Source organism: Pseudomonas sp. PL-6 (assembly GCF_054110165.1).
Map to the genome: position 1 here is coordinate 2,643,958 of NZ_CM134189.1, position 99,568 is coordinate 2,743,525.

The following is a 99,568-nucleotide window of genomic DNA, read 5'->3' on the forward strand; positions in this document are numbered from 1 at the left end:
GACTTCTTCGCCGAGCTGGAACGGGCGATTCGCGAATCCATCCCCAAGCCGAAGATGATGATCTTGGGGTTTCCCTCCAACCCCACCGCGCAGTGCGTGGAGCTGGACTTCTTCGAGCGCGTGGTGGCCCTGGCCAAGCAGTACGACGTGCTGGTGGTGCACGACCTGGCCTACGCCGACATCGTCTACGACGGCTGGCAGGCCCCCTCGATCATGCAGGTGCCGGGGGCCAAGGACATCGCGGTGGAGTTCTTCACCCTGTCCAAGAGCTACAACATGGCCGGCTGGCGCATCGGCTTTATGGTCGGCAATAAAGAACTCGTGTCCGCCCTGGCGCGGATCAAGAGCTACCACGACTATGGCACCTTCACTCCGCTGCAGGTGGCCGCTATCGCCGCCCTGGAAGGCGACCAGCAGTGCGTGCGCGACATCGCCGAGCAGTACCGCCAGCGTCGCAACCTGCTGGTCAAGGGCCTGCACGAGATCGGCTGGATGGTGGAAAAACCCAAGGCCTCGATGTACGTCTGGGCCAAGATTCCCGAGGCCTATGCCCCGCTCGGCTCGCTGGAATTCGCCAAGAAGCTGCTGGCCGAAGCCAAGGTCTGCGTCTCGCCGGGCCTGGGCTTCGGCGACTACGGCGACGACCACGTGCGCTTCGCCCTGATCGAGAACCAGGATCGCACCCGCCAGGCGCTGCGCGGGATCAAGGCGATGTTCCGCGCCGACGGCCTGCTGCCGGCGAAGAAGGCCAAGGCCGCTGACGAGTAAAGCCACCAGGGCGCCGCGAGGCGCCCTGGTCATATCAGCCGGAATAATCCAGCGCCGTCCAGGCGCGACTCAGGCCCTGGGCCAGCACGCAGCCCGGGCTGGCCAACTCCTCGTTGAACACCGCCGGCAGCAGGGTGGTTTCCCCCTCCGCCGCGCCATGGCGCTCGGTCAGCCACTGCAGCTTGCCGCAGTTGGGCGTGTCGATCACGTAGCTGGCGGCAATGCTCGAGTGATGTCCGGGCAGGCGGATCACGTCCAGCACCCTGCCCGCCTCCTCCACGCGCCGGCCGTCGGACACCAGCACGGCCCAGGCCTGCTCGCCCTCGATCACCAGGTAGGCGCCATTGGCCTGCGGCCGTTCGATCTGCGGCTGGGCGCAGCCGCTCAGCACAGCCAATAGCACAATCGTCATCAGCATCTGTTGCATTGCCAATTCTCCTCTCGCAAGGCGTCCACCGTGCGGGGCGGACGGGTCGATGTCGCTGCAGTGGCCTCACTATTCACCAAAACTGTTTATTTGTACAGTATTTTTCGTTTACCCTTGGTCTCTCGAACCAATGCACAGGAGCCGCACCATGCTGGACGTACTGCAGCTGAAACACCGGGTGAACCGCATGCCGCTGGAGCGGGTGCGCGAAATGGTCGAGGAACTGCAGCTCGAGGGCATCGTCACCGAGAACCGCACGCCCTTTAACCGCCAGCACTTCAACACCTGCTTCGCCGAGATCGAGGCGCTGCTGCAGCGCGCCGGCTACCACCGCCAGCTGGATGTGGTCGGCTATCAGGGCCTGGCCTACGCCCTGTTCGACCCGGCGCGCTGGGAGGCGGTGGAAGTGCTGCGCTGGCTGCGCGATTTCGTCGAGGAAGCGCGCGTCCAGCCAGCCTCCTGAGCTCGGCACCTCGAACCAAAACGGCTCAGCGGCGCCCGGCCATGCACGCCATTGGCCCACGAGCGCGCCGGCGCCGGCGGCTGCTGGGCCGCCCGGCAGGCCCCTGCCAATGGCTCCAGCCCATATCCAAGTCATTGATTTCTATCGGCTAGCCATTCGCCAGCTGAGGCCCCTGCGGCACTCGCCGTGCGCTGCCGAGAACGTCAGGGTCTTTGCCTGGAAAAACTGGCAAGCCCCTTGCTACGTCCCTGTCAACCATCCTGCGTAGCACGCCAACGGCGGCGGGCCGAGGATCACGGACAACGGCGTCCGTCAGGCCACCTCCTCTTACCGAGGCGGCCTGGCGTACGCCGTTTTTTGTTTATGTGCCTGACAAGGATTAGCCCCATGACCGAGCGTGATTCGAACAAGCCCCTGGATACCAGCCGCCGCAACTTCCTCAAGCAATCCATTGCCCTCGCCGGTGCCGTTGGCGGCATCGCCGCGCTCGGCCTGTCGGCGCCGGCCTCACTGCGCAGTGCGGCCTGGGCCGCCGGCTCCGACGCACCGGAAAAGGCCGCGCTGAAAGTCGGCTTCATCCCCCTGACCGACTGCGCCTCGGTGGTGGTGGCCGCCACCCAGGGCTTCGGCGAGAAGTACGGCCTGAGCATCACCCCGAGCAAGGAAGCCTCCTGGGCCGGCGTGCGCGACAAGCTCAACACCGGCGAGCTGGATGCCGCCCACGTGCTCTACGGCATGATGTACGGCGCCCAGCTCGGCCTGGCCGGGCCACAGAAGGACATGGCGGTGCTGATGGGCCTGAACCAGAACGGCCAGGCCATCACCCTGTCCAAACAGTTGCGCGACGCCGGTGTGACCAACGGCGCGCAACTGGCCGCGCACGTGAAGAAAGGCGGCAACCCGCTGACCTTCGCCCAGACCTTCCCCACCGGCACCCACGCCATGTGGCTGTACTACTGGCTCGGCAGCCTGGGCATCAACCCCTTGAGCGACGTGAAGACCATCGTCGTGCCGCCGCCACAGATGGTCGCCAACATGCGCGTCGGCAACATGGACGGCTTCTGCGTCGGCGAGCCCTGGGGCGCGCGGGCGATCTTCGACAAGATCGGCTTCACCGCCACCACCACCCAGCAGATCTGGCCGGACCACCCGGAGAAGGTGCTTGGCACCACCCGCGCCTTTATCGAGCAGTATCCCAATGCCGCCCGCGCACTGATCATGGCGGTGCTCGACGCCAGCCGCTTCATCGAGGCCAGCGAGGAGAACCGCAAGAGCACCGCCAAGCTGATTTCCGGCAAGGCCTACGTCAACGCGCCGGTGCAGGTGATCGAACCGCGCTTTCTCGCCCAGTACGAGGACGGCCTCGGCAACAGCTGGCAGGACGAGCACGCCATGGCCTTCTGCAAGGACGGCAGCGTCAACTTCCCCTACCACTCCGACGGCATATGGTTCCTCACCCAGTTCAAGCGCTGGGGCCTGCTCAAGGACGCGCCGGATTACGCCGCCGTGGCGGCGCAGATCAACCAGACCGCGCTCTACGCCGAGGCGGCCGGCGCCCTCAAGCTGGCCGTGCCGAGCAGCCCGCTGCGCAGCAGCACGCTGATCGACGGTGTGGTCTGGGACGGCAGCAACCCGGCCGCCTACGCCGACTCCTTCGCCATCAAAGCCTGATCGGAGGTGACCATGAATGCGCCCCTGAAAACTCCGCTGCCGCAGCTGGCCAAGCCGCGCTTCTCGCCCATGGCCCTGCTGCCCAGCGTGCAAAGCCTCGGCAACGGGCTCAAGGCGGCCATCGCGCCGCTGCTGGGCATCCTCGCCTTCATCGGCCTGTGGGCCCTGCTCGCCCAGCACAGCGAGGGCCTGCCCGGCCCGCTGAGCACCTGGCAGGCCGCCCTGGTGCTGTTCGCCGATCCCTTCTACGACAACGGCCCCAACGACATGGGCATCGGCTGGAACATCCTCAACTCGCTCGGCCGGGTCGGCGTCGGCTTCGGCCTGGCGGCGCTGGTGGGCATTCCGCTGGGCTTCGCCATCGGCCGCTTCGCCTTCCTCGCCGGCATGCTGGCGCCGATCATCAGCCTGCTGCGTCCGGTGTCGCCGCTGGCCTGGCTGCCAATCGGCCTGCTGGTGTTCGAGGCGGCAGGCCCGGCATCGATCTGGGTGATCTTCATCAGCTCGATCTGGCCGATCATCCTCAACACCGCCGCCGGCGTCGCCAGCGTGCCGCAGGACTACCTGAACGTGGCCCGCGTGCTCAAGCTGTCGGAGTTCAAGGTGCTGACGCGCATCCTGTTTCCCGCCGTGCTGCCGCACCTGATGACCGGCATCCGCCTGGCCATCGGCGTGGCCTGGCTGGTGATAGTCGCCGCGGAGATGCTCACCGGCGGCATCGGCCTGGGCTTCTGGGTGTGGGACGAGTGGAACAACCTCAACGTCGAACACATCCTCATCGCCATCATCATCGTCGGCCTGGTCGGCCTGGCCCTGGAGCAGGCGCTCCTGCTGCTGGCCAAGCGCTTCGACTACGCGAATTAAGGAGCCACCCATGGACAAGTTCGTCGAGCTGACCGCCGTCAGCAAACACTTCGACACCAAGAAAGGCCGCTTCCAGGCCCTGGAAGGCGTCAACCTGAGCATCGCCCGCGGCGAGTTCGTCTCGCTGATCGGCCACTCCGGCTGCGGCAAATCCACCGTGCTCAACCTGATCGCCGGCCTGCTCGAAGCCAGCGCGGGCGGGCTGATCTGCAACGGCCGCGAGATCGACGGCCCCGGCCCCGAACGCGCCGTGGTGTTCCAGAACCACAGCCTGCTGCCCTGGATGACCTGCTACGGCAACGTCCACCTGGCCGTGGAGAAGGTCTTCGGCGCACGCGAGAGCAAGGCCCAGCTCAAGGCGCGCACCGAGCAGGCGCTGCAGATGGTCGGCCTCGCCCATGCCATGTACAAGCACCCCAGCGAAATCTCCGGCGGCATGAAGCAGCGCGTCGGCATCGCCCGTGCCCTGGCCATGGAGCCCAAGGTGCTGCTGATGGACGAGCCGTTCGGCGCCCTCGATGCGCTGACCCGCGCCCACCTGCAGGACGAGCTGCTGCGCATCGTCGGCGCGACCCACAGCACCGTGGTGATGGTCACCCACGACGTCGACGAAGCGGTGCTGCTGTCGGACCGCATCGTGATGATGACCAACGGCCCGGCCGCCACCGTCGGCGAGATCCTCAAGGTGGAGCTGGCGCGCCCGCGCGACCGCCTGGCGCTGGCCAATGACGCGCAGTACCACGGCTATCGCGGTGCGGTACTGGAGTTCCTCTACCAGCGCCAGCAGCGCCCGGCCGCCTGACAGACGCGGCAACCGCTCTGGCACGCTGGTCGGAGCGGTTGAACCAATGGCCGAACGGGCACACGAAGAGAGGTTCCCCCAGCCCTCGACCAAGGAAAGCCCGTGCTCGACCTCACCACCTGGAACCTCTCGATCCCCACCGATCCCAGCCCCACCACCGTCAGCACCGCGCGGCTGAACAACGGCTACCAGAGCCAGTACCTGCGCCGCAACGCCGACGGCAGCCTGACCTTCTGGGTGCCGGTCGGCGGCTCCACCACCGCCGACGCCAGCTACCCACGCAGCGAACTGCGCGAGACGCAGAGCGACGGCAGCCTGAGCAACTGGCTGCACGCCAGCGCCGACAGCTACCTCAGCGCGGTGCTGCAGGTCGACCAGGTACCGAGCAAGAACAAGGTGGTGATCGGCCAGATCCACAGCAAGGACGAGCCCGGCAGCCACAACGATCCGCTGCTCAAGCTGCAATACCACTATCGCCGAGGCGTCGGTCGCCTCGAACTGCTGCTGCGCGAAAAACCCGGTGACAGCCAGGTGCAGAACATCCTGCTGGCGGACAACGTGCAGCTGGGCGAGCGCTTCGGCTACGACCTGCGCGTCACCCCCAGCGGCAGGCTCGGCGTCAGCGTGGTCAGCAAGGACGGCGACCAGGGCTCGCTGTACCGCCAGCTCGACCCCGCCTGGAGCACACAGCAGCTGTATTTCAAGGCCGGCGCCTATATCCAGGACAACGAAGGACCGAGCGACGAGGGCGGCCGGGTGACCTTCTTTCATCTGAACAGCCTGCATCGCTGAGGCGTCGCGCCGTCATTGCCGCGGCGAATGACGGCGCCAGCCCCTGTCGCTCGCGTACAATCGCCGCCCCACCTGCGACGAGACGCGCCATGGCCCGCCTGACCCTCGAGTTTCCCGAAGACCAGTACTGCTACAGCACCCACCTCACCGTGCGAGTCACCGATATCAACGGTGCCAACCACCTGGGCAACGACTCGATGATCTCGATGATTTCCGAGGCGCGGGCGCGTTTTCTCTACGAGTTCGGCATCCGCGAGACCGACGGCAACGGCACCGGCATCATCGTCACCGACCTGGCCACCACCTACCGCGCCGAAGCCCATGCCCGCGACCAGTTGCTGTTCGAGGTGGGCGTGATGGACTTCAACAGGTACGGCGGCGACATCACCTTCCGCATCAGCCGTCCGGCCGACGGCACGCTGGTGGCCATGGCCAAGTCCGGCTTCGTGTTCTTCGACTACCGCCAGTCCAGGGTGGTGCCGATGCCGGCGGAGTTCGCCGCCAAGTTCCCGCGGGTCAATCGCCTCGACTGAGTCACCGCGCGCTGCCAGCCCGCGCGGCAGCCCGCGAGGCAGCGCCTATACTGGCCAGTGACGGCTCCCGCGCCGGGGCCGCCGAGCCCTGACGCCGCGATTTGCAACGCCGTTCGCCACCGGCAGGGGCTTTGTGTAGCCAGGCGCGCCCGGAACAGGATGCGGCCCCATGGCGTTTGCAATCGTCTTGATACTGCTGGTGATCGGCTCGCTGCTGTTTCACCTGCTCAGCCCCTGGCAGGCCACCGAGGCGGCGTCCAACTGGGTGTCCATCGACACCGCCCTGCTGATCACCCTGCTCATCACCGGGCTGTTCTTCGTCGCGGTGTGCCTGTTCATGGTCATCGCCATCATCCGCTTCCGCCACAAGGCGGGGCGGCGGGCGGCCTACCAGCCGGAAAGCAAGAAACTCGAGTGGTGGTTGTTCGCCGTTACCAGCCTGGGCATCGTCGCCCTGCTGGCCCCCGGCCTGGTGGTCTACGACGATTTCGTGCGGGTGCCGCAGGAAGCCCGCGAGGTCGAGGTGGTGGCCCAGCAGTGGCAGTGGGCCTACCGTTTCCCCGGCGCGGACGGCCGCCTGGGTCGCTCCGCCATCAAATGGGTCGAGCCGCGCAACCCCTTCGGCCTCGACCCCGGCGACCCGGCCGCGGCGGACGACGTGCTGGTGCAGGGCGGCGAGCTGCGCCTGCCGCTGGATCAGCCGGTCAAGGTGCTGCTGCGCTCCAAGGACGTGCTGCACAACTTCTACGTACCGCAGATCCGCGCCAAGATGGACATGGTGCCGGGCATGGTTTCCTACTTCTGGTTCACCCCGACCCGCCTGGGCAGCTACGAGGTGCTCTGCGCCGAGTATTGCGGCGTGGCCCACTTCAATATGCGCGGACGCCTGATCGTCGAGGAGGCCGAGGCCTTCGAGCAGTGGCTGGCCGGCCAGCCGACCTTCGCCCAGAGCCTGCGCGCCGCGCCGCCGAGCGCCGCCAGCCTGCTGGACAAGGGCCGCCAGCTGGCGCAGAACCTCGGCTGCCTGGCCTGCCACAGCCTCGATGGCAGCGCCAACCTGGCCCCGACCTGGCAGGGCCTGTACGGCAGCACCCGGCAACTGGCCGACGGTAGCAGCCTGCAGGCCGACGAGGCCTACCTGCGCGAATCCATCCTCGCCCCGCAGGCCAAGCTGGTGCAGGGTTTTCCGCCGGTGATGGTGGCCTACCGCTTGAGCGAGGAGGAACTGGCCGCCCTGCTCGCCCTGATCCAGTCGCTAAGCGACAAGGCACCGGCCACCGAGCACGACGCTGCCAGCCCGGCCGAACAAGGCCGCGCGCTGGCCGCCAGCCTCGGTTGCCTAGCCTGCCACAGCCTCGACGGCAGCGCCGGCATCGGCCCGACCTGGCGCGGGCTGTACGGCAGCACCCGGGATTTCGTCGACGGCAGCACGGCCCGGGCCGATGCGGCCTATATTGAAGAGGCGATACGCCAGCCCAACGCCCAGGTGGTGCAGGGCTATGCCGCGATCATGCCGGTCCTGGCCGTCGACGCGGCGCAGCTCGAGGCGCTGACCGCCTTTATCGCCTCCCTCGCCGACGGCTCCGACGAGGCCGCGGATCCCTCGCCCTGACTGCCTGACCAGGAGGATGACGCGATGGCCTATGCGCACCAAGCCGAAAGCACGGCCCTGCATGAGCCGCGCAGCTTCCTGACGCGCTATATCTGGAGCCAGGACCACAAGGTCATCGCCATCCAGTACGCGCTGACGGCGATCTTCGTCGGCCTGATCGCCCTGGTGCTCTCGGGCCTGATGCGCCTGCAGATCGGCTTTCCCGGCAGCCTGGAGTTCATGGACGCCAGCACCTATTACCAGGCCATGACCCTGCACGGCATGATCATGGTCATCTACCTGCTCACCGCGCTGTTTCTCGGCGGCTTCGGCAACTACCTGATCCCGTTGATGGTCGGCGCGCGGGACATGGTGTTCCCCTACGTCAACATGCTCAGTTACTGGTTCTACCTGCTCTCGGTGCTGGTGCTGCTGGCCAGTTTCTTTGTTCCCGGCGGCCCCACCGGCGCCGGCTGGACCCTCTATCCGCCGCAGGCGATCACCGCCGGCACCCCGGGCACCGACTGGGGCATAGTGCTGATGCTGGTGTCGCTGGCGATCTTCATCGTCGCCGCCACCATGGGTGGCCTCAACTACGTGACCACAGTGCTGCAGGCGCGCACCCACGGCATGACCCTGATGCGCATGCCGCTGTCGGTATGGGGCATCTTCATGGCCTCGATCCTTGCCCTGCTGGCCTTCCCGGCGCTGCTGGTCAGCGCGGTGATGATGCTGTTCGACAGCCTGCTCGGCACCAGCTTCTTCATGCCGGCGATCATCTCCCTTGGCCAGCCGCTGGAGCACGAGGGCGGCAGCCCGATCCTGTTTCAGCACCTGTTCTGGTTCTTCGGCCACCCGGAGGTGTACATCGTCGCCCTGCCCGCCTTCGGCCTGGTCTCCGACCTGATCAGCACCCACGCGCGCAAGAACATCTTCGGCTACCGCATGATGGTCTGGGCCATAGTCGCCATCGGCGTGCTGAGCTTCGTGGTGTGGGCGCACCACATGTACGTCAGCGGCATGAACCCCTACTTCGGCTTCTTCTTCGCCATCACCACGCTGATCATCGCCGTGCCCACCGCGCTGAAGGTGTACAACTGGGTGCTGACCCTGTGGCAGGGCGACATCCACCTGACCGTGCCCATGCTGTTCGCCCTGGCCTTCATCCTCACCTTCCTGGTCGGCGGCCTGACCGGGCTGTTCCTCGGCAACGTGATAGTCGACATCCCGCTGTCGGACACCTATTTCGTGGTCGCCCACTTCCACATGGTCATGGGCGTGGCGCCGATCCTGGTGGTGTTCGGCGCCATCTACCACTGGTACCCGAAGATCACCGGGCGGCTGCTCGACGACCGCCTCGGCCAGCTGCATTTCTGGATCACCTTCCTCGGCACCTACGCCATCTACTTCCCCATGCACTACCTGGGTTTTCTCGGCATGCCGCGGCGCTACTACGCCTTCGACGGCTACGAATTCATTCCGCAGTCGGCGCAGGACCTCAACGCCTTCATCACCGTCGCCGCCCTGGTGGTCGGCGTCGCCCAGCTGCTGTTCCTGTTCAACCTGTTCTGGAGCCTGGCCAAGGGCAAGCCCGCCGGCGCCAACCCCTGGCGCGCCGCCAGCCTGGAATGGCAGACCCCGCAGACTCCGCCGGTGCACGGCAACTGGGGCGCCCGCCTGCCGGTGGTGCACCGCTGGGCCTACGACTACAGCGTGCCAGGCGTGGAGCAGGACTTCGTGCCGCAGACGGTGTCGGACGAGGAGCTGCAACGGATGAAGAACGCGGCGACGGAGCGCAGGCCATGAACCGGCTCTTGCTGCGCGACGGCGAGGAACTCGGCCCCGGCGGCTGGCCGCAGACCCCTGAGACGACGCCCGCCGCGCGCCTGCACACCGCCCGGGTCGGCCTGCGCCTGCTGCTGGCGGCGATCAGCTCGCTGTTTCTGCTGTTCCTGCTGGCGTTGCTGATGCGCTCGCAGGTCGGGGACTGGCAGCCCTTGACCGACCCACTGGCGCCGCTGGCGCAGCCCTGGCCGCTGTGGCTGAACAGCGCCGTGCTGCTCGCCGCCAGCCTGTGCCTGCAGGGCGCCCGGCTGGCCGCGCGGCGCTCGCGAATGGCGACGAGCCAGCTGGCCTTCGCCGCCGGCGGGCTGCTGGCGGTGGTGTTTCTCCTCGGCCAGCTGTGGTTCTGGCAACGCGTCGCCGCCTGGGGCTATCCGCTCGCCGGCAACCCGGCCAACAGCTTCTTCTACCTGCTCACCGGCCTGCACGGCCTGCATCTGCTCGGCGGCCTTGCGGTCTGGGCCTGGGCCCTGCTGGCCACGCGGCTGCGCCGGCCGCACGCCTTCGCCGTCGCCGTGGAGCTCTGCGCCAGCTACTGGCACTACCTGCTGGGGCTGTGGCTGCTGCTGTTCGCCGTACTCACCAGCAGCCCGCAGACCTACCAGGCCATCGCCGCCTTCTGCGGCCTGAGGTGATCCGCCATGGCCAGTCGCCGCGAACAACACCCCACTCCGGACACCGCCACGCCGCCCTGGCAGGCAGTCGCCGCCGACTGGGCCGCGGACAAGGAGGCCTTCCACCAGGTGCCCTGGGGCAAGGCGATGATGTGGATCTTCCTGCTCAGCGACACCTTCGTCTTCACCTGCTTCCTCACCGGCTACATGGCGGTGCGCATGACCACCACCGAGCCCTGGCCGAACACCAGCGAGGTGTTCGCCCTGACCATCGCCGGGCAGAGCATCCCGCTGATCCTGATCGCCATCATGACCTTCGTGCTGATCAGCAGCAGCGGCACCATGGCCATGGCGGTCAACTACGCCTATCGCCGCGAACGCGGGCGCACCGCCGCGCTGATCCTGGCCACCGCCCTCGGTGGCGCCGCCTTCGTCGGCATGCAGGCGTTCGAATGGAGCAAGCTGATCGAGGAAGGCGTCAGGCCCTGGGGCAACACCATGGGCGCAGCGCAGTTCGGCGCCAGCTTCTTCATGATCACCGGCTTCCACGGCCTGCACGTGTCGATCGGCGTGCTCTACCTGTGCATCGTCGCCTGGAAGGTCTGGCGCGGGGCCTACGAGCGCACAGGCAACTACCAGAACGTCGAGATCGCCGGGCTGTACTGGCACTTCGTCGACCTGGTGTGGGTATTCATCTTCGCCTTCTTCTACCTCTGGTGAGGGACTCGCCATGGCTCAGACCCAGCAGCATCCGATCGGCCTGTACCTGAAGATCTGGGGCTTGCTGTTCGTCCTCAGCACCCTCTCCTACCTGGTCGACTACTTCCATCTCGCCGGCTACCTGCGCTGGTCGCTGATCCTGCTGTTCATGCTGCTCAAGGCCGGGCTGATCGTCGCCATCTTCATGCACATGGCCTGGGAGCGCCTGGCCATGGTCTACGCCATCCTGCTGCCGCCGTTGTGCCTGCTGGTACTGGTGGGACTGATGGCGAGCGAGGCGAACTACGTGTTTCTCAGCCGCGTGCTGTTCTTCGGCCAGGGGCCGGCGCCCGGCGCGCCGTGAGCGGCCGGGCGGACAGCGACTGGCTCGCTCAGATGGTGCGCTTGAACTGGTGCCAGCGCTGCAACCAGGCGACTATCCAGTGCGGCGCCGCCTCGCCGGTGCCGGCATCGCTCAAGCGCGGATGATGGCCGACCACCTGGGCCAGCAGGGGCTCCTGCTCCGGCTCGACATCGACGAAGAACACGTGCTTGCCGTCTTTCAGGTACTGACGGAAGCGACGGAAATGCGCATTGGGCACCTGAATGCCAAAGAAGCCGCCTTCCCAGGTGCAGAAGCCGAACAGCACGATGGCCAGGAAGATGAACGGCATCCAACCCGCCGCGCTGGCCGTCCAACCCAGCCAATAGGCGGCGAGCAGCACCGCGGCGGCCAGCACCAGCCCAACCAGCGCACCGATCTCGCCGGAGTGCACCACGTCCTGCTTCATGAACGAGGGCACGTCATGCAGGTGATGGTGCTCCACCTCGGCGTCCTGCTCGCTGAGCACGTGAATCTGCTCGGTGCTGATCCCTTGGGCTTCCAGTTCCTGCTCGACACGCTCGAGCTCGTCCAGGTTGTCGCTGATGTAGTAGTGCCGATTCATGACCCACCTCCCATCTCGCTTTGCCATGCTGCCGAGCGTCCCGCAGGCGCCGCCGGGTAGGCGGCTCGCCAGGCGGCGATTTGTCTATTTTTTGACCAGGATTGCAGTATAGCACCGCCGTTTTTTCGCCCCGAGACGCCGGACGACGGGCGATTGCGCGATTCTTGCAGCCGTCGCCGTGACAGCAGGCCATTCGTCTGCTACGCCTAGGGCAGAACAGCAAGAAAGGGGGGATTCGCCATGTCTACTCGCTATCGCCGCGCGCGCCAGGCAGGCCTGCTGAGCAACCTGCTGGCCCTGGCCCTGCTGACCCTGCCGCTGCCGACGCACGCCGCCAGCGGCGCCGTGCTCGCCGCAGACCAACCGCGCAGCCTGGTCGCCGCCGCCCGCCACTGAGCCGCTCGGCAACCAGCGACGCCCCGTCCAGGTGCATGTCGCCGCACCTGCGCCTCCTTTTGCGGCAGCCAGCCGCCAGCGCAACGCCCGAGAACCCGCACCGCCAGGCCCATAGACGATTGGCGCGGCTCTTGCTTGGACCCTGCACAAGGTAGCCAACGGCGGCCACCTCCTTCACGACAAAGACGTCGCCTCACCTCGCCTCAACGGCCAGCGGTGAAGCGGCGTTTTTTTTCGTGTTCGCCCCAGTGTCCGGGGCCGGCGCAGGCTTCGCGATCCGAACCTGCACTGCAATCGTTCAACCCTGCTGTGGCCTCGGCCGCAGGGCCGCGCGCCACAAGTGCGCGGCCTCCCCGGCAGGCGCGGCCGCCGTGTCCACGACCACGGTCGGCCGTGGTCGTGGACACGGCGGCCGCGCCGTGCCGGGCCCCTTCTCGCTGATGAGGTGATCGATGAATACAAGTTTCTGGAAAGCCGGCCACGCCCCCACCCTGTTCGCCGCCTTCCTCTATTTCGACCTGAGCTTCATGGTCTGGTACCTGCTCGGCCCGCTGGCGGTGCAGATCGCCACCGACCTCGATCTCAACGCCCAGCAGCGCGGCCTGATGGTGGCCACGCCGATTCTCGCCGGCGCCGTGCTGCGCCTGCTGATGGGCTTTCTCGCCGACCGCCTGTCGCCGAAGACCGCCGGCCTGCTCGGCCAGGTGGTGGTCATCGTCGCGCTGTTCTGCGCCTGGCAGATCGGCATCGGCAGCTACGAGCAGGCGCTGCTGCTCGGCCTGTTCCTCGGTTTCGCCGGCGCCGCCTTCGCCGTGGCCCTGCCGCTGGCCTCGCAGTGGTACCCGCCGCAGCACCAGGGCAAGGCCATGGGCATCGCCGGCGCCGGCAACTCCGGCACCGTGCTGGCGGCGCTGTTCGCACCCGGCCTGGCGGCGCTGTCCGGCTGGCAGAACGTGTTCGGCTGGGCGCTGATCCCGCTGCTGGCGACCCTGGTGATCTTCGCCCTGGTGGCCAGGAACGCGCCGGAGCGGCCCAAGGCCAAGGCCTTCGGCGACTACCTCAAGGCCCTCGGCGACCGCGACAGCTGGTGGTTCATGTTCTTCTACAGCGTCACCTTCGGCGGCTTCATCGGCCTGGCCAGCGCCCTGCCCGGCTACTTCAGCGACCAGTACGGGCTGAACCCGGTGACCGCCGGCTACTACACCGCCGCCTGCGTCTGCGCCGGCAGCCTGCTGCGCCCACTCGGCGGCGCCCTGGCCGACCGCATCGGCGGCATCCGCTCGCTGCTGATGATGTACACCATCGCCTCGCTGTGCATCGCCGCGGTGGGCTTCAACCTGCCCAGCGCGACCGCCGCCCTGGCCCTGTTCGTCGCCGCCATGCTCGGCCTTGGTGCTGGCAATGGCGCGGTATTTCAGCTGGTACCGCAGCGCTTTCGCAAGGAGATCGGCGTGATGACCGGGCTGATCGGCATGGCCGGCGGCATCGGTGGCTTCTTCCTCGCCGCCGGCCTCGGCACCATCAAGCAGCACACCGGCGACTACCAGCTGGGCCTGTGGCTGTTCGCCAGCCTCGGCGTGCTGGCCTGGATCGGTCTGCACGGAGTCAAGCAGCGCTGGCGCACCACCTGGGGCAGCGCCGCGGTGACCGCCGCGCGGGTGTAAGCGAACCTTCGGCGATCCGCCGCCTTCGTAGGGTGCGCCATGCGCACCAGCGCTCTATCGTCGAGCCTGGTGCACGCGGCGCACCCTACGTTCCGAAGCGCCGAGGCAAATAAACGATCTGTGGAAACAGCCATGGCCCTGCAACTGAGCATCGGCGAAACCAGCGCCACCGGCCCGCGCAGCGAGAACCAGGACGCCCTGCGCGTGGTCACCCCGGCGCCGGCCCTGGCCGCCAGCAAGGGCTATCTGCTGGGCCTGGCCGATGGCGTCAGTCAGTGCGCCGACGGCGGCTTGGCGGCGCGCGCCACCCTGCAGGCGCTGGCCCTGGACTACTACTCCACCCCGGAAACCTGGCCGGTGCAGCACAGCCTGGACCGCCTGCTCAGCGCACATAACCGCTGGCTGCAGGCCAACGGCGGCGGCCAGCCGCTGCTGACCACCCTCACCGCCCTGGTGCTGCGCGGCCGCCGCTACACCCTGGCGCATATCGGCGACAGTCGCGCCTACCTGTGGCGTGACGGCCAGCTGCTGCGCCTGACCGAGGACCATGTCTGGGAACAGCCGGGCATGCAGCACGTGCTCAAGCGCGCCATGGGCCTGGATCAGCACCTGGTGGTGGACTACCGCGACGGCGAGCTGCAGGCCGGCGACCGCTTCCTGCTGGTCAGCGACGGCGTCTGGGCCTGCCTCAGCGACAGGCGCATCGGCGAACTGCTGCGACAGGGCGATGACGCCGGGGCGATCTGCCAGGCGCTGGTCGACGAGGCCCACCGCGCCGGCAGCCAGGACAACGCCAGCGCCCTGCTGGTGTACATAGACCAATTGCCCGAGGCGGCGCTGGCCGACACCCTGGCCCAGCTCGAGCACTGGCCGCTGCCGCCGCGCCTGCGCGACGGCCAGGAGTTCGAGGGCTGGCAGGTCGAAGGCCTGCTCGGTGAATCGCGCCAGTCGCTGATCTACCGGGTGCGCGACGCGCACAATCAGCCCTGGTTGCTCAAGACCCTGCCGGCCAGCCGCGCCGGCGAGGAGCAGGCCGGCCCGGCGCTGCTGCAGGAGGAATGGTTCCTGCGCCGCGTCGCCGGCCGCCACTTCCCCGAACTGCACGCGCTGCCGCAGCGCCAGCACCTGTATTACGTGCAGCGCGAGTACGCCGGCCAGACCCTGGCCGCGCACCTGCAGCAGGCCGGCCCGCTGAGCCTGGCCGACTGGCAGGACCTGGCGCCGCGGCTGATCAAGGCCCTCGGCCTGCTGCACCGGCGCAATGTCATCCACCGCGACATCAAGCCGGAGAACCTCTTGCTCGGCGACGACGGCGAGCTGCGCGTGCTCGACTTCGGCCTGGCCTACTGCCCGGGCCTGACCCGCGACGAGGCCCATGCCCTGCCCGGCACCCCCAGCTATATCGCCCCGGAAGCCTTCGCCGGCAGCCCACCCAGCGCCCAGCAGGACCTCTACGCCGCGGGCGTGACGCTCTATCACCTGCTCACCGGCCACTATCCCCACGGCGAGGTCGAGGCCTTCCAGCACCCGCGCTTCGGCCAACCTGTGCCAGCCAGCCGCTACCGCCCGGACTTGCCTGCCTGGCTCGATGAGATCTTGAACCGCGCGGTAGCCGCCGCCCCGGCGCAGCGCTTCGAAACTGCCGAGGAATGGCTGCTGGCCCTGGAAAGCGGCGAGCGCCAGTCCATCGGCAGCCGCCCACGGCCGCTGCTGGAGCGCGAGCCGCTGCTGGTCTGGCGCACGGTTGCCTTGGTGTCGCTGCTGCTCAACCTGCTGCTGGCGCTGTTGCTGCTCAAATAGCGCCACTCGCACCAAAGCGGCGCAAAACGCCTCGCAAAGGTGCACAAGCAGGCTCGGCAGAAGCCGGCAAGTGCCTGAAAAGCCTGAAAAACCGTGATGTTGGAAAGTTGGCACAGGCGCTGCATTAGTCTTGGCACAAGTTGAATAAAGCGCGACCTTCAACGAAGAAGGCTGCACTTCCCGATCGAACGGGACCTGGACAAAGGCGTCCTCGCTAGGTGACTAGCGGGACGCCTTTTTTGTTTTTTTATGGCCTGCCATCCCTGGCGGCCACTCTTCGAGCCGTCGCGGAGCGACGTCAAGAATTGCTCCCGACAATTTTTTCGACCGTGATTTTTCTTCAGGAGATGGCCGGCATGCAAAAACTCAAGCTGGTGATGATCGGCAACGGCATGGCGGGTGTACGCACCCTCGAAGAGCTGCTCAAGCTCGCCCCCGATCTCTACGACATCACCGTGTTCGGCGCCGAGCCGCACCCCAACTACAACCGCATCCTGCTCTCGCCGGTGCTGGCCGGCGAGCAGACCTTCGAGGAGATCGTGCTCAACGATCTGGGCTGGTACGCGGAAAACGACATCAAGCTGCTGCTGGGGCGCAAGGTGGTCAAGATCGACCGCAAGAAGCGCCTGGTGATCGCCGACGACGGCAGCGAAGCCGAGTACGACCGCCTGCTCATCGCCACCGGTTCCAACCCCTTCATCCTGCCGATCCCGGGCAAGGACCTGCAGGGCGTGATCGGCTATCGCGATATCGCCGACACCCAGATGATGATGGACACCGCCAAGACCCATAAGCACGCCGTAGTCATCGGCGGCGGCCTGCTCGGCCTGGAGGCGGCCAACGGCCTCAAGCTGCGCGGCATGGACGTCACCGTGGTGCATCTGGGCGACTGGCTGCTGGAGCGCCAGCTCGATCGCACCGCCGGCGAGCTGCTGCAGAAATCCCTGGAAGACCGCGGCCTGAAGTTCCTCCTGCCCAAGCACACCGCCGAGCTGCTGGACAACGGCGAAGGCCGCGTCTGCGCGGTGAAATTCAAGGACGGCGAGGTGATCCCTGCGGACCTGGTGGTGATGGCCGCCGGCATCCGCCCCAACAGCGAACTGGCCGAGAGCGCCGGTATCGCCTGCAACCGCGGCATCCTGGTCAACGACACCATGCAGACCTATGACCCGCGCATCTACGCCATCGGCGAATGCGCCAGCCACCGCGGCATCGCCTACGGCCTGGTGGCGCCGCTGTTCGAGCAGGCCAAGGTCTGCGCCAATCACCTGGCCCAGCTCGGCTTCGCCCGCTATCAGGGTTCGGTGACCTCGACCAAGCTGAAAGTGACTGGCATCGACCTGTTCTCCGCCGGCGAATTTATGGGCGGCGAGGGAACGGAAACGATAACGCTGTCCGACCCCATCGGCGGCGTGTACAAGAAGCTGGTGATCAAGGACGACGTGCTGGTCGGCGCCTGCCTGTACGGCGACACCGCCGACGGCGGCTGGTACTTCCGCCAGATCCGCGAGAACCACAACGTCAGCGAGATCCGCGACCACCTGATGTTCGGCGAAGGCGCCATCGGCGACGTCGGTCACCAGGGCGCCGACAAGACCGCCAACATGCCCGACAGCATGGAGATCTGCGGCTGCAACGGCGTGTGTAAGGGCACCATAGTCCGGGCCATCCAGGAGAACGGGTTGTTCTCGGTCGACGAGGTCAAGAAGCACACCAAGGCCGCCAGCTCCTGCGGCTCCTGCGCCGGCCTGGTCGAGCAGATTCTGATCAGCACCGTCGGCGGCGCCGCCGACGTCAAGCCCAAGAGCGAGAAGGCCATCTGCGGCTGCTCCGACCTCAACCACGGGCAGATCCGCAAGGCGATCCGCGAGCAGCACCTGACGTCCATGGCGCAAACCATGGAGTTTCTCAACTGGAGCACGCCCAACGGCTGCGCCACCTGCCGCCCGGCGCTGAACTACTACCTGATCTCCACCTGGCCGGGCGAGGCCAAGGACGACCCGCAGTCGCGCCTGATCAACGAACGCGCCCATGCCAATATCCAGAAGGACGGCACCTACTCGGTGGTGCCGCGCATGTGGGGCGGCGTGACCAACCCCTCCGAGCTGCGCCGCATCGCCGACGTCGCCGACAAATACAACGTACCCATGGTCAAGGTCACCGGCGGTCAGCGCATCGATCTGCTGGGCATCAAGAAGGACGACCTGCCGGCCGTGTGGAAGGACCTGGACATGCCCTCCGGCCACGCCTACGGCAAGTCCATCCGCACGGTGAAGACCTGCGTCGGCAGCGAGTTCTGCCGCTTCGGCACGCAGAACTCCACCCAGCTGGGCATCGACCTGGAGCACGACCTGTTCAACATGTGGTCGCCGCACAAGGTCAAACTGGCGGTCTCCGGCTGCCCGCGCAACTGCGCCGAGGCCGGCATCAAGGACGTCGGCATCATCGGCGTGGATTCCGGCTTCGAGATGTACATCGGCGGCAACGGCGGGATCAAGACCGAGGTGGCCGAGTTCTTCGTTAAGGTCAAGACCGCCGAGGAAGTGCGCGAATACAACGCCGCCTTCCTCCAGCTGTACCGCGAGGAGGCCTTCTACCTCGAGCGCACCGTGCACTACATGCAGCGCGTCGGCATGGAGCACATCAAGAAGGCGGTGCTGGAGGACGAAGCCAACCGCAAGGCCCTGGCCGCGCGCCTGCACTACGCCCTGTCGTTCGAGCAGGACCCCTGGAAGGAGCGCATCGAGACGCCGCAACTGAAGAAAGAGTTCGACACCATCAAGGTCGTGCAACTTGAGGAGGCCACCGTATGAACTGGCTGGATATCTGCGCCCTGGACGAGATCAACGTGCTCGGCTCGCGCATCGTCAGCGGCCCCAAGGGCGACATCGCCATCTTCCGTACCGCGGCCGACGAGGTCTTCGCCCTCGACGACCGCTGCCCGCACAAGGGCGGCCCGCTGTCCCAGGGGCTGATCTACGGCAAGCGCGTGGCCTGCCCGCTGCACAACTGGCAGATCGAGCTGGAAAGCGGCGAGGCCGTGGCGCCGGATGTGGGCTGCGCGCACCGGCACCATGCCAAGGTGGAAAGCGGCCGCGTGCTGCTGGCCCTGAACACCGCCGCGAAGTGCGCCTAAGCCGTCCGGCGGCAGGCACGCGGTCTGCCGCCTGACGTATTGCCCCCTAGGAGCTCCGAACATGGCCAGCCCCACTCAAGTCACCGCCTCCACCTGCTGCTACTGCGGCGTGGGCTGCGGCGTGCTGATCGAGCACGACGGCGAGCAGATCCTCGGCGTCGCCGGCGACCCCAGCCACCCGGCCAACTTCGGCAAGCTGTGCAGCAAGGGTTCGACCCTGCACCTGACCGGCGACCTCGACGCCCGCGCCCTCTATCCCGAGCTGCGCCTGGGCAAGGGCCTGGCCCGCACCCGCACGGACTGGGACAGCGCCCTAGACCACGCCGCAGCGGTGTTCGCCGAGACCATCCGCGAGCACGGCCCGGACAGCGTCGCCTTCTATATCTCCGGCCAGCTGCTGACCGAGGACTACTACGCCTTTAACAAGCTGGCGAGAGCACTGGTGGGAACCAACAATATCGACAGCAACTCGCGGCTGTGCATGTCCAGCGCCGTGGTCGGCTACAAGCGCAGCCTCGGCGCCGACGCCCCGCCCTGCAGTTACGAGGATATCGAGCAGAGCGACTGCCTGCTGATCGCCGGCTCCAACATGGCCTACGCCCACCCGGTACTGTTCCGCCGCCTGGAAGAAGCCAAGGCCAGGCGCCCCGAGATGCAGATCATCGTCGTCGACCCGCGGCGCACCGACACCTGCGAGCTGGCCGACCTGCACCTGGCGATCCTGCCCGGCACCGACGTCGCGCTGTTTCACGGCATCCTGCATCTCCTGCTGTGGGAGGGCTGGATCGACCGCGCCTATATCGACGCCCACACCGAAGGCTTCGAGGCGCTGAAAAACCTGGTGCGCGACTACAGCCCGGCGGCCACCGCCGATATCTGCGGCATCAGCCTGGATGCCCTGCAGCGCTGCGCCGAACTGATCGGCCGCGCGCCCTCCTTCCTCTCGCTGTGGTGCATGGGGCTCAATCAGTCCTCGTCCGGCAGCGCCAAGAACAGCGCGCTGATCAACCTGCACCTGGCCACCGGGCAAATCGGCAAGCCCGGCGCCGGCCCCTTCTCGCTGACCGGCCAGCCCAACGCCATGGGCGGCCGCGAGACCGGCAGCCTGAGTAACCTGCTGCCGGGCCATCGCGAGGCCGGCAATGCCGAGCACCGCGCCGAAGTCGCCGCCTACTGGGGCGTCGATGCGCTGCCGGAAAACCCCGGCCTGTCCGCCATCGAACTGTTCGATGCGGTGCACGAGGGCCGCATCAAGGCGCTGTGGATCGCCTGCACCAACCCGGCGCAGTCGCTGCCGAACCAGAACAAGGTGCACGAGGCCCTGGCCGCCTGCCCCTTCGTCGTGGTGCAGGAAGCCTTCTTCACCACCGAGACCTGCCGCTACGCCGACCTGCTGCTGCCCGCCGCCAGCTGGGGCGAGAAGGAAGGCACGGTGACCAACTCCGAGCGCCGTGTCAGCCATGTACGCCGCGCCGTGCCAGCGCCCGCAGAGGCGCAGCCCGACTGGTCAATCACCTGCGACTTCGCCCGTCGCCTGGAAACTCTGCTCCGCCCCGGCCTGCCCAGCCTGTTCGATTTCGCCGACAGCGAAGCGCTGTTCGAGGAATACAAGCACCTGACCGCCCAGCGCGACCTCGACCTCTCGGGGCTCAACTATGCGCTGCTCGACGACCAAGGTCCCCAGCAATGGCCGTTTGCGCCCGGCGCACGCCAGGGCACCGCGCGACTCTATGCCGACGGCCGCTTCCCCACCGCCAGCGGGCGCGCGCAGTTCCATGCCGACCCGTACCGCGCGCCAAAGGAAAAGCGCGAGGCGCGTTTCTCCCTGACTCTCAACACCGGCCGCCTGCGCGACCAGTGGCACGGCATGAGCCGCACCGGCACCGCCGCGCGCCTGTTCGGCCATGTCGAGGCCGCCGTGCTCGGCCTGCACCCGGACGAACTGCGCCGCCGCCGTCTGCAGGACGGCGACCTGGTCAAGCTGCGCAGCCGCCGCGGCAGCCTGATCCTGCCGGTGCAGGCCGATGAATCGGTGCGCCCAGGCCAGGCCTGGCTGCCGATGCACTGGGGCGACCGCTTCCTCAAGGGCCTGGGCACCAACGTGCTGACCCAGCCGGCCTTCGATCCGCTGTCCAAGCAGCCGGAGCTCAAGCACGCCGGGGTCGAGGTGGACAGGGTCGAGCTACCCTGGCAGCTGTTCGCCCTGGTCGAGGGCGAGGTGCAGAGCCGCTTCGAGGCCCTGCGCCCGCTGTTCGAGGACTTCGCCTACGCCAGCCTCACCCCCACAGGCCGCGAGCGCCCCGCCCTGCTGATCCGCGCCGCCTGCGCCGTGGCGCCGCAGCCCGAGCTGCTGGCACAGATCGACCGCCTGCTGCGCCTGCACCAGGGCCCGGTGCTGGCCTACGACGACCCGCGCCGCGCGGTGGGCAAGCGCGTGCGCATCGAGGACGGCCGTATCGTCAGCATCCGCCTGGCCGGCGAAACCGCCGCCAGCGAATGGCTCAGAAGCCTGTGGCTGGACGGCCAGGCTGACGCCGACCTGCGCCGCTGGCTGCTCGCCCCGGTCTCCGCGCCGCCGGGCAACGCCGTTGCCACCACGCGCGGCAAGACCCTGTGCAACTGCCTGAACGTCAGCGAAAGCGCGGTGTGCGCCGGCATCAAGCGCGGCCTGGACCTGGACGGCCTCAAGCAGGAGCTCAAGTGCGGCACCAGCTGCGGCTCCTGCGTCCCCGAAATCAAACGCCTGCTGGCTAACCAGCCGCTTGCCGTCAACGCCTAGAGGAACCCGATATGAGCGCAAAAGTTTGGCTGGTGGGCGCTGGCCCTGGTGATCCCGAGCTGCTGACGCTGAAGGCGGTCAAGGCCCTGAATCAGGCCGAGATCGTGATGATCGACGATCTGGTCAACCCGGCCGTGCTGGAACACTGCCCAGGCGCGCGCATCGTCTCGGTGGGCAAGCGCGGCGGCTGCCGCTCCACCCCGCAGGCCTTTATCCATCGCCTGATGCTGCGCTACGCGCGCCAGGGCAAGTGCGTGGTGCGCCTGAAAGGCGGCGATCCGTGCATCTTCGGCCGCGGCAGCGAGGAAGCCGACTGGCTCGGCGCGCACGGTATCGAGGTGGAGCTGGTCAACGGCATCACCGCCGGGTTGGCCGGCGCCACCAACTGCGGCATTCCCCTGACCCTGCGCGGCGTGGCGCGCGGCGTGACCCTGGTCACCGCCCATACCCAGGACGACAGCAGCCTGAACTGGGCGGCCCTGGCCCAGGGCGGCACCACCCTGGTGGTCTATATGGGCGTGGCCAAGCTGGTCGACATCCAGGCCGGCCTGCTCGCCGGCGGCATGAGCGGCGAAATGCCGGTGGCGATGATCGAGAACGCCTCACTTCCCGAGCAGCGCGAATGCCGCAGCCAACTGGCCGATATGGTCGCAGATGCCCGCGCCTTTGCCCTGCAGAGTCCGGCCATCCTGGTGATCGGCGAAGTCGCCCGCGCCAGCAGCCATATCAGCATGCCTCAGCTCCTGCATGCCTGACCGCTTCGCGCTCCTGCGAAGTCGTTGTTTGCCCGTCGCCCCCTTGGCGGGCTTTTTTATTCCAGAAAAGAAAAAACCCGGCCAAGGCCGGGTTTTTCTTAGCGCACCAGAAGCATTACTGCTGGATCTGGGCTTCCACTTCGGCTTCAACGCGACGGTTGACGGCGCGACCAGCTTCAGTGGCGTTGTCGGCTACCGGGCGCGACTCGCCGTAACCGGCGGTGTTCACACGGCTGCCATCGACACCGTACTGGTTGACCAGCACATCGCGAACGGCGTTGGCACGGCGCTCGGACAGACCCTGGTTGTAGGTGTCGCTGCCGACGGAGTCGGTGTGACCTTCAACGGTGGTGGTGGTCTGCGGGTACTGGTTCATGAAGTCGGCCAGGTTCTTGATGTCACCGTAGCTTTCTTCTTTCACGCGGTCCTTGTCGAAGTCGAACTTGACGTCCAGCTCGACGCGCACGGCTTCCATTACCGGCTCCGGAGCGGGCTCGGGCATCGGCTCGACAGCGGCTACGGGGGCCGGAGCCGGGGCAGGCTTGCTGCCGCCGCCGAAGTTCAGACCAACGCCGACGCCGGCTTGCCACTCGGTGTCGCCCTGGTCGATGTTGTACAGAGCGTCGACGCCGGCACGGGCGTAGAACATCTCGGTGAAGTAGTACTTGGCACCGGCACCGGCGATGGCCAGGGTGGAGTGATCACGGCCGCCGCTGTTGGCGTCGCCGATGCTCTGATGGCCGAAGCCGGCAGACACGTAGGGACGCAGGCCTGCACCCGGCTGACCGAAGTGGTAGAGGGCCTTCAGGTCGGTCAGGTTGCCTTTGATGTTCTTGCTGCCGGCAGCGCCTTCGCCACGCAGGTCGTGGTACTCGCCGTAGGACAGGGCCAGCTCGACATCGTCGGTCAGGTAGTAGCCAATGCTGGCGCCGAACAGGTTGCCTTCATCGTGAGCGAAGTCACGCTGGGTGTCGGCGAAGTAGCGATTGACGAAGCCCTCCACCTCGACAGCGCCTTGCCCTTGCGCCAGCGCGCCGAAGGAAGTTGCGGCAACGAGAGAGCCAATGACTACGCCCAAGGTGTTTTTCAGTTTCATCCGTTAAATCCCCATCTTGGTGGTTAATAAGTCGCCTGCAGTTTCAGTCGGCAACTTGGCGGCGATTTTAGCAGGGTTCGCCACTCCCTTAGTGGTCGATTAGCTGAACTAAGTTTCGGAAGTGTCCGAAAATTTGTCGCGCAATCGATCCAAAGCTCGCTTGTAGCGCATTTTCGTGGCGCTCAAGCCCATATGCATGATGTCGGCGATCTCCTGGAACTCTAGCTCTGCGACAAAACGTAGCACCAGAATTTCCCGATCGATCGGGTTGACGTGCACCAACCAGCGATCCAGACCACCGCGTTCCTCGACTTTCGGCGTCTTTTCCTCGGACGCCTCTTCCAGCGGATCGAGACTCAGGGCGTCGATCAAACGCCGCTTTCTGCGCTCTTTGCGGTACTGGGTAATGCACTCGTTATAGGTGATGCTGTAGAGCCAGGTCTTGAACTTGGACTTGCCCTCGAAGTTCTTCAAACCGTAAAGAACTTTCAGCATGACCTCTTGACAGACATCGTCGGCGTCCCTTTCGTTCCCCAGATAACGCGCGCAGACATTGAACAGGGTGCGCTGGTAACGGCGCATGAGTTCTTCATAAGCACGGGTGATGTGGAACAACTCGTCGTGAGCGCGCGCCACCAGCTCCTCATCGGTGAGCTCGCGGGGGTCGTAACGTGTGGGCAAGGTTTGGGCTTTGTTCAAAACAAGTTGGGCCGAAAGTCGGGACGAAAACCGCCCCACAGGCTATACCTGTCGGGCGGCGGCATAAAGTAGCAGGATTGGCGCGTTAGCGACTGTTTACCCGTTGCTCGAGCATCACGCGGTTGGCCACCGAGACCAACTCACCCGCATCGGTTAACAGGATAGTCTTGACCGTGCCGATTTCCTCGATCTGGCCTTCGACCTCACCAACCTGCACTTGTTGCCCGACCTGGTACAACTCGCGCACATAAATGCCGGCCAGGATCTGGCTGGCGATTTCCCGACTGCCCAGACCCAGGGCCAGCGCCACTGCCAGGCCGACCGAGATCAGCACGATGGCGATGACGTTGTTGAGCAGATCGGTCTTGACCTCCAGCTGACCGATCGCCACCGAGATGCTGATGATGATCACCAGGCCCTGGGCCACACGGCCCAGGCCGTGGGCATAATCCAGGCCGACGCCCTCTGCCGCGCCACGCACCAGGCTGCTGACCAGCTGCGCCAGTAGCACGCCGGCGAGCAGCACCAGGGCCGCGCCGAATACCTTGGGCAAATACAGCGCCAGCACGTCGAGGGTGGCGGAAACCCGCTGCAGGCCGAGCGACTCGGCCGCCGAGACGAGGAAAATCAGCAGCACGAACCAGTAGACGATCTTGCCGATCAGGGTCGACACCGAAGCCTGGATGCCGACGCGCGCCAGCAGTTTGGTCAGCCCGGTGCCCATCATCAGGCGATCCAGCCCGACCTTGCCGAGCAGTTTGGACAGCAGGGTGTCGAGCAGCTTGGCCACGACGAAGCCGAGCAGCACCAGCACCAGGGCGACGAACAGGTTAGGAATGAAGCCGGCGACCTTGGTCCAGAGTGCGGTCATGGCGGCGATCAGGCTTTGGGTCCAGGGGTCGAGTTCCATTTCAATCGGCCTTATCAGCGGAAGCAGGGGAATGGGTACGGCGCGAAACCGGCGCGACATGCGCCGAGCCGTTGTTCAGGGCAATCATCAGGGCTTCGAGCCAGTGGCCCATCAGGCTGAACAGGTCGCCGGCGCCGACCTGACGGTTGGCGGTCTTGAGAACCCGGTGCAGGCAGGCATCGTCGTCATGATTGGACGGCGATGACTTGAGCAAATCGCGTAGGGATTCTTCGAATGGATCGTGCATGCGCACCTCACGGGATGTCACGGCTAGACGCGGCGGCGAGCGGCCAAGTCACACATCACAGCCAGCGCCAGCGGCGAAACAGCCACAGCTGGCCGAGTGCCAGGCTGGCCATCAGGCCGCAGGCGACGAAGAAACCGAGCGGACTCTCGGCGCCGGGTATGCCGCCGACGTTGATGCCCAGCAGGCCGGTGAGGAAGGTCAGCGGCAGGAACAGCCCGGTGATGATGCTGAAGCGGTACATGATGCGGTTCATCCGTTCGCTCAGGCGCCGACTCTCCGCCTCCAGCACCAGGCTGACGCGCTCGCGGACCAGCTCCAGCTCTTCCAGGTAACGGGTCAGGCGGTTGTTCAGTTCGTTCCAGTAATCGTCGTCGTCCTCGACGAACCAGGGCTGGCGGTTGCGCGCCAGCTGGGCGTAGAGATCGCGCTGCGGCGCCAGGAAGCGGCGCAGGCTGGCCGCGCGCCGGCGCACCTGGAGCATCAGGCCGTGTTCGGGACGGTAGCGCTCGTCGGCATCCAGGCGATCTTCCTCGCCGTCGAGCAGCTCGCCCAATTCGGCGATCAGGTCGTCGACGCGGTCGGTCAGGTAGCGCGCCAGCTCCAGCAGCAGCTCGGACGGGGTTTTCGGCCCCCTGCCCGCCTGCAGGTCCTCGATCAGCGCCTCGGTGGCCCGCAGCGGGCGCAGGCGCAGCGAGATGACCCGCCGCGCATCGGCGAAGATGCGCACCGAGACCATGTCCTCCGGCTCGGCGCCGGGGTTGCGGTTGACCCCGCGCAGGAACAGCAGCAGCTCGTCGTCCGGCAACGGCAGCAGGCGCGGCCGGGTGTTTTCCTCGAGCAACAGGTCGCAGCTGAACTCGTCCAGCCCGCTGTGCTCGCGCAGCCAATGCTGCGCCTGAGGTTGGCTGCGATCCCAGTGCAGCCACAGGCTTTCCTGCTCGGCCAACTGCAGACCGTCCAGCTCTTCGCCCGTGATGCTGCGTGCGCCGCCGCGTCCGTCGAGGACGAAGGCATGCAGCAGGGCCGATTGCTGATCCTGCATGGGCTTATTCCGGCATGCTCAGGGCTTGCGGGGCGACGATGATGCCGTTGTTGTCGGCATACAGGTACTCGCCCGGGCGGAAGGTCACGCCGCCGAAGGTCACCGCCACGTTGAGATCGCCGATGCCGCGCTTGTCTGTCTTCATCGGATGGCTGGCCAGGGCCTGCACGCCCAGTTCGGTCTGGGCGATCACGTCGACGTCGCGGATGCAGCCGTACACCACTATGCCTTCCCAGCCGTTCTTGGCCGCCTTCTCGGCGAGCATGTCGCCGAGCAGGGCGCGGCGCAGCGAACCGCCGCCGTCCACCACCAGCACCTTGCCCTGGCCGGGCAGGTCGACCTGCTCCTTGACCAGCGAGTTGTCCTCATGGCACTTGATGGTGACGATCTGGCCGCCGAAGGAGTCGCGACCGCCGTAGTTGGCGAACATCGGCTCGACCACCTGCACCAGCTCCGGGTAGGCGTCACACAGGTCGGGGGTGATGTAGTGCATGGCAAAACTCCTTTCAGCAATGAATGGGTGAGACGGCTAGAGGTCGACACCGATGCGGTCGCCGTCGTAGGCCGCGTGCAACAGGAACAACCCGGCGCACTGGGCGTTCAGCGCCTGCCCGCTGCGCAGGTCGAACTCGACGCCATGGCGTGCGCAGCGCAGCACCCGGCCCTGCAGGCTGGCGTCGTGCAGCGGCGCGCCCTGGTGCGGGCAGCGGTTTTCCAGCAGCACCGGCTGCCCCTCGACCACCAGCAGCAACAGGCTGCGCCCGGCAACCTGGAAGCTGCGCTGGTAGCCCTCGTCGAGGTTGATCAGGCGCTCCAGCGCGATGAACATGCCCCCCTCCGGCGGCTCCTGAAATGACCGCAAGCCTTTATCGCGTCACATCTTAACGGCATGCGCGCGGCGAAGGAACGCCCGCGCCGCCTCAAGCCCCCGTAGCAGTGGGCTGCTCGGCGAAACCGGCTGGCAGCTGCAGGTGGTTCAGCCAGTACTCGGCCAGCGGCCAGACCTCGCGCTGCGCCTCCTTGCTGACCAGCATCTCGACATGCCCGTAGTCGCTGGAGAACCCGCCCTGCTTGCTCAGCAGCAGAAACTGCTGCGGCGCCGCCGCGCATTGTTGCAGCAGCTTGCGGCAGGCCCAGGGCGGATCCTGGCGGTCGCCGGCGGCGGCCACCGCCAGCAGCGGCACCTCGACGCCGGCCAGGCCGGCCCACCAATCCTGCTCGCGGTCGCCGAAACGGCCGAACAGGCCGTGCCAGCGCAGGCTCTCCAGGGCGATGCCGATGGGTTCGTCCTCCGGCCCCTGCTTCATCCGCCGCCCGGAAATATAGGGCAGGCCCTTGAGCAGCAGACGCCCGCTCCACTCCACCGGCGGCAGCTTGAGCGGCCAGTGGACGCGGCTGATCTGGCTGCCGAACAGCGCCGCCGAGCGCACCTGCCGGGCGTCCAGGTAGCCGCCGCCGAGCGCCGCGGCCAGGGTGATGCCCCCCAGGGAATGACCTATCCAGTGGGCGACCTGCCCGTTCTGCTCGGCGATGAAGGCGGCGATGGCCGGCAGGTCGTGGCGCACGTACTGCGCCACGCTGTTGTGGCGGTAGCCCTCGTTACGTGGCGACAGGCCGTGGCCGCGCATCTCGGCGATCCACACATCGAAGCCGGCACGCGCCAGGTACGCGCCCAGGCCGACGCCCCTGGGCGAGTACCAGAAACGCCGGTTGGAAAAGCTGCCGTGCAGCAGCACCACCGGCACCCCGCGCGCATCTTCGGCACCGGCCAGGCCGAGACGGGTCAGGGCCAGCTCGACGCTGGAGTCCGGGCTGTTGTTGGGTTTGACAAGGTAGACGTCCTCGCTGAGATCGCCGCGCAATTCGGCGCTGATCAGGGCGACGGGGAAAAGCTCACTGCTGCTTTGCATGGATCGGACGACCGGAAGCGCTTACACGAAATATTGCCGGGAGAGATCGTTTCACAGCGGCTTGCGAGACGGCGGTGCACAAAAAAGGGCGGGATCGACCCGCCCTTTGTCGCCGTCAGGCACGGCCTCAGGCGGGTTGAGTCTCGGCGAGGAAGAACCAGGTGTCGAGCACCGAGTCCGGGTTCAGCGAGACGCTCTCGATGCCCTGCTCCATCAGCCACTTGGCCAGGTCCGGGTGGTCCGAGGGACCCTGGCCGCAGATGCCGATGTACTTGCCGGCCTTGTTGCAGGCGGCGATGGCGTTGGCCAGCAGCTTCTTCACCGCCGGGTTACGCTCGTCGAACAGGTGGGCGACGATGCCAGAGTCGCGGTCCAGGCCCAGGGTCAGCTGGGTCAGGTCGTTGGAACCGATGGAGAAGCCGTCGAAGAACTCGAGGAACTCCTCGGCCAGGATGGCGTTGGACGGCAGCTCGCACATCATGATCACCTTCAGGCCGTCCTGACCGCGGGCCAGGCCGTTGCTGGCCAGCAGCTCGACCACTTGCGAGGCCTCGCCCAGGGTGCGCACGAAGGGCACCATGATCTCGACGTTGGTCAGACCCATCTCGCCGCGCACCTTCTTCAGCGCGCGGCATTCCAGCTCGAAGCAGTCGCGGAAGGACTCGCTGATGTAGCGCGAGGCGCCGCGGAAGCCGAGCATCGGGTTTTCTTCTTCCGGCTCGTAGAGCTTGCCGCCGATCAGGTTGGCGTATTCGTTGGACTTGAAGTCCGACAGCCGCACGATGACCTTCTTCGGCCAGAACGCGGCGGCCAGGGTGCTGATGCCCTCGACCAGCTTCTCGACGTAGAAGTCCACCGGATCGCCGTAACCGGCGATGCGCTTCTCGACGCTGTCCTTGATCTCGGCCGGCAGACCGGCGAAGTTCAGCAGCGCCTTGGGGTGCACGCCGATCATGCGGTTGATGATGAATTCCAGACGGGCCAGGCCCACGCCTTCGTTGGGCAGCTGGGCGAAGTCGAAGGCGCGGTCCGGGTTGCCGACGTTCATCATGATCTTGAACGGCAGCTCGGGCATGGCGTCGACCGAGTTCTTGCGAATGTCGAAGCCCAGCTCACCTTCGAAGATGAAGCCGGTGTCGCCCTCGGCGCAGGAGACGGTGACGCCCTGGCCGTCTTTCAGCACCTGAGTGGCGTTGCCGCAACCGACCACAGCCGGAATACCCAGCTCGCGGGCGATGATCGCCGCGTGGCAGGTACGCCCGCCGCGGTTGGTGACGATGGCGCTGGCGCGCTTCATCACTGGTTCCCAATCCGGGTCGGTCATGTCGGAGACCAGCACGTCGCCCGGCTGCACCTTGTCCATCTCGGAGACGTCGTGGATCACCCGCACCTTGCCGGCGCCGATGCGTTGGCCGATGGCGCGGCCTTCCACCAGTACGGTGCCCTTCTCTTTCAGCAGGTAGCGCTCCATCACGGTGGCGCTGGCGCGGCTCTTCACGGTCTCAGGGCGGGCCTGGACGATGTATAGTTTGCCGTCGTCGCCGTCCTTGGCCCACTCGATGTCCATCGGCCGGCCGTAGTGCTTCTCGATGATCAGTGCCTGCTTGGCCAGCTCGCTGACCTCGGCGTCGCTGATGCAGAAGCGCGCGCGCTCGGCGCGGTCGACTTCCACGGTCTTGACCGAGCGACCGGCCTTGGCTTCGTCGCCGTAGACCATCTTGATCGCCTTGCTGCCCAGGTTGCGACGCAGGATCGCCGGGCGGCCGGCTTCCAGGGTCGGCTTGTGCACGTAGAACTCGTCGGGGTTGACCGCGCCCTGCACCACGGTCTCGCCGAGGCCGTAGGCGCCGGTGATAAAGACCACGTCACGGAAGCCGGATTCGGTGTCGAGGGTGAACATCACGCCGGCAGTGCCGGTTTCCGAGCGCACCATGCGCTGCACCCCGGCGGACAGGGCGACCAGCTTGTGGTCGAAGCCCTGGTGCACGCGGTAGGCGATGGCGCGGTCGTTGAACAGGGAGGCGAAGACTTCCTTGGCCGCGCGGATCACGTTGTCCACGCCGCGGATGTTGAGGAAGGTCTCCTGCTGGCCGGCGAAGGAGGCGTCCGGCAGGTCTTCGGCGGTGGCGGAGGAACGCACGGCCACGGCCATGTTGTCGTTGCCGGCGCTCATGGTGGCGAAGGCATCACGGATCTGCTTGTCCAGTTCGGCCGGGAACTCGGCGTCCATCACCCACTGGCGAATCTGCGCACCGGTCTTGGCCAGGGCGTTGACGTCGTCGACGTCGAGGGCATCGAGGGCCGCGTGGATCTGCGCGTTCAGGCCGCTCTGCTCGAGAAAGTCGCGGTAGGCCTGAGCCGTAGTGGCGAAACCGCCGGGAACCGAGACACCGGCACCAGCCAGGTTGCTGATCATCTCGCCGAGGGATGCGTTCTTGCCCCCCACATGCTCAACATCGTGATTGCCGAGCTTATCGAGGGAAACTACGTACTCTACCAAGGTGATCTCTCCACTAACGGTGTTGGAAAAGCTCAGGGGGCTCTGGAAGGTCCGGCGAACTCAAGATCGCGAGATTGTGGCCTGGCCCTTGTATAAGTAACAATGCCGAACCCGGTGGGGCCGGCGAAAAACGCGGCCTATGATAGCCAAGAATCGAACTCAGCTTAAGGCCTTTGGCGCAAATGAAACGAACCGCTTTCTTCATCTCCGACGGCACCGGCATCACCGCCGAAACCCTGGGCCAGAGCCTGCTCGCGCAGTTCGAGAATATTCAATTCACCAAACTGACGCGTCCCTATATCGACAGCGTCGATAAAGCGCGCGCCATGGTACAACAAATCGATCTGGCTGCCGAAAGGGACGGCGCACGCCCGATCATCTTCGACACCATCGTCAACCAGGACATCCGCGACGTACTGGCCACCGCCAACGGCTTCATGATCGACAGCTTCTCCACCTTCCTCGCGCCGCTGGAGCAGGAGCTCACCTCGCACTCCTCCTACTCGGTGGGCAAGTCCCACTCCATCGGGCAGAACTCCAACTACATGGAGCGCATCGAGGCGGTGAACTTCGCCCTGGACAATGACGACGGCGCACGCACCCACTACTACGACAAGGCCGACCTGATCCTGGTCGGCGTGTCGCGCTGCGGCAAGACCCCCACCTGCCTTTACATGGCCATGCAGTACGGCATTCGCGCCGCCAACTACCCGCTGACCGAGGACGACATGGAGCGCCTGCAACTGCCGGCCGCGCTCAAGCCGTACAAGAACAAGCTGTTCGGCCTGACCATCGACCCCGACCGGCTCACCGCCATCCGCCACGAGCGCAAGCCCAACAGCCGCTACGCCAGCTTCGCCCAGTGCGAGTTCGAGGTGCGCGAGGTGGAGAACCTGTTCCGCCGCGAGAACATCGCCTATATCAACTCCACGCATTTCTCGGTGGAGGAAATCTCGGCCAAGATCCTGGTGGAGAAAGGCGTGGAACGCCGGCTCAAGTAATCGCCATAACCAGCTGTTTCAAAAAGAAAAAGGCTCGCAATTTCGAGCCTTTTCCAGTTTTCGCCATCAGAAACTGTCGCCCGGCACCCGTACCCAGCCTTCCATGAGGATGCGCGCACTGCGACTCATGATGGCCTTGGTCACCGTCCATTGGCCGTCGACCCGTTTCGCCTGGGCGCCGACGCGCAGGGTGCCGGAGGGATGGCCGAAACGCACCGCCTCGCGCTCGCCGCCGCCGGCCGCCAGGTTGACCAGGGTGCCGGGAATCGCCGCGGCCGTGCCGATGGCCACCGCGCAGGTGCCCATCATGGCGTGGTGCAGCTTGCCCATGGACAGCGCGCGCACCAGCAGATCGACCTCGCCAGCCTCTATCTGCTTGCCACTGGAGGCCTTGTAACTCTTCGGCGGGGAAACGAAGGCGATCTTCGGCGTGTGCTGGCGGGTAGCCGCTTCTTCCGCCGTCTTGATCAGGCCCATGCGCAGCGCGCCGGCCACGCGGATCTGCTCGAAACGCGCCAGTTGCGCCGGATCGCCGTTGATGGCCTCGCGCAGCTCGGTGCCCTGGTAGCCGATGTCCTCGGCATTGACGAACACCGTGGGAATGCCGGCGGTGATCATGGTCGCCTTGAAGGTGCCGACGCCGGGCACCTCCAGCTGATCCACCAGATTGCCGGTGGGAAACATCGAGCCGCCCTCCTCGCCATCGTCGGACGGGTCAAGAAATTCCAGCACGATCTCCGCCGCCGGAAAGGTCACCCCGTCCAGCTCGAAGTCGCCGGTTTCCTGCACCTGGCCGTTGGTGATCGGCACGTGGGCGATGATGGTCTTGTGGATATTGGCCTGCCAGATGCGCACCACGCAGGTGCCGTTGTCGGGAATCCGCGCCGGATCGACCAGGCCGGCATGGATGGCAAAGGCACCGGCCGCGGTGGACAGGTTGCCGCAGTTGCCGCTCCAGTCGACGAAGGCCTTGTCGATGGAAACCTGGCCGTAGAGGTAGTCGACGTCGTGTTCGGGCTGGCTGCTTTTCGACAGGATCACGCACTTGGAGGTGCTCGAGGTCGCGCCGCCCATGCCGTCGATATGCGCGCTGTACGGGTCGGGGCTGCCGATCACGCGCATAAACAGCTTGTCGCGCGCCGCGCCCGGCACCTGGCAGCGCTCGGGTAAATCCTGCAGGCGGAAGAACACGCCCTTGCTGGTACCGCCACGGATATAGGTGGCAGGAATCTTGATCTGGGGTTGATGAGCCATAGGTGAGTCCTGGCTGGAAGATAAATGAATCCTAGGGTGGATCACGCCTCACCGATCCACCGTGGAACCAGCCACGGTGGATGGAAAAAGCGCCATCCACTCTACGAAATCAGGCGACCGCGCCTTCGAGGAAGTCCTTGGCGAAGCGCTGCAGCACGCCACCGGCCTTGTACACACTGACGTCGGCAGCGGTGTCCAGGCGGCAGGTCACCGGCACCTTGACCACCTCGCCGTTGCGGCGATTGACCACCAGGGTCAGGTCGCAGCGCGGCGAAATCTCGCCCTCGACATCAAAGGTCTCGGTGCCATCCAGACCCAGGGTCAGGCGGGTGGTGCCCGGCTTGAACTCCACCGGCAGCACGCCCATGCCCACCAGGTTGGTGCGGTGGATGCGCTCGAAACCTTCGGCGACTATCACCTCCACACCCGCCAGGCGCACGCCCTTGGCCGCCCAGTCGCGGGACGAACCCTGGCCGTAGTCGGCGCCGGCGACGATGATCAGGTTCTGCTTGCGGTTCATGTAGGTTTCGATGGCCTCCCACATGCGCATCACCTTGCCTTCCGGCTCGACGCGGGCCAGCGAGCCCCTCTTCACCTGCCCATCGACCACGGCCATTTCGTTGACCAGCTGCGGGTTGGCGAAGGTGGCGCGCTGCGCGGTCAGGTGGTCGCCCCGGTGGGTGGCGTAGGAGTTGAAGTCCTCCTCCGGCAGGCCCATCTTCGCCAGGTACTCGCCGGCCGCCGAGTCCGCCAGGATGGCGTTGGACGGCGACAGGTGGTCGGTGGTGATGTTATCCGGCAGGATCGCCAGCGGACGCATGCCCTTGAGCGTGCGCTCTCCGGCCAGCGCGCCTTCCCAGTACGGCGGGCGGCGGATATAGGTGGACATCGGCCGCCAGTCGTACAGCGGGCTGTCGGCTTCCTTCACCGTCCCGAGGTCGAACATCGGGATATAGATCTGCTTGAACTGCTCGGGCTTCACGCTCGCCGCGACTATGGCGTCGATCTCCTCGTCGCTCGGCCACAGGTCCTTGAGGGTGATGGGATTCCCCTGGGCATCGGTGCCCAGCGCATCCTGCTCGATATCGAAGCGCACGGTACCGGCGATCGCATAGGCCACCACCAGCGGCGGCGAGGCGAGGAAGGCCTGCTTGGCATAGGGGTGGATACGGCCGTCGAAGTTGCGGTTACCCGAGAGCACGGCGGTGGCGTACAGGTCGCGATCGATGATTTCCTTCTGGATCTTTGGCTCCAGCGCGCCGGACATACCGTTGCAGGTGGTGCAGGCGTAGGCGACGATGCCGAAACCGAGTTTCTCCAGTTCCGGCAGCAGGCCGGCCTCCTCCAGGTACAGCTTGGCGACTTTCGAACCCGGTGCGAATGAAGTCTTGACCCAGGGCTTGCGCACCAGGCCCAGGGCGTTGGCCTTCTTCGCCACCAGACCGGCGGCGATGACGTTGCGCGGGTTGGAGGTGTTGGTGCAGCTGGTGATGGCGGCGATGATCACCGCGCCGTCAGGCATCAGGCCCTGGGCCTCTTCGCCCTTGCCGGCTTGCAGCTTGGTCTCGTCGGCAATGCCGCGCTCGGCCAGCGCCGAAGTGGGCAGGCGGCGATGCGGGTTGCTCGGGCCAGCCATGTTGCGCACCACGCTGCCCAGGTCAAAGCGCAGCACACGCTCGTACTCGGCGGTCTTCAGCGCATCGCTCCACAGGCCGAGGGTCTTGGCGTAGTTCTCCACCAGTGCCACCTGCTCCGGCTCGCGGCCGGTGAGCTTGAGGTAGTCGATGGTCTGGCCGTCGATATAGAACATCGAGGCGGTGGCGCCGTATTCCGGGCACATGTTGGAGATGGTGGCGCGGTCGCCGATGGTCAGGCTGTCGGCGCCCTCGCCGAAGAACTCGACCCAGGCACCGACCACGCGCTCCTTGCGCAGGAACTCGGTGATGGCCAGGACGATGTCGGTGGCGGTGATGCCGGGCTGGCGCTTGCCGGTCAGCTCGACGCCGACGATGTCGGGCAGACGCATCATCGACGGATGGCCGAGCATCACCGTCTCGGCCTCCAGGCCGCCGACGCCGATGGCGATCACGCCCAGGGCGTCGACGTGCGGGGTGTGCGAGTCGGTGCCGACGCAGGTGTCGGGGAAGGCCACGCCGCCGCGCGCCTGGATCACCGGGCTCATCTTCTCCAGGTTGATCTGGTGCATGATGCCGTTGCCGGCCGGGATCACGTCGACGTTCTTGAACGCGGTCTTGGTCCAGTCGATAAAGTGGAAGCGGTCCTCGTTGCGCCGGTCCTCGATGGCGCGATTCTTCTCGAAGGCATCCGGGTCGAAGCCCGGCGCCTCGACGGCCAGCGAATGGTCGACGATCAACTGGGTCGGCACCACCGGATTGACCTTGGACGGATCGCCGCCCTGCTCGGCGATGGCGTCGCGCAGGCCGGCCAGGTCGACCAGTGCGGTCTGGCCGAGGATGTCGTGGCAGACCACCCGCGCCGGGTACCAGGGAAAATCCAGGTCGCGCTTGCGATGGACCAGCTGCTCCAGCGCGGCGGTCAGTTCCTGCGGATCGCAGCGGCGCACCAGCTGCTCGGCGAGCACGCGCGAGGTGTAGGGGAGCTTGTCCCAGGCACCGACCTGGATCGCCTCGACCGCCTCGCGGGCGTCGAAGTAATCCAGCGCGGTGCCGGGCAGGCTTTTACGGTATTGAGTGTTCATCACTTGCGCTCCTTGAGCGGCACGAACTTCAGGTCTTCGGGGCCCGTGTAGTTGGCGCTCGGGCGGATGATCTTGCCGTCGATGCGCTGCTCGATGACGTGCGCGGACCAGCCGGCGGTGCGGGCGATGACGAACAGCGGGGTGAACATGGCGGTGGGCACGCCCATCATGTGGTAGCTCACGGCGCTGAACCAGTCGAGGTTGGGGAACATCTTCTTGATTTCCCACATCACGCTTTCCAGGCGCTCGGCGATGTCGAACATCTTGGTGTTGCCCTGCTCCACCGACAGCTCGCGGGCCACTTCCTTGATCACCTTGTTGCGCGGGTCGCTGACGGTGTAGACCGGGTGACCGAAGCCGATCACCACTTCCTTGCGCTCGACGCGGGCGCGGATATCGGCCTCGGCATCAGTCGGGTTGTCGTAGCGCTTCTGGATCTCGAAGGCCACCTCGTTGGCGCCGCCGTGCTTGGGCCCGCGCAGCGCGCCGATGGCGCCGGCGATGCAGCTGAACATGTCGGAGCCGGTGCCGGCGATCACCCGCGAGGTGAAGGTCGAGGCGTTGAATTCGTGCTCGGCGTACAGGTTGAGCGAGGTGTGCATGGCGCGCACCCAGGAATCACGAGGCTTTTCGCCGTGCAGCAGGTGGAGGAAGTGGCCGCCGATGGAGTCGTCGTCGGTTTCCACCTCGATGCGCTTGCCGTTGTGGCTGTAGTGGTACCAGTACAGCAATGCGGACCCGAGGGACGCCATCAGCTTGTCGGCGATATCGCGCGCGCCCGGGTGGTTGTGGTCGTCCTTCTCCGGCTGCAGGCAGCCGAGCACGGACACCGCGGTGCGCATCACGTCCATCGGGTGGGCGGACGGCGGCAGGGTCTCCAGGGCGGCCTTGACGCCGGCCGGCAGGCCGCGCAGGGCCTTGAGCTTGGCCTTGTAGCCGGCCAGTTCGGCGACATTGGGCAGCTTGCCATGCACCAGCAGGTGAGCGATTTCCTCGAACTCGCAGCGGTTGGCGAAGTCGAGCACGTCATAGCCGCGGTAGTGCAGGTCGTTGCCGGTGCGGCCGACGGTGCACAGGGCGGTGTTGCCGGCGGCGGTGCCGCTCAGGGCGACCGATTTCTTCGGTTTGAAGCCGGCAGTGGTTTCGGCGCTCATCTCTTATCTCCTCGAATCCGGTTGATGCATTGTTATTTTTTCGCGGCGAACAGCGCGTCGAGCTTCTGCTCGAAGGCGTGGTAGCCGATGCGGTCATAGAGTTCGGCGCGGGTCTGCATCAGCTCGATCACGTCCTTCTGGTGGCCGTTCTGGCGGATCGAGGTGTAGACCGCTTCTGCCGCCTTGTTGGCGGCACGGAAGGCCGACAGCGGGTAGAGCTGGATGGCCACGCCGACCGAAGCCAGCTCGTCGCGGGAAAACAGCGGGGTGGCGCCGAATTCGGTGATGTTGGCCAGCACCGGGACGTTCAGTGCCTCGACGAAGCGCTTGTAGGTCGGCAGGTCATAGGCGGCCTCGGCGAAAATGCCGTCGGCGCCGGCCTCGACGTAGGCCTGGCAGCGCTCGATGGCGGCATCGACGCCCTCGGCCTGGATCGCGTCGGTACGGGCGATCAGGAAGAAATCCGGGTCGGTCTTGGCGTCGGCGGCGGCGCGCACGCGGTCGACCATTTCCTCGCAGGAGACGATTTCCTTGCCCGGACGGTGGCCGCAGCGCTTGGCGCCGACCTGGTCCTCGATATGCGCGGCGGCGGCGCCGGCCTTGATCAGGCTCTTGATGGTGCGCTCGATATTGAAGGCCGAAGGGCCGAAGCCGGTGTCGATATCCACCAGCAGCGGCAGGTCGCACACGTCGGTGATGCGGCGCACGTCGGTGAGCACGTCATCGAGGGTGTTGATGCCCAGATCCGGCAGGCCCAGGGAGCCGGCTGCGACGCCGCCACCGGACAGGTAAAGGGCGCGAAAACCGGCGCGCTTGGCCAGCAGCGCATGGTTGGCGTTGATTGCGCCGATCACCTGCAACGGCGTCTCGATGGCGAGGGCCTGGCGAAAACGCTGGCCGGGGGAAGGCTGACTCATGACTCACCTCGTTTCTTGGCTGTCTTGGACTGAGCATCCAGATAATGGCGCTCGATATTGCGTTTGGAGGCGCCGATATGGCGGCGCATCAGGAGTTCGGCCAGCTCGCCGTCACGCTCGGCGATGGCATCGAGAATGCGGTGGTGTTCGGCGAACGCCTGGCGCGGCCGGTTCGGCACCGAGGAGAACTGCAGGCGATACATGCGCACCAGCTGATACAGCTCGCCGCAGAGCATCTTGGCCAGGGTCTCGTTGCCGCTGCCCTGGATGATCCGGTAGTGGAAATCGAAATCGCCTTCCTGCTGGTAGTAACCCCGGCCGGCCTGAAAGGCCTCGTCGCGTTCGTGGGTGTCCAGCACCCGGCGCAGCTCGTCGATCTCGCCCTGGCTCATGCGCTCGGCGGCCAGGCGACAGGCCATGCCTTCCAGGGATTCGCGGATCTCGTACAGTTCGATCAGCTCGGCGTGCGACAGCGACACCACTCGCGCGCCGACATGGGGCACGCGCACCAGCAGCTTCTGCCCTTCCAGACGGTGGATCGCTTCGCGCAGCGGCCCGCGACTGATGCCGTAGGTGCGCGCCAGCTCGGGCTCGGAGATCTTGCTGCCGGGGGCGATCTCGCCTTTGACGATGGCGGCCTGGATCAGGCGAAAGACGTGTTCGGAGAGCGTCTCCGAATCGGCCTGGGGCGCAGCGGCGAGCGTTGAATCGATCAACATGATTGTCGACACCATGACTAAGCAATGGCGAAAAAAATAAGCTTATGACTGGTTCCTGTCAAAGAAAAATTAGTCATTGTCGACAATCTGCAGCAGGCCACTCCGCCAGCCAACCGCCGACCTTACTTGCAGAAAGCTACATAAGCGTCTGTCAGCACGGAAAAACCCCATGCTAGAATGGCGCCCGCTCAGACCGGGCCTTGCGCCCGGCCATGCCTGCTAGACTCCTGGCAAGCAAACGCGCCGGTTATCCGCCGCCAGTCGCCCACACGCCCCTGGCAACATTCCCTTCAAGGACTTATGACACTCAAGCCCTTCGCCTTGTTGCTTTGCCTGCTGGCCCTGTCCTGCCCGAGTCTCGCGGTGGGCAAAACCGTCTATGGCCTCAACGAATACACCCGCGTGCTCGACTTCGATCTGGAAGTCGCCGCCAAACTCGATACCGGCGCCAAGACCGCCTCGCTCAGCGCCCGCGACATCAAACGCTTCAAGCGCGACGGCGAGACCTGGGTGCGTTTCGTCCTGGCCATCGACGGCGGCCAGGAACAGACCATCGAACGCCCGCTGGCGCGGATCAGCAAGATCAAGCGCCGCGCCGGCGACTACGACCCGGAAGAAGGCAAGACCTACACGGCGCGCCCGGTGATCGAGCTGCAGCTGTGCATGGGTCAGGCCCTGCGCACCATCGAAGTGAACTTGACCGACCGTAGTGCATTCCAATACCCGCTGCTGATCGGCTCCGAAGCGCTCAAGCACTTCGAAGCCCTGGTCGATCCAAGCCTTAAATACGCCGCCGGCAAACCCGGCTGCGACTCTGACGCAACCCCTGGCGAGTAACTCCCCATGCGCTCTCTGAACCTGCATCTGAAAGTCCTGATCACCTTGTTGGTGGCCCTGGGCGTTCTGATTACGGCATACCAAATTTTCATCCTCGGCATTCCGGTGACCGAAGACGAGACCGACGACCTGTGGAACATCGACGCCAAGGTCGAGTTCCAGGCCAGCCCGCGCGAGCCGGTCAAGCTGCAGATGTACGTGCCGCCGCTGAACCAGGACTACGTCAGCCTCAACGAGAGCTTCATCTCCAACAACTATGGCGTCAGCGTCAACCGTGCCGACGGCAACCGCCGCGTCACCTGGTCGGCCCGTCGCGCCAGCGGCAAGCAGACCCTCTACTACCGCCTGGTGCTGACCAAGCGCTACAGCGGCGAACAGACGCCGGCCAAGGGGCCGATATTCCGCGACAGCATCGCGGTCGAAGGCCCGGAAAAGATCGCCGCCGACGCCCTGCTCGCGCCCATCCGCCAGCACTCGGCCGACGTCGAAACCTTCATCAGCGAGACCATCAAGCGGGTCAACAACGCCAATGACGACAACGTCAAGCTGCTGCTCGGCGGCGACGCCTCCACGGCCAACAAGGCCAAGGTGATCGACCTGCTGCTGTCCATCGCCCACGTGCCGATGGAGCGCGTGCACACCATTCGCCTGCAGGCCGAGACCAGCCAGTCGCCGGAACTCTGGCTGCGCAGCTTCAACGGCGAGAAGTGGCTGTACTTCAACCCGGAAAGCGGCGAACAGGGTCTGCCGGCCGACCGCCTGGTGTGGTGGATCGGCGATGGCGACCTGGTCAGCCTGGAGGGCGGCAAGCAGGCGCAAGTCAGCTTCAGCCTGAACAACAGCGAGATGAACGCCATTCGCCTGGCCAAGCTGACCGACGAAACCACCGACGCCGACTTCCTCGAGTACTCGCTGTACGGCCTGCCGCTGTCGACCCAGCAGACCTTCCAGATCATGATCGTCATCCCCATCGGCGTGCTGGTGATCCTGATCCTGCGCAACCTCGGCGGCCTGCAGACCCTCGGCACCTTCACCCCGGTGCTGATCGCCCTGGCCTTCCGCGAGACCCAGCTGGGCTTCGGCATCTTCCTGTTCACCGTGATCACCGCGCTCGGCCTGTCGCTGCGTTCCTACCTGGAACACCTCAAGCTGCAGATGCTGCCGCGCCTGTCGGTGGTGCTGACCTTCGTCGTGGTGCTGATCGCCGCCATCAGCCTGTTCAGCCACAAGCTGGGCCTGGAGCGCGGTCTGTCGGTGGCGCTGTTCCCCATGGTGATTCTGACTATGACCATCGAGCGTCTGTCGATCACCTGGGAAGAGCGCGGCGGCAGCCATGCCTTCAAGGTCGCCATCGGCACCCTGGTCGCCGCCACCCTGGCGCACCTGCTGATGAGCGTGCCGGAGCTGGTGTACTTCGTGTTCACCTTCCCGGCGGTGCTGATGATCCTGGTGGGCTTCATGCTGGCGATGGGTCGTTACCGCGGCTACCGCCTGACCGAACTGTTCCGCTTCAAAGCCTTCCTCAAGGACTAACGCCATGTTCGGCCTGATCAAGACGTGGAAGGCCCTTGAAGCCAAGGGCATCATGGGCATCAACCGACGCAATGCGGACTACGTGCTGAAGTACAACAAACGGCACCTCTACCCCATAGTCGACGACAAGATCATCACCAAGGAGCGGGCCATCGAGGCCGGCATCGACGTGCCCGAGCTGTACGGCATCATCGACACCGAGAAAGGCATCGACAAGCTCGACGAGATCATCGCCGGGCGCACCGACTTCGTCATCAAGCCGGCGCAAGGCGCCGGCGGCGACGGCATCCTGGTGATCGCCGACCGCTTCGAGGAGCGCTTCAAGACGGTGTCCGGCAAGATCGTCAGCCACGAGGAGCTGGAGCAGCAGATCTCCAACATCCTTTCCGGCCTGTACTCGCTGGGCGGCCACCGCGACCGCGCGCTGATCGAGTACCGGGTGACCCCGGACACCATCTTCAAGAGCATCAGCTACGAAGGCGTGCCGGACATCCGCATCATCGTGCTCATGGGTTATCCGGTGATGGCCATGCTGCGCCTGCCGACCCGTCAGTCCAACGGCAAGGCCAACCTGCACCAGGGCGCCATCGGCGTCGGCGTCGACCTGGCCACCGGCGTGACCCTGCGCGGCACCTGGCTGAACAACAAGATCAGCAAGCACCCGGACACCACCAACGCGGTGGACGGCGTGCAACTGCCGAACTGGGACGGCTTCATGAAGCTGGCCGCCGGCTGCTACGAGCTGTGCGGCCTGGGCTACATCGGCGTGGACATGGTGCTGGACCAGGACAAGGGCCCGCTGATCCTCGAGCTCAACGCCCGCCCCGGCCTGAACATCCAGATCGCCAACGACTGCGGCCTGACCCACCGCGCCCACGCCGTCGAGGCACGCCTGGAAGAGCTGAAGAAGAAAGGCATCCAGGAAAGCCCGGAGGAACGCATGCGCTTCTCCCAGCAGCTGTTCGGCCACGTCCAGCAGAACGCCTGACGGCGCCGAGACGATGAAAGGGCCCGGTCAAATGACCGGGCCCTTTCATTTGTAGGTCGGCGCTACTCGCCTCAACCCAACCTACCGCACGATCGCCAGTTCGAAGGCCCCCTCGTCGGCATGGGCATGACGCTGCATGCCCGCCGCATCGGTCGCCAGCTCCTGCAGCGGACGCTTGAACGGCTTGTTGTCGAGGGTCTGCAGGCTGCGATCCTCGTCGGTGGTAAGCAGCAGCACGTAGCGCTCGCCGCGCTCGGCGCGCACCTGCACCGTGCCTTCGATAAAGGCGTAGCGATACCAGGTTTCCGGGTGCAGCTGGTACACCGCGTCGCTGACCAGGCGCGTCGGCCGCTTGGCCTCGTCGAGAAACAGCAACGAGGGGTAGACCACCTGGCGATTGGCGAAACTGCGCACGCGCAGGCCGTAGGTCTGGCGCGATGCCGGCAGCTTCAGCGCCGCGTAGTAGCTGCGGCCCATGGGGAACTCGAAGCTGGGCGAGAAGCGGTCGAGCTCCTCGTAGCGCGGCTCGTCGGCGGACAGCGCGGTGAAATCGCTGTCGCGCAGCTGGCCGCAGCAGCGTGTCAGCAATTCGCCGTAGAGGCCGTCGCCTCGGCTCTGGCTGCCGGCCAGCAGCGCCTGCATGGCCGCGGTCGGCTGGCCGTCGAGCAGCGGCAGGGCCGGCTGGCCGCGCTCGAACTCGATCTGCCGGCCCTCGCTGTAGCGCACCGACGCGCTTTGTCCGCTGCCACGGGCACCTCGCTGGCCGGCGGCGACCGGCGAGTTGTGCATCCGCCCCTGCTCGTCGACCCAAGTGTAATAGGGGCTGTCGTCGCCGTCGCGAACGAAGCCGCGCCCCTCCAGGACCGCCGAATCGATGTAGTCCCCTGCCCGCTCGCCGCTGGCCAGCAGGCGGTCGCGGCGGGCCAAGCCGGCGACCTGCTCGCCGGCATAGAAACTGTTCTGCAGCTGGCCGCTACCGTCGACCCAGGTGAAATAGCGGCGCTTGCTCTCGCCGGTGCTCGGCGCACTGCCCGGCCAGGCGCCGCCGTCGCCGAGGCGGGCCTGATCGCTCTGCTGCGCGCGGCGCTGGGCCAGGCGCTGCTGCTCGGCAAAGCGGGTATCGACGAAGGTGTTGTGCACCCGGCCGAGGTCGTCGACCCAAGTCAGGTAGCGGCTGCTGGCAGCGGCATGCATCAGCGGCAGCAGCATCAGGACGAACAGCAGACTGCGCATCGCCTCAGAACCTCGAGGTGTAGGTCATGGAGAAGATATAGGCCTTGACCGTGGTTTCGACATTGAGCCCGGCATAGGGGTTGTAGACCAGGTTGTCCAGGCCCTCGCAGCTGAGGTTACAGCTGCTGCCGGCGGGAATGTTCTGCTTGGAGACGAAGTAGTTGAAACCGATGTCGATGCTGCTGTCCTTGTCCCAGCGGTAGCCCAGGCCCAGGCCGTAGAGATCGCCGTCGCCCACCGGCGCCAGCACGTCGGCCTTGTCCTTGGGGATGGCCGAGGGGCGGTATTCGTAACCGGCGCGCAAGGCCAGGCGGTCGTTGACCTCGTACTGCACGCCCACGCCCCAGCTCCAGGTGTCGCGGTAGCCGCGGTCGAGGATGATGCTGCGATCGGTGGCGTTGCCGCCGCCGAAGGTCTTGGCGATGCGCAGCAGGTCCAGTTCGCGGTCGAACTCGATCTCGAAGTTGTTCCAGTCGCTGTAACCGACCCAGCGCAGGTCGAGGTTGAACTGCCACTTGTCCAGCGGGCGCAGCTTGATGCCGGTGCTGAAGGCATCCGGGTAGGTCAGCTTGAGCGAGGCATTGCCGCTCTCCTCGTCGGCGCCGTAGGGAAACAGCGGGCTGAGCACCTGGCCGAACAGCGAGCCCTGCAGCCCCGACCAGAACCCGGCCCAGTCGTCCGTGTAGTCGATGCGGTACTTGCCCTGCAGGTTCATCCGCGCCTCGCTCTGGTAGGTGGCGCCCCAGGCGAACCAGTCGGTGGGCTCCCAGAGGATGCCCAGGTTGTAGGTCGGCGACAGGCTCTGCTGCAGGTCCAGATCGAGGTTGGCCAGCGAGTCGAAGGGGCCGATCTTGCCGCTACAGACGTTGATGAAGGGCCCGAGGATCTCCTCCAGACCGGGCAGGCACAGCGCCTCGTTGAGGATGCGGGTCAGGCCGGTGAGCATGCCGGGGTTGCGAAAATCCTGGTTGAGCGCCACGGCCTGGTGCGAGAAGCCCACGGACAGCCCCACGGAGAGTCCATCGTTGACCTGATAGGCCAGCGAGGGGGAGAAGTAGGTGATGCGCTGCAGCGATACCTGGCGCCCCTGGAAGCGCCCCGGGTCGCTGTCCGAATCGCGCGAGTAGCCCAGCGCCATCGGCGCGTAGACGTTGGTGGCGAAGGTGAACTTCGAGCCCGGCGGGTTGATCGACAGCCCCGCCAGCGGAGCCACCAGCACCGGCAGCTCGGTCATGCCGCCGACGCCGGGCAGGTACATGGTCGGCGTCAGGGTGCGGCTGCTGGAGTTCTTGAACGGGTCGTCGTCGAAGCCCATGAAGCCGTAGTCTTCCTTGGCCTCGAATTCGGCGCGGATGTCCATCACCCCGCTGAGCAGCTTGACCGTGGTCTGCCGGCCCTTGAGCTTGCTCAGCGCGGCCGGGTTGTAGTGCACGGCGTCGATGCCGGTGGAATCGGCGGTCACCGCGTTGCCCATGGCCATGGCCTTGGGATTGCCGATGGTCAGGTTATTGGCCAGCTGGGCCTGGGCCTGCAGGGCGCAGCCCGCGCTCAGGCCGACCAGCAGCACGGCCTGCAGCGTCGCAAGATGGGTCATATCGGCTTCGCTCGCTGCTTATTCGGCCTTGAGGCCCTTGATGTCCAGGGGCATGGAGACGCCGAGCAGGACATCGGGCGAATCTTCGGTCATGCCGAAGCCGGCGTTGACGTTGACGATATGGTTCGGCGAGGTGCGCAGGCCGAGGGAGAAGTTCATCACCGCGCTGGTCTGCTCGCTGCCTTCGAAGCTGGCGTCGCTGAACTTGAACTTCGGCGCCAGGTTGTGCGCCATCTGGAACGAGGTGGCCAGCGACACGTCGTAGGACAGCGCGTAGGCGAAGCCCATGCTCAGCGACAGGCTCGAGCCCGGGTCGACCTCTTCCAGCAGGCGGCCGGCGCGCACCTGGTCGGCGTCGCGGATCGGCAGGTTGTAGGTGTAACCCAGCGAGCCGAACAGCACGACCGGGTCGATCACGTAGGACAGGTTGGCGCCGACGCCCAGGCTGTAATAGCCGTTGCCGCTGGACAGGCCGTTGTCCAGGCTGACGTCGTAAGGGCTGTCGCCGGTGGGCAGGCCGAGGGTGGCGAACAGCGTGGTGACCGGCCGCCCGCGCGCCGACGACCAGGGCTGCCAGCGCAGGCTGGCGGAGACGTCGCCGAGGCTGTAGGTGCTGAGGTCGCGCTCGGTGTCGTACTTGGCCAGGAACGGCACGCGCATGCTGAAGGTCAGGTTGTCCCACACCCCGTAGTCGAAGGTGAAGGAGTTGGTGAAGGTGTGCTGCGCCTCGCTCTGGCCGATCACGCTGAACACGTTGCTGCCGGTGCGCACGGTCTGGATCTGGGTATCGCGCAGCAGCGAGTAGTCGAAGCCGTAGGTCAGGGTGCGTTCGCCCTTCTTGAGCAGGGTGTAGCTCTTCTCGGCGGCCTGGAACACCTCTTCCAGCGCCTTGGCGCTGTCGGCGTCGTCTTCCTTCTTGGTCAGCGCCTCACGCGCCTCCTCGACCGTCGCCTCTTCGGCGCAGGCCGGCTGCGCCATGGCCAGCGCCAGCGCGGCCAGCCCTGCGTACCCCCAAACTCCCATGACGCTATCCCCAGGTCGTTATTGTTATGCCGGGTGAATCACTTGCGGCGAATGTATTGAATGTCGCCCCCCGATCCCAGCTGATCGGCCTGATTGGCGGTGAACTTGGCCATCTGCGGAAACTCGCGGAAGGCCAGCAGACTGATGGTGCGGTCGTCGATGATGCGCAGATCGCGGTCGGTCAGGGCCATGGCATTGGCCGGCTCGTTGCCGCTGGGAAAGATCACGAACAGTACGTTCTGGTCCCAGATCTGCTCGAAGCGCACGCGGGTGAAGCTGATATTGCCCAGCGCCGGATCGGCGACGAAGACGTGCTCGTTGTAGACGTCGCGCACCACCACGAAATGCTTGAAGCCGGCATACTCGATCGGCACGATGGCCGGGTGCTCGAGCTGCTCGAGGTCGGCGAAGTCGGCGCGAAAGCCGCCGCTCTTGTAGCCCAGCGCGGTGACGAAGCGCTTCATGTCGAGCAGCGAAAAGCCGCGACGCTCGACGATCTTCTCCGCCTCGCCGAAATGCAGCAGCCCTTCCATCACCTGACGCTCTTCCAGATTGCGCCCCAGGTAGTAGTCGAGCAGGGTGGTCAGCGCCGCGGAACCGCAGCTGTAGTCGTAGGCCTGGCGGATCACGTTGCGAAACTGCAGCTGGCTCATCGGCTCCAGCACCACCGACTCGCGCAACGGGCCATTGGGCACCAGCGGCTGGCTGATATTCACGACTCCGGCAGGTTGCGGCTTGGTGTCGACCGCCTCGGTAAAACCGTACAAACCGATCAGGCTGCCCACGAGAATCTCGATCATTGGTCAATCCGCGACTGCGTACAACGAAGCAGGAAGCCCCGCCGCGCCTGGCGACAGGGCTCCTGTGGATCGGGTCAAACGAGGATCAATGACCCCAGACCTTGACGGTGGAGCCGGCCATGTCCAGGCCGTTGATGGCCAGACCGCCGATGCTGTTGGCTCCGATCTTCACCGCGGCCACCGACACACCGCCGTTGATGCCCGGCAGGCCGATTTCCAGCTTGCTGTCGACCACGTCGATGGTCAGCGGGTTGCTTTCGTCGATGTTGAAGCCGGACAGGGTGACGGTTTCCAGGGTCAGGCTGTTGCTGCCGTCGGTGACGCCGGCTTCGGTGTCGGTGTAGACGATGGAGCCGATGGTGGCGTCGAAGTTACCGGCGATGCTGATCCCGGCCTGACCGGTCACACCGGCCAGATCGGCGTCGTCCAGCGCCTTCAGGTCGGCCTGAGCCATGAACGGAACGGCCATGATGGCGGCGGCAAGAGCGAGTTTTTTCAGGGTCATCATTGTTGTTATCTCCACAGTTCTAATGGGGGTTCCCCGGGGCTCTGCCGGCGACTCCCTGTCGCAAGCAGCTGGATCGGCTCATACCGATCACCAGGCCTGCCGCTGCTTCCCTAAGCGCGCCAGGCTTGGATTCGCGAAGCACCGTGCTTCTCGACCTGGCTACAAGCTACTAACCCCCTCCCCGACTGCCAGCCCATCCAAGGGATGGAGCACGGCCGCTCACTTTCCTCACCGGACAGCTCAGGCCTCGCTGAGCAGGCCCAGGCTCTTGCCCTTGAGTACCGCCTGGGTGCGGCTGCGCACCCCCAGCTTGGAAAACAGGTTGTGCAGGTGCCACTTGATGGTGGCCTCCGACAGGTGCACCGCCTGGGCGATATCGCGGTTCGACAGGCCCGCCGCCACCAGCCGCAGGATCTCCCGCTCGCGATGACTAACATCCTGATTTTCCTCGAAACTTTCCGGATCTATGGCCATTCGTCGACATTGCTCGCGGAGCAGTTCGGCGACCCCCTGCCAGGCCGCGGCGCGCTTGGGTTCGGCGCTGCTCCAGGCGTCCCAGAGCGGCAGCAGCCACAGCGCATCGTCCTGGAACAGGCGGCGGTAGCCGCACTGCCAGGCCTCCTCCAGCGTCGCGCGGAGCAAGGCGAAGGCTTTTTCGCTGTTACCTTTGCGCCAGTACGCCACAGAAAGTAACAGGGCCAGACGCAGCCGGCGGTCGCGCTGGTGCTCGGCGCCCTGCTTGGCCAGGCAGGCTTCCAGACTGGCCTGGGCTTTTTCCACCCGGCGCTCGGCCAGGGCCAGACGCGCCTGGCTCAGGGCCAGGGCGGTATGGGCATCGCCATAGCGTTCGATGGGCAGCGCCGCCAGGTGCCGCTCCAGCTGCAGGTAGATGCGCTGCGCCTCGTTGGGCCGGCGCAGCCACAGCAGGAACTGCACCTTGCAGCCCATCCCCAAGGCGAATACCCGTTCGTAGCCCGGCCCCTGCAGGCCGGCCAGCCACTCGTCGAGCTCGGCCAGCCCCTGCTCGGCTTCGCCGGCGAAGAACCGCGCACGCGCCATCACCAGCTTGCCGCGGCTGATCAGCTCCACCGGCGTGGCCACGTCGCGCCAGGTGGTGGCCAGCGGCAGCTCGGCGAGAATGGCGCCATGCCGATCCTGTTCGTAGAGCAGGTCGGCGTAGGCCAGGCCCAGCGGCCCGCCGACCCGACTGCGCCGGCCGAACACCTGCTCGACCCGCGCCCGTGCGGTTTCCGCCAGGGCGCGACCACGCTCCAGCTCGCCGTATTCCTTGCAGATCAGCGCCTCGATCAGGCTGGCCATCACGTGCAGGTATTCGCTCTCGCACTGGCGCAGGTTCTCCCGCGCCACGGCGATGGCCTTGGCCGCCTCGCCGAATTCGCCGAGCAGGGCGAACGCCGCGGCCTGCACGCAGGCCAGGCTGGCGCGGAACACCGGCTGGTTCTGCGGCACCAGCGCCAGCCAGTGCCCGGCCACCTTGAGGCAGGCCTCCAACTTGTCCTGGTACAGCAGCACCAGTGCCTTGAGCACCTGCGCCGCCGCCAGCAGCTCGATCAGGCCGAAGTGCATGCCCTTGCCGCGCCCCTGGGTCAGGCGCGTGCTGACCTCCTCGATCAGCGCCTCGGATTCGGCGAACTTCTGCTCGAAGGCCAGCTGCCAGGCATAGAAGATCTGGAACACCGGCTGCTCGCCAATCACCACCGGCGGCACGTCCTTGAGGATGGCGAGGATGCCGTACACCCGGTTGCCGGCGATCAGCCGCGCGCCCTGGCGCTCCAGCAGTTCGGCGGCGAAAGCGTAGTCGCGGGCGCGCAGGGCGTACTTGATCGACTTGTCGGCCAGGTCGCGGCCCTCGCACCAGCGTGCCGCGGCGTGCAGCAGGTGGGCCGGATCGCCGCGCTTGGCCAGGCGGCCCTGGAGGAATTCGGCGAACAGGTGGTGATAGCGGAACCACTCGCCCTGCTCGTCCAGCGGGATCACGAACAGCTGCTCGCCCTGCAGCCGACGCAACATGTCGCGGCCGTCGCGGCGGCCGGTCAGGGCGTTGCACAGCTCGGCGTTGAATTCGTCGAGCACCGAGGTCTGGTCGAGAAACAGCTGCAGCGCCTCGGGCAGGCTGGCCACCACGTCCTCGGCCAGGTAGTCGGCGATATCGCGTTCGGCGCCGGACAGCCCGGCGAGAAAGGCGGCGCGATCCTGCTGGCGCGGCAAGGCCAGCGCGGCCAGGTGCAGCGCGGTGATCCAGCCCTCGGTACGCGCATAGAGCTGGTTGAGCTCGCCCTCCTCCAGCGCCAGCTGCTTGATTTCGCGGAAGTAGGCGGCGGTCTCGGCGCGGCTCAGGCGCAGGTCCTCGGCCTTGAGCCAGAAGGCCCAGGCGCCGAGCGACGGCGGCTCGTCGAGAAAACGCGGCTGGTAGCGCGTGCTGACCACCAGGTGTACGTGCCTGGGCAGGCGCTCGACCAGGTAGCGCGCCCCCTGGCCGAGGGACGGATGGCGGATGCGGTGGAAGTCGTCGAGCATCAGGTAGAGCGCGTGCGGCAGGCCCTTGAGGTCGTCGATGAAGGCGTCGATCACCGCCTCCAGCGGCCAGCTGATGTCACCCTGCAGCAGCGCCGAGGCGCTGCTGCCGAACCCCGGGCAGGCCAGTTCGATGGAGGCGATCAGGTACTGCAGAAAACGCGGCGGCTCGCTGTCGGCCTCGTCGCACGACAGCCAGGCGACGCGCGCGCCCTGCGCCTGCAAACGCCGTCGCAACTGGCTGAGCACCGTGCTCTTGCCGAAGCCGGCCGGCGCGCTGAGGAGCAACAGGCGTTGTTCGCGCGCCGCCAGCAGACGCTCGAGCAGCGCCGAGCGCTCCAGCAACGGTGCGCCTTCGCCGTGGGCGGGATAGAGCTTGGTGCGCAGCAGGGGAAACGCCTGCAGGCGGGGCTGGTTTTGACTGGTCATGATTCGAGTAGGCTCAGCTCACGGGCGCGACGGATGGCTTGGGTGCGATTACGCACCTTGAGCTTTTCGTAGATGTTGTGCAGGTGCCATTTGACGGTACCCAGGGCCAGCGACAGCTGCTGGCCGATCTCGTCGTTGGACAGGCCCTTGGCGGCCAGGCAGACCACTTCGCGCTCGCGCTCGGTCAGCCCCTCCTCCAGCACGTCCAGGGCCTGGCGCGACTCCTGCCCCGGCCAGATCGCCAGCAGGCTGCGGATGAAACCCTGCAGCGCCGGCTGGCGCTCGGCAGCTTCCAGCTGCTGCAACAGCAGGCGAATGGCCTCGCCTTCCTCGACGAACAGGCTGCGCGCCTCTTCCCGCTCGGCACCGATCAGGCATTGCACCAGCAGGCTCTGTGCCCGTTCCTGATAGCCCAGGCGTTGGTAGCTGAGCGCCGCCAGCAGGTCCAGGCGCAGGCGCTGCAGGCCGTGCCAGCCGCTCTGCAGCTGGCTGCGCAGCTGGGTGATCTCGTGCAGCGCCTCGCTGTAATGGCCGCGCGCCTGTTGCAGGCGAATGCGGGTCAGGCCCAGCACCCAGAGCACCGGGTTGAAGCTGCGCTGCTTGTAGTGCGCCGCCAGCTTGTGCCAGTCCACCGCCTTCAGGCGCTGCTCGGCGCGCTTGCTGCGGTCGGCCGCAGGCTCCTGCAGGATCAGGGCGATCTCCTCGCCCACCGCCTGCACGTAGAAGCGCCAGGAATGGTTGCGCGCCGCCAGGTTCTGCATCAGCACCAGGGTCGCGGCCGCCTCCTTGGGTGCGTCCTGCATGCGCTGCGCCCGCGCCAGGCAGAGCATGGCCTGGGCGTAGAGATCGATGGGGTTGATCACGTCGACCGTGGCCAGGGCCCAGCGCAGACGCTCCTGCAGCCCGGCAAGCCGCCCCTGGCGGTAGGCGATCAGCGCCTCGGTGATGGTCGGCAGGGCCAGGGCGCGGGACTTCTCGCCGAACCAGGGCATCACCCGCGCACGCAGCTGCTCGAACAGCAGCTGCGCCTGCTTGATCCGTCCCTGCTCCAGGCAAAGCAGGATTTCCACGTTGGCCAGCTGCATGTCCAGGTAGCGGCCTTCGAGAAAATGGTTGCGCTGCTGCGCCAGGGCCAGCAGGCGGCGCGCCGGCTCGGCCTGACCGAGCATGACCTGGGCCAGGGCGCCGACCGTGAGGATCGCCACCTCGAGAAAGGCGGTGTGCTGGCCGAGCTGCGCCTCGATGCGCCGCGCCAGGCTCACGCAGGTGTCCAGGTCGTCCTTCTGCAGGGCGATCACCGCCTTGATCGCCAGGGTGGCCAGCAGCTTGTCGCTGAGCGGCCCGCTGCTGCGCGACTCGCCCCAGCGCTCGAGCAGCTCGTCGAGCATGCGGTTGGCTTCGCTCAGGCCGAGTTCGGCGGCGCGGGTCCAGACGTCGGCGAGCACCAGCACGGGAAAACGCCCGGCGATCTCGTCCGGCACATGCTGGCGCCACTTGTAGATCAGGTTGAGCTGGCCGCGATTGATCAGCTCCAGGCCGCAGCCGTCAAGCAGCGCGGCGAGCATCTCGGCGTCCTCGGCCAGGCAGGCGTGCTCGATGGCCAGGTTCTGCATGTGGTGATTGGTGAACCACAGGCTGGCATTGAAATGCAGCTGCTTGAGGCGTTCGGGGTCGCGCTCCTTGAGGCGGTTGCGCAGGAATTCGGCGAACAGGTTGTGGAAGCGGTACCACTGTCGCTCGCGATCCAGCGGCAGGAGGAACAGCTGCATGGCTTCCAGCTCCTCCAGCAGGCGCTGGCCGTCCTGTCGGCCGGTCAGCGCGTTGGCCAGATCGCCGCTGAGCTGCTGCGCCACGCCGAGGGCCAGTAGCTGCTCCTGGCGCACGAGCGGCAGTTGCTCGAACACCGAGCGCAGCAGGTAGTCGCCCACCGCGTGCTGCTCCGCGCCCAGCTCGGCCATGCGCGCGCCGGGCTGGGGCTGATTACGCAGCCACAGGCTGGCCAGGTGCACGCCGACCATCCAGCCCTCGGTGTGGCTGTACAGCGCGCGGAACGCCTCGGCATCGAGCTGCAGGCCGCTGCGTTCGAGGTAGCTGCGCGCCTCCTGCGGGTTGAGGCGCAGCTCCTCGCTGCCGATTTCCAGCAGCAGCCCCTTGGCGCGCAGCGTGGCCAGGTTCAGCGGCGGTTGCGAGCGGCTGCCGATGGCCAGGGTGAAGTTCGGCGGCGCCAGCTTGACCAGGCGATTGAGCGAGCCGAGCAGCTCGCCGTCCTGGATCAGGTGCAGATCGTCGAGCACCAGCAGCAGCGGCTCCTGGCGCTGCGCCAGATCGACCAGCAGGCTTTCCATGACGGCCTCGACCGGCACGCGCATGGTGTTGCGCAGGTAGCCCAGGGCGTCGTCGCCCAACCCGGGCAGCGCGCGGCCGAGGGCCTCGAGCAGTTGCTGGAAGAAGCGCACCGGCTCGTCGTCGCCGGGGCCGAGCGACAACCAGGCGATGCCGGCACCGGCGCTGCGGCGCTCGGCGGCGAACATCGCCAGGGCGGTGGTCTTGCCGAAGCCGGCGGGAGCGGAAAAGAGCACGAGGCGGGCATGCGGATGGGCTGAAAGCGCGGCTTCAACCTGGGGCCTTGCCAGATGGTCGGTGGAGGCCTGGGGCGGCGAGAGTTTCGAGCGCAGCAGGCTTCCAGCGGCTGGATCTATAACTTCATCCATGGCCTGGATCCCTTCGTTAATTATTGTTCTGGTACGGCGGTTCAACGTTCCGGCACGGCCTCATACTAATCAGCCGGCGGCTCCCGAGTAAACCCGGGCGCAAGCTCTAGGATGAATGTTAGCGGCAGACTACAATCGCCCCTTCAGCCCTCTCGACTGCCACGCATGCCTAGCTGCTCCCTGCACTCTCTGCCCTACCGGGCCGATCCCGCCGAGTATTTCCAGCGTATCCGTCAGGCTCCCGGCGCCGTGTTGCTGGATGCCGGCCGGCCGGGTGCCGAGCGTGGACGCTATGACCTTATGAGCGCCTGGCCATTGGCAGAGCTGGCGCCGGCTGCCGACGAATCGGCCAACGACTTCCTCGCTCGCCTGCGTGCCGCGTTGCAGAGCCTCGGCCCGGCCGAGGTGCCGGCCGGCAGCGCGCTGCCGTTCGTCGGCGGACTGATCGGCTACCTCGCCTACGACTTCGGCCGGCGCCTGGAACGCCTGCCCGCGCACAGCCGCGACGACCTGGCCTTGGGCGATGCCTGCTTCGGCCTGTACGGCTGGGCGCTGATCAGCGACCACCTGCTCGGCACCAGCCAACTGCTGTTCCACCCGGCCCTGGCGCCGGCCGAACGCAAGCGCCTGTGCCAGCTGTTCACCACGCCGGCAGCCGACGCAGATGCGCACTTCCGCCTGCTGCAGCCGTTTCGCGCCGATCTCGACCAGGCCGCCTACCGCCGCGCCATCGAGCGCATCCAGGGCTATATCCTGGCCGGCGACTGCTACCAGGTGAACTTCGCCCAGCGCTTCCAGGCACCATGCGAAGGCGATCCCTGGGCCGCCTACCAGGCCCTGCGCCGGGCCTGCCCGACGCCCTTCGCCGGCTTCCAGCGCCTGGCCGACGGCAGCGCCATCCTCAGCCTGTCGCCGGAGCGCTTTCTCAAGGTCAGCGCCGGCCAGGTGGAAACGCGACCGATCAAGGGCACCCGCCCGCGCGGCGCGGATGCAGCGGACGACCAGGCGCAGGCGCAGGCGCTGCTGGCCAGCGGCAAGGACCGCGCAGAAAACCTGATGATCGTCGACCTGCTGCGCAACGACCTCGGGCGCAGCTGCCGCATCGGCTCGGTGCGGGTGCCGGAGCTGTTCGCCCTGGAGAGCTACCCCAACGTGCACCACCTGGTCAGCGCGGTGACCGGCGAACTGGCGCCGGGCAAGGACGCCCTGGACCTGCTCGCCGGCAGCTTTCCCGGCGGCTCCATCACCGGCGCGCCGAAGATCCGCGCCATGCAGATCATCGACGAGCTGGAGCCGACCCGCCGCGGCCTGTACTGCGGCTCGCTGCTCTACCTGGACGTGCGCGGCGAACTGGACAGCTCCATCGCCATCCGCAGCCTGCTGGTCAAGGACGGCCAGGTCAGTTGCTGGGGCGGCGGCGGCATAGTCGCCGACTCCGACTGGCAGGCCGAGTACCAGGAATCCATCACCAAGGTGAAGGTGCTGCTGCAGACCCTGGAAAGCCTATGAGGCAGAAAGCACAAGGCCCGCAACTGCGGGCCTTGTAGCATTGCGGCGAACCTTACAGGCTCAGTTGGCGATTGGACGCCTTGAGGAACTCGCGCTTGAGGTCTGCATAGCTGTGCACGGCCGGAAACTGCGGGAACTCGCGGATCACGTTGTCCGGGGCATGGAACAGGATGCCGGCGTGGGCCTCGCTGAGCATGGTGGTGTCATTATACGAATCGCCGGCGGCGATCACCCGGTAGTACAGGCTCTTCAGCGCGATCACCGACTGGCGCTTGGGGTCTTTCTGACGCAGCTGGTAACTCACCACCCGATCGGTCTCGTCGGTGATCAGCTTGTGGCACAGCAGCGTGGGGAAGCCCAGCTGACGCATCAGCGGCTGGGAGAATTCGTAGAAGGTGTCGGAGAGGATCACCACCTGGAAGCGCTCGCGCAGCCAGTCGACGAACTCCACCGCGCCGTCCAGCGGCTTGAGGGTGGCAATCACTTCCTGGATGTCGCGCAGCTTCAGGCCGTGCTCGTCGAGGATGCGCAGGCGCTGCTGCATCAGCACGTCGTAGTCGGGAATGTCCCGGGTGGTCGCCTTGAGCGACTCGATGCCGGTTTTTTCCGCGAAGGCGATCCAGATCTCCGGGACCAGCACGCCTTCCAGGTCGAGACACGCGATTTCCACAGGCCACTCCTCGATTGAGCTTGAAAGAAGGCGGCACTCTAACGGCTCGCCAGAAGCCGCGCAACGCAGCCCTTATAGCCAACTAATGCAGTAACAAGGGGTATTGGTTATTTAGACGCATAACCGGCTTTTGCTACCATCGCCGCCAGAGCGCCCAGCGCCACCCCGATCAATAAGGAAGCCCGCCTGATGAGCCACCCCTTCGACGTCGCCGAACTGGCCGCGACCTACGCCAGCAAATCCCCCCAGGACATCCTCAAGCTCGCCTTCGAGCACTTTGGCGACGAGCTCTGGCTGTCCTTCAGCGGCGCCGAGGACGTGGTGCTGGTGGACATGGCCTGGAAGCTGAACAAGAACGTCAAGGTGTTCAGCCTCGACACCGGTCGCCTGCACCCGGAAACCTACCGCTTCATCGAGCAGGTGCGCGAACACTATGGCATCGCCATCGAGGTGCTCAGCCCCGACGCCGCCGCGCTCGAAGCGCTGGTCAAGGCCAAGGGCCTGTTCAGCTTCTACAAGGACGGTCACGAGGAATGCTGCGGCGTGCGCAAGATCGCCCCGCTCAAGCGCAAGCTGGCCACGGTCAAGGCCTGGGCCACCGGCCAGCGCCGCGACCAGAGCCCCGGCACGCGCAGCCAGGTCGCCGTGCTGGAACTGGACCAGGCCTTCTCCACCGCGCAGCACAGCCTGTACAAGTTCAACCCGCTGGCGCAGATGAGCAGCGAAGAAGTCTGGGCCTATATCCGCATGCTGGAGATCCCCTACAACCCGCTGCACGAGCGCGGTTTCATCAGCATCGGCTGCGAGCCCTGCACCCGCCCGGTACTGCCCAACCAGCACGAGCGCGAGGGCCGCTGGTGGTGGGAGGAAGCCACGCAGAAGGAATGCGGCCTGCACGCCGGCAACCTGATCGCCAAACACTGAGCAGAAAAAAGCCCGCGCGACGCGGGCTTTTTCATGGGCGACGCCGGCCTTCAGTAGGTCGGCAACTCGACGCCGTGGAACAGCTCTTCGAGCTCCGACTTGTTATGGCACTGCACCGCCTTGGCCAGCACCTCGCGGGTCAGGTGCGGGGCGAACTTCTCGATGAAATCGCACATGAAGCCGCGCAGGAAGGTGCCGCGACGGAAGCCGATCTTGGTCACGCTGGCCTCGAACAGGTCGCTGGCATCGAGCACCACCAGGTCGGGGTCGAGCTTGGCGTCCACCGCCATCCGGGCCACGATGCCGACGCCCAGGCCCAGACGCACATAGGTCTTGATCACGTCGGCGTCGGCGGCGGTGAACACCACCTTGGGCGTCAGGCCGCGATGGCTGAAGGCTTCGTCCAGCTTGGAACGGCCGGTGAAGCCGAACACGTAGGTGACGATGGAATGCTCGGCCAGCGCCTCCAGGGTGAGCTTCGGCAGCTTGGTCAGCGGGTGCCCCTGCGGCACCACCACGCAGCGGTTCCAGCGGTAGCAGGGCATCATGATCAGGTCGTTGAACAGCTCCAGGCCTTCGGTGGCGATGGCGAAATCCACCGTGCCATCGGCGGCCATTTCGGCGATCTGCATCGGCGTGCCCTGGTGCATGTGCAGGGCGACGTCCGGGTACTGCTTGATGAAGGCGCTGATCACCGGCGGCAAGGCGTAGCGCGCCTGGGTGTGGGTGGTGGCGATGGACAGGGTGCCCTTCTTCTCGTTGGAGAACTCCTGGGCGATCTGCTTGATGCTCTCGACCTTGCGCAGGATCTCGCCGGCGGTGGTGATGATGCGTTCGCCGGCCGGGGTCACGCGCGTCAGGTGCTTGCCACTGCGGGCGAAAACCTCCACACCCAGCTCGTCCTCGAGCAGGCGGATCTGCTTGCTGATCCCCGGCTGCGAGGTGTACAGGCTCTGTGCGGTCGCCGATACGTTGAGGTCGTGGTGCGCGACTTCCCAGATGTAGCGCAGTTGCTGAAGCTTCATATGTTTCCCTCAAAGCTGGTAGGCCGGCCCGTGGCCGCCGACGCCTTTTATAACCATATTATTGGTTTAAACCAACAATCTAGACCATTTATTCGGATTCGCCTCCTAGAGTTCGCCATGTCCGCGATGTTGCAGCATCGGCACCAGGTACACCGGCGCCTCCGACAGCTGCAGCACCCGCGCCGCCGTGCGCCCCAGCGGCACGGCCAGATCGGCGCCGTGGCTGTGACTGCCTACGACCAGCAGATCCACCCCGAGTTTCTGCGCCTCGGCGAGAATCACCGCCGGCGGGTCGCCCTGCAGCACGCGCACCGCGCGGATCAGCTGCAGGTCCTGCTGGCCCTCGCCCAGCTCGTCGCGAAACCCCTCCAGTACACGCTGCTCGATGCTCGCCATCACCGTGCTCAGGCCGTTGCGGCGCAACTCGCCGAGGGTGTCTTCGTCCAGGTAGGTTTGCAGCACGGATTCGGCGAACAGACCCATGGGCTCCACCGCGTGCACCACGTAGAGATCGGCGTTGAAACTGCGGGTCAACGCCAGGGCGTGCTGCAACACATAGGAGGCATAGAGGCCGAGATCGGTGGCGTAGAGTATCGAGCGGATCACGCGGCCTCCTTGACTGCTGGCCCAGGCCCTTGATTGAGCTTAGCAGCGCATCAGGCAAAGCAAGATCGGAGGCGCTATTTAGGACGAATGGCTATATAGCGACGAGCCGCTCAGGGTTGCAGCTCGTTGCTCACCCCATGCGGCACATGCCCGGTCGCCACCACCTGACGGGCCTTCTCGCAATGGCCGGTCTGGTCGTCGAAGAACACGTCGGCGGCGAATGCTTCGAGCACCGCCGACTTGTCCAGGCCGCCGAGGAAGAAGGATTCGTCGAGGCGGATGTTCCACTCGCGCAAGGTGCGGATCACCCGTTCGTGGGCCGGCGCCGAGCGCGCGGTGACCAGCGCGGTGCGGATCGGACAATCCGCCTCGGGGAACTCCTGCTGCAGGCTGTGCAGCGCCGCCAGAAACGGCTTGAACGGCCCGCCCGGCAGCGCCTGCCGCGCCGCCTCGCGCTCGTGGCTCTGGAAGGCGTGCAAACCGCCGCTCTGGTAAACCCGTTCGGAGTCGTCGGAAAACAGCACCGCATCACCGTCGAAGGCGATGCGCAGCTCGTTGCTGTTCGCCCGCCGGGTACCGCCGGAAAGCAGGGTTGCCGCGCCAAAGCCGGCTTTCAATGCATTGCGCACGTCATCGGCGTGGGTCGACAGGAACAGGTGGCAGCCGAAGGCCGCCAGGTAGGGATCGGGACTGCGGCCGCCGACGAAAGCCGCGCGGGAGATGCCCAGGCCGTAATGCTGGATCGAGTTGAAGGCGCGCAGGCCGGTGTCGGCGCTGTTGCGCGAGACCAGGATCACCTCGACACGCTGCTCGCTGAGGCGCTGGTTGAGCCCCAGCAGCTTTTCCACCAGGGGAAAGGCATCGCCCGGCATCAGCACCTCGTCTTCGTGTTCGATCTGGTAGCGGCGGTAGGCTTCCACCCCGTCGCTCTCGTAGATCTGGTGGCTCTCGCTCAAGTCGAACAAGGCCCGCGAGGAAATCGCCAGCACCAGCTTGTCGCCCAATCCCTTGCCCATGGCCTAGGCCTCCCGACGCGCCTGAATGAAGCTGAGCGCCTGATACAGCGCGCGGACCCTGGGCATCTCGCAACCGACCGCCGCCGCGGCCGCCAGAGGCGCCTCGTAGATGGCATGCAGTTCGGCCGGCCGCCCCTGGGCGAAGTCGTGGTACATGCTCGGCAGATAATCGGGCATCCGCTCGCTGGCCGCCAGTAGCTTGTCGGCGTAGTTGTCCGGCATGCCGTGGCCGAGCGCCTGAGCGGCCTGCACCACTTCCAGCATCAGGTCGCGGATCAGCGCGCGGCTGTCGGGATTGCCCATCAGCTGGCGGGTGTCGGCATCGAGCAGCACCGACAGGCCGTTGTAGGGCACGTTCCACACCAGCTTCTGCCAGCGTGTCTGGGCCAGGTTGGGCATGGCCGCGGAATCCAGCCCTGCGCCGCGGAACATGCCCGCCCCCTCCTCGGCCAGCCCCAGGCGCGCCTCGCCCTGCGCCGCCGGCCCGGAGTGATAGGCCAGGTTGATCGCCCCCAGCGCCTGGTGCTCGATCGCCCCGGGACCGCTGCGGTGCACGCAGATGTAGCAGAGCCCGCCGAGCAAATGCAGGTCGTCCGCCAGCAGCGGACGCAGCTCGTCCTCCACCGCCAGACCGTTCTGCAGCAGCACCACCTTGGCGCCGGGCGCCGCCGCCTGGGCGATCAGCGGCGCCAGCTCGGCGTTGGCGGTGGTCTTGGCACCGACCAGCAGCCAGTCGCAGGGCGGCATGTCGCCGGCATTGCGATAGGCCTGCACCGGTGCCAGCTGCAGGGCGCCATGCACCGCGCTGTTGAGCTGCAGGCCGCGCTCGGCCACCGCGGCATATTCGCTGCGCAGGAGGAAATGCACGTCGTAGCCGGCGCGCGCCAGCAGCAGGCCATAAAAGCCGCCGATGGCACCGGTGCCGATGATGCCGATGCGCGGCGCGGGGGATTGAGACATCAGGGAAGCTCCTCAGCCGGGCGACGCAGCGCTTCGCCCATGGCGGCAACAAGATCGGTGGGGGTCAGGCGCGCCTGCAGCGCGCCAAAGAACTGACCGTCGCGGATCAGATACAGCGCCGGCAGGTGAAACACCTCGTAGCGCGTCACCAGACCGGCGTTGTGCCCGGCGTCGACCCAGCACAGGCGCGCCACCGGCAAGGGCATGGCCGGCAGCACCCGGCGCGCCCAGCGGCAACTGGCACAGCCCGTGCTTGTGAAGAGTAGTAGCGAGGTGCCGGGCAGATCGAGCAGGCGGCGGTCCGCATCCAGATCGGTCAGTTCCAATTGCGTCGCTATACTGAAATCACTGATATCAGTTTGCCTGCATTCGAGGTCGGTGCTCATGCGTAAGTTTCTGCGTCATCCAAGCGACATGCCGGTGGAACTGGTATTGCGCAGACAGGCCTGCATTCCGCGGCAACGGCTGAACAATATCAGCCTCGGCGGGGTGGCGTGCAACTCGACGCGCGGCTTTCGCCGCGGCACCTCGGTGGAACTGCGCATTCCCCTGTTCGGCGAACAGGCGCGCTACCCCGGTGTGGTCGCCTGGTGTCGCCGCCAGGCTGAAGACTATCTGGTGGGCATCGCCTTCCTCGACGAGGACACCCTGTTCCGTGCGCGCATGGTCGAGCAGGTGTGCCAGATCCAGCATTACCGCCAGCAACTGGAGCAGGAGACGGGCCAGCCCATGGCCATCGAACACTGTGCCCGCGAATGGATCGCCAAGCACGCCGCGCAATTTCCCTATCTGGCCTGATGCGCCCCCTCTATAGGCCTCATTGAACCTACCGCCCATTGTCGCGAAGCCCCTTACGCGCTAAGGTTCGGCCTCCCCCTGCGCCAACTAGCTGTGCACCGCCACAGGGGATCGCTGGCGGCCGGCACCCGTGACCTGACGACCTGACCCGATGAATAGCACGATGGCTGATTTACCGATCGACGACCTCAACGTCGCCTCCAACGAAACCCTGATCACCCCCGATCAGCTGAAACGCGAGATTCCCCTGACCGATGCCGCGCTGAAGACCGTGGCCCACGGTCGCCAGGTGGTGCGCGACATCCTCGACGGCAAGGATCATCGCCTGTTCGTGGTGGTCGGCCCCTGCTCGATTCACGACATCAAGGCCGCCCACGAATACGCCGAGCGCCTCAAGGTGCTGGCCGCCGAGCTGTCCGACAGCCTGTTCCTGGTCATGCGCGTGTACTTCGAGAAGCCGCGCACCACGGTCGGCTGGAAAGGCCTGATCAACGATCCCTACCTGGACGACTCGTTCAAGATTCAGGATGGCCTGCACATCGGTCGCCAGCTGCTGCGCGACCTGGCCGAGATGGGCCTGCCCACCGCCACCGAGGCGCTCGACCCGATTTCCCCGCAATACCTGCAGGACCTGATCAGCTGGTCGGCCATCGGCGCGCGCACCACCGAATCCCAGACCCACCGCGAAATGGCCTCGGGCCTGTCGTCTGCGGTCGGCTTCAAGAACGGCACCGACGGCGGCCTGACCGTGGCGATCAACGCCCTGCAGTCGGTGTCCAGCCCGCACCGCTTCCTCGGCATCAACCAGGAAGGCGGCGTATCCATCGTCACCACCAAGGGCAACGCCTACGGCCATGTGGTGCTGCGCGGCGGCAACGGCAAGCCCAATTACGACTCGGTCAGCGTTGCCATTTGTGAGCAGGAACTGACCAAAGCCGGCATCCGCCCGAACATCATGGTCGACTGCAGCCACGCCAATTCCAACAAGGACCCGGCGCTGCAACCGCTGGTGATGGAAAACGTCGCCAATCAGATTCTCGAAGGCAACAACTCCATCGTCGGCCTGATGGTCGAGAGCCACCTGGGCTGGGGCAACCAGTCGATCCCCAAGGATCTCTGCGACCTCAAGTACGGCGTGTCCATCACCGATGCCTGCATCGACTGGGACACCACCGAGAAGAGCCTGCGCAGCATGCACGCCAAGCTCAAGGACGTGCTGCCCAAGCGTCAACGCGGCTGATTTGGCAGCCGCGCAAACAAAAACGCCGGGCGATGCCCGGCGTTTTCGTATCCGCGTTCGGCCTCAGCCGGCCTGGTGGCGCGACCGACGTTCCATATAACGCTCGACGTAGGAACAGGACGGAATCACCGTGTAGCCCTTGCCCTCGGCGTAGCGCAGGGCGTGCTCGGTCAGCGCCGCGGCGATGCCGCGACCGCGCAGGGCGTTGGGGACGAAGGTGCGATAGATGTCCAGGGTCTGCTTACCAAGGTCCATATAGGCCAAGTAGGCACGATCACCGTCAACGGACGTCACGAACTGGTGACCCGCCTGATCGTGGTGAATGGACAACCCCTCGCTCATCTTCACTCCTCTAGCCGCGAGCCTGTCGCGGCACATCCGTATTTCATACCTACGCTTTACCGAAAGCGCAAATCCCCGCGCCTCGTCTCGTCGGCGCGAGCCGACAGCTTATCAGGCCAAAGACCGCCCAGTCATGCGCAATCACAGGCTCAAGACCGCGATGCACAGCAGCACGGCCAGCACCGGGATCAGCACGGTGATGACGAAGATATCCTTGTAGGCCTGTTTGTGGGTCAGGCCCATGATCATCAGCATGGCGATCACCGCCCCGCAGTGCGGCAGCGAATCCAGGCCACCGGCGGCGATATTGGCGATACGGTGCAGCACCTCCGGCTCCACGCCCATTTCCAGATAACGCGGCGCCAGGGTCTGCATGAAGATCTGCAGGCCGCCGGAGGAGGAGCCGACGATGCCGGAGACCACGCTGACCGAGGCGAATACCGAGAGCAGCGGCGGCAGGTCCACCGCCAGTATCCATTGCGCGAACTGGGCGAAACCCGCGGTCTGCGTCACCACGCCGCCGAAGCCGATCACCGCCGCGGTATTGAGCAGCGGCATGATCGCGTCGTCGGCGCCCTGCCCCAGCACACCCAGGGTGTTGCGACGCAAGGTTGGGAACATCAGCACCGCCACTCCGGTGGCCAGCACCAGCGCCAGGCTCGGCCAGAGAATCGGTTGCGCCTGGCTGAACGCCAGCAGCCCGCCCAGGGCGCCCTCGCCGGGTGCGACCGCGCCGGACAAGGCGAGCAGACGCGGCAGCAGGATGATGCCCAGCACCACGACGATCGGCACCAGCGCCATGCCCCAGTGCGGCCCGGTTCCCGGTGTGCCGGCCAGTTGCTCCATGCGCGCATCCTGGGCGTTGGGCTCGAAGCCCTCGCCCCGCTCGCGCGCCAGGCGCCATTCGCGCTGCAGATAGGCCATGCCCAGGCCGATCATCAGCAGGCTGGCAAACACGCCGATCCAGGCCCCGGCGAACAGATCGGTGCCCAGGGCACTGGCGGCGATCACGTTATGGATCGACGGCGACCCCGGCAAGGCAGTCATGGTGAAGGTGCCCGCGCCCAGGGCCGTCGCCGCGCAGAACAGGCGCTTGGGCAGGTTGGCCTCGCGCATCAGGGTGATGCCCAGCGGGTACATGGTGAAGATCACCACGAACACCACCACGCCACCGTAGGTCAGCACCGCGCAGACCAGCATGGCCACCCACAGGGTGCGCTGGGTGCCGAGGCCGCGGGTGATCGCCTGGGCGATGCTGCCGGCGGCCTGGCTGGCGGCCATGACCTTGCCGAAGATGGCGCCGCAGAGAAACAGCACGAAGAACTTGCCGGCGAAGGTGAATGCGCCCAGCGGGCCGAACGGAAAGTGCTCGAGCAAGGCCTTGGGCACGGCCACGCCGTTGCTCAAGGCCACCAGCATGGCGCAGACCAGCGCCGCAATGAAAATGTTCACCCCACGCAGCGCCATGTAGATAAGCAACGCCAAGCCCAGCAACAGACCCAAGTTACCCAACATCTTCGTCCCCGCCCTTATTGTTGTAGTCCTTGCGCGACAGTTATAACAGCTTGGCCGCGAGTACGTCCTAACAGCATCGGAGTTGGCTATTTTTTATCCAAAGAGCATAGCCACTGACCTGAAAACGACTCACCCAGTAAAAAAACACGCAACTCTTGCTCGCCCTCCGTTTACTTACTAAAAGTAATAGGTAGTATGTAGGCCGGCTAATTTCCCGCAGTTGGGGAATTGCTTTTATGGAAAACTCCACCTCAAGGGGAACACGATGAACAACGTTCTGAAATTCTCTGCTCTGGCTCTGGCCGCAGTTCTGGCTACCGGTTGCAGCAGCATGTCCAAAGAAACCGAAGCTCGTCTGACTGCTACCGAAGACGCAGCTGCCCGCGCTCAAGCCCGTGCCGACGAAGCCTACCGCAAGGCCGATGAAGCTCTGGCTGCCGCTCAGAAGGCTCAGCAGACCGCTGACGAAGCCAACGAGCGCGCTCTGCGCATGCTGGAAAAAGCCAGCCGCAAGTAATAGGCGACCGGCTTATAGAAAGCCGACCCAGGCAACTGGGTCGGCTTTTTTATTGGCCGCTGCACGCACACTACCAGCAATAAAAAGCCCGCCGGCACATGTGCGGGCGGGCTGTTCGGCACAGATCGCGTTAGAACGGGTTAGCGCTGCTCGCCACCACGTTGTCGCCCTGGGTGGCGATCGGCACCGGCAGGCCGTCTTCCGAAGCCACCACTTCGCGGACCATCTCCCAGTCCAGGCGCAGGCCGCTGAGTTCCTCGCGCTTGAGCAGGGTATTGATCACCGCCGTGTGCTTGTCGACGACCGAGGGCGCGCCTTCGTCGTCCAGCGGCGCATGGGCCTCCAGATAGACCTTGCCGCCACTCACACCGAACTTGTAAGGCTCGTTGAGGATGCGCACCGGCGTCCCCACCGGCGCCATGTCCGCCAGCTCCAGCACGTTGTGGTTGAGCATGCGGAAGCAGCCATGGCTGACGCGCATGCCGATGCCGAACTTCTTGTTCGAGCCGTGGATCAGGTAGCCCGGAAACGACAGCCCCATCTTGTACGGCCCCAGCGGGTTGTCCGGCCCCGGCGGCACCACGGTGGGCAGAATATCGCCTTCGGCGGCATGCTCCTCGCGGATCGACTTGGGCGGATACCAGGCCGGGTTCGGCGTCTTCGCGGTGATGCGTCCGGTGCCCAGCGGCGAGCGCCAGCCCTCGCGGCCAATGCCGAGGGGGAAGGTATGCACCACGTTCTGGCCTTTCGGGTAGTAGTACAGACGGTACTCGGCCAGGTTGATCACTATGCCTTCGCGCGGGCCCGGCGGCAGGACGTAGCGCGTCGGCAGGACGATCTCGGTGCCCTCGCCCGGCAGCCAGGGGTCGACCCCGGGGTTGGCCGCGACCATCTCCAGGTAGCCCAGGTCGTGGGTGGTTCCCAGGTCGGCGAAGGTATCCTCGTACTTGGCCTTGATCACCTGCACCTGACCGACCACGTCTTCGCCGGGCGGCGGCAGGGGAAGTTCGAGCGCCTGCACCGCGGCGCTGGTACACAGCGCCATGAGGGTCAGGCAACGGTTGACCGCAGAGAATCGCGACAACATCCGGGAATCCTTGATGGGTTGACTAGAAGTGCAGCGATTGTACACCGCCGTTCGAGCCCAGGGCAGCCGTCAGCCATCCGCCCAGTTCGAGTACAGCCCCTGGCGCTGGGCCTCGAACGTGGCCAGGCAGGCCGGACACAGGCGCCGGTCGCGCAACAAGGGTTTGTCCAGTGCCCGCCAGCGCGGCTGCGCCGGCAGCAAACCACCGCACAGGGTACGGTCGGCATGGCCGCCCAGGCGCAACTGGCGGGCGACCAGGTGCAGGCGCACCTCGCGGCAGGCGAACAGATCCAGCTGCTCGTCCGGCTCGATCAGTTGATAGGCATACAGGGACCAGGCGAGACGCGGCATCTGGGGCTCCATGGCGGGCCGGCCACATTAGCCGAAAGGCTTGGGGCGGAAAAGTCTCAGAGCAGCGGTTTCAGCGCCGGCCAGACGTTATCGAGCAGCAGCGGCTGCGCCGCCGCCGTGGGGTGGATGCCGTCGGCCTGCATCATCGCCGGCACGCCGCCAACGCCTTCGAGGAAGAACGGCACCAGCGGCACCTGCTTGTCCTGCGCCAGGTCGGCGAACACCTGGGCGAAGGCCTGGGTGTAGCGGGCGCCGTAGTTGGGCGGCAAACGCATGCCGAGCAGCAGCACGCGTGCCCCGGCGACCTGGGACTGTTCGATCATCGATGCAAGATTCTGTTGCAATTGCGCAGGCGGCTGGCCACGCAGGCCATCGTTGCCGCCCAGCTCGATGATCACAAGCGTGGGCTGGTGCTCGGCAAGCAGCGCAGACAGCCGTGCGGCGCCACCTGCGCTGGTATCGCCGCTGATCGAAGCGTTGACCACCCTGTGGTCGAAACCCTCCTCCTGCAGGCGTTTTTCCAGCAGCGCGACCCAGCCCTGGCGGCTATCCAGGCCAAAAGCCGCGCTGATACTATCGCCGACCACAAGCAGGGTGCCTGCAACCGCCCCCTGGGCCCAGAACAGCAGGGCCAAGGCACCACTCAGCCACCATGCACGCATTGGAATCTCCATGACTTCGAGCATTCTCGCTGCGCGGAACCTTAGCAAAGTGGTCGAGAGCGCGGAAGGCGAGCTGACCATCCTCCACGACCTCGACCTGAACCTGGCCAAAGGCGACAGCCTGGCCATAGTCGGCAGCTCCGGCTCGGGCAAATCCACCCTGCTCGGCCTGCTCGCCGGGCTCGACCTGCCCAGCGGCGGCACCGTGCTGCTGGCCGGCAAGGACCTCGGCGAACTCGACGAAGACCAGCGCGCACGCCTGCGCGCCGAGCATGTCGGCTTCGTCTTCCAGTCCTTCCAGTTGCTCGACAGCCTCAACGCGCTGGAGAACGTCATGCTGCCGCTGGAGCTCGAAGGCCATGGCGACGCCCGCCAGCGTGCCCGCGCCCTGCTCGAGCGGGTCGGCCTGGGCCAGCGCCTGTCGCACTACCCACGCCAGCTGTCCGGCGGCGAGCAGCAGCGGGTGGCCATCGCCCGCGCCTTCGCCGCCGAGCCGGACGTGCTGTTCGCCGACGAGCCTACCGGCAACCTCGACAGCCACACCGGCGAGCGCATCAGCGACCTGTTGTTCGAGCTCAACCAGGAGCGCGGCACCACCCTGGTGCTGGTCACCCACGACGAACGCCTGGCCCATCGTTGCCAACGCCTGATCCGTCTGGAGGCCGGCCACCTGATCGACCGCGTGGAACCCTGATGAACCGCGTACCGCTTACTCGCCTGCTGGCACTGGCCACCCGCCAGTTGCTGCGCGACGCCCGCGCCGGCGAGCTGCGCGTGCTGTTCTTCGCCCTGCTGGTGGCGGTGGCCGCCAGCAGCGCCATCGGCTACTTCAGCGCGCGGCTGAACGACGCCATGCTGCTGCGCGCCAGCGAATTTCTCGCCGCCGACCTGCGCCTGAGCGGCAGCACGCAGGCCAAAACCGAACAGATCGAAGCCGGCACCCGCCTGGGCCTGGATCACGCGCAGATAGTCGAATTCTCCAGCGTGGTCGCCGCCGGCGACGGCATCCAGCTGGCCAGCGTCAAGGCCGCCAGCGATGCCTACCCGCTGCGTGGCGAACTGAAAAGCGCTGCCGCCCCCTATCAGCCGGAAGAGCCAGGCGCGGGTCCGGCGCCCGGCGAAGCCTGGGCCGAGACGCGTCTGCTGGCCGCCCTGGGCCTGCAGATCGGCGACGAGTTCGAGATCGGCGCCAAGCGCCTGCGCCTGACCCGCGTGCTGACCTACGATCCGGACGGCGCCGGCGACTTCTACAGCCTGACCCCGCGGGTGCTGATGCACCTGGACGATCTAGCCGCCACCGAGGTGGTACAACCGGGTAGCCGCGTGCGCTTTCGCGAGCTGTGGCGCGGCGATGCCGAGGTGCTGGCCGCCTACCGTCAGGCGGTGCAGAGCAGCCTCGAACCCAACCAGCGCCTGGAGGATGCTCGCGATGGCAATCGCCAGGTCGGCAGTGCGCTGGGCCGTGCCGAGCGCTACCTGAATCTGGCCAGCCTGGCCGCCGTGCTGCTCGCCGGGGTGGCCGTGGCACTGTCGGCGGCGCGCTTTGCCGCCCGCCGTTTCGACGCCAGCGCGCTGCTGCGTTGCCTGGGCCTGTCGCGCCGTGAAGCGCTGACGCTGTTTGCCCTGCAGCTGGCGCTGCTCGGCCTGCTCGCCTGCCTGCTGGGCGCCCTGCTCGGCTGGCTCGGCCAGCACGTCCTGTTTCACCTGTTACGCGGGCTGATCCCCGACGACCTGCCGCCAGCCGGCGTCTGGCCGGCCCTGGCCGGCATGGCCACCGGCCTGGTGGCGCTGGCCGGCTTCGCCCTGCCGCCGCTGGCCGCGCTCGGCCGTGTGCCGCCGCTGCGGGTGTTGCGCCGCGACCTGCTGCCGGTACCGGCCAGCTCCTGGCTGGTGTACGGCGCGGCGCTGCTGGCGCTCGGCCTGATCATGTGGCGCCTGAGCCTGGATCTGCGCCTGACCCTGGCGCTGCTCGGCGGCGGCCTGCTCGCCGCCCTGCTGCTCGGCGGCCTGCTGCTGCTCGGCCTGCAGAGCCTGCGTCGTCTGCTGCAACGCGCCGCCCTGCCCTGGCGTCTGGGCCTCGGCCAACTGCTGCGTCACCCGCTGGCCGCCGCCGGCCAGTCGCTGGCCTTCGGCCTGATCCTGCTGGCCATGGCGCTGATCGCCCTGCTGCGCGGCGAACTGCTCGACACCTGGCAGGACCAGTTGCCGGAAGACGCACCCAACCACTTCGCCCTCAACGTGCTGCCGGCCGAACGCGACGCCTTCGCCGCGCGCCTGGCCGAACTCTCGCCGCATCCGGCACCGCTCTACCCGGTGGTGCCGGGCCGCCTGGTGACGATCAACGACGAGCCGGTGCGTCAGCTGGTGAGCAAGGAGAGCCGCGGCGAACGGGCGATCCAGCGCGACCTCAGCCTGACCTGGGCCGAACAGCTGCCCGCGGACAACCAGATCACCAGCGGCCGCTGGTGGGGCGCAGCGCATGCCAACGAACTGCCGGGGGTGTCGGTGGAAGCCGAACTGGCCGAGAGCCTGCAACTCGAGCTGGGCGACCGTCTGCGCTTCAACGTCGGCGGCATCGAACGCGAGGCGCAGGTCAGCAGCCTGCGCGAGGTGGACTGGGACAGCTTCCAGCCCAACTTCTACATGATCTTCGAGCCACAGACCCTGCAGGACCTGCCGGCCACCTATCTGACCAGTTTCTATCTGCCGCCGGGTCAGGACGCCGAGCTGGTGACGCTCAGCCGCGCCTTCCCCAGCGTCACCCTGCTGCAGGTCGACGCGCTCTTGGCGCAGCTGCGCAGCATCCTCGCCCAGGTCACCCTGGCCATCGAGTACGTGCTGCTGTTCGTCCTCGCCGCCGGCATCACCGTGCTGCTCGCCGGGTTGCAGGCGACGCTCGACGAACGCATCCGCCAGGGCGCCCTGCTGCGCGCCCTGGGTGCCGAACGCCAGCTGCTGGTCAGCGCCCGGCGCGCCGAATTCGGCCTGCTCGGCGCTGCCGCCGGCCTGCTCGCCGCGCTGGGCTGCGAACTGGTGAGCTTCCTGCTGTATCGCTATGCCTTCGACATGAGCTGGCAACCGCACCCCTGGCTGCTGCTGTTGCCGCTGATCGGCGCCCTGCTGGTGGGCACCGCCGGCGTGCTCGGCACCCGCCGCGCGCTCAATGCCAGCCCGCTAAGCGTGCTGCGCGAGGGTTGACTGAGGAAGGACCCGGAAGGGCTTTGCGCTGCGACCGTCACCGCTAGGAGCGCCTGCCCCGACGGAGCATTTGCGACGAAACGACGGCAGCCCCTAGACTTGCCGCCTCTCCAATCACTCCGAGATGCCATGAGCCGTTATCGCCCCCCTCGCCCCGCCGGCACGCCATTGATCACCCCGGAAGGCGAGGCGCGCCTGCGCGCCGAACTGCACGAGCTGTGGCACGTGCGCCGGCCGCAGGTGACCCAGTCCGTCAGCGAGGCCGCCGCCCAGGGCGACCGCTCGGAGAACGCCGAGAATACCTACGGCAAGAAGATGCTGCGCGAGATCGACAGCCGCGTGCGCTTTCTGACCAAACGCCTGGAAAAGCTCAAGGTGGTCAGCGACAGACCCTCGGACCCGAACAAGGTCTATTTCGGCGCCTGGGTCACCATCGAGGACGAAGACGGCGAACAGTCGCGCTACCGCATCGTCGGTCCGGACGAGCTGGATCTGAAACAGGGGCTGATCAGCATCGACTCGCCGCTGGCCCGCGCGCTGGTGGGCAAGCCGCTGGACGCCGAAGTGCGGGTGCACAGCCCGAGCGGCGAGAAGACCTGCTACATAGTCGAGATCGACTACCCCTGAGGCTCCCTACCGCCGGGTAATCAGGCCCTGGCGCGCCACCCGTACCAGCTCGGCGACCGTTTCCGTCAGGGCATCGGCGCTGGGCGCCTGGACCACCGCCAGGTCGAAGCTGTCGCGCGGAAAGCGCGCCAGCGACTCGCCGCGCTGCACGAACTGGATACGGAAGGTACGCGGCCCGCTCCAGCGCTTGGGCCAGCCGTCGAGGTAACGCAGCAGGGTCGGTTGGTGATTGCCGCCGAGCAGGATGCGCGGGTTGCGCAGCAACAGCCCCGAGGTGATGGGGGCCAGGCGAATGTGCGGTTGGGGACAGGTCATGCTCGAGTCTCCGCCTCAAAAATCCCGCTGGGCAGCGGTGGGAGGCGACACCGAACCAGCGCTTTAGCGGAATTTCGGGTGCTGGAAACTTCACCCTGTGGCGCCCCGCAAGTAGCTGTTTAAATCGGCGCAGCGCGCATCCTAGAGAAGCCCGCGCGATACTGTCAAGGCGAGCCACCACCGGCCAAGCGCCATGACCGCCGACCAGTTGCGCCTGTTCTTCGCCCTGCCCTGCCCGCCGCCGCTGGCCGCGGCGATCTGCGCCTGGCGTGAGCGCGAAGCGCCCGGCGGCAGGCCGGTCGATGCCGCCAACCTGCACCTGACCCTGGCCTTTCTCGGAGCACAGCCGGCCAGCTGCCTGGCGCCGCTGCTGAGCCTCGCCGCGCAGTTGCCGGGCGAAGGCTGCGAGCTGCGCCTGGATCGCCTCGGCCGCTGGCGCGGCGGCGTACTGCACCTGGCGCCCAGCCGGGTGCCGCAGGCGCTGGACGAGTTGCAGCGGCAGCTGCACGCACGCCTGAGCGGCGCAGGTTTCGAACTGGAGCGGCGCGCCTTCCGCCCGCACCTGACCCTGGCGCGGCATTACCCGCAGCCGCCGGCCGGCGCCGCCCCAACCTTCGATTGGCCGCTGCGGCAGTTCGCCCTGTTTTGCTCGGAATATGACGGCCACGGCAGCCGCTATCGCCTGCTCGGCCAGTGGCCGTTGCGGCCTGCGACCCCAACCGGGCGTAGCGCCCCGTAACAGCAAAGCCTGGGCAATCTCGCCGGCAAAACAGGGCAATCTCGGGAAAAGTGCCGCGATAGAGGGGTTAGTCTGGAAAATTCGGCAATGGCATGTTTCCTGCCCTCTCCCTCGAGCCGTACGTGCCACGGGATGGGCGCGATTTTGTTGCAGGACGCACCTCAACACACCCATCGAGAGCGCCCATGAACAAGAACAAGACCCTGCTCGCCCTCTGCCTCGGCGCCGGCCTGCTCGCCAGCGGCCAGACCCAGGCCTTCTGGTTCGGCTCGTCCGGCTATACCCAGACCCAGTACCCCATCGTCCTCGGCCACGGCATGCTCGGCTTCGACAGCATCCTCGGCGTCGACTACTGGTACGGCATTCCCGCCGCCCTGCGCCGCGACGGCGCCAGCGTCTACATCACCGAGGTCAGCCAGCTGGACACCTCCGAAGCGCGCGGCGAGCAATTGCTGCAGCAGGTCGAGGACATCGTCGCCATCAGCGGCAAGGCCAAGGTCAACCTGATCGGCCACAGCCACGGCGGCCCCACCACCCGCTACGTCGCCGCCGTGCGCCCGGATCTGGTCGCCTCGGTCACCAGCGTCGGCGCGCCGCACAAGGGCTCGGCCACCGCCGACTTCCTCAAGGGCATCAGCGACGGCCCCGCCGGCCCGGTCGCCACCCCGCTGCTGGCGGGCATCGTCAATGGCCTCGGCGCGCTGATCAACTTTCTCTCCGGCAGCCCCAGCACCACCCCGCAGAACGCCCTCGGCTCGCTGGAGTCGCTCAACAGCGAGGGCGCCGCGCGCTTCAACGCCAAGTTCCCGCAGGGCATTCCCACCAGCGCCTGCGGCGAAGGCGCCTACAGCGTGAACGGCGTGCGCTACTACTCCTGGAGCGGCACCAGCCCGCTGACCAACCTGCTCGACCCCAGCGACCTGCTGATGGGCGCCAGCGCGCTGACCTTCGGCAGCGAAGCCAACGACGGCCTGGTCGGCCGCTGCAGTTCGCGCATGGGCCAGGTGATCCGCGACAACTACCGGATGAACCACCTCGACGAGGTCAACCAGACCCTGGGCCTGACCAGCCTGTTCGAGACCGATCCGGTGACCGTCTACCGCCAGCATGCCAACCGCCTGAAGAACGCCGGGCTCTGAGCCAAAGTCCGGGCCGGGGTCATCCGGCCCGGACGCCGTAGTGGAATCTGCCGTGAACAAAGCCCTGTTGCTGTTGCCCCTGCTGTTCGCCGTCTGCCTGGCGTCGATGCTCTATCTCGAGCCCGGGCATCTGCCCGATCGGTTCAATCCACCCGCGGCCAGCGGGGAAACCCCGCCACCGGCGGCGCCACCCGCGCTGCAGCAAGCGCTGCCCGCGCCCGTCACGCCGGCGAGAAAAGCCGCCGCTCTCGGCTTGCCGGCATCCTTCGTCGGCACCGAGGTGGACGGCCGCTTTCGCGTCGATGCCGCCGGCAACCTGATCGTCAGCGAAGACATTCGGCGTATTTTCGACTACTTCCTCGCCAGCCTCGGCGAGGAGAGCCTGGACGCCAGCGTCGCGCGTCTGCGCGGCTATATCGACGGCCAGTTGCAGGAACCGGCCCGGGCCCGCGCGCAGGCGCTGCTCGACCAGTACCTGGCCTACAAGCGCGAGCTGGTGCTGCTGGAGCGCGACCTGCCGCAACTGGCCAGCCTGGACGCCATGCGCCAACGCGAAGCGGCGGTGCAGGCGCTGCGCGCGCGGCTGTTCGACAGCGAGAGCCATCAGGCCTTCTTCGCCCGCGAGGAAGGCTACAACCGCTTCACCCTGGAGCGCCTGGCGATCCGCCAGGACGCCGGACTGAGCGACGAGGAAAAGGGCCTGGCGGTCGACCGCCTGCGCGCCAGCCTGCCGGAGGAGCTGCAGGACATGGTGCTGCCGCAGCTGCAGCAGGAGCTGCGCCAGCACACCGCACGCCTGCAGGCCGAAGGCGCCAGCGCCGCGCAGATTCGCCAGCTGCGCCAGCAGCTGGTGGGCGCCGAGGCCACTGCCCGCCTGGAGGCGCTGGACAGCCAACGCCAGGGCTGGCAGAAGCGTCTCGATGAGTATCTCGCCGCCAAGGCGCATATCCAGGCCAACGAGGGGCTCAGCAGCAGCGACAAGCGTGCCGCCATCGAGGCGCTGGCGGCGGAACGTTTCGACGAACGCGAGCGCCTGCGCCTGGAGGCGGCCGAGCAGTTGGCCGAGGCAGGCAGAAATACGAACGGCGGCTGAGTCCGGGCCGCCGGATCGTCGGGCGGAGCGCGTTGCGCTCCCCGTTGGGCTTCGCTGCGCTCAGCGCCAACCTACCGGCCAAGGCCTCCCTTACCCTCAGGTGCTGTCAGGTGCTGTCGCGCATCACCAGTTCGAAGCCGACGTCGATGCAGTGCTGCTCGGGCCTCTCGCCACGCATCAAGGCCAGCAGCATGTTCGCCGCCAGCTCGCCGATGCGTCCACGGGTGGTGCGCACCGTGCTCAGCGCCGGGTGCATCCAGGCCGCCGCCGGCAGGTCGTTGAAGCCGGCGATGGCCAGCCGCCCCGGCACCTCGAGGCCCAGCTGACGGGCGCGGAACAGCGCACCCATGGCCAGGTCGTCGTTGTTGAAGAACACCGCATCGATCTGCGGCTGCTGCGCCAGCAGACGGTCGAGCAGCTCGGCGCCGAGGCCGATGGACGACAGCTCGGGGGTGAGCAGCTCCAGCGCCGGGTCGTGACGGTTGAGGTAGCGCATCACCTGGCGGTAGCCCTCGGCGCGCTGCAGGGTGCGCGGGTCGAGCTGGGCGGCGGCGAAGGCGATATGCCGGTAGCCGCGCTGGACCAGGGCGCGGGTCATGGCGGCGCCGGCCTCGACCTGGGAGAAACCGACGCAGTAGTCCTCCGGCTCATCGCTCAGCTCCATCAGGGTCACCAGCGGGCAGCTGCTGGCGCCGAGGATCTCGCGCGCCGCGTCGCTGCGCTCGAAGCCGGTGACCAGCAGACCCGCCGGCTGATGCGCCAGGTAGGAGCGCAGCAGGCGTTCGTCCTCCTCGACCCGGTAATGGCTGACGCCGATCATCATCTCGAAGCCGGCCGGCATCAGCACCCGCTGGATGGCCTCGACGGTATCGACGAACACCGAGTTCGACAGCGAGGGAATCACCACCGCCACCAGGTTCGAGCGCGAGCTGGCCAGCGCCCGCGCCGCCGGATTGGGCACGTAGCCCAGCGCCTTGGCCGCGCGCATCACCTGCTCGCGCAGGGCGTCGGAGACCCTGCCCGGCTGCGACAGCGCACGCGAGGCGGACATCAGCGAGCAGCCGGCGGCCTTGGCCACATCCGACAGGGTGACGCGTTCGGCGGAACGGCGACGACGTTGACTCATAGCGCCTCCAGAGATGGTCTGGCGGGGATTCTACCAGCCTCGCCAGCGGATAAAGCGCGGGACACGCCGCCCGGGAGGCCGCCACCATGCAAGGAGCGGCCGTCCCAACGTGCCCCGCGAAACTTACAAGGCAGCCTTGGCGGCCTCGGCCTGCACCTGATCGAACAGCTGCTGGCCGACCGTGTCGACCACCTTCTGGATCGCCGGGGCGGCCTGCTCGCGCATGCGCTGCACCTCGGCGGCGTCCACTTCGTTGATCTGCATGCCCTTGTCCTTCAGCTCGGCCAGGGCGCGCGCGGCCTCGGCGCGGGTGTCCTGGCGCTCGAAGTCACGCGCCTTCTGCGCCGCCTCCATGAGAATGCTCTGCTCGGTGGCAGACAGGCCGTCCCACCAGCGCTTGGACACGGTGAGAATCCACGGGCTGTACACGTGGTTGGTCACGGTCAGGTACTTCTGCACCTCGTAGAACTTCGAGGAGAGGATGGTGTTGAACGGGTTTTCCTGACCGTCCACAGCCTTGGTCTCCAGCGCGGTGAACAGCTCGGAGAACGGCAGCGGCACGGCGTTGGCGCCCATCAGCTTGAAGGTCTCGAGGAACACCGGGTTGGGCATCACGCGCAGCTTGACCCCGGAGAAGTCCTCCAGCTTGGTGATCGGCCGGGCGTTGTTGGTCAGGTTGCGGAAACCGTTCTCCCAGTACACCAGGCCAACCAGGCCCTTCTCCTCCAGCTTGTCCATCACCTGGCGGCCAACCGGGCCGTCGAGCACGGCGTCGGCCTGCTCGGCGCTGCTGAACAGGAAGGGCGTGTCCCACACCGCCATTTCCTTGGTGATGCCGACCAGGGTGGCGGTGGAGCCGACCATCATTTCCTGGGCGCCGCCGATCAGCGCGCTCTGCATCTGGTCGTCCGAACCCAGGCTGGCAGCGCCGAAGGTGCGCACCTTGAGTTTGCCGTCCGAGGCCTTGGCCACCTCCTCGGCGAACAGCTTGGCCGCGCGGCCCTGGTTGCTGTTTTCGTTGAGGCCATAGCCGAAGCGGATCATCCGCGAGCGGACTTCGTCGGCGTGGACGCTGACAGCGGCGAGCGGGCTGCACAGCAGGGCAGCGGTGAGGATGGCGAGCAGCGGACGTTTCATCGGGACTACCTCTTATTGTTGTGAACGAAGCCGGCGCGCCCGCGCCGGTTGGGGCGAATCAGCGCAGCCAGGTCAGCGGCACGGTGACGATGGCCGGGAAGGCGATCAGCAACGCGACGATGCCCAGGTAGATCAGGAAGAACGGCATCACCCCGCGCACCAGCACCTCCATGCGCAGCCGACCGATGCCGCCGACCACGTTGAGCACGGTGCCCACCGGCGGGGTGATCAGGCCGATGGAGCCGATCAGCACGAACATCACGCCGAAGTACACCGGGTCGACCCCGGCCTTGATCGCGATCGGCGCCAGCACCGGGGCGAGGATGAGGATGGTCGGGGTCAGGTCGAGGACCATGCCCACCGCAATCATCAGCAGCATGATCGCCAGTACCAGCAGTTGCGGGTGGTCGGCCAGCGGCCCGAGCATGGCGCCGATCTCGTCCGGCAGCTGGGCCAGGGTGATCATGTAGGCCGATACCGTGGCGGCGGCGCAGAGGAACATCACCGAGGCGGTGGTGCGGCTGGCGCGGGTCAGGGTTTCCATCAGGCTGGCCCAGCTCAGCTCGCGGTACAGCAGGGTCGACACCGCCAGGGCGTAGACCGCAGCGACCACCGCCGCCTCGGTCGGGGTGAAGAGGCCGAAGCGCAGGCCGCCGACTATGATCACCGGCAGCATCAGCGCCGCGGCGCCGTCGACCAGCACCCGGCGGCGCTCGGCGGCGCTGGCCTTGGCCGGCGTCGGCTCGGTGAAGCCGCGGGCAATCAGGCTCCAGGCGACGATCAGCCCGGCGCCCATGATCAGCCCCGGCACCAGGCCGGCCATGAACAGCTGGCTGATCGAGGTGTTGGTGACCACGCCGTAGATCACGAAGGGCATCGACGGCGGGATGATCGGCGCGATGATGCCGCCGGCGGCCACCAGGCCGGCCGAGGAATGCAGCGGGTAGCCGCGCTGGCGCATCATCGGCAGCAACAGGGTGGCCAGCGCCGCGGTGTCGGCCAGGGCCGAGCCGGACATGCTCGCCAGCAGCACCGCGGCGGCGATGGCGACGTAGCCGAGGCCGCCGCGCAGGTGGCCGAAATAGGCCTGGGCCATGGCGATGATGCGCTTGGAGATGCCGCCGGCATTCATCAGCTCGCCGGCGAGGATGAAGAAGGGCACGGCCAGCAGCGGGAAGCTGTCGGCGCCGGCGAGCAGGTTCTGCGCCAGCAACTGCACGTCCCAGAAGTCCAGGTACCACATCAGCAGTGCCGCCGTGAGGATCAGGGCGAAGGCGATGGGCATGCCGAAGGCCATGAAGCCCAGCAGGGATGAAAGGAAGACGGCGACGGTCATCGGCAGGTCCTCGGTGGGCAGTGCCCGTTCTTGTTAGTGATGACGCAGCCTCAATCGACTTGCGCGTGAGCCAGGCTTGCCTGCGGCGCGCGGCGCCACAGGTTGATCAGTTGCACCAGGGCGAGGACGGCCAGCACCGTCATGCAGGCCAGCACCGGCACCATGGCCAGCACCACCGGATAACCGACCACGGTGCTGTGGTTACCCCAGCCGAACTGCACCTGCATCCACGCGCCCCAGGCCGCCAGCAGGCTGGCGCCGGCCACCAGCAGCCAGCTCAGCGAATCCAGCAGACGTTGCGCAGACTGCGGGAAGCGGTCGCGGATCATGCGGAAGGTCATCAGCTCGCCGCGGCGCATGCTCGAGGCCACGCCGACGAACACCAGCCAGACGAAGGCCAGCCGCGACAGTTCCTCGGCCCCGGCCCAGCCGGTGCCGAAGGCGTAGCGCAGCACCACGTTGGCGAACACCGCCAGTACCATGAAGGCCATCAGCGTCGCCATCAGGCCGTCGGTGAGGCGGTCGAACAGCCGCGCCAGGCGGCCCTCGTAGATGGGGTCGGCGCCCAGCTGCGAGACATGGTTAGCGCTATCAATTTCTGTCATCGAACCAGCGGCATCGGCGCCCGAGCCGGCCTCCGGCAGATCGCGGCGCAACCAGGCGCAGATATCCGCCAGCAGCGCCTCGCGGCTGGCGGCCGCGTTCAGCACGCAGACATGTGGCTCGCCGGCCGGTGCTTCGAGGGTGGCGAACTGGCTGTCGACCAGCGAGGTCGGCATGAAATGCCCGGGACGCGCGCCGACTCGCTGCAGCGCGGTGGCCTGGTCGATCTGCAGATGCACGAACTGCAGCCCCGGCACCGCCGCGCGCAGGCGCTCGCGGTAGGCGCGCTTGAGCGCCGAGCAGGCCAGCACGAAGCCCTCGCCCGCCGCCTGGGCGGCCAGCATCTGCTCGCTCAGGGCGTCCAGCCAGTGGCTGCGGTCGTCGTCGCTCAGGGGGATGCCGGCGCGCATGCGCTCGACGTTCTCGCGGGGATGGAAGTGATCGGCTTCGATATGGCGCCAGCCGAGGGTGGTGGCCACCGCCTGGCTGATCTCGCTCTTGCCGGAGCCGCTGACGCCCATGACCACCAATGTGGTGCGGGCAGGCAGTGCGAAAGGCTGTTGCTGCATGGGAACTCCAGGGCGCCATCGACGTGGTGCCGCTCATTGTTTGGCCGGATGTTAGCGCTATCCAAATCGTTCGACAACCCTATTGCGGCAACATTTCGTAGAGCATTTCTGCGTCAGGCGGCGCAGCGACTCTAGCCCGCGGTCCGCCGCTGCGGTCACCATCGCGGGATAGCGACCGCAGAAGATCCCTCGACCATGACCCCATTCCGCCCTCGCCCCTGGCTTGCCGCCCTGCTGCTACCACTGACCGCGCAGGCCGAGAACGCCAGCTATCAGGCCGAGCCGCTGGTGGTTACCGGCAGCCGTTACCAGGCCAGCGGCTGGCGCCTGCCCTTCTCGGTCAACCGCATCGATGCCGAGCAGGCCACCCTGGGCAAGCCGGGGGTCAACCTGTCCGAGGCCCTCGGCAGCGTGCCCGGCCTGGTGGTGCAGAACCGGCAGAACTACGCCCAGGATCTGCAGCTGTCTTCGCGCGGCTTCGGCGCCCGCTCGGCCTTCGGCATCCGCGGTATCAAGCTGCTGGCCGATGGCGTGCCGCTGTCCAACCCCGACGGCCAGGGCCAGGCGGCGACCTTCGACCTCGATACCCTGGAGCGCATCGAGGTGCTGCGCGGCCCCTTCGCCAGCGTCTACGGCAGCAACTCCGGCGGGGTGATCCAGCTGTTCTCGCGCGATGGCGAAGGCGCACCCAGGGTATCGCTCGATACCTCGCAGGCGGCTTTCGGCACCAGCCGCACGCGAGTCAGTGCCGAGGGCGGCAACGACCAGGCCGGCTTTATCCTCAACCGCTCGCACTTCGAGACCGACGGCTACCGCGAGCACAGCGGCGCCATCCTCGACAAGAGCTTCGCCAAGCTGACCCTGTACCCGGACGATGCCAGCAAGCTCAGCCTGAGCTTCAGCCAGCTCGACCAGAACGACACCCAGGACCCGCAGGGCCTGACCTGGCAACAGGTGCAGACCGACCGCCGCGCCGCCGCCCCCAGCGCTCTGGCGTTCAATACGCGCAAGACGGTGGATCACCAGCAGCTTGCCCTCAACTACGAGCGCAGCTTCGCCGCCGGCACCTGGCAGAGCACGCTGTACAGCGGCACACGGCGGGTGATCCAGTACCAGTCGATCCCGGTGGCGGTGCAGGCCAACCCGTCCCACTCAGGCGGAGTGATCGACTTCGAGCGGCGCTTCTTCGGCGCCAGCAACCGCTGGATCCAGCCCTTCGACCTGGGCAGCAGCCTGCTGACCCTGACCGCCGGCCTGGACTACGACCATTCCCGCGACGACCGCCAGGGCTTTGAGAACTTCGTCGGCAGCACCCTGGGGGTGAAGGGCAACCTGCGCCGCGACGAGCGCGATGAGGTCAGCAGCCTGTCGCCCTATGTCCAGGCCGCCTGGCAACTGGGCAAGCTCGACCTGCAGGCCGGCCTGCGCCACAACGAAGTGCGGTTCGAGGTGGACGACCGCTTCCTGAGCAATGGCGACGACAGCGGCGCGGTCACCTACCGCGAGCTAACCCCGACCCTGGGCGCCAGCTACGCGCTGCTGCCGGAGCTGAATCTTTACGCCAGCTGGGGCAAGGGCCTGGAAACACCGACGCTCAACGAACTGTCGTACTCCGGTCCCGACAACGGTTTCGGCTTCGACCTGCAACCGGCCACCAGCGAGCAGGTCGAAATCGGCCTCAAGGCCCGCCTCGGCCAGGCCAGCGACCTGCAACTGGCGCTGTTTCAGATCGACACCGACGACGAGCTGGTGGTGGCATCCGCCAGCGGCGGCCGCACGCGCTTTCAGAACGCCGCACAGACCCGCCGTCGCGGCGTGGAACTGGCGGTGGCAAGCCAACTGAGCGACACCCTGCGCGGCAACCTCGCCTACAGCCATATCGAGGCCGTCTACAGCCAGGACTTCGCCAGCGGCGGCCGGCCGATCGCGTCTGGCAATCGCCTGCCCGGCATCCCCGCCAGCACCCTGTATGGCGAACTGGCCTGGCAGCCGCGCGAGGGTTTCAGCACCGCCCTCGAAGGGCTGTACCGCAGCAAGCTGTATGTCGAGGACAGCAACGCCGCCAAGGCCGCGCCCAGCTACGCGCTGTTCAACTGGCAGGCGCGCTTCGAGCAGCAACTCGACGCGCTGACCTTCAACCAGGTGCTGCGCATCGACAACCTGCTGGACCGCCAGTACATCGGCTCGGTGATAGTCGGCGAGAGCAACGGCCGCTACTACGAACCGGGGCCGGAACGGGCCTGGTATGTCGGCGCGGGGGTGCAGTATCGGTTCGATTGAGGCGTTTGCCGTAGGGGCGCCGTGCGCACCTCGTAGCTGAGGGTGACACTCGGCAACGACGCGAATCGGCTGCCCTCTCCCACCTGAGGGCGAGGATCAGTTCGCTGAGCCCAGCGTAAGCCCCCGGTGCGCACGGCGCACCCTACGCAGCCGGCGCCTACAAGCCGCGCGCGATGACCATCCGCTGCACGTCGCTGGTGCCTTCGTAGATCTGGCACACGCGCACGTCGCGGTAGATGCGCTCGACCGGGAAGTCCTTGAGGTAGCCGTAACCACCCAGGGTCTGGATCGCCGCCGAGCAGACCCGTTCGGCCATCTCCGAGGCGAACAGCTTGGCCATCGAGGCCTCGGTCAGGCATGGCAAGCCGGCTTCGCGCAGGCTGGCGGCGTGGTGCACCATCTGCCGCGCCACGGCGATCTGGGTGGCCATGTCGGCCAGGCGGAAGGCCACCGCCTGGTGCTCGATGATCGGCTTGCCGAAGGTGACCCGCTCATGGGCGTAGTCGCGCGCCGCCTCGAACGCGGCGCGGGCCATGCCCACCGCCTGCGCGGCGATGCCGATGCGCCCGCCTTCCAGGTTGGCCAGGGCGATGCGGTAACCCTCGCCCTCCTCGCCCAGGCGCAGCTCGGCCGGGATGCGCACTTCGTCGAGCTGGATCTGGCAGGTGTCCGAGGCGTGCTGGCCGAGCTTGTCCTCCACCCGCACCACCGAGAACCCGGGCGTGTCGGTGGGCACGATAAAGGCGCTGATGCCCTTCTTGCCGGCCCCCGGGTCGGTGACGGCGAAGACGATGACCATGCCGGCGTGGTTGCCGGAGGTGATGAACTGCTTGGCGCCGCTCAGCACGTAGTGCCCGCCGTCGCGCCGCGCGCGGGTGCGCAGGTCGCTGGCGTCGGAGCCGGCCTGCGGTTCGGTCAGGGCGAAGGCGCCGAGCATGCTGCCTTCGGCCAGCGGGCGGAGGAAGCGCTGTTTCTGCGCCTCGCTGCCGTATTTCAGGATCGGCATGCAGCCCACCGAGTTGTGCACGCTCATGATGGTGGAGCAGGCGCCATCACCCGCCGCCACCTCTTCCAGGGCCATGGCGTAGGCCAGATGGCCGGTCTCGGCGCCGCCCCACTGCTCCGGCACCAGCATGCCCATAAAGCCCAGCTGGCCCATTTCGGTGATGGCCTCGGTTGGGAAGCGATGCTCGCGGTCCCAGTCGGCGGCGAAGGGCTTGAGCCGTTCCTGGGCGAACTGGCGGGCCATGTCGCGGATCAGTAGTTGTTCTTCGTTGGGCAGCATGGCTGGCTCCGATAATGCGGGTTGATCGATCGCCCTACGGTGGGAGGCGCTTCAGCGGCGACTGTCGCGGCTAAAGCCCCTCCCACAGACCGGGCGGTGCGAGGCTCGGGTGGTTGGTGCGCACCGCTCCCCCTGAGTCAGAATCTTTCGATCGCCACCGCCGTGGCCTCGCCGCCGCCGATACACACCGAGGCCACGCCGCGCTTGAGCGCGTACTGGCTCAGCGCATTGAGTAGGGTCACCAGCACGCGCGCGCCGGACGCACCGATCGGGTGGCCGAGGGCGCAGGCGCCGCCGTGCACGTTGAGCTTGGCGTGGGGGATCTCCAGGTCGCGCATGGCCACCATGGGCACCACCGCGAAGGCCTCGTTGATCTCGAACAGGTCCACTTCGTTCAGGCTCCAGCCACTGCGCGCCAGCACGCGCTGAATCGCGGTAACCGGCGCGGTGGTGAACAGGTTCGGCGCCTGGGCATGGCTGGCATGGGCGACGATACGCGCCAGCGGGCTCAGGCCACGCCGCACGGCCTCTGACTGGCGCATCAGCAGCAGGGCCGCAGCGCCGTCGGAAATCGAGCTGGAGTTGGCTGCGGTCACGGTGCCGCCGTCGCGGAACGCCGGCTTGAGCGTGGGAATCTTCTCCGGCCTGGCCTTGGGCGGCTGCTCGTCGGCGGCGATCAGGCGCCGCTCACGCCCGGCAGGAGCCTCGACCGCGACGATCTCGTCGGCAAAATGGCCGGCCTCCATCGCCTGCTGCGCCCGGCGTAGCGACTCCAGGGCGTAGGCGTCCTGTTCCTGGCGGGTGAAACCGTAGCTCTGCGCGCAGTCCTCGGCGAAGGTGCCCATCAGCCGGCCGCGCTCGTAGGCGTCTTCCAGACCGTCGAGGAACATATGGTCGAGTACCTGGCCGTGGCCCATGCGATAGCCCGCGCGGGCGCGCTGTAGCAGGTACGGCGCGTTGGACATGCTCTCCATGCCGCCGGCCACCAGCACCTCGGCGCTACCGGCCAGCAGCTGGTCGTGGCCGAGCATCAGCGCCTGCATGCCCGAACCGCACATCTTGTTCAAAGTGGTGCATTGCGCCGCCTGGCTCAGGCCCGCGCCGAGCGCCGCCTGGCGCGCCGGGGCCTGGCCCTGACCGGCCTGCAGCACGCAGCCCATCAGCACGGTATCCACCACCTCGGCCGCGAGTCCGGCGCGCTCCAGGGTGGCGCGGATGGCGGCGCCGCCCAGTTCGGCGGCGGACAGGCCGGCCAGGTCACCGAGAAAACCGCCCATGGGGGTACGGGCGGCGCTGACGATCACGACCGGATCGGTTGCAGACATGGTTGTCTCCTGAAAGTCGTTGGTGTGCCATGGGTTGCGGCCAGGCCGATCAGCTCGCCCCGGCCGGATGCAATCCGGGTCATGTGTCGGTTACTTCGCCGCCATACGCAGCGCGCCATCGAGGCGGATCACCTCGCCGTTGAGCATGGGGTTCTCGATGATGTGGCGCACCAGCGCGGCGTATTCCTCGGGACGGCCCAGGCGCGGCGGGAACGGCACGCCGGCGGCCAACGAGTCGCGCACCTCCTGCGGCATGCCGGCCATCATCGGCGTCTCGAAGATGCCCGGGGCGATGCACATCACGCGGATGCCCGAGCGCGCCAACTCGCGCGCCGCCGGCAGGGTCATGGCGGCCACCCCACCCTTGGACGCGGCATAGGCGGCCTGACCGATCTGCCCGTCGAAGGCCGCCACCGAAGCGGTGTTGACGATCACCCCGCGCTCGCCCTCGGCATTCGGCGAGTTCTGCGCCATGGCCTCGGCGGCCAGGCGCAGCAGGTTGAAACTGCCGATCAGGTTGACCTCGACGGTGCGGAGGAAACTGTCCAGGCCGTGCACGCCGTTACGTCCCAGCACCTTCTCGGCCGGTGCGATACCGGCGCAGTTGACCAGCCCGTGCACGGCGCCGAAGGCCTCCAGGGCCTGCTCCACGGCCGCGCGGCCATCCTCCTCGCGGGTGATGTCGGCCTGCACGAAGCGGGCGCCCTCTCCCAGCTCTAAGGCGGCGCGCTGCCCCGCCTCGGCATTGATGTCCAACAGCAGCACCTTGCCGCCCTGGCCGAGCAGCTGACGGGCAGCGGCCAGGCCCAGGCCGGAACCGCCACCGGTAACCAGAAACACGGAACCTTCGATACGCATAACAACTTTCCCCGAGGCAGTGAGGCTCTGCCATTTACCTTTACGTTAACGGAAAGTAACGTCAAGCCCCTTTTTTGCCCGGATGCGACCCGCCGGTCGTTTTTTATCGCAGCACGCCGATGCCTATTCCACGGACGCCACGCCGCGCTTGACAGGGTGACGAAGCCAGCTTTACGTTAACGTAAAGGTAAATAGCAAGGCGCCCCTCATGCCCACCACCTACTCCATCTCCGACCTGGCCCGCGAACTGGACGTGACGCCGCGCGCCATCCGCTTCTACGAGGAGCAAGGCATGCTCGCCCCCGAGCGCCGCGGCCAGGAGCGCATCTTCAGCCCCCGCGATCTGGTCACCCTGAAGCTGATCCTGCGCGGCAAGCGCATCGGTTTTTCCCTGGCCGAGTGCAAGGAGCTGATCGACCTCTATGACCCCAGCAGCGGCAACCGCAAGCAGCTGGAAACCTTCATGGACAAGATCGCCGCACGCCGCGCCCAGCTCGAGCAGCAGTTGCTCGACATCCGGCAGATGCAGCTGGAGCTCGATACCGCCGAGGAGCGCTGCCTGGCAGCCCTGGCCGAAACCGACATGTAGGGTGCGTCGCGCGCACCACCCCAACCGACCTGGTGCGCACGGCGCACCCCAAGACAACAAAAGGTGTCCCATGAGCTACCCCAGCCTCAACTTCGCCCTCGGTGAAACCATCGACATGCTGCGCGATGCGGTCCACCACTTCGCCCAGGCCGAGCTGGCCCCGCGCGCGGCGCAGATCGACCGCGACAACGAGTTCCCCATGGACATGTGGCGCAAGTTCGGCGACATGGGCCTGCTGGGTATGACCGTGGAAGAGGAATACGGCGGCACCAACATGGGTTACCTGGCCCACGTGGTGGCCATGGAAGAAATCAGCCGCGCCTCGGCCTCGGTCGGCCTGTCCTACGGCGCGCACTCGAACCTGTGCGTCAACCAGATCCGCAAGAACGGCACTCACGAGCAGAAGCTCAAGTACCTGCCCAAGCTGTGCTCCGGCGAGCACGTCGGCGCCCTGGCCATGAGCGAGCCCAACGCCGGCTCCGACGTGGTATCGATGAAGCTGCGCGCCGAGAAGCGCGGCGACCGCTATGTGCTCAACGGCAACAAGATGTGGATCACCAACGGCCCGGACGCCAACACCTACGTGATCTACGCCAAGACCGACATCAACGCCGGCTCGCGCGGCATGACGGCCTTTATCGTCGAGCGCGACTTCAAGGGCTTCTCCCGCCACCAGAAGCTGGACAAGCTGGGCATGCGCGGCTCCAACACCTGCGAGCTGGTGTTCGAAGACTGCGAGGTGCCGGAAGAGAACATCTTAGGCAGCGAAGGCGGCGGCGTGCGCGTGCTGATGAGCGGTCTGGACTATGAGCGCACCGTGCTCTCCGGCGGCCCCACCGGGATCATGAGCGCCTGCATGGACGTGGTGCTGCCCTACGTGCACGAGCGCCAGCAGTTCAAGCAGTCGATCGGCGAGTTCCAGCTGGTGCAGGGCAAGCTGGCCGACATGTACGCCGGCATGAACGCCTCCAAGTCCTACCTGTACAACGTGGCCAAGGCCTGCGACCGCGGCGAGGAATCGCGCAAGGACGCCGCGGCGGTGATCCTCTACACCGCCGAGATGGCCACCAAGATGGCGCTGGACACCATCCAGCTGCTCGGCGGCAACGGCTACACCAACGAGTACCCGGCCGGCCGCCTGCTGCGCGACGCCAAGCTCTACGAGATCGGCGCCGGCACCAGCGAAATCCGCCGCATGCTGATCGGCCGCGAGCTGTTCAACGAGACCAAATAATCCGTAGGGTGCGCCATGCGCACCAAAACAACGGCAGGGTGCGCACGACGCACCCTACAGGAAGCGACCATGGCCATCCTGCACACCCAGATCAATACCCGCTCCCCCGAGTTCGCCGCCAACAGCGCGGCCATGCTCGAGCAGGTCGCCGACCTGCGCGCCCTGCTCGCCCGCCTGCACGAAGGCGGCGGCGAGAAGGCCCAGGCGCGCCACACCGCGCGCGGCAAGCTGCTGCCGCGCGAACGCATCAACCGCCTGCTCGACCCCGGCTCGCCGTTCCTTGAGATCGGCCAGCTCGCCGCCCACGAGGTCTACGGCGAAGAGGTGCCCGCCGCCGGGGTGATCGCCGGCATTGGCCGAGTCGAAGGCGTCGAGTGCATGATCGTGGCCAACGACGCTACGGTAAAAGGCGGCAGCTACTACCCGCTGACCGTGAAGAAGCACCTGCGCGCCCAGGCCATCGCCCGCGAGAACCGCCTGCCGTGCATCTACCTGGTGGACTCCGGCGGCGCCAACCTGCCGCGTCAGGACGAGGTGTTCCCCGACCGCGAGCACTTCGGCCGGATCTTCTTCAACCAGGCCAATATGAGCGCGCTGGGCATTCCGCAGATCGCCGTGGTGATGGGCTCGTGCACCGCCGGCGGCGCCTATGTACCGGCGATGAGCGACGAGACCATCATGGTGCGCCAGCAAGCGACGATCTTTCTGGCCGGCCCGCCGCTGGTAAAGGCCGCCACCGGTGAAGTGGTGAGCGCCGAGGAGCTGGGCGGCGCCGATGTGCACTGCAAGACCAGCGGCGTGGCCGACCACTATGCCGACGACGACGAGCACGCCCTGGCCCTGGCCCGGCGCAGCATCGCCAACCTCAACTGGCGCAAGCTCGGCCAGCTCGACGCCCGCGCGCCCATCGCCCCGCGCTACCCGGCCGAGGAGCTGTACGGGGTGATCCCGGCCGACGCCAAGCAGCCGTTCGACGTGCGCGAGGTGATCGCGCGCATCGTCGACGACTCGCAGTTCGATGAATTCAAGGCGCTGTTCGGTACCACCCTGGTCTGCGGCTTCGCCCGCATCGACGGCTACCCGGTGGCGATCCTGGCGAATAACGGCATCCTCTTCGCCGAGTCGGCGCAAAAAGGCGCGCACTTCGTCGAACTGGCCTGCCAGCGCGGCGTCCCACTGCTGTTCCTGCAGAACATCACCGGCTTTATGGTCGGCAAGAAGTACGAGGAAGGCGGCATCGCCAAGCATGGCGCCAAGCTGGTCACCGCCGTGGCCTGCGCCCAGGTGCCGAAGTTCACCGTGATCATCGGCGGCAGCTTCGGCGCCGGCAACTACGGCATGTGCGGCCGCGCCTACGACCCGCGCTTCCTGTGGATGTGGCCCAACGCCAAGATCGGCGTGATGGGCGCGCAGCAGGCCGCCGGCGTGCTGGTGCAGGTCAAGCGCGAGCAGGCCGAGCGCGCCGGTCAGCACTATTCGGACGAGGATGAACAGCGCCTCAAGCAGCCCATCGTCGAGCAGTACGAGAAGCAGGCGCACGCCTACTACTCCAGCGCCCGGCTGTGGGACGACGGCGTGATCGACCCGGCGCAGACCCGCGAAGTGCTGGCCCTGGCGCTGTCGGCCAGCCTCAACGCACCGATAGAGCCGACCCGTTTCGGCGTGTTCCGCATGTAATCCGTGAGAGGGGCTTCAGCCGCGCTTCAGGTCGCGGCTGAAGCCCCTCCCACACCGAATCCAATGTATCGGTGCGCACGGCGCACCCTACGGAATGACCATGACCGACTTCACCACCATCGAGCTTGCAAAAGACCCGCGCGGCTTCGCCACCCTCTGGCTCAACCGTCCGGAGAAGAACAACGCCTTCAACGCCGCGATGATCCGCGAGTTGATCCTCGCCCTCGACGCCGTTGGCGAGGACAAGAGCCTGCGTTTTTTGCTGCTGCGCGGCCGCGGCAAGCACTTTTCCGCCGGTGCCGACCTGGCCTGGATGCAGCAGGCCGCCGAGCTCGACTACAACGCCAACCTCAGCGACGCCCGCGAGCTGGCCGAGCTGATGTACAACCTGGCCGCACTGAAGATCCCCACCCTGGCCGTGGTGCAGGGCGCGGCCTTCGGCGGTGCGGTGGGCCTGGTCAGTTGCTGCGACATGGCCATCGGCGCCGAGGACAGCCTGTTCTCCCTGTCCGAGGTGCGTATCGGCCTGGCCCCGGCGGTGATCAGCCCCTTCGTGGTCCAGGCCCTGGGCGAACGCGCGGCCAAGCGCTATGCGCTGACCGCCGAGCGCTTCGACGGCCACCGCGCCCGCGAGCTGGGCCTGCTGGCCGAAACCTGCCCAGCCGCCGAGCTCGATACCCAGGCCGAGGCCTGGGTCGCCAACCTGCTGCTCAATAGCCCGCAGGCCATGCGCGCCAGCAAGGACCTGCTGCGCGAAGTTGGCAGCGGCGAACTGACGCCGGCCCTGCGCCGCTATACCGAGAACGCCATCGCCCGTCTGCGCGTCAGCGCCGAAGGCCAGGAAGGCCTGCGCGCCTTCCTCGACAAACGCACGCCCGCCTGGCAGGAGCAACAAGCATGAACCTCAAGCCTATCGACACCCTGCTGGTCGCCAACCGCGGCGAGATCGCCTGCCGCGTGATGCGCACGGCCAAGGCCATGGGCATTCGTACCGTGGCGGTGCACAGTGCCATCGACGCCACGGCGCGGCATGTGCGCGAGGCCGATTTGGCGGTGAACCTGGGCGGTGCCAAGCCGGCAGAAAGCTACCTGCTGATCGACAAACTGATCGACGCGGCCAGGGCCAGCGGCGCCCAGGCCATCCACCCCGGCTATGGCTTTCTCTCGGAAAACGCCGGCTTCGCCCGCGCCATCGAAGAGGCCGGGCTGATCTTCCTCGGCCCGCCCGCCTCGGCCATCGACGCCATGGGCAGCAAGTCCGCGGCCAAGGCCCTGATGGAGGCCGCCGGCGTACCGCTGGTGCCGGGCTATCACGGCGAAGCGCAGGATATCGACACCTTCCGCCAGGCCGCCGAGCGCATCGGCTACCCGGTGCTGCTCAAGGCCGCTGCCGGCGGTGGCGGCAAGGGCATGAAGGTGGTCGAGCGCGAAAGCGAGCTGGCCGAGGCCCTGGCCAGCGCCCAGCGCGAGGCGCAGTCGTCGTTCGGCGACTCGCGCATGCTGGTGGAAAAATACGTACTCAAGCCGCGCCACGTGGAGATCCAGGTATTCGCCGACCGGCACGGCCACTGCCTGTACCTGAACGAGCGCGACTGCTCGATCCAGCGCCGCCACCAGAAGGTGGTGGAAGAAGCTCCCGCTCCCGGCCTGTCGCCCGAACTGCGCCGCGCCATGGGCGAGGCGGCGGTCAAGGCCGCCCAGGCCATCGGCTACGTCGGCGCCGGCACCGTGGAGTTTTTGCTGGACGAGCGCGGCGACTTCTTCTTTATGGAGATGAACACCCGCCTGCAGGTGGAACACCCGGTCACCGAGCTGATCACCGGCCTCGACCTGGTGGCTTGGCAGATTCGCGTCGCCCGCGGCGAGGCGCTGCCGATCACGCAGGAACAAGTGCCGCTTAACGGCCACGCCATCGAGGTGCGCCTGTACGCGGAAGATCCGGACCACGACTTCCTCCCGGCCACCGGCACCCTGGCGCTATACCGCGAAGCTGCCGCCGGCCCCGGCCGGCGTACCGACAGCGGCGTGGCCCAGGGCGATGTGGTCTCGCCCTTCTACGACCCCATGCTCGGCAAGGTCATCGCCTGGGGCGAGAACCGCGAGGAAGCGCGCCTGCGCCTCTTGGCCATGCTCGACGAAACCCTGGTCGGCGGGGTCAAGACCAACCTGGCCTTCCTGCGTCGTGTGCTGGCCCACCCGGCCTTCGCCGCTGCCGAGCTGGACACCGGCTTTATCCCGCGCCACGAGGCGCAGCTGCTGCCGCCGCCGAGCGAACTGCCGGAGGCCTTCTGGCAACTGGCGGCCGATGCCTTTATCCAGAGCGAAGCCGCACGCCGCCGCGCCGACGATGCCCATTCGCCCTGGGCCGCGCGCAGCGGCTGGCGCAGCGGCGGCCCGGCGGAGATCGAACTGCACCTGAACTGCCAGGGCAGCAGCCGCAAGGTGCGCGCCAGCGGCCAGGCGCAGCTCCAGGGCGACAGCCTGCTGGTGCCCGGCGCGGCGCAGCAGCGCCTGCCTGCGATCCGCCAGGGCGACACCCTGTACCTGCAGTGGCACGGCGAACTGCACGCGGTCAGCCGCTTCGACCCGATCGCCGCCGCCGAGGCCAGCCATCATCAGCACGGCGGCCTGACCGCGCCGATGAACGGTAGCATCGTCCGCGTGCTGGTCGAGCCGGGCCAGGCCGTGGAGGCCGGCACCGCCCTGGTGGTGCTGGAGGCGATGAAGATGGAGCACAGCATCCGCGCGCCCGAGACCGGTACGGTCAAGGCCATCTACTGCCGCGAAGGCGAGCTGGTCAGCGACGGCGCGGTGCTGGTGGAGATCGAGTAGCCGCAGGGTGCGCCATGCGCACCAACGGCTGCGTTGGTGGATGTAAAAAGCGACATCCACCCTACGCTGTCGTGCGTCATGCGCAGCAAGCGCCCTAAGATAGCCAAACCCCATGGTGCGCACGGCGCACCCTACGCCACCGCGCACGCGCGATGACAACGGATACATACGAGGAACCCCGATGAGCCTGCCCAAATCCGTACGCCTGGTCGAAGTCGGCCCGCGCGACGGCCTGCAGAACGAGAAACAGCCGATCAGCGTGGCCGACAAGGTGCGCCTGGTGGACGACCTGAGCGCCGCCGGCCTCGGTTATGTCGAGGTTGGTAGCTTCGTCTCGCCCAAATGGGTGCCGCAGATGGCCGGCTCAGCCGAGGTGTTCGCCGCCATCCAGCGCCAGCCGGGCGTCACCTACGCGGCGCTGACGCCGAACCTGAAAGGCTTCGAGGCCGCCCTGCAGGCCGAGGTCGAAGAGGTGGCGGTATTCGCCGCCGCCAGCGAGGCCTTTTCGCAGAAGAACATCAACTGCTCCATCGCCGAGAGCCTGGCGCGCTTCGTGCCGCTGATGGAGGCGGCCAAGGCCGCCAAGGTGCGCGTGCGCGGCTATGTGTCCTGCGTGCTCGGCTGCCCCTACGACGGCGAGATCGACCCGGCGCAGGTCGCCAGCGTCGCCCGCGAGCTGTACGCCATGGGTTGCTACGAGGTATCGCTCGGCGACACCATCGGCACCGGCACGCCGGGCAAGACCCGCCACCTGATCAACGTGGTCGGCCGCGAGATCCCCCGCCACCTGCTGGCCGGGCATTTCCACGACACCTACGGCCAGGCCCTGGCCAATATCTACGCCAGCCTGCTCGAAGGCATCCAGGTGTTCGACAGTTCGGTCGCCGGCCTCGGCGGCTGTCCCTACGCCAAGGGCGCCACCGGCAACGTCGCCACCGAGGACGTGCTGTACATGCTGCAAGGTCTGGGCATCGACACCGGCATCGACATGGACAAGCTGATCGCCGCCGGCCAGCGCATCTGCGAGGTGCTGGGCAAGGCCAACGGCTCGCGGGTGGCGCGCGCACGCCTGAGCCAGTAAGGCCACCGCGGCATAGGTGCAAGGCCATCTCCCCAACAAAAAGGTCGGCAAGGTGGTGAGGAGCGTCGCTGCGCGTCAAGGCAACCCCGCCCGCTTGCGCTAGGGTAGAAAGTACCGACAAGCAACGACGAGGACCGGCCATGCAGCAGCCTCTCTGGACGCCCTCCGCCGAACGTATCGCCGCTACCCGCCTGGATGCCTTCCGCCGCCTGATCAACCGGCGCCACGGCCTCGAACTGGCCGACTACCCGGCCCTGCACGCCTGGAGCATCGAACAGCGCGAGGCCTTCTGGCAGGCCATCGTCGATTTCTTCGAGATTCGCTTCAGCGCGCCCGCCGAGCAGGTGCTGCGCGAGGGCCCGGCCATGCCCGACGCCGACTGGTTCCCCGGCGCCCGGCTGAATTTCGCCGAACACCTGCTGCGCCGCCGCGACCCGCATCCGGCGCTGGTGGCCGTGGGCGAAGACGGCAGCCGCGAGCAGCTCAGCTACCTGGAGCTGGCCGGGCATGTCGCCGGCCTGCAGCGCAGCCTTCGCGAGGCCGGCGTGGGCGTCGGCGACCGGGTCGCGGCCTTTATGCCCAACACCTGGCAGACGGTGGTGGGCATGCTCGCTGCCACCAGCCTCGGCGCCACCTGGTCGTCCTGCTCGCCGGACTTCGGCACCCAGGGGGTGATCGACCGCTTCGGCCAGATCGAGCCCAAGGTGCTGATCGCCGCCGCCGGCTACCGCTACGCCGGCAAGAACCTGGACCTGGCCGCCAAGCTGGGTGAAATCCTCGAACGCCTGCCGAGCCTGGAGCAACTCGTCGTCGTGCCCTACTCCCGGCCCGAGGCGAAGCCCGCCGACTTCAGCACCCAGGCCCGAGTGGCGCTATGGCTGGACTTCTACCAGCCCGGCGGCGAACCCGAATTCACTGCCGTGCCCTTCGATCAGCCGCTATACATCCTCTACTCCAGCGGCACCACCGGCGTGCCCAAGTGCATCGTCCACGGCGTGGGCGGCACCCTGCTGCAGCACGTCAAGGAACTCGGCCTGCACACCGACCTGACGGCCGATGACTGCCTGTTCTACTACACCACCTGCGGCTGGATGATGTGGAACTGGCTGGTCTCAGGCCTGGCCCTGGGCGCCACCCTGGTGCTGTTCGACGGCTCGCCCTTCCATCCAGGGCCCGAACGCCTGATCGAGCTGATCGATGCCGAGGGCATCAGCATCTTCGGCACCAGCGCCAAATACCTCGCCGCGCTGCAGAAGGCCGGCACCAAGCCGCGCGAAACGCACAAATTGCAACGCCTGAAGGCGCTTCTCTCCACCGGCTCGCCGCTGGCCCACGAGAGCTTCGACTTCGTCTATCGCGACTTCAAGACCGACCTGTGCCTGTCGTCCATTTCCGGCGGCACCGATATCGTCTCCTGCTTCGCCCTCGGCAACCCGGTGCTGCCGGTGTGGCGCGGCGAGCTGCAGTGCAAGGGCCTGGGCATGGACGTGCAGGTGTGGAACGACAGTGGCCAGCCGGTGACCGGCGAGAAAGGCGAACTGGTCTGCGCCCGGCACTTTCCCTCGATGCCGCTGGGTTTCTGGAACGACGAAGGCGGCGAGAAATTCCGCGCTGCCTATTTCGCCACCTTCCCCGGCGTCTGGGCCCATGGCGACTACGCCGAGGAAACCGCGCACGGCGGCCTGGTGATCCACGGCCGCTCCGATGCGGTGCTGAATCCGGGCGGCGTGCGCATCGGCACCGCGGAGATCTACCGCCAGGTGGAAAAGGTGCCGCAGGTGCTGGAATCCATCGCCATCGGCCAGGACTGGGCTGGCGATGTGCGCGTGGTGCTGTTCGTCCGCCTGCGCGAGGGCGTGGTGCTGGATGAGGCGCTGGAAAGCGAGATCCGCCAGGTGATCCAGGCCAACACCACCGCCCGTCACGTGCCGGCGAAGATCGTCGCGGTGGCCGATATCCCGCGCACCATCAGCGGCAAGCTGGTCGAGCTGGCGGTGCGCAACGTGGTGCATGGCCGGCCGGTGAAGAACACCGATGCCCTGGCCAATCCGCAGGCGCTGGAGCTGTTCCGCGACCTGCCGCAGCTGCGGCAATAGCCGCAACCCGCCCTATCCACGCCAGGCGACGAGCCGAACGATGCTGCCATCGGGCTCAAACCCTTGCAGTCCCCGCGCCGCGGAAGACTGATAGCAAATCGCCTTCCGCCAATCGAAAGTACCTATACTGGCGTCATTTTTACGCCCTCGCGAGTTCGCAACCTCGCTCAGCGAGGTGCTTTCGCTTGTCGAGGTGACCGCGTGAGTATCATCCAGCGCAACCATGTTCAGCAGCTGCTGCCGGCGCATGCCGACGCCCCGGTGCTGGTCTACGGCCACGGCTTCGGCTGCAGTCAGGAGATGTGGAGCAAGCTCACACCAGCATTTGCACCGCACTACCGGCAGGTATTGTTCGACTACGTGGGTAGCGGCCGCTCCGACGCCAGCGCGTTCGATGCCGACCGCTATCGACTGCTCGAGGGCTATGTCCAGGACCTACTGGAGGTTTGCGACGCCCTGCAACTGAGCGGTGACATCACCTTCGTCGGCCACTCGGTCAGCTGCAGCATCGGCATACTCGCCGCCATCGAACGGCCATCGTTGTTCTCCCGACTCGTGCTGCTCGGTCCCTCGCCCTGTTTCCTCAGCGACCCGCCGGCCTACGAAGGCGGCTTTCGGCGCAGCTACCTGGACAGTCTGCTGGAGCTGATGGCGCACAACTATCTGGGCTGGACGCAGCACTTCGCGCCGCTGGTGTCCGGCGCGGAGGCGGGCCAGCCGGTGACCGCGCAGCTGTCCGACAGCTTTTGCTCGACCGACCCGCTGATGGCGCGCCTGTTCGCCGAGGCCACCTTCAGCTCCGACATACGCGCCGCGCTGCCGCACTGCCCGGTGCCCAGCCTGATCCTGCATCACCGTCGCGATGCGCTGGTACCGCCAGCGGTAGCCGACTACCTGCACACTCACCTCAAAGCGAGTACCCTCGAGATCCTCGACGTCAGCGGCCACTGCGCCCACATGAGCCACCCGGAGCTGGTCGCCGTCGCCATGCTCCGCTACCTGCAAGGAAGCCATCACCTTGTTCTACCTTGAACGCCTGCCCTGTCCAGTGCTGGTGACCGACTGCAACGGCCAGATCAAGCACTCCAACCACGACTTCAAGCGCCTGGCCGGCGTCCTGCTGGTCGACAGCATGGATCATTACTTCCCGCCGGCGAGCCGCATCTTCCTGCACACCCATGCCTGGCCACTGCTGCTCAGAAACGGCGAATTCAACGAACTGCACCTGCAGCTACTGGCGACGGATCAACAGCACATCCCGGTGATGGCCAATGCCCGGATGAGCGAGGTGGATGGCGAACGCGAGGTGATCTGGCTGTTCTTCGTCGCCAAGGATCGTCAGCGATTCGAGGCCGAACTGCTCAAGGCCCGCGAGCAAGCGCAGGAAAACGCGGCGCAGCTGGCCAAGGCCAACCTCGCCCTGCAGAGCGCCTACGCCCAGCTCGCCGAATACGCCGTGGAGATCAAGAGCGAGGCGGAACAGTTCGCGCAGCTGAGCCACACCGACCCACTGACTGCGCTGGGCAACCGCCGGGCGCTGTCGCTGCACGTAGAACAGTGGACGGCAACGGTCAGCGCGCAGGCGCACGCCAGCCTGCTGCTGATCGATATCGACTACTTCAAGCAGATCAACGACCGCTTCGGCCATGCCGAGGGCGATCGGGTGCTCATCGAGCTGGCCCAGCAACTGCTCAAGAGCGTGCGCAGCCAGGACAGCGTCGTGCGCTACGGCGGCGAGGAGTTCGCGCTGTGGCTGCCGTTCGCCGATGGAGACGAGGCCGCAGTCATCGCCCGGCGCGTGCACGAGCAGGTTTCCCTGCTGCAGATCGCCGACCAGCGCCTTACCGTGAGCATCGGTATCGCCAACCTCGTACCGCAGGGGCAAGACCCCGAGCGCTACCTCGAACAACTCCTCGAAGAGGCCGACACGGCGCTGTACGCGGCCAAGGCCCAGGGACGCAATCGCAGCGTTCGCCATGACCGCCGCTGAGCCGGCGCACGGGGTCGATCCTGGCCGCCTGCCGCCGCATGAGCAAGAGCCGCGCGGCGTCACAGGTAGCCCGTGACCGTGCTGCGTATACTCGAGTAAGACCCTCCTACTGGGAACCCTGCCGTGTCGCTACGTCAACTCTGCTGCTGCGCCCTGCTCGCCCTGGCCGCCACCGGTCAGGCCGAGGAAGTCGTCGAGCTGTACATGCCGGAAGCGCCACCGCTGACCCTGGTCGCATTCGAGGCCGGCTACGGCATGGTCGGCGATATCACCCTGGCCGCCCTGGCTCGCGCGGGCTACCTCGCCGAGCTCAAGGTCGAGCCCTGGGCTCGCGCCCAGCGCACGGTCGCCGGCGGCCGCAACCAGCTGATCATTCCCCTTTCGCGCACCCCGCAGCGCGAAGCGCTGTATACCTGGATCGCGCCGATCATGCCGCTGGAACGCGCCTTCTTCAGCCTCGACGAGCCGGTGCAGAGCTTCGCCGAGGCACGCCAGCGCTACCGGCGCATCGGTGTCGGCCTGGGCACGGCGCAGGTGGAAATCCTCAGAACGCAGGGCTTCGCCGACCGGCAGATCGTCACCCACAACCTGGGCGAAAACCCCGTTCACCTGCTCGAGCGCGGGCGTATCGACGCCTGGTTCACCGGCGTGCCGGAGGCGCTGTATATCTGGCCACAGCACTCCAAGCGCGAGCTGCAGATGAGCCCGGCGCTGGCCAGCACCGACCTCTACCTGGCCTGCTCCAGGGACTGCGACGTGCAACTGGTGGAAAACCTGCGCGCCGCCGTGCAGAGCCTGCACGACGAGGGCATCAGCCAGCGCCTGATCGAGGCCTATCGGCCCGAGCCGCGTTGAGTCAGATCCCCTGCCGCCCCGGATCCTCCGGCGGCAGGTCCTCCTCGATGTCTTCCAGCTTGAGCTCCAGGCCCCAGTCGCCGGCATCGGCCACCTTCGGCGCGCTGACCGGCGCCGCTGCCGGTCGGGCTGCCGCGGCGGCCGCCGGCGCGGCATTGGCCGGGTTGTCGCGGTAGAGCTTGAGCTTCAGGCGCACGTTGTTCGCCGAGTCGGCGTTCTTCACCGCCTCCTCCTCGTCGATGGCGCCCTCGTGGACCAGATCGATCAGCGCCTGGTCGAAGGTCTGCATGCCGAGGTTCTTCGACTTTTCCATGATCTCCTTGAGCTCGGAGAACTCGTTGCGCTTGATCAGGTCGCGCACCGTCGGCGTGCCCAGCATCACCTCCACCGCCGCACGGCGCTTGCCGTCCACGGTCTTGACCAGGCGCTGGGAGACGAAGGCCTTGAGGTTGTTGCCCAGGTCGTTGAGCAGCTGCGGGCGGCGATCCTCGGGGAAGAAGTTGATGATGCGGTCCAGCGCCTGGTTGGCGTTGTTCGCATGCAGGGTGGAGATGGCCAGGTGGCCGGTGTCGGCGAAGGCCAGGGCATGTTCCATGGTCTCGCGGTCGCGGATCTCGCCGATCAGGATCACGTCCGGTGCCTGGCGCAGGGTGTTCTTCAGCGCGGCGTGGAAACTGCGGGTGTCCACCCCCACCTCGCGCTGGTTGATGATCGACTTCTTGTGCCGGTGCACGTACTCCACCGGGTCCTCGATGGTGATGATATGGCCGCCGCTGTTGCGGTTGCGGTAGTCGATCAGCGCCGCCAGCGAGGTCGACTTGCCCGAGCCGGTGCCGCCGACGAACAGCACCAGCCCGCGCTTCTCCATCACCGTGCTGAGCAGCACCTCGGGCAGCTTGAGGTCCTCGAAGCGCGGAATGTCCAGCTTGATATTGCGCGCCACTATCGAGACTTCGTTGCGCTGCTTGAAGATGTTGATGCGAAAACGCCCGACGCCGGCCAGGGAGATCGCCAGGTTCATCTCCAGCTCGCGCTCGAATTCCTCGCGCTGGGCGCTGTCCATGATCGACTCGGCGATGGCCGCCACGTCGCCGGACTTCATCGGCTCCTGGCTGAGCGCCTTGAGCACGCCGTTGAACTTGGCGCAAGGCGGCGCCCCGGTGGACAGGTAGAGGTCGGAACCGTCCTGGCTGGACAGGATTTTCAGCATTGCGTGGAGATCCATGGCGACGTTTCCGTGAGGCGCGATTGAAATACCATAGGCCATCATTCGCCGGCGTCGCGGGCAATGCATGACCCAAAATCTGGCGCCATTCTGCTGGCGCTATGGATGCTGGCACAATAGCAGCCCGGCAAATTTGAGGAGCCCGTCATATGGCAAAGGCAATGGCCCGCCACATCCTGGTCAAGACCGAAGCGGAAGCGGCGGCGCTGAAGAAACGCATCGCCGCCGGCGAAGCCTTCGACGTGCTGGCGCGCAAGTACTCCACCTGCCCCTCCGGCAAGAAAGGCGGCGACCTCGGCGAAGTGCGTCCGGGGCAGATGGTGCGGGCGGTGGACCAGGTGATCTTCAAGAAGCCGCTGCGCGAGGTGCATGGCCCGGTGAAGACCCAGTTCGGCTATCACCTGATCCAGGTGTTCTATCGCGACTGACCAGCCGCGCGAGCAACAGATGCTAGCGCCTCAGCTCGCAGACTCGCCGCTCAGCTTGGCGCCGACCCGTCTGAGCGAGTCCACCAGCGCCTGCCGCTCCGCGGCGGACAGCCCCCCGCACCGCCACCTCGCCCAGGTGCCGGCCCTGACGCTGCAGCGTCTGGGGCACGGCCTGGCCCGCGGCGGTCAGCTGCAGACGGGGCTGCGCCGGTCCGCCGAGCCGCGCTGATGAAAGGCATCCGCCGCATCCTGGTGGACACCCAGCCCCCCAAGCAGGCCATGCGCGTGGCCGCCTACTGGCGTCTCGGCGCCGAAGGCTTCCACGAAGAACTCACCGAACAGAACGAGTAGGCGACCCGGGATCGACTGCAGCAGGCCACTGACAATGGCAACGGACGCCCCACTCCAGCGTACCTGACCACGGCCTTATTCCTTGACGTTCATATACTCCCGTGCCCAGGCGATGTAATCGTCGGAGCTGGTGTACTTGCTCACCAGTTGCGAGGCGCTGAGGCCGTTGTCGACGGCGATGCCACGTTGCTCGCGCAGGCTGTCGTAGGTGGCCTTGATCGCCGCGAAGTAGGCGGCGTGACCGTCCACCACGATGCGCACGCCCAACTCGGCCAGACGGCCGTCGTCGCGCAAATCCGGGTTGCCGTAGGTGACCAGCATCAGCGGCACGCGCAGACCCTCGGCGATAGCCTCGAGGTGGGCGAAGTCCCTCACCCCGACCAGGCAGATGGCGTCGGCGCCGACATCCTGATAGGCGCGGGTGCGCAGGACCACCTCGGTCAGCGGCTGCACGCCGGCATGGGTGCGACCGATGATCGCCAGGGCGCTGTCGTCGCGCACCTCCTGGGCGGCGCGCAGCTTGCCGACGCCCTCCTCGACGCTGATCAGGTCGTAGGATTTGCGGCCGAACTGGGCCGGCAACAGGTGTCTTCGAGGGTCAATGCGGCGACGCCGGCGCGCTCCAGCTCGATCACCGTGCGCATCGCGTTGAGCGCGTTGCCGTTGAAAGAAGCCTTGGCGCTGGTCGATGTCCGCTCGCTGGATCACATCATCGTGGCAGGCCAACGCACGGTATCTTTCGCCGAGCGTGGGTTGCTCTGAACCGAGGGGGCATCGCCCCCCCTTCTTGCTGCACCGGAATCGTCGAAACGGACTACCCCCGCCCCGAGGCAGAACAAGACAACGAGCCTGTATTGATTGCTGGCGATGGCCCCCTTGCCGCCGCTCTTCGTTCCCCAGTACCTGCGAGCCCTAGAGGTCGTAGAGAGTGGCCATGCCGAGGGTCAGCGGCGCACCGACATCGAGCAGACTGTCGCCCTGGTTGTTAGTGATGTAGCGCTCGTTGAACAGGTTGTGCCCCCTTAGCCCTGCTTATGCCCTGAACTTCTAGGGCTATAGCGAAATACTCAAAAAATTATCTTGCGCGCAAAATGTATGCGTACTAAAGTTCTCTCCATGGAAATGACTTGCGCACAAAACATTAGCGCTAAACATTCCGCGGAGACTCCGCAGTCGTCTCCACCTGCTACCCACCGAAGCCCTGGAGAAACCGATGAAAACCCTGATCGCACTGACCGCCACGCTGATTCTTTCCGCCCCGGTGCTGGCCGACAACGGCCAACCCAGCCAGAACGGCAAGGGCCTGTACCCCGAATGGCTGATCAGCCACGAAGGCTGATCGACGAATACCTACGCACCCCAATCGCATCTCAAGAGGAATACCGCCATGACCATCGAAAACGTTCTCTACCGTGCTACCGCTGAAGCCTTCGGCGGCCGTGAAGGCCGCGCCGTC

General features: G+C 66.8%; 92 protein-coding genes and 2 pseudogenes. 50 read left to right on the plus strand and 44 right to left on the minus strand.

Annotation, left to right across the window (positions count from 1 at the left end; genetic code table 11):
- The coding region (locus tag ACW9UL_RS11210) for an aminotransferase class I/II-fold pyridoxal phosphate-dependent enzyme (RefSeq protein WP_457787042.1) at window positions 1–768 on the plus strand (768 nt) is incomplete at its 5' end.
- A 34-nt stretch (window positions 769–802) separates the two neighbouring features.
- Here the strand turns inward: ACW9UL_RS11210 and ACW9UL_RS11215 are convergent.
- Window positions 803–1,195: a hypothetical protein gene (locus tag ACW9UL_RS11215; protein WP_457787043.1), complete on the minus strand. Its 393-nt coding sequence runs from the start codon at window positions 1,193–1,195 to the stop codon at window positions 803–805.
- A 148-nt stretch (window positions 1,196–1,343) separates the two neighbouring features.
- On the opposite strand from ACW9UL_RS11215, the gene ACW9UL_RS11220 reads away from it, so the two are divergent.
- The 11 genes from ACW9UL_RS11220 (at window position 1,344) to ACW9UL_RS11270 (ending at window position 11,430) form a co-directional block, all read left to right on the plus strand.
- Window positions 1,344–1,658 carry a hypothetical protein gene (locus ACW9UL_RS11220; protein WP_021445895.1) on the plus strand — a complete coding sequence of 105 codons (315 nt, stop codon included), beginning with the start codon at window positions 1,344–1,346 and terminating at the stop codon, window positions 1,656–1,658.
- 387 nt (window positions 1,659–2,045) lie between these two features.
- A complete protein-coding gene (locus ACW9UL_RS11225; RefSeq protein WP_457787044.1) occupies window positions 2,046–3,329 on the plus strand; it encodes a CmpA/NrtA family ABC transporter substrate-binding protein in 1,284 nt (427 codons plus the stop codon).
- Window positions 3,330–3,341: 12 nt separating this feature from the next.
- Window positions 3,342–4,193: a nitrate ABC transporter permease gene (gene ntrB / locus ACW9UL_RS11230; protein WP_457787045.1), complete on the plus strand. Its 852-nt coding sequence runs from the start codon at window positions 3,342–3,344 to the stop codon at window positions 4,191–4,193.
- A gap of 10 nt (window positions 4,194–4,203) precedes the next feature.
- The gene (locus tag ACW9UL_RS11235) at window positions 4,204–4,995 is read left to right on the plus strand and encodes an ABC transporter ATP-binding protein (protein ID WP_457787046.1); all 792 of its coding nucleotides are present in this window, start codon (window positions 4,204–4,206) and stop codon (window positions 4,993–4,995) included.
- 102 nt (window positions 4,996–5,097) lie between these two features.
- On the plus strand, window positions 5,098–5,787 hold the full coding sequence (locus ACW9UL_RS11240) for a polysaccharide lyase family 7 protein (RefSeq protein ID WP_457787047.1): 690 nt from the start codon (window positions 5,098–5,100) through the stop codon (window positions 5,785–5,787).
- Window positions 5,788–5,876: 89 nt separating this feature from the next.
- The gene (locus tag ACW9UL_RS11245; RefSeq protein ID WP_397484877.1) at window positions 5,877–6,320 is read left to right on the plus strand and encodes a thioesterase family protein; all 444 of its coding nucleotides are present in this window, start codon (window positions 5,877–5,879) and stop codon (window positions 6,318–6,320) included.
- Window positions 6,321–6,489: 169 nt separating this feature from the next.
- Window positions 6,490–7,932, plus strand: a complete 1,443-nt coding sequence (locus ACW9UL_RS11250) for a c-type cytochrome (RefSeq protein WP_457787048.1) — start codon at window positions 6,490–6,492, stop codon at window positions 7,930–7,932.
- A 24-nt stretch (window positions 7,933–7,956) separates the two neighbouring features.
- Window positions 7,957–9,717 carry a cytochrome c oxidase subunit I gene (gene ctaD, locus ACW9UL_RS11255; RefSeq protein ID WP_457787049.1) on the plus strand — a complete coding sequence of 587 codons (1,761 nt, stop codon included), beginning with the start codon at window positions 7,957–7,959 and terminating at the stop codon, window positions 9,715–9,717.
- Window positions 9,714–10,388 (plus strand): cytochrome c oxidase subunit 3, encoded by a 675-nt coding sequence (locus ACW9UL_RS11260; protein ID WP_457787050.1) that lies wholly within the window; start codon window positions 9,714–9,716, stop codon window positions 10,386–10,388. Before ctaD ends, ACW9UL_RS11260 begins: the two co-directional genes overlap by 4 nt.
- Before the next feature lie 6 nt (window positions 10,389–10,394).
- Window positions 10,395–11,087, plus strand: a complete 693-nt coding sequence (locus ACW9UL_RS11265; protein WP_457787051.1) for a heme-copper oxidase subunit III family protein — start codon at window positions 10,395–10,397, stop codon at window positions 11,085–11,087.
- 10 nt (window positions 11,088–11,097) lie between these two features.
- Window positions 11,098–11,430, plus strand: coding sequence for a cytochrome C oxidase subunit IV family protein (locus ACW9UL_RS11270; RefSeq protein WP_021444949.1), 333 nt, complete (start codon window positions 11,098–11,100; stop codon window positions 11,428–11,430).
- A gap of 28 nt (window positions 11,431–11,458) precedes the next feature.
- Here the strand turns inward: ACW9UL_RS11270 and ACW9UL_RS11275 are convergent, their stop codons facing one another.
- Entirely contained in the window at window positions 11,459–12,013 is a 555-nt protein-coding gene (locus ACW9UL_RS11275) for a hypothetical protein (RefSeq protein ID WP_021444948.1), read from the minus strand.
- A gap of 240 nt (window positions 12,014–12,253) precedes the next feature.
- On the opposite strand from ACW9UL_RS11275, the gene ACW9UL_RS11280 reads away from it, so the two are divergent.
- The 7 genes from ACW9UL_RS11280 to cobA all read left to right on the plus strand — a co-directional run bounded on the left by ACW9UL_RS11280 (window position 12,254) and on the right by cobA (window position 22,543).
- On the plus strand, window positions 12,254–12,409 hold the full coding sequence (locus ACW9UL_RS11280) for a hypothetical protein (RefSeq protein WP_178082579.1): 156 nt from the start codon (window positions 12,254–12,256) through the stop codon (window positions 12,407–12,409).
- A gap of 452 nt (window positions 12,410–12,861) precedes the next feature.
- A complete protein-coding gene (locus ACW9UL_RS11285; protein WP_021442821.1) occupies window positions 12,862–14,073 on the plus strand; it encodes a nitrate/nitrite transporter in 1,212 nt (403 codons plus the stop codon).
- 132 nt (window positions 14,074–14,205) lie between these two features.
- The gene (locus ACW9UL_RS11290; protein ID WP_021442822.1) at window positions 14,206–15,873 is read left to right on the plus strand and encodes a bifunctional protein-serine/threonine kinase/phosphatase; all 1,668 of its coding nucleotides are present in this window, start codon (window positions 14,206–14,208) and stop codon (window positions 15,871–15,873) included.
- Window positions 15,874–16,229: 356 nt separating this feature from the next.
- Window positions 16,230–18,686 (plus strand): nitrite reductase large subunit NirB, encoded by a 2,457-nt coding sequence (gene nirB / locus ACW9UL_RS11295; RefSeq protein WP_457787052.1) that lies wholly within the window; start codon window positions 16,230–16,232, stop codon window positions 18,684–18,686.
- A complete protein-coding gene (nirD, locus tag ACW9UL_RS11300; protein ID WP_457787053.1) occupies window positions 18,683–19,009 on the plus strand; it encodes a nitrite reductase small subunit NirD in 327 nt (108 codons plus the stop codon). The genes nirB and nirD overlap by 4 nt, the downstream gene beginning before the upstream one ends.
- Before the next feature lie 61 nt (window positions 19,010–19,070).
- Window positions 19,071–21,788: a nitrate reductase gene (locus ACW9UL_RS11305; protein WP_457787054.1), complete on the plus strand. Its 2,718-nt coding sequence runs from the start codon at window positions 19,071–19,073 to the stop codon at window positions 21,786–21,788.
- 11 nt (window positions 21,789–21,799) lie between these two features.
- Window positions 21,800–22,543 (plus strand): uroporphyrinogen-III C-methyltransferase, encoded by a 744-nt coding sequence (gene cobA, locus ACW9UL_RS11310; protein ID WP_457787055.1) that lies wholly within the window; start codon window positions 21,800–21,802, stop codon window positions 22,541–22,543.
- 115 nt (window positions 22,544–22,658) lie between these two features.
- Here the strand turns inward: cobA and ACW9UL_RS11315 are convergent, their stop codons facing one another.
- The 9 genes from ACW9UL_RS11315 to ppsA form a co-directional block, all read right to left on the minus strand.
- Window positions 22,659–23,639: an OmpA family protein gene (locus ACW9UL_RS11315; RefSeq protein ID WP_122109772.1), complete on the minus strand. Its 981-nt coding sequence runs from the start codon at window positions 23,637–23,639 to the stop codon at window positions 22,659–22,661.
- 108 nt (window positions 23,640–23,747) lie between these two features.
- On the minus strand, window positions 23,748–24,338 hold the full coding sequence (gene sigX, locus ACW9UL_RS11320) for an RNA polymerase sigma factor SigX (RefSeq protein WP_031303023.1): 591 nt from the start codon (window positions 24,336–24,338) through the stop codon (window positions 23,748–23,750).
- Window positions 24,339–24,423: 85 nt separating this feature from the next.
- Window positions 24,424–25,248, minus strand: coding sequence for a mechanosensitive ion channel family protein (locus tag ACW9UL_RS11325; RefSeq protein ID WP_021443662.1), 825 nt, complete (start codon window positions 25,246–25,248; stop codon window positions 24,424–24,426).
- Between the two features lies 1 nt (window position 25,249).
- Window positions 25,250–25,501, minus strand: a complete 252-nt coding sequence (locus tag ACW9UL_RS11330) for a CrfX protein (RefSeq protein ID WP_177342892.1) — start codon at window positions 25,499–25,501, stop codon at window positions 25,250–25,252.
- Between the two features lie 49 nt (window positions 25,502–25,550).
- Complete coding sequence (gene cmaX / locus ACW9UL_RS11335) at window positions 25,551–26,537, minus strand: divalent cation transporter CmaX (protein ID WP_457787056.1); 987 nt, start codon at window positions 26,535–26,537, stop codon at window positions 25,551–25,553.
- Window positions 26,538–26,541: 4 nt separating this feature from the next.
- The gene (gene rraA, locus ACW9UL_RS11340) at window positions 26,542–27,030 is read right to left on the minus strand and encodes a ribonuclease E activity regulator RraA (protein ID WP_021443659.1); all 489 of its coding nucleotides are present in this window, start codon (window positions 27,028–27,030) and stop codon (window positions 26,542–26,544) included.
- Window positions 27,031–27,066: 36 nt separating this feature from the next.
- Window positions 27,067–27,366: a Rieske (2Fe-2S) protein gene (locus ACW9UL_RS11345; protein WP_457787057.1), complete on the minus strand. Its 300-nt coding sequence runs from the start codon at window positions 27,364–27,366 to the stop codon at window positions 27,067–27,069.
- 91 nt (window positions 27,367–27,457) lie between these two features.
- Complete coding sequence (locus tag ACW9UL_RS11350; RefSeq protein ID WP_457787058.1) at window positions 27,458–28,447, minus strand: alpha/beta fold hydrolase; 990 nt, start codon at window positions 28,445–28,447, stop codon at window positions 27,458–27,460.
- A gap of 127 nt (window positions 28,448–28,574) precedes the next feature.
- Window positions 28,575–30,947: a phosphoenolpyruvate synthase gene (ppsA, locus tag ACW9UL_RS11355; protein ID WP_031303835.1), complete on the minus strand. Its 2,373-nt coding sequence runs from the start codon at window positions 30,945–30,947 to the stop codon at window positions 28,575–28,577.
- Between the two features lie 182 nt (window positions 30,948–31,129).
- Here ppsA and ppsR point away from each other — a divergent pair, with 182 nt between their 5' ends.
- Complete coding sequence (gene ppsR / locus ACW9UL_RS11360) at window positions 31,130–31,948, plus strand: posphoenolpyruvate synthetase regulatory kinase/phosphorylase PpsR (RefSeq protein WP_457787059.1); 819 nt, start codon at window positions 31,130–31,132, stop codon at window positions 31,946–31,948.
- Window positions 31,949–32,014: 66 nt separating this feature from the next.
- On the opposite strand, the gene prpF is transcribed toward ppsR, so the two are convergent.
- The 5 genes from prpF to ACW9UL_RS11385 form a co-directional block, all read right to left on the minus strand.
- Complete coding sequence (gene prpF, locus ACW9UL_RS11365; RefSeq protein ID WP_457787060.1) at window positions 32,015–33,202, minus strand: 2-methylaconitate cis-trans isomerase PrpF; 1,188 nt, start codon at window positions 33,200–33,202, stop codon at window positions 32,015–32,017.
- 109 nt (window positions 33,203–33,311) lie between these two features.
- Window positions 33,312–35,921 (minus strand): Fe/S-dependent 2-methylisocitrate dehydratase AcnD, encoded by a 2,610-nt coding sequence (gene acnD / locus ACW9UL_RS11370; protein ID WP_457787061.1) that lies wholly within the window; start codon window positions 35,919–35,921, stop codon window positions 33,312–33,314.
- Complete coding sequence (gene prpC / locus ACW9UL_RS11375; RefSeq protein ID WP_457787062.1) at window positions 35,921–37,075, minus strand: bifunctional 2-methylcitrate synthase/citrate synthase; 1,155 nt, start codon at window positions 37,073–37,075, stop codon at window positions 35,921–35,923. Before prpC ends, acnD begins: the two co-directional genes overlap by 1 nt.
- Before the next feature lie 32 nt (window positions 37,076–37,107).
- Entirely contained in the window at window positions 37,108–37,992 is an 885-nt protein-coding gene (gene prpB / locus ACW9UL_RS11380; protein WP_457787063.1) for a methylisocitrate lyase, read from the minus strand.
- Complete coding sequence (locus ACW9UL_RS11385; protein WP_457787064.1) at window positions 37,989–38,711, minus strand: GntR family transcriptional regulator; 723 nt, start codon at window positions 38,709–38,711, stop codon at window positions 37,989–37,991. Before ACW9UL_RS11385 ends, prpB begins: the two co-directional genes overlap by 4 nt.
- Before the next feature lie 300 nt (window positions 38,712–39,011).
- On the opposite strand from ACW9UL_RS11385, the gene rloA reads away from it, so the two are divergent.
- The 3 genes from rloA to ACW9UL_RS11400 are packed head-to-tail and all read left to right on the plus strand — an operon-like array spanning window position 39,012 to window position 42,069.
- Entirely contained in the window at window positions 39,012–39,548 is a 537-nt protein-coding gene (gene rloA, locus ACW9UL_RS11390) for a retropepsin-like aspartic peptidase RloA (RefSeq protein ID WP_397484903.1), read from the plus strand.
- A 6-nt stretch (window positions 39,549–39,554) separates the two neighbouring features.
- A complete protein-coding gene (gene rloB / locus ACW9UL_RS11395; RefSeq protein ID WP_457787065.1) occupies window positions 39,555–41,081 on the plus strand; it encodes an osmotic stress tolerance membrane protein RloB in 1,527 nt (508 codons plus the stop codon).
- Window positions 41,082–41,085: 4 nt separating this feature from the next.
- Window positions 41,086–42,069: an alpha-L-glutamate ligase-like protein gene (locus ACW9UL_RS11400; RefSeq protein ID WP_457787066.1), complete on the plus strand. Its 984-nt coding sequence runs from the start codon at window positions 41,086–41,088 to the stop codon at window positions 42,067–42,069.
- An 81-nt stretch (window positions 42,070–42,150) separates the two neighbouring features.
- Here the strand turns inward: ACW9UL_RS11400 and ACW9UL_RS11405 are convergent, their stop codons facing one another.
- The 7 genes from ACW9UL_RS11405 to ACW9UL_RS11435 form a co-directional block, all read right to left on the minus strand.
- Window positions 42,151–43,302, minus strand: coding sequence for a MalM family protein (locus ACW9UL_RS11405; protein ID WP_457787067.1), 1,152 nt, complete (start codon window positions 43,300–43,302; stop codon window positions 42,151–42,153).
- Between the two features lie 4 nt (window positions 43,303–43,306).
- On the minus strand, window positions 43,307–44,896 hold the full coding sequence (locus ACW9UL_RS11410; protein ID WP_457787068.1) for an outer membrane protein transport protein: 1,590 nt from the start codon (window positions 44,894–44,896) through the stop codon (window positions 43,307–43,309).
- 18 nt (window positions 44,897–44,914) lie between these two features.
- Window positions 44,915–45,919, minus strand: coding sequence for a transporter (locus tag ACW9UL_RS11415; RefSeq protein ID WP_397498487.1), 1,005 nt, complete (start codon window positions 45,917–45,919; stop codon window positions 44,915–44,917).
- Between the two features lie 38 nt (window positions 45,920–45,957).
- Window positions 45,958–46,719, minus strand: a complete 762-nt coding sequence (locus ACW9UL_RS11420; RefSeq protein ID WP_021445807.1) for a C39 family peptidase — start codon at window positions 46,717–46,719, stop codon at window positions 45,958–45,960.
- 85 nt (window positions 46,720–46,804) lie between these two features.
- Window positions 46,805–47,227 carry a DUF6160 family protein gene (locus tag ACW9UL_RS11425; protein WP_021445806.1) on the minus strand — a complete coding sequence of 141 codons (423 nt, stop codon included), beginning with the start codon at window positions 47,225–47,227 and terminating at the stop codon, window positions 46,805–46,807.
- 240 nt (window positions 47,228–47,467) lie between these two features.
- Window positions 47,468–50,191: a winged helix-turn-helix domain-containing protein gene (locus ACW9UL_RS11430; RefSeq protein WP_457787069.1), complete on the minus strand. Its 2,724-nt coding sequence runs from the start codon at window positions 50,189–50,191 to the stop codon at window positions 47,468–47,470.
- Window positions 50,188–52,902, minus strand: coding sequence for a winged helix-turn-helix domain-containing protein (locus ACW9UL_RS11435; protein WP_457787070.1), 2,715 nt, complete (start codon window positions 52,900–52,902; stop codon window positions 50,188–50,190). Before ACW9UL_RS11435 ends, ACW9UL_RS11430 begins: the two co-directional genes overlap by 4 nt.
- Window positions 52,903–53,067: 165 nt before the next feature.
- Between ACW9UL_RS11435 and pabB the strand changes: the two genes are divergently transcribed.
- Window positions 53,068–54,411: an aminodeoxychorismate synthase component I gene (gene pabB, locus ACW9UL_RS11440; protein ID WP_457787071.1), complete on the plus strand. Its 1,344-nt coding sequence runs from the start codon at window positions 53,068–53,070 to the stop codon at window positions 54,409–54,411.
- Window positions 54,412–54,463: 52 nt separating this feature from the next.
- Here the strand turns inward: pabB and thrH are convergent, their stop codons facing one another.
- Complete coding sequence (gene thrH, locus ACW9UL_RS11445; protein ID WP_122109760.1) at window positions 54,464–55,081, minus strand: bifunctional phosphoserine phosphatase/homoserine phosphotransferase ThrH; 618 nt, start codon at window positions 55,079–55,081, stop codon at window positions 54,464–54,466.
- A gap of 189 nt (window positions 55,082–55,270) precedes the next feature.
- Here thrH and ACW9UL_RS11450 point away from each other — a divergent pair, with 189 nt between their 5' ends.
- Window positions 55,271–56,005, plus strand: coding sequence for a phosphoadenylyl-sulfate reductase (locus ACW9UL_RS11450; protein ID WP_021445801.1), 735 nt, complete (start codon window positions 55,271–55,273; stop codon window positions 56,003–56,005).
- 50 nt (window positions 56,006–56,055) lie between these two features.
- On the opposite strand, the gene cysB is transcribed toward ACW9UL_RS11450, so the two are convergent.
- From cysB to ACW9UL_RS11475, 5 genes are all read right to left on the minus strand, one after another.
- A complete protein-coding gene (gene cysB / locus ACW9UL_RS11455; RefSeq protein WP_021445800.1) occupies window positions 56,056–57,030 on the minus strand; it encodes an HTH-type transcriptional regulator CysB in 975 nt (324 codons plus the stop codon).
- Window positions 57,031–57,135: 105 nt separating this feature from the next.
- Window positions 57,136–57,636, minus strand: coding sequence for a universal stress protein (locus ACW9UL_RS11460; RefSeq protein ID WP_457787072.1), 501 nt, complete (start codon window positions 57,634–57,636; stop codon window positions 57,136–57,138).
- A gap of 110 nt (window positions 57,637–57,746) precedes the next feature.
- Entirely contained in the window at window positions 57,747–58,652 is a 906-nt protein-coding gene (locus tag ACW9UL_RS11465) for a 5'-nucleotidase (protein ID WP_021445798.1), read from the minus strand.
- A 3-nt stretch (window positions 58,653–58,655) separates the two neighbouring features.
- Window positions 58,656–59,612, minus strand: a complete 957-nt coding sequence (locus ACW9UL_RS11470) for a putative 2-dehydropantoate 2-reductase (protein WP_457787073.1) — start codon at window positions 59,610–59,612, stop codon at window positions 58,656–58,658.
- Complete coding sequence (locus ACW9UL_RS11475; RefSeq protein WP_457787074.1) at window positions 59,612–59,998, minus strand: YbbN family protein; 387 nt, start codon at window positions 59,996–59,998, stop codon at window positions 59,612–59,614. Before ACW9UL_RS11475 ends, ACW9UL_RS11470 begins: the two co-directional genes overlap by 1 nt.
- Here ACW9UL_RS11475 and ACW9UL_RS11480 point away from each other — a divergent pair.
- Both ACW9UL_RS11480 and ACW9UL_RS11485 read left to right on the plus strand, forming a co-directional pair.
- The gene (locus tag ACW9UL_RS11480) at window positions 59,997–60,410 is read left to right on the plus strand and encodes a PilZ domain-containing protein (protein WP_021445795.1); all 414 of its coding nucleotides are present in this window, start codon (window positions 59,997–59,999) and stop codon (window positions 60,408–60,410) included. The two genes, ACW9UL_RS11475 and ACW9UL_RS11480, sit on opposite strands and share 2 nt — an antisense overlap.
- A 163-nt stretch (window positions 60,411–60,573) precedes the next feature.
- Window positions 60,574–61,650: a 3-deoxy-7-phosphoheptulonate synthase gene (locus tag ACW9UL_RS11485; protein ID WP_021445794.1), complete on the plus strand. Its 1,077-nt coding sequence runs from the start codon at window positions 60,574–60,576 to the stop codon at window positions 61,648–61,650.
- A gap of 63 nt (window positions 61,651–61,713) precedes the next feature.
- Here the strand turns inward: ACW9UL_RS11485 and ACW9UL_RS11490 are convergent, their stop codons facing one another.
- Entirely contained in the window at window positions 61,714–61,992 is a 279-nt protein-coding gene (locus ACW9UL_RS11490) for a GNAT family N-acetyltransferase (protein WP_021445793.1), read from the minus strand.
- A gap of 141 nt (window positions 61,993–62,133) precedes the next feature.
- Window positions 62,134–63,507: a GntP family permease gene (locus ACW9UL_RS11495; RefSeq protein ID WP_457787075.1), complete on the minus strand. Its 1,374-nt coding sequence runs from the start codon at window positions 63,505–63,507 to the stop codon at window positions 62,134–62,136.
- A 265-nt stretch (window positions 63,508–63,772) separates the two neighbouring features.
- Here ACW9UL_RS11495 and oprI point away from each other — a divergent pair, with 265 nt between their 5' ends.
- Entirely contained in the window at window positions 63,773–64,024 is a 252-nt protein-coding gene (oprI, locus tag ACW9UL_RS11500) for an outer membrane lipoprotein OprI (protein ID WP_003239826.1), read from the plus strand.
- 130 nt (window positions 64,025–64,154) lie between these two features.
- On the opposite strand, the gene ACW9UL_RS11505 is transcribed toward oprI, so the two are convergent.
- The 3 genes from ACW9UL_RS11505 to ACW9UL_RS11515 all read right to left on the minus strand — a co-directional run bounded on the left by ACW9UL_RS11505 (window position 64,155) and on the right by ACW9UL_RS11515 (window position 66,124).
- Window positions 64,155–65,111, minus strand: coding sequence for a L,D-transpeptidase family protein (locus ACW9UL_RS11505; RefSeq protein WP_457787076.1), 957 nt, complete (start codon window positions 65,109–65,111; stop codon window positions 64,155–64,157).
- A 69-nt stretch (window positions 65,112–65,180) separates the two neighbouring features.
- Window positions 65,181–65,462 carry a hypothetical protein gene (locus tag ACW9UL_RS11510; protein WP_021445790.1) on the minus strand — a complete coding sequence of 94 codons (282 nt, stop codon included), beginning with the start codon at window positions 65,460–65,462 and terminating at the stop codon, window positions 65,181–65,183.
- A gap of 56 nt (window positions 65,463–65,518) precedes the next feature.
- Window positions 65,519–66,124, minus strand: a complete 606-nt coding sequence (locus ACW9UL_RS11515) for an arylesterase (protein WP_457787077.1) — start codon at window positions 66,122–66,124, stop codon at window positions 65,519–65,521.
- Between the two features lie 10 nt (window positions 66,125–66,134).
- On the opposite strand from ACW9UL_RS11515, the gene ACW9UL_RS11520 reads away from it, so the two are divergent.
- The 3 genes from ACW9UL_RS11520 to greB all read left to right on the plus strand — a co-directional run bounded on the left by ACW9UL_RS11520 (window position 66,135) and on the right by greB (window position 69,949).
- Entirely contained in the window at window positions 66,135–66,818 is a 684-nt protein-coding gene (locus ACW9UL_RS11520) for an ABC transporter ATP-binding protein (protein WP_122109752.1), read from the plus strand.
- Entirely contained in the window at window positions 66,818–69,322 is a 2,505-nt protein-coding gene (locus ACW9UL_RS11525; protein ID WP_457787078.1) for an ABC transporter permease, read from the plus strand. Before ACW9UL_RS11520 ends, ACW9UL_RS11525 begins: the two co-directional genes overlap by 1 nt.
- Before the next feature lie 129 nt (window positions 69,323–69,451).
- A complete protein-coding gene (greB, locus tag ACW9UL_RS11530; protein WP_457787079.1) occupies window positions 69,452–69,949 on the plus strand; it encodes a transcription elongation factor GreB in 498 nt (165 codons plus the stop codon).
- A 6-nt stretch (window positions 69,950–69,955) separates the two neighbouring features.
- Here greB and ACW9UL_RS11535 read toward each other — a convergent pair whose 3' ends face one another.
- Complete coding sequence (locus ACW9UL_RS11535) at window positions 69,956–70,264, minus strand: hypothetical protein (RefSeq protein WP_021446298.1); 309 nt, start codon at window positions 70,262–70,264, stop codon at window positions 69,956–69,958.
- A gap of 193 nt (window positions 70,265–70,457) precedes the next feature.
- Here ACW9UL_RS11535 and thpR point away from each other — a divergent pair, with 193 nt between their 5' ends.
- The 3 genes from thpR (at window position 70,458) to ACW9UL_RS11550 (ending at window position 73,235) form a co-directional block, all read left to right on the plus strand.
- The gene (thpR, locus tag ACW9UL_RS11540) at window positions 70,458–71,003 is read left to right on the plus strand and encodes an RNA 2',3'-cyclic phosphodiesterase (protein WP_457787080.1); all 546 of its coding nucleotides are present in this window, start codon (window positions 70,458–70,460) and stop codon (window positions 71,001–71,003) included.
- A gap of 185 nt (window positions 71,004–71,188) precedes the next feature.
- Window positions 71,189–72,142 carry a triacylglycerol lipase gene (locus ACW9UL_RS11545; RefSeq protein ID WP_397498501.1) on the plus strand — a complete coding sequence of 318 codons (954 nt, stop codon included), beginning with the start codon at window positions 71,189–71,191 and terminating at the stop codon, window positions 72,140–72,142.
- A 52-nt stretch (window positions 72,143–72,194) separates the two neighbouring features.
- Window positions 72,195–73,235 carry a lipase secretion chaperone gene (locus ACW9UL_RS11550; protein WP_457787081.1) on the plus strand — a complete coding sequence of 347 codons (1,041 nt, stop codon included), beginning with the start codon at window positions 72,195–72,197 and terminating at the stop codon, window positions 73,233–73,235.
- A 106-nt stretch (window positions 73,236–73,341) separates the two neighbouring features.
- Here the strand turns inward: ACW9UL_RS11550 and gntR are convergent, their stop codons facing one another.
- The 4 genes from gntR to ACW9UL_RS11570 all read right to left on the minus strand — a co-directional run bounded on the left by gntR (window position 73,342) and on the right by ACW9UL_RS11570 (window position 78,006).
- The gene (gntR, locus tag ACW9UL_RS11555; RefSeq protein WP_457787082.1) at window positions 73,342–74,361 is read right to left on the minus strand and encodes an HTH-type transcriptional regulator GntR; all 1,020 of its coding nucleotides are present in this window, start codon (window positions 74,359–74,361) and stop codon (window positions 73,342–73,344) included.
- A gap of 123 nt (window positions 74,362–74,484) precedes the next feature.
- Window positions 74,485–75,498, minus strand: a complete 1,014-nt coding sequence (locus ACW9UL_RS11560; protein ID WP_457787083.1) for a TRAP transporter substrate-binding protein — start codon at window positions 75,496–75,498, stop codon at window positions 74,485–74,487.
- 58 nt (window positions 75,499–75,556) lie between these two features.
- The gene (locus ACW9UL_RS11565) at window positions 75,557–76,834 is read right to left on the minus strand and encodes a TRAP transporter large permease (protein ID WP_122109745.1); all 1,278 of its coding nucleotides are present in this window, start codon (window positions 76,832–76,834) and stop codon (window positions 75,557–75,559) included.
- 50 nt (window positions 76,835–76,884) lie between these two features.
- Entirely contained in the window at window positions 76,885–78,006 is a 1,122-nt protein-coding gene (locus ACW9UL_RS11570; protein ID WP_457787084.1) for a gluconokinase, GntK/IdnK-type, read from the minus strand.
- A gap of 195 nt (window positions 78,007–78,201) precedes the next feature.
- Here ACW9UL_RS11570 and ACW9UL_RS11575 point away from each other — a divergent pair, with 195 nt between their 5' ends.
- On the plus strand, window positions 78,202–80,286 hold the full coding sequence (locus ACW9UL_RS11575; protein WP_457787085.1) for a TonB-dependent receptor family protein: 2,085 nt from the start codon (window positions 78,202–78,204) through the stop codon (window positions 80,284–80,286).
- A gap of 157 nt (window positions 80,287–80,443) precedes the next feature.
- Here ACW9UL_RS11575 and ACW9UL_RS11580 read toward each other — a convergent pair whose 3' ends face one another.
- From ACW9UL_RS11580 to ACW9UL_RS11590, 3 genes are all read right to left on the minus strand, one after another.
- The gene (locus tag ACW9UL_RS11580; protein WP_457787086.1) at window positions 80,444–81,571 is read right to left on the minus strand and encodes an acyl-CoA dehydrogenase family protein; all 1,128 of its coding nucleotides are present in this window, start codon (window positions 81,569–81,571) and stop codon (window positions 80,444–80,446) included.
- Between the two features lie 137 nt (window positions 81,572–81,708).
- The gene (locus tag ACW9UL_RS11585; protein ID WP_457787087.1) at window positions 81,709–82,896 is read right to left on the minus strand and encodes an acetyl-CoA C-acyltransferase; all 1,188 of its coding nucleotides are present in this window, start codon (window positions 82,894–82,896) and stop codon (window positions 81,709–81,711) included.
- Window positions 82,897–82,986: 90 nt separating this feature from the next.
- Window positions 82,987–83,754, minus strand: a complete 768-nt coding sequence (locus ACW9UL_RS11590) for a 3-hydroxyacyl-CoA dehydrogenase (RefSeq protein ID WP_457787088.1) — start codon at window positions 83,752–83,754, stop codon at window positions 82,987–82,989.
- 208 nt (window positions 83,755–83,962) lie between these two features.
- Between ACW9UL_RS11590 and ACW9UL_RS11595 the strand changes: the two genes are divergently transcribed.
- From ACW9UL_RS11595 to ACW9UL_RS11640, 10 genes are all read left to right on the plus strand, one after another.
- Window positions 83,963–84,343 carry a MerR family transcriptional regulator gene (locus ACW9UL_RS11595; RefSeq protein ID WP_129482315.1) on the plus strand — a complete coding sequence of 127 codons (381 nt, stop codon included), beginning with the start codon at window positions 83,963–83,965 and terminating at the stop codon, window positions 84,341–84,343.
- 70 nt (window positions 84,344–84,413) lie between these two features.
- Window positions 84,414–85,577, plus strand: coding sequence for an isovaleryl-CoA dehydrogenase (locus tag ACW9UL_RS11600; RefSeq protein WP_457787089.1), 1,164 nt, complete (start codon window positions 84,414–84,416; stop codon window positions 85,575–85,577).
- Window positions 85,578–85,646: 69 nt separating this feature from the next.
- A complete protein-coding gene (locus ACW9UL_RS11605; RefSeq protein WP_457787090.1) occupies window positions 85,647–87,254 on the plus strand; it encodes a carboxyl transferase domain-containing protein in 1,608 nt (535 codons plus the stop codon).
- A gap of 100 nt (window positions 87,255–87,354) precedes the next feature.
- Window positions 87,355–88,155: a gamma-carboxygeranoyl-CoA hydratase gene (locus tag ACW9UL_RS11610; protein ID WP_457787091.1), complete on the plus strand. Its 801-nt coding sequence runs from the start codon at window positions 87,355–87,357 to the stop codon at window positions 88,153–88,155.
- Window positions 88,152–90,086 (plus strand): acetyl/propionyl/methylcrotonyl-CoA carboxylase subunit alpha, encoded by a 1,935-nt coding sequence (locus tag ACW9UL_RS11615; RefSeq protein ID WP_457787092.1) that lies wholly within the window; start codon window positions 88,152–88,154, stop codon window positions 90,084–90,086. The genes ACW9UL_RS11610 and ACW9UL_RS11615 overlap by 4 nt, the downstream gene beginning before the upstream one ends.
- A 181-nt stretch (window positions 90,087–90,267) precedes the next feature.
- Window positions 90,268–91,167, plus strand: coding sequence for a hydroxymethylglutaryl-CoA lyase (locus ACW9UL_RS11620; protein WP_457787093.1), 900 nt, complete (start codon window positions 90,268–90,270; stop codon window positions 91,165–91,167).
- A 140-nt stretch (window positions 91,168–91,307) separates the two neighbouring features.
- Window positions 91,308–93,263 carry an acetoacetate--CoA ligase gene (locus ACW9UL_RS11625; protein ID WP_457787094.1) on the plus strand — a complete coding sequence of 652 codons (1,956 nt, stop codon included), beginning with the start codon at window positions 91,308–91,310 and terminating at the stop codon, window positions 93,261–93,263.
- Between the two features lie 201 nt (window positions 93,264–93,464).
- Window positions 93,465–94,295: an alpha/beta fold hydrolase gene (locus ACW9UL_RS11630; RefSeq protein ID WP_457787095.1), complete on the plus strand. Its 831-nt coding sequence runs from the start codon at window positions 93,465–93,467 to the stop codon at window positions 94,293–94,295.
- Window positions 94,282–95,253, plus strand: a complete 972-nt coding sequence (locus ACW9UL_RS11635; RefSeq protein WP_397498516.1) for a sensor domain-containing diguanylate cyclase — start codon at window positions 94,282–94,284, stop codon at window positions 95,251–95,253. Before ACW9UL_RS11630 ends, ACW9UL_RS11635 begins: the two co-directional genes overlap by 14 nt.
- 204 nt (window positions 95,254–95,457) lie before the next feature.
- On the plus strand, window positions 95,458–96,108 hold the full coding sequence (locus ACW9UL_RS11640) for a substrate-binding periplasmic protein (RefSeq protein ID WP_457790947.1): 651 nt from the start codon (window positions 95,458–95,460) through the stop codon (window positions 96,106–96,108).
- Window position 96,109: 1 nt separating this feature from the next.
- Here the strand turns inward: ACW9UL_RS11640 and ACW9UL_RS11645 are convergent, their stop codons facing one another.
- Window positions 96,110–97,333, minus strand: a complete 1,224-nt coding sequence (locus ACW9UL_RS11645; protein WP_457787096.1) for a PilT/PilU family type 4a pilus ATPase — start codon at window positions 97,331–97,333, stop codon at window positions 96,110–96,112.
- Between the two features lie 149 nt (window positions 97,334–97,482).
- Here ACW9UL_RS11645 and ACW9UL_RS11650 point away from each other — a divergent pair, with 149 nt between their 5' ends.
- Genes ACW9UL_RS11650 through ACW9UL_RS11660 form a run of 3 tightly spaced genes read left to right on the plus strand, consistent with a single transcriptional unit; the run spans window position 97,483 to window position 98,112 of the window.
- Window positions 97,483–97,761 (plus strand): peptidylprolyl isomerase, encoded by a 279-nt coding sequence (locus ACW9UL_RS11650; protein ID WP_031302901.1) that lies wholly within the window; start codon window positions 97,483–97,485, stop codon window positions 97,759–97,761.
- Window positions 97,762–97,780: 19 nt separating this feature from the next.
- The gene (locus ACW9UL_RS11655; RefSeq protein WP_457787097.1) at window positions 97,781–97,990 is read left to right on the plus strand and encodes a hypothetical protein; all 210 of its coding nucleotides are present in this window, start codon (window positions 97,781–97,783) and stop codon (window positions 97,988–97,990) included.
- Entirely contained in the window at window positions 97,990–98,112 is a 123-nt protein-coding gene (locus ACW9UL_RS11660; protein WP_457787098.1) for a hypothetical protein, read from the plus strand. Before ACW9UL_RS11655 ends, ACW9UL_RS11660 begins: the two co-directional genes overlap by 1 nt.
- Window positions 98,113–98,187: 75 nt before the next feature.
- Here the strand turns inward: ACW9UL_RS11660 and ACW9UL_RS11665 are convergent.
- Window positions 98,188–98,774 (minus strand): annotated as a pseudogene (locus ACW9UL_RS11665) (oxaloacetate decarboxylase); the annotation flags it as partial.
- A gap of 1 nt (window position 98,775) precedes the next feature.
- On the opposite strand from ACW9UL_RS11665, the pseudogene ACW9UL_RS11670 reads away from it, so the two are divergent.
- Window positions 98,776–98,874: pseudogene (locus ACW9UL_RS11670) on the plus strand (JAB domain-containing protein); the annotation flags it as partial.
- Between the two features lie 451 nt (window positions 98,875–99,325).
- Window positions 99,326–99,451: a hypothetical protein gene (locus ACW9UL_RS11675; protein WP_457787099.1), complete on the plus strand. Its 126-nt coding sequence runs from the start codon at window positions 99,326–99,328 to the stop codon at window positions 99,449–99,451.
- Window positions 99,452–99,568 lie beyond the last annotated feature (117 nt).

Bases quoted from the DNA above. Each gene is read 5' to 3' on its own strand.
- rloA (WP_397484903.1), top strand. From the start codon at position 39,012: ATGACACTCAAGCCCTTCGCCTTGTTGCTTTGCCTGCTGGCCCTGTCC.
- ACW9UL_RS11675 (WP_457787099.1), top strand. From the start codon at position 99,326: ATGAAAACCCTGATCGCACTGACCGCCACGCTGATTCTTTCCGCCCCG.
- acnD (WP_457787061.1), bottom strand. From the start codon at position 35,921: ATGAACACTCAATACCGTAAAAGCCTGCCCGGCACCGCGCTGGATTAC.
- ACW9UL_RS11415 (WP_397498487.1), bottom strand. From the start codon at position 45,919: ATGGGAGTTTGGGGGTACGCAGGGCTGGCCGCGCTGGCGCTGGCCATG.
- ACW9UL_RS11615 (WP_457787092.1), top strand. From the start codon at position 88,152: ATGAACCTCAAGCCTATCGACACCCTGCTGGTCGCCAACCGCGGCGAG.
- ACW9UL_RS11420 (WP_021445807.1), bottom strand. From the start codon at position 46,719: ATGATCGAGATTCTCGTGGGCAGCCTGATCGGTTTGTACGGTTTTACC.
- ACW9UL_RS11545 (WP_397498501.1), top strand. From the start codon at position 71,189: ATGAACAAGAACAAGACCCTGCTCGCCCTCTGCCTCGGCGCCGGCCTG.
- ctaD (WP_457787049.1), top strand. From the start codon at position 7,957: ATGGCCTATGCGCACCAAGCCGAAAGCACGGCCCTGCATGAGCCGCGC.
- ACW9UL_RS11605 (WP_457787090.1), top strand. From the start codon at position 85,647: ATGGCCATCCTGCACACCCAGATCAATACCCGCTCCCCCGAGTTCGCC.
- ACW9UL_RS11585 (WP_457787087.1), bottom strand. From the start codon at position 82,896: ATGTCTGCAACCGATCCGGTCGTGATCGTCAGCGCCGCCCGTACCCCC.
- ACW9UL_RS11385 (WP_457787064.1), bottom strand. From the start codon at position 38,711: ATGTTGATCGATTCAACGCTCGCCGCTGCGCCCCAGGCCGATTCGGAG.
- ACW9UL_RS11485 (WP_021445794.1), top strand. From the start codon at position 60,574: ATGGCTGATTTACCGATCGACGACCTCAACGTCGCCTCCAACGAAACC.
- ACW9UL_RS11430 (WP_457787069.1), bottom strand. From the start codon at position 50,191: ATGACCAGTCAAAACCAGCCCCGCCTGCAGGCGTTTCCCCTGCTGCGC.
- prpC (WP_457787062.1), bottom strand. From the start codon at position 37,075: ATGAGCGCCGAAACCACTGCCGGCTTCAAACCGAAGAAATCGGTCGCC.
- rloB (WP_457787065.1), top strand. From the start codon at position 39,555: ATGCGCTCTCTGAACCTGCATCTGAAAGTCCTGATCACCTTGTTGGTG.
- ACW9UL_RS11350 (WP_457787058.1), bottom strand. From the start codon at position 28,447: ATGCAAAGCAGCAGTGAGCTTTTCCCCGTCGCCCTGATCAGCGCCGAA.
- ACW9UL_RS11560 (WP_457787083.1), bottom strand. From the start codon at position 75,498: ATGAAACGTCCGCTGCTCGCCATCCTCACCGCTGCCCTGCTGTGCAGC.
- ACW9UL_RS11215 (WP_457787043.1), bottom strand. From the start codon at position 1,195: ATGCAACAGATGCTGATGACGATTGTGCTATTGGCTGTGCTGAGCGGC.
- ACW9UL_RS11315 (WP_122109772.1), bottom strand. From the start codon at position 23,639: ATGAAACTGAAAAACACCTTGGGCGTAGTCATTGGCTCTCTCGTTGCC.
- ACW9UL_RS11405 (WP_457787067.1), bottom strand. From the start codon at position 43,302: ATGCGCAGTCTGCTGTTCGTCCTGATGCTGCTGCCGCTGATGCATGCC.
- ACW9UL_RS11435 (WP_457787070.1), bottom strand. From the start codon at position 52,902: ATGGATGAAGTTATAGATCCAGCCGCTGGAAGCCTGCTGCGCTCGAAA.
- ACW9UL_RS11235 (WP_457787046.1), top strand. From the start codon at position 4,204: ATGGACAAGTTCGTCGAGCTGACCGCCGTCAGCAAACACTTCGACACC.
- ACW9UL_RS11400 (WP_457787066.1), top strand. From the start codon at position 41,086: ATGTTCGGCCTGATCAAGACGTGGAAGGCCCTTGAAGCCAAGGGCATC.
- ACW9UL_RS11260 (WP_457787050.1), top strand. From the start codon at position 9,714: ATGAACCGGCTCTTGCTGCGCGACGGCGAGGAACTCGGCCCCGGCGGC.
- prpB (WP_457787063.1), bottom strand. From the start codon at position 37,992: ATGAGTCAGCCTTCCCCCGGCCAGCGTTTTCGCCAGGCCCTCGCCATC.
- pabB (WP_457787071.1), top strand. From the start codon at position 53,068: ATGCCTAGCTGCTCCCTGCACTCTCTGCCCTACCGGGCCGATCCCGCC.
- ACW9UL_RS11535 (WP_021446298.1), bottom strand. From the start codon at position 70,264: ATGACCTGTCCCCAACCGCACATTCGCCTGGCCCCCATCACCTCGGGG.
- ACW9UL_RS11600 (WP_457787089.1), top strand. From the start codon at position 84,414: ATGAGCTACCCCAGCCTCAACTTCGCCCTCGGTGAAACCATCGACATG.
- prpF (WP_457787060.1), bottom strand. From the start codon at position 33,202: ATGGCTCATCAACCCCAGATCAAGATTCCTGCCACCTATATCCGTGGC.
- ACW9UL_RS11305 (WP_457787054.1), top strand. From the start codon at position 19,071: ATGGCCAGCCCCACTCAAGTCACCGCCTCCACCTGCTGCTACTGCGGC.
- ACW9UL_RS11565 (WP_122109745.1), bottom strand. From the start codon at position 76,834: ATGACCGTCGCCGTCTTCCTTTCATCCCTGCTGGGCTTCATGGCCTTC.
- ACW9UL_RS11280 (WP_178082579.1), top strand. From the start codon at position 12,254: ATGTCTACTCGCTATCGCCGCGCGCGCCAGGCAGGCCTGCTGAGCAAC.
- ACW9UL_RS11620 (WP_457787093.1), top strand. From the start codon at position 90,268: ATGAGCCTGCCCAAATCCGTACGCCTGGTCGAAGTCGGCCCGCGCGAC.
- ACW9UL_RS11285 (WP_021442821.1), top strand. From the start codon at position 12,862: ATGAATACAAGTTTCTGGAAAGCCGGCCACGCCCCCACCCTGTTCGCC.
- ACW9UL_RS11510 (WP_021445790.1), bottom strand. From the start codon at position 65,462: ATGCCGCGTCTCGCCTGGTCCCTGTATGCCTATCAACTGATCGAGCCG.
- ACW9UL_RS11515 (WP_457787077.1), bottom strand. From the start codon at position 66,124: ATGCGTGCATGGTGGCTGAGTGGTGCCTTGGCCCTGCTGTTCTGGGCC.
- ACW9UL_RS11580 (WP_457787086.1), bottom strand. From the start codon at position 81,571: ATGCTGCCCAACGAAGAACAACTACTGATCCGCGACATGGCCCGCCAG.
- ACW9UL_RS11645 (WP_457787096.1), bottom strand. From the start codon at position 97,333: ATGGATCTCCACGCAATGCTGAAAATCCTGTCCAGCCAGGACGGTTCC.
- ACW9UL_RS11265 (WP_457787051.1), top strand. From the start codon at position 10,395: ATGGCCAGTCGCCGCGAACAACACCCCACTCCGGACACCGCCACGCCG.
- thpR (WP_457787080.1), top strand. From the start codon at position 70,458: ATGACCGCCGACCAGTTGCGCCTGTTCTTCGCCCTGCCCTGCCCGCCG.
- cobA (WP_457787055.1), top strand. From the start codon at position 21,800: ATGAGCGCAAAAGTTTGGCTGGTGGGCGCTGGCCCTGGTGATCCCGAG.
- cmaX (WP_457787056.1), bottom strand. From the start codon at position 26,537: ATGCAGGATCAGCAATCGGCCCTGCTGCATGCCTTCGTCCTCGACGGA.
- greB (WP_457787079.1), top strand. From the start codon at position 69,452: ATGAGCCGTTATCGCCCCCCTCGCCCCGCCGGCACGCCATTGATCACC.
- ACW9UL_RS11625 (WP_457787094.1), top strand. From the start codon at position 91,308: ATGCAGCAGCCTCTCTGGACGCCCTCCGCCGAACGTATCGCCGCTACC.
- ACW9UL_RS11290 (WP_021442822.1), top strand. From the start codon at position 14,206: ATGGCCCTGCAACTGAGCATCGGCGAAACCAGCGCCACCGGCCCGCGC.
- ACW9UL_RS11595 (WP_129482315.1), top strand. From the start codon at position 83,963: ATGCCCACCACCTACTCCATCTCCGACCTGGCCCGCGAACTGGACGTG.
- nirB (WP_457787052.1), top strand. From the start codon at position 16,230: ATGCAAAAACTCAAGCTGGTGATGATCGGCAACGGCATGGCGGGTGTA.
- ACW9UL_RS11525 (WP_457787078.1), top strand. From the start codon at position 66,818: ATGAACCGCGTACCGCTTACTCGCCTGCTGGCACTGGCCACCCGCCAG.
- ACW9UL_RS11250 (WP_457787048.1), top strand. From the start codon at position 6,490: ATGGCGTTTGCAATCGTCTTGATACTGCTGGTGATCGGCTCGCTGCTG.
- ACW9UL_RS11465 (WP_021445798.1), bottom strand. From the start codon at position 58,652: ATGGGCAAGGGATTGGGCGACAAGCTGGTGCTGGCGATTTCCTCGCGG.
- ACW9UL_RS11575 (WP_457787085.1), top strand. From the start codon at position 78,202: ATGACCCCATTCCGCCCTCGCCCCTGGCTTGCCGCCCTGCTGCTACCA.
- ACW9UL_RS11450 (WP_021445801.1), top strand. From the start codon at position 55,271: ATGAGCCACCCCTTCGACGTCGCCGAACTGGCCGCGACCTACGCCAGC.
- ACW9UL_RS11480 (WP_021445795.1), top strand. From the start codon at position 59,997: ATGCGTAAGTTTCTGCGTCATCCAAGCGACATGCCGGTGGAACTGGTA.
- ACW9UL_RS11505 (WP_457787076.1), bottom strand. From the start codon at position 65,111: ATGTTGTCGCGATTCTCTGCGGTCAACCGTTGCCTGACCCTCATGGCG.
- ACW9UL_RS11245 (WP_397484877.1), top strand. From the start codon at position 5,877: ATGGCCCGCCTGACCCTCGAGTTTCCCGAAGACCAGTACTGCTACAGC.
- ACW9UL_RS11650 (WP_031302901.1), top strand. From the start codon at position 97,483: ATGGCAAAGGCAATGGCCCGCCACATCCTGGTCAAGACCGAAGCGGAA.
- ACW9UL_RS11270 (WP_021444949.1), top strand. From the start codon at position 11,098: ATGGCTCAGACCCAGCAGCATCCGATCGGCCTGTACCTGAAGATCTGG.
- oprI (WP_003239826.1), top strand. From the start codon at position 63,773: ATGAACAACGTTCTGAAATTCTCTGCTCTGGCTCTGGCCGCAGTTCTG.
- ACW9UL_RS11275 (WP_021444948.1), bottom strand. From the start codon at position 12,013: ATGAATCGGCACTACTACATCAGCGACAACCTGGACGAGCTCGAGCGT.
- ACW9UL_RS11425 (WP_021445806.1), bottom strand. From the start codon at position 47,227: ATGATGACCCTGAAAAAACTCGCTCTTGCCGCCGCCATCATGGCCGTT.
- gntR (WP_457787082.1), bottom strand. From the start codon at position 74,361: ATGAGTCAACGTCGTCGCCGTTCCGCCGAACGCGTCACCCTGTCGGAT.
- ACW9UL_RS11470 (WP_457787073.1), bottom strand. From the start codon at position 59,612: ATGTCTCAATCCCCCGCGCCGCGCATCGGCATCATCGGCACCGGTGCC.
- ACW9UL_RS11410 (WP_457787068.1), bottom strand. From the start codon at position 44,896: ATGACCCATCTTGCGACGCTGCAGGCCGTGCTGCTGGTCGGCCTGAGC.
- ACW9UL_RS11225 (WP_457787044.1), top strand. From the start codon at position 2,046: ATGACCGAGCGTGATTCGAACAAGCCCCTGGATACCAGCCGCCGCAAC.
- ACW9UL_RS11610 (WP_457787091.1), top strand. From the start codon at position 87,355: ATGACCGACTTCACCACCATCGAGCTTGCAAAAGACCCGCGCGGCTTC.
- ACW9UL_RS11570 (WP_457787084.1), bottom strand. From the start codon at position 78,006: ATGCAGCAACAGCCTTTCGCACTGCCTGCCCGCACCACATTGGTGGTC.
- nirD (WP_457787053.1), top strand. From the start codon at position 18,683: ATGAACTGGCTGGATATCTGCGCCCTGGACGAGATCAACGTGCTCGGC.
- ACW9UL_RS11660 (WP_457787098.1), top strand. From the start codon at position 97,990: ATGAAAGGCATCCGCCGCATCCTGGTGGACACCCAGCCCCCCAAGCAG.
- ACW9UL_RS11490 (WP_021445793.1), bottom strand. From the start codon at position 61,992: ATGAGCGAGGGGTTGTCCATTCACCACGATCAGGCGGGTCACCAGTTC.
- ACW9UL_RS11590 (WP_457787088.1), bottom strand. From the start codon at position 83,754: ATGCGTATCGAAGGTTCCGTGTTTCTGGTTACCGGTGGCGGTTCCGGC.
- ACW9UL_RS11640 (WP_457790947.1), top strand. From the start codon at position 95,458: ATGCCGGAAGCGCCACCGCTGACCCTGGTCGCATTCGAGGCCGGCTAC.
- ACW9UL_RS11655 (WP_457787097.1), top strand. From the start codon at position 97,781: ATGCTAGCGCCTCAGCTCGCAGACTCGCCGCTCAGCTTGGCGCCGACC.
- ppsR (WP_457787059.1), top strand. From the start codon at position 31,130: ATGAAACGAACCGCTTTCTTCATCTCCGACGGCACCGGCATCACCGCC.
- ACW9UL_RS11220 (WP_021445895.1), top strand. From the start codon at position 1,344: ATGCTGGACGTACTGCAGCTGAAACACCGGGTGAACCGCATGCCGCTG.
- ACW9UL_RS11345 (WP_457787057.1), bottom strand. From the start codon at position 27,366: ATGTTCATCGCGCTGGAGCGCCTGATCAACCTCGACGAGGGCTACCAG.
- ACW9UL_RS11520 (WP_122109752.1), top strand. From the start codon at position 66,135: ATGACTTCGAGCATTCTCGCTGCGCGGAACCTTAGCAAAGTGGTCGAG.
- ntrB (WP_457787045.1), top strand. From the start codon at position 3,342: ATGAATGCGCCCCTGAAAACTCCGCTGCCGCAGCTGGCCAAGCCGCGC.
- rraA (WP_021443659.1), bottom strand. From the start codon at position 27,030: ATGCACTACATCACCCCCGACCTGTGTGACGCCTACCCGGAGCTGGTG.
- cysB (WP_021445800.1), bottom strand. From the start codon at position 57,030: ATGAAGCTTCAGCAACTGCGCTACATCTGGGAAGTCGCGCACCACGAC.
- ACW9UL_RS11325 (WP_021443662.1), bottom strand. From the start codon at position 25,248: ATGGAACTCGACCCCTGGACCCAAAGCCTGATCGCCGCCATGACCGCA.
- ACW9UL_RS11475 (WP_457787074.1), bottom strand. From the start codon at position 59,998: ATGAGCACCGACCTCGAATGCAGGCAAACTGATATCAGTGATTTCAGT.
- ACW9UL_RS11495 (WP_457787075.1), bottom strand. From the start codon at position 63,507: ATGTTGGGTAACTTGGGTCTGTTGCTGGGCTTGGCGTTGCTTATCTAC.